This is a genomic window from Dickeya sp. MK7, assembly GCF_000406305.1.
GTDB classification, from domain to species: Bacteria; Pseudomonadota; Gammaproteobacteria; order Enterobacterales; family Enterobacteriaceae; genus Dickeya; species Dickeya fangzhongdai.
In genome coordinates this window covers 1,263,827-1,379,169 of sequence record NZ_CM001984.1, presented here as the reverse complement: position 1 = coordinate 1,379,169, position 115,343 = coordinate 1,263,827, and the positions used below count along the sequence as shown (strand labels likewise).

108 protein-coding genes, 6 tRNA genes and 1 riboswitch (1 of these 115 cut by a window edge) are annotated in these 115,343 nt (G+C 57.4%); of the genes, 68 read left to right on the top strand and 46 right to left on the bottom strand.

Annotated features, from left to right (window positions below; genetic code table 11):
* From ybgE to sdhC, 12 genes are all read right to left on the bottom strand, one after another.
* A protein-coding gene (ybgE, locus tag DXXMK7_RS06200; protein WP_038918324.1) for a cyd operon protein YbgE crosses the window boundary here: on the bottom strand, positions 1-41 show its beginning. 253 nt of this gene lie to the left of the window's left edge; the window shows 41 of its 294 coding nt (coding positions 1-41); it begins with the start codon at positions 39-41; its stop codon lies off the left edge, out of view.
* Positions 38-154 (bottom strand): cytochrome bd-I oxidase subunit CydX, encoded by a 117-nt coding sequence (gene cydX, locus DXXMK7_RS21695; protein ID WP_012770583.1) that lies wholly within the window; start codon positions 152-154, stop codon positions 38-40. Before cydX ends, ybgE begins: the two co-directional genes overlap by 4 nt.
* Positions 155-170: 16 nt before the next feature.
* Positions 171-1,310, bottom strand: a complete 1,140-nt coding sequence (cydB, locus tag DXXMK7_RS06195) for a cytochrome d ubiquinol oxidase subunit II (protein WP_038918323.1) — start codon at positions 1,308-1,310, stop codon at positions 171-173.
* Between the two features lie 12 nt (positions 1,311-1,322).
* Positions 1,323-2,888 (bottom strand): cytochrome ubiquinol oxidase subunit I, encoded by a 1,566-nt coding sequence (gene cydA / locus DXXMK7_RS06190; RefSeq protein WP_038660796.1) that lies wholly within the window; start codon positions 2,886-2,888, stop codon positions 1,323-1,325.
* 702 nt (positions 2,889-3,590) lie between these two features.
* Entirely contained in the window at positions 3,591-4,463 is an 873-nt protein-coding gene (gene sucD / locus DXXMK7_RS06185; protein ID WP_038918322.1) for a succinate--CoA ligase subunit alpha, read from the bottom strand.
* Positions 4,463-5,629, bottom strand: coding sequence for an ADP-forming succinate--CoA ligase subunit beta (gene sucC, locus DXXMK7_RS06180; RefSeq protein ID WP_038918321.1), 1,167 nt, complete (start codon positions 5,627-5,629; stop codon positions 4,463-4,465). Before sucC ends, sucD begins: the two co-directional genes overlap by 1 nt.
* Before the next feature lie 138 nt (positions 5,630-5,767).
* The gene (gene odhB, locus DXXMK7_RS06175; protein ID WP_038918320.1) at positions 5,768-6,994 is read right to left on the bottom strand and encodes a 2-oxoglutarate dehydrogenase complex dihydrolipoyllysine-residue succinyltransferase; all 1,227 of its coding nucleotides are present in this window, start codon (positions 6,992-6,994) and stop codon (positions 5,768-5,770) included.
* A 17-nt stretch (positions 6,995-7,011) separates the two neighbouring features.
* Positions 7,012-9,819 carry a 2-oxoglutarate dehydrogenase E1 component gene (sucA, locus tag DXXMK7_RS06170; RefSeq protein WP_038918318.1) on the bottom strand — a complete coding sequence of 936 codons (2,808 nt, stop codon included), beginning with the start codon at positions 9,817-9,819 and terminating at the stop codon, positions 7,012-7,014.
* A gap of 242 nt (positions 9,820-10,061) precedes the next feature.
* Complete coding sequence (locus tag DXXMK7_RS06165) at positions 10,062-10,778, bottom strand: succinate dehydrogenase iron-sulfur subunit (protein WP_038918317.1); 717 nt, start codon at positions 10,776-10,778, stop codon at positions 10,062-10,064.
* Positions 10,779-10,796: 18 nt separating this feature from the next.
* Positions 10,797-12,563, bottom strand: coding sequence for a succinate dehydrogenase flavoprotein subunit (gene sdhA, locus DXXMK7_RS06160; protein WP_038660815.1), 1,767 nt, complete (start codon positions 12,561-12,563; stop codon positions 10,797-10,799).
* Entirely contained in the window at positions 12,563-12,910 is a 348-nt protein-coding gene (gene sdhD, locus DXXMK7_RS06155; RefSeq protein ID WP_033570062.1) for a succinate dehydrogenase membrane anchor subunit, read from the bottom strand. The genes sdhA and sdhD overlap by 1 nt, the downstream gene beginning before the upstream one ends.
* Positions 12,904-13,293 carry a succinate dehydrogenase cytochrome b556 subunit gene (gene sdhC, locus DXXMK7_RS06150; RefSeq protein ID WP_038918316.1) on the bottom strand — a complete coding sequence of 130 codons (390 nt, stop codon included), beginning with the start codon at positions 13,291-13,293 and terminating at the stop codon, positions 12,904-12,906. Before sdhC ends, sdhD begins: the two co-directional genes overlap by 7 nt.
* Positions 13,294-13,939: 646 nt before the next feature.
* Between sdhC and DXXMK7_RS06145 the strand changes: the two genes are divergently transcribed.
* On the top strand, positions 13,940-15,226 hold the full coding sequence (locus DXXMK7_RS06145; RefSeq protein ID WP_038660825.1) for a citrate synthase: 1,287 nt from the start codon (positions 13,940-13,942) through the stop codon (positions 15,224-15,226).
* A 106-nt stretch (positions 15,227-15,332) separates the two neighbouring features.
* On the opposite strand, the gene nei is transcribed toward DXXMK7_RS06145, so the two are convergent.
* The 8 genes from nei to DXXMK7_RS06105 all read right to left on the bottom strand — a co-directional run bounded on the left by nei (position 15,333) and on the right by DXXMK7_RS06105 (position 22,178).
* Positions 15,333-16,121 carry an endonuclease VIII gene (gene nei, locus DXXMK7_RS06140; protein WP_038918315.1) on the bottom strand — a complete coding sequence of 263 codons (789 nt, stop codon included), beginning with the start codon at positions 16,119-16,121 and terminating at the stop codon, positions 15,333-15,335.
* Between the two features lie 11 nt (positions 16,122-16,132).
* On the bottom strand, positions 16,133-16,870 hold the full coding sequence (pxpA, locus tag DXXMK7_RS06135; RefSeq protein WP_038918314.1) for a 5-oxoprolinase subunit PxpA: 738 nt from the start codon (positions 16,868-16,870) through the stop codon (positions 16,133-16,135).
* On the bottom strand, positions 16,860-17,789 hold the full coding sequence (gene pxpC / locus DXXMK7_RS06130) for a 5-oxoprolinase subunit PxpC (protein ID WP_038660834.1): 930 nt from the start codon (positions 17,787-17,789) through the stop codon (positions 16,860-16,862). The genes pxpA and pxpC overlap by 11 nt, the downstream gene beginning before the upstream one ends.
* Positions 17,783-18,442 (bottom strand): 5-oxoprolinase subunit PxpB, encoded by a 660-nt coding sequence (gene pxpB / locus DXXMK7_RS06125; protein ID WP_038918313.1) that lies wholly within the window; start codon positions 18,440-18,442, stop codon positions 17,783-17,785. The genes pxpC and pxpB overlap by 7 nt, the downstream gene beginning before the upstream one ends.
* Positions 18,443-18,511: 69 nt before the next feature.
* Positions 18,512-19,255 (bottom strand): type 2 GTP cyclohydrolase I, encoded by a 744-nt coding sequence (locus DXXMK7_RS06120; protein WP_038918311.1) that lies wholly within the window; start codon positions 19,253-19,255, stop codon positions 18,512-18,514.
* A gap of 31 nt (positions 19,256-19,286) precedes the next feature.
* On the bottom strand, positions 19,287-20,717 hold the full coding sequence (gene phrB, locus DXXMK7_RS06115) for a deoxyribodipyrimidine photo-lyase (protein WP_038918310.1): 1,431 nt from the start codon (positions 20,715-20,717) through the stop codon (positions 19,287-19,289).
* Between the two features lie 28 nt (positions 20,718-20,745).
* Entirely contained in the window at positions 20,746-21,705 is a 960-nt protein-coding gene (locus tag DXXMK7_RS06110; RefSeq protein WP_038918309.1) for a 2-thiouracil desulfurase family protein, read from the bottom strand.
* A 266-nt stretch (positions 21,706-21,971) separates the two neighbouring features.
* The gene (locus tag DXXMK7_RS06105) at positions 21,972-22,178 is read right to left on the bottom strand and encodes a YbfA family protein (protein WP_038918308.1); all 207 of its coding nucleotides are present in this window, start codon (positions 22,176-22,178) and stop codon (positions 21,972-21,974) included.
* 437 nt (positions 22,179-22,615) lie between these two features.
* On the opposite strand from DXXMK7_RS06105, the gene kdpF reads away from it, so the two are divergent.
* The 7 genes from kdpF (at position 22,616) to DXXMK7_RS06070 (ending at position 31,005) form a co-directional block, all read left to right on the top strand.
* Complete coding sequence (kdpF, locus tag DXXMK7_RS06100; RefSeq protein WP_202428405.1) at positions 22,616-22,690, top strand: K(+)-transporting ATPase subunit F; 75 nt, start codon at positions 22,616-22,618, stop codon at positions 22,688-22,690.
* Positions 22,690-24,375, top strand: coding sequence for a potassium-transporting ATPase subunit KdpA (gene kdpA, locus DXXMK7_RS06095; RefSeq protein WP_038918307.1), 1,686 nt, complete (start codon positions 22,690-22,692; stop codon positions 24,373-24,375). Before kdpF ends, kdpA begins: the two co-directional genes overlap by 1 nt.
* Before the next feature lie 14 nt (positions 24,376-24,389).
* Positions 24,390-26,456, top strand: a complete 2,067-nt coding sequence (gene kdpB / locus DXXMK7_RS06090; protein ID WP_038918306.1) for a potassium-transporting ATPase subunit KdpB — start codon at positions 24,390-24,392, stop codon at positions 26,454-26,456.
* Positions 26,457-26,471: 15 nt separating this feature from the next.
* On the top strand, positions 26,472-27,047 hold the full coding sequence (gene kdpC / locus DXXMK7_RS06085; RefSeq protein WP_038918305.1) for a potassium-transporting ATPase subunit KdpC: 576 nt from the start codon (positions 26,472-26,474) through the stop codon (positions 27,045-27,047).
* Positions 27,048-27,075: 28 nt separating this feature from the next.
* Complete coding sequence (gene kdpD, locus DXXMK7_RS06080) at positions 27,076-29,805, top strand: two-component system sensor histidine kinase KdpD (RefSeq protein WP_038918303.1); 2,730 nt, start codon at positions 27,076-27,078, stop codon at positions 29,803-29,805.
* Entirely contained in the window at positions 29,802-30,491 is a 690-nt protein-coding gene (kdpE, locus tag DXXMK7_RS06075) for a two-component system response regulator KdpE (RefSeq protein WP_038918302.1), read from the top strand. The genes kdpD and kdpE overlap by 4 nt, the downstream gene beginning before the upstream one ends.
* 85 nt (positions 30,492-30,576) lie before the next feature.
* On the top strand, positions 30,577-31,005 hold the full coding sequence (locus DXXMK7_RS06070) for an EamA family transporter (RefSeq protein ID WP_038918300.1): 429 nt from the start codon (positions 30,577-30,579) through the stop codon (positions 31,003-31,005).
* Positions 31,006-31,073: 68 nt separating this feature from the next.
* On the opposite strand, the gene pgm is transcribed toward DXXMK7_RS06070, so the two are convergent.
* Positions 31,074-32,717 carry a phosphoglucomutase (alpha-D-glucose-1,6-bisphosphate-dependent) gene (gene pgm / locus DXXMK7_RS06065; protein ID WP_038918299.1) on the bottom strand — a complete coding sequence of 548 codons (1,644 nt, stop codon included), beginning with the start codon at positions 32,715-32,717 and terminating at the stop codon, positions 31,074-31,076.
* 25 nt (positions 32,718-32,742) lie between these two features.
* Entirely contained in the window at positions 32,743-33,279 is a 537-nt protein-coding gene (seqA, locus tag DXXMK7_RS06060; RefSeq protein WP_038918298.1) for a replication initiation negative regulator SeqA, read from the bottom strand.
* Between the two features lie 256 nt (positions 33,280-33,535).
* On the opposite strand from seqA, the gene ybfF reads away from it, so the two are divergent.
* Complete coding sequence (gene ybfF / locus DXXMK7_RS06055) at positions 33,536-34,306, top strand: esterase (RefSeq protein WP_038918297.1); 771 nt, start codon at positions 33,536-33,538, stop codon at positions 34,304-34,306.
* Between the two features lie 288 nt (positions 34,307-34,594).
* Positions 34,595-34,876: a LexA regulated protein gene (gene ybfE / locus DXXMK7_RS06050; RefSeq protein WP_033111703.1), complete on the top strand. Its 282-nt coding sequence runs from the start codon at positions 34,595-34,597 to the stop codon at positions 34,874-34,876.
* 61 nt (positions 34,877-34,937) lie between these two features.
* Here ybfE and DXXMK7_RS06045 read toward each other — a convergent pair whose 3' ends face one another.
* Positions 34,938-36,629 carry a methyl-accepting chemotaxis protein gene (locus tag DXXMK7_RS06045; RefSeq protein WP_038918296.1) on the bottom strand — a complete coding sequence of 564 codons (1,692 nt, stop codon included), beginning with the start codon at positions 36,627-36,629 and terminating at the stop codon, positions 34,938-34,940.
* Between the two features lie 418 nt (positions 36,630-37,047).
* Here DXXMK7_RS06045 and fldA point away from each other — a divergent pair, with 418 nt between their 5' ends.
* Both fldA and fur read left to right on the top strand, forming a co-directional pair.
* Positions 37,048-37,575, top strand: a complete 528-nt coding sequence (fldA, locus tag DXXMK7_RS06040) for a flavodoxin FldA (protein WP_038918295.1) — start codon at positions 37,048-37,050, stop codon at positions 37,573-37,575.
* A 343-nt stretch (positions 37,576-37,918) separates the two neighbouring features.
* Entirely contained in the window at positions 37,919-38,365 is a 447-nt protein-coding gene (gene fur / locus DXXMK7_RS06035) for a ferric iron uptake transcriptional regulator (RefSeq protein ID WP_013316991.1), read from the top strand.
* Positions 38,366-38,438: 73 nt separating this feature from the next.
* Here the strand turns inward: fur and glnS are convergent, their stop codons facing one another.
* Both glnS and nagE read right to left on the bottom strand, forming a co-directional pair.
* Positions 38,439-40,097 (bottom strand): glutamine--tRNA ligase, encoded by a 1,659-nt coding sequence (gene glnS, locus DXXMK7_RS06030; protein WP_038918294.1) that lies wholly within the window; start codon positions 40,095-40,097, stop codon positions 38,439-38,441.
* A 165-nt stretch (positions 40,098-40,262) separates the two neighbouring features.
* Positions 40,263-41,735 carry an N-acetylglucosamine-specific PTS transporter subunit IIBC gene (gene nagE, locus DXXMK7_RS06025; protein ID WP_038918292.1) on the bottom strand — a complete coding sequence of 491 codons (1,473 nt, stop codon included), beginning with the start codon at positions 41,733-41,735 and terminating at the stop codon, positions 40,263-40,265.
* A gap of 336 nt (positions 41,736-42,071) precedes the next feature.
* Between nagE and nagB the strand changes: the two genes are divergently transcribed.
* The 10 genes from nagB (at position 42,072) to DXXMK7_RS05975 (ending at position 48,095) form a co-directional block, all read left to right on the top strand.
* The gene (gene nagB, locus DXXMK7_RS06020) at positions 42,072-42,872 is read left to right on the top strand and encodes a glucosamine-6-phosphate deaminase (protein ID WP_038918291.1); all 801 of its coding nucleotides are present in this window, start codon (positions 42,072-42,074) and stop codon (positions 42,870-42,872) included.
* Between the two features lie 22 nt (positions 42,873-42,894).
* The gene (nagA, locus tag DXXMK7_RS06015; protein WP_038918289.1) at positions 42,895-44,046 is read left to right on the top strand and encodes an N-acetylglucosamine-6-phosphate deacetylase; all 1,152 of its coding nucleotides are present in this window, start codon (positions 42,895-42,897) and stop codon (positions 44,044-44,046) included.
* Positions 44,047-44,076: 30 nt separating this feature from the next.
* Positions 44,077-45,300, top strand: a complete 1,224-nt coding sequence (locus tag DXXMK7_RS06010; RefSeq protein ID WP_038918288.1) for an ROK family protein — start codon at positions 44,077-44,079, stop codon at positions 45,298-45,300.
* Positions 45,301-45,593: 293 nt separating this feature from the next.
* Complete coding sequence (gene asnB / locus DXXMK7_RS06005) at positions 45,594-47,258, top strand: asparagine synthase B (protein WP_038918287.1); 1,665 nt, start codon at positions 45,594-45,596, stop codon at positions 47,256-47,258.
* Positions 47,259-47,476: 218 nt separating this feature from the next.
* Positions 47,477-47,553, top strand: a tRNA-Met gene (locus DXXMK7_RS06000).
* A 9-nt stretch (positions 47,554-47,562) separates the two neighbouring features.
* Positions 47,563-47,647: transfer RNA gene (locus DXXMK7_RS05995), tRNA-Leu, on the top strand.
* 56 nt (positions 47,648-47,703) lie between these two features.
* Positions 47,704-47,778, top strand: a tRNA-Gln gene (locus DXXMK7_RS05990).
* Between the two features lie 38 nt (positions 47,779-47,816).
* Positions 47,817-47,891: transfer RNA gene (locus DXXMK7_RS05985), tRNA-Gln, on the top strand.
* A gap of 43 nt (positions 47,892-47,934) precedes the next feature.
* Positions 47,935-48,011: transfer RNA gene (locus tag DXXMK7_RS05980), tRNA-Met, on the top strand.
* 9 nt (positions 48,012-48,020) lie between these two features.
* A tRNA-Gln gene (locus tag DXXMK7_RS05975) sits at positions 48,021-48,095 on the top strand.
* A gap of 130 nt (positions 48,096-48,225) precedes the next feature.
* On the opposite strand, the gene DXXMK7_RS05970 is transcribed toward DXXMK7_RS05975, so the two are convergent.
* Both DXXMK7_RS05970 and ubiF read right to left on the bottom strand, forming a co-directional pair.
* On the bottom strand, positions 48,226-48,555 hold the full coding sequence (locus DXXMK7_RS05970; RefSeq protein WP_038668768.1) for a multidrug efflux SMR transporter: 330 nt from the start codon (positions 48,553-48,555) through the stop codon (positions 48,226-48,228).
* A gap of 162 nt (positions 48,556-48,717) precedes the next feature.
* Positions 48,718-49,884, bottom strand: coding sequence for a 3-demethoxyubiquinol 3-hydroxylase (gene ubiF / locus DXXMK7_RS05965; protein WP_038918286.1), 1,167 nt, complete (start codon positions 49,882-49,884; stop codon positions 48,718-48,720).
* 222 nt (positions 49,885-50,106) lie between these two features.
* Here ubiF and miaB point away from each other — a divergent pair, with 222 nt between their 5' ends.
* The 9 genes from miaB (at position 50,107) to DXXMK7_RS05920 (ending at position 59,384) form a co-directional block, all read left to right on the top strand.
* Entirely contained in the window at positions 50,107-51,531 is a 1,425-nt protein-coding gene (miaB, locus tag DXXMK7_RS05960; protein ID WP_038920849.1) for a tRNA (N6-isopentenyl adenosine(37)-C2)-methylthiotransferase MiaB, read from the top strand.
* Between the two features lie 229 nt (positions 51,532-51,760).
* A complete protein-coding gene (locus tag DXXMK7_RS05955; RefSeq protein ID WP_038918284.1) occupies positions 51,761-52,813 on the top strand; it encodes a PhoH family protein in 1,053 nt (350 codons plus the stop codon).
* The gene (gene ybeY / locus DXXMK7_RS05950; RefSeq protein ID WP_038918283.1) at positions 52,810-53,295 is read left to right on the top strand and encodes an rRNA maturation RNase YbeY; all 486 of its coding nucleotides are present in this window, start codon (positions 52,810-52,812) and stop codon (positions 53,293-53,295) included. Before DXXMK7_RS05955 ends, ybeY begins: the two co-directional genes overlap by 4 nt.
* Before the next feature lie 98 nt (positions 53,296-53,393).
* Positions 53,394-54,263: a CNNM family magnesium/cobalt transport protein CorC gene (corC, locus tag DXXMK7_RS05945; RefSeq protein ID WP_038918281.1), complete on the top strand. Its 870-nt coding sequence runs from the start codon at positions 53,394-53,396 to the stop codon at positions 54,261-54,263.
* 7 nt (positions 54,264-54,270) lie between these two features.
* A complete protein-coding gene (gene lnt, locus DXXMK7_RS05940; RefSeq protein WP_038918280.1) occupies positions 54,271-55,800 on the top strand; it encodes an apolipoprotein N-acyltransferase in 1,530 nt (509 codons plus the stop codon).
* A 356-nt stretch (positions 55,801-56,156) separates the two neighbouring features.
* Positions 56,157-57,080, top strand: coding sequence for a glutamate/aspartate ABC transporter substrate-binding protein (locus DXXMK7_RS05935; protein ID WP_038918278.1), 924 nt, complete (start codon positions 56,157-56,159; stop codon positions 57,078-57,080).
* Positions 57,081-57,243: 163 nt separating this feature from the next.
* Positions 57,244-57,984 carry an amino acid ABC transporter permease gene (locus DXXMK7_RS05930; RefSeq protein WP_038660924.1) on the top strand — a complete coding sequence of 247 codons (741 nt, stop codon included), beginning with the start codon at positions 57,244-57,246 and terminating at the stop codon, positions 57,982-57,984.
* Positions 57,985-58,659 carry a glutamate/aspartate ABC transporter permease GltK gene (gene gltK / locus DXXMK7_RS05925; protein ID WP_038918277.1) on the top strand — a complete coding sequence of 225 codons (675 nt, stop codon included), beginning with the start codon at positions 57,985-57,987 and terminating at the stop codon, positions 58,657-58,659.
* Positions 58,659-59,384 (top strand): amino acid ABC transporter ATP-binding protein, encoded by a 726-nt coding sequence (locus tag DXXMK7_RS05920; protein WP_038660930.1) that lies wholly within the window; start codon positions 58,659-58,661, stop codon positions 59,382-59,384. The genes gltK and DXXMK7_RS05920 overlap by 1 nt, the downstream gene beginning before the upstream one ends.
* A gap of 64 nt (positions 59,385-59,448) precedes the next feature.
* On the opposite strand, the gene DXXMK7_RS05915 is transcribed toward DXXMK7_RS05920, so the two are convergent.
* Entirely contained in the window at positions 59,449-59,931 is a 483-nt protein-coding gene (locus tag DXXMK7_RS05915) for a zinc ribbon-containing protein (RefSeq protein WP_013316973.1), read from the bottom strand.
* Positions 59,932-60,189: 258 nt separating this feature from the next.
* Here DXXMK7_RS05915 and leuS point away from each other — a divergent pair, with 258 nt between their 5' ends.
* The 13 genes from leuS to lipA all read left to right on the top strand — a co-directional run bounded on the left by leuS (position 60,190) and on the right by lipA (position 74,020).
* Positions 60,190-62,772, top strand: coding sequence for a leucine--tRNA ligase (gene leuS, locus DXXMK7_RS05910; protein WP_038918276.1), 2,583 nt, complete (start codon positions 60,190-60,192; stop codon positions 62,770-62,772).
* Between the two features lie 14 nt (positions 62,773-62,786).
* Entirely contained in the window at positions 62,787-63,341 is a 555-nt protein-coding gene (lptE, locus tag DXXMK7_RS05905; protein ID WP_038918275.1) for an LPS assembly lipoprotein LptE, read from the top strand.
* Positions 63,338-64,369, top strand: coding sequence for a DNA polymerase III subunit delta (holA, locus tag DXXMK7_RS05900; RefSeq protein WP_038918274.1), 1,032 nt, complete (start codon positions 63,338-63,340; stop codon positions 64,367-64,369). The genes lptE and holA overlap by 4 nt, the downstream gene beginning before the upstream one ends.
* The gene (gene nadD, locus DXXMK7_RS05895) at positions 64,359-65,033 is read left to right on the top strand and encodes a nicotinate-nucleotide adenylyltransferase (RefSeq protein ID WP_049842520.1); all 675 of its coding nucleotides are present in this window, start codon (positions 64,359-64,361) and stop codon (positions 65,031-65,033) included. Before holA ends, nadD begins: the two co-directional genes overlap by 11 nt.
* A gap of 157 nt (positions 65,034-65,190) precedes the next feature.
* Entirely contained in the window at positions 65,191-65,508 is a 318-nt protein-coding gene (rsfS, locus tag DXXMK7_RS05890; protein WP_013316968.1) for a ribosome silencing factor, read from the top strand.
* Between the two features lies 1 nt (position 65,509).
* The gene (gene rlmH / locus DXXMK7_RS05885) at positions 65,510-65,980 is read left to right on the top strand and encodes a 23S rRNA (pseudouridine(1915)-N(3))-methyltransferase RlmH (RefSeq protein ID WP_038918272.1); all 471 of its coding nucleotides are present in this window, start codon (positions 65,510-65,512) and stop codon (positions 65,978-65,980) included.
* A gap of 36 nt (positions 65,981-66,016) precedes the next feature.
* A complete protein-coding gene (gene mrdA, locus DXXMK7_RS05880) occupies positions 66,017-67,921 on the top strand; it encodes a peptidoglycan DD-transpeptidase MrdA (RefSeq protein ID WP_038918271.1) in 1,905 nt (634 codons plus the stop codon).
* A gap of 7 nt (positions 67,922-67,928) precedes the next feature.
* A complete protein-coding gene (gene mrdB, locus DXXMK7_RS05875; protein WP_038660958.1) occupies positions 67,929-69,041 on the top strand; it encodes a peptidoglycan glycosyltransferase MrdB in 1,113 nt (370 codons plus the stop codon).
* A 9-nt stretch (positions 69,042-69,050) separates the two neighbouring features.
* Complete coding sequence (rlpA, locus tag DXXMK7_RS05870) at positions 69,051-70,202, top strand: endolytic peptidoglycan transglycosylase RlpA (protein ID WP_038918270.1); 1,152 nt, start codon at positions 69,051-69,053, stop codon at positions 70,200-70,202.
* A gap of 179 nt (positions 70,203-70,381) precedes the next feature.
* Positions 70,382-71,593 (top strand): D-alanyl-D-alanine carboxypeptidase DacA, encoded by a 1,212-nt coding sequence (gene dacA, locus DXXMK7_RS05865; protein WP_038918269.1) that lies wholly within the window; start codon positions 70,382-70,384, stop codon positions 71,591-71,593.
* A 133-nt stretch (positions 71,594-71,726) separates the two neighbouring features.
* Entirely contained in the window at positions 71,727-71,990 is a 264-nt protein-coding gene (gene ybeD, locus DXXMK7_RS05860) for a DUF493 family protein YbeD (protein ID WP_013316963.1), read from the top strand.
* 191 nt (positions 71,991-72,181) lie between these two features.
* The gene (lipB, locus tag DXXMK7_RS05855) at positions 72,182-72,874 is read left to right on the top strand and encodes a lipoyl(octanoyl) transferase LipB (protein ID WP_038920848.1); all 693 of its coding nucleotides are present in this window, start codon (positions 72,182-72,184) and stop codon (positions 72,872-72,874) included.
* Positions 72,875-73,054: 180 nt separating this feature from the next.
* The gene (lipA, locus tag DXXMK7_RS05850; protein WP_038918268.1) at positions 73,055-74,020 is read left to right on the top strand and encodes a lipoyl synthase; all 966 of its coding nucleotides are present in this window, start codon (positions 73,055-73,057) and stop codon (positions 74,018-74,020) included.
* 105 nt (positions 74,021-74,125) lie between these two features.
* On the opposite strand, the gene tatA is transcribed toward lipA, so the two are convergent.
* Positions 74,126-74,341, bottom strand: a complete 216-nt coding sequence (tatA, locus tag DXXMK7_RS05845) for a Sec-independent protein translocase subunit TatA (RefSeq protein ID WP_038660971.1) — start codon at positions 74,339-74,341, stop codon at positions 74,126-74,128.
* A gap of 153 nt (positions 74,342-74,494) precedes the next feature.
* A complete protein-coding gene (locus DXXMK7_RS05840; protein ID WP_038918267.1) occupies positions 74,495-75,283 on the bottom strand; it encodes a deaminated glutathione amidase in 789 nt (262 codons plus the stop codon).
* Between the two features lie 88 nt (positions 75,284-75,371).
* Positions 75,372-75,433, top strand: a riboswitch (Fluoride riboswitch).
* 59 nt (positions 75,434-75,492) lie between these two features.
* Here DXXMK7_RS05840 and crcB point away from each other — a divergent pair.
* A complete protein-coding gene (crcB, locus tag DXXMK7_RS05835) occupies positions 75,493-75,876 on the top strand; it encodes a fluoride efflux transporter CrcB (protein WP_038918265.1) in 384 nt (127 codons plus the stop codon).
* 68 nt (positions 75,877-75,944) lie between these two features.
* On the opposite strand, the gene cspE is transcribed toward crcB, so the two are convergent.
* On the bottom strand, positions 75,945-76,154 hold the full coding sequence (cspE, locus tag DXXMK7_RS05830; RefSeq protein ID WP_009113827.1) for a transcription antiterminator/RNA stability regulator CspE: 210 nt from the start codon (positions 76,152-76,154) through the stop codon (positions 75,945-75,947).
* Between the two features lie 216 nt (positions 76,155-76,370).
* On the opposite strand from cspE, the gene DXXMK7_RS05825 reads away from it, so the two are divergent.
* Positions 76,371-77,069, top strand: a complete 699-nt coding sequence (locus DXXMK7_RS05825; RefSeq protein ID WP_038918264.1) for an aspartate/glutamate racemase family protein — start codon at positions 76,371-76,373, stop codon at positions 77,067-77,069.
* A 345-nt stretch (positions 77,070-77,414) separates the two neighbouring features.
* Here the strand turns inward: DXXMK7_RS05825 and ypfM are convergent, their stop codons facing one another.
* Positions 77,415-77,474 carry a protein YpfM gene (ypfM, locus tag DXXMK7_RS23255; RefSeq protein WP_139348332.1) on the bottom strand — a complete coding sequence of 20 codons (60 nt, stop codon included), beginning with the start codon at positions 77,472-77,474 and terminating at the stop codon, positions 77,415-77,417.
* 230 nt (positions 77,475-77,704) lie between these two features.
* Here ypfM and DXXMK7_RS05820 point away from each other — a divergent pair, with 230 nt between their 5' ends.
* Genes DXXMK7_RS05820 through DXXMK7_RS05805 form a run of 4 tightly spaced genes read left to right on the top strand, consistent with a single transcriptional unit; the run spans position 77,705 to position 80,094 of the window.
* On the top strand, positions 77,705-78,088 hold the full coding sequence (locus DXXMK7_RS05820; RefSeq protein ID WP_038918263.1) for an ArsC family reductase: 384 nt from the start codon (positions 77,705-77,707) through the stop codon (positions 78,086-78,088).
* A complete protein-coding gene (gene dapE / locus DXXMK7_RS05815) occupies positions 78,069-79,196 on the top strand; it encodes a succinyl-diaminopimelate desuccinylase (protein ID WP_038918262.1) in 1,128 nt (375 codons plus the stop codon). Before DXXMK7_RS05820 ends, dapE begins: the two co-directional genes overlap by 20 nt.
* A complete protein-coding gene (locus DXXMK7_RS05810; protein WP_038918261.1) occupies positions 79,193-79,867 on the top strand; it encodes a M15 family metallopeptidase in 675 nt (224 codons plus the stop codon). The genes dapE and DXXMK7_RS05810 overlap by 4 nt, the downstream gene beginning before the upstream one ends.
* Before the next feature lie 38 nt (positions 79,868-79,905).
* Positions 79,906-80,094: a YpfN family protein gene (locus DXXMK7_RS05805; RefSeq protein WP_022632647.1), complete on the top strand. Its 189-nt coding sequence runs from the start codon at positions 79,906-79,908 to the stop codon at positions 80,092-80,094.
* A 142-nt stretch (positions 80,095-80,236) separates the two neighbouring features.
* Here DXXMK7_RS05805 and ypfH read toward each other — a convergent pair whose 3' ends face one another.
* From ypfH to dapA, 6 genes are all read right to left on the bottom strand, one after another.
* Positions 80,237-80,923: an esterase gene (ypfH, locus tag DXXMK7_RS05800; RefSeq protein WP_038918260.1), complete on the bottom strand. Its 687-nt coding sequence runs from the start codon at positions 80,921-80,923 to the stop codon at positions 80,237-80,239.
* A gap of 324 nt (positions 80,924-81,247) precedes the next feature.
* Positions 81,248-83,266 carry a tRNA(Met) cytidine acetyltransferase TmcA gene (locus DXXMK7_RS05795; protein ID WP_038918259.1) on the bottom strand — a complete coding sequence of 673 codons (2,019 nt, stop codon included), beginning with the start codon at positions 83,264-83,266 and terminating at the stop codon, positions 81,248-81,250.
* Between the two features lie 19 nt (positions 83,267-83,285).
* Positions 83,286-83,738: a DUF441 domain-containing protein gene (locus DXXMK7_RS05790; protein ID WP_038918258.1), complete on the bottom strand. Its 453-nt coding sequence runs from the start codon at positions 83,736-83,738 to the stop codon at positions 83,286-83,288.
* A 204-nt stretch (positions 83,739-83,942) separates the two neighbouring features.
* Positions 83,943-84,656 (bottom strand): phosphoribosylaminoimidazolesuccinocarboxamide synthase, encoded by a 714-nt coding sequence (gene purC / locus DXXMK7_RS05785; RefSeq protein ID WP_038918257.1) that lies wholly within the window; start codon positions 84,654-84,656, stop codon positions 83,943-83,945.
* Between the two features lie 128 nt (positions 84,657-84,784).
* A complete protein-coding gene (gene bamC / locus DXXMK7_RS05780) occupies positions 84,785-85,825 on the bottom strand; it encodes an outer membrane protein assembly factor BamC (RefSeq protein ID WP_038918256.1) in 1,041 nt (346 codons plus the stop codon).
* Between the two features lie 16 nt (positions 85,826-85,841).
* Complete coding sequence (gene dapA, locus DXXMK7_RS05775; RefSeq protein ID WP_038661016.1) at positions 85,842-86,720, bottom strand: 4-hydroxy-tetrahydrodipicolinate synthase; 879 nt, start codon at positions 86,718-86,720, stop codon at positions 85,842-85,844.
* Positions 86,721-86,867: 147 nt separating this feature from the next.
* On the opposite strand from dapA, the gene DXXMK7_RS05770 reads away from it, so the two are divergent.
* The 4 genes from DXXMK7_RS05770 to arsC all read left to right on the top strand — a co-directional run bounded on the left by DXXMK7_RS05770 (position 86,868) and on the right by arsC (position 89,917).
* Complete coding sequence (locus DXXMK7_RS05770) at positions 86,868-87,437, top strand: glycine cleavage system transcriptional repressor (RefSeq protein WP_038918254.1); 570 nt, start codon at positions 86,868-86,870, stop codon at positions 87,435-87,437.
* A 2-nt stretch (positions 87,438-87,439) separates the two neighbouring features.
* Positions 87,440-87,907, top strand: a complete 468-nt coding sequence (bcp, locus tag DXXMK7_RS05765; RefSeq protein WP_038918253.1) for a thioredoxin-dependent thiol peroxidase — start codon at positions 87,440-87,442, stop codon at positions 87,905-87,907.
* Positions 87,908-88,082: 175 nt separating this feature from the next.
* The gene (locus DXXMK7_RS05760; protein ID WP_038918251.1) at positions 88,083-89,546 is read left to right on the top strand and encodes a M48 family metallopeptidase; all 1,464 of its coding nucleotides are present in this window, start codon (positions 88,083-88,085) and stop codon (positions 89,544-89,546) included.
* 14 nt (positions 89,547-89,560) lie between these two features.
* The gene (gene arsC, locus DXXMK7_RS05755) at positions 89,561-89,917 is read left to right on the top strand and encodes an arsenate reductase (glutaredoxin) (protein WP_038918250.1); all 357 of its coding nucleotides are present in this window, start codon (positions 89,561-89,563) and stop codon (positions 89,915-89,917) included.
* Between the two features lie 9 nt (positions 89,918-89,926).
* Here the strand turns inward: arsC and hda are convergent, their stop codons facing one another.
* From hda to upp, 3 genes are all read right to left on the bottom strand, one after another.
* Complete coding sequence (gene hda, locus DXXMK7_RS05750) at positions 89,927-90,634, bottom strand: DnaA inactivator Hda (protein WP_038918249.1); 708 nt, start codon at positions 90,632-90,634, stop codon at positions 89,927-89,929.
* Positions 90,635-90,749: 115 nt separating this feature from the next.
* On the bottom strand, positions 90,750-92,039 hold the full coding sequence (uraA, locus tag DXXMK7_RS05745) for a uracil permease (protein ID WP_038918248.1): 1,290 nt from the start codon (positions 92,037-92,039) through the stop codon (positions 90,750-90,752).
* 181 nt (positions 92,040-92,220) lie between these two features.
* Positions 92,221-92,847 carry a uracil phosphoribosyltransferase gene (upp, locus tag DXXMK7_RS05740; protein ID WP_013316936.1) on the bottom strand — a complete coding sequence of 209 codons (627 nt, stop codon included), beginning with the start codon at positions 92,845-92,847 and terminating at the stop codon, positions 92,221-92,223.
* A 272-nt stretch (positions 92,848-93,119) separates the two neighbouring features.
* On the opposite strand from upp, the gene purM reads away from it, so the two are divergent.
* The 11 genes from purM to speG all read left to right on the top strand — a co-directional run bounded on the left by purM (position 93,120) and on the right by speG (position 106,273).
* Complete coding sequence (gene purM, locus DXXMK7_RS05735) at positions 93,120-94,157, top strand: phosphoribosylformylglycinamidine cyclo-ligase (RefSeq protein WP_038918247.1); 1,038 nt, start codon at positions 93,120-93,122, stop codon at positions 94,155-94,157.
* Positions 94,157-94,795 carry a phosphoribosylglycinamide formyltransferase gene (gene purN / locus DXXMK7_RS05730; RefSeq protein ID WP_038918246.1) on the top strand — a complete coding sequence of 213 codons (639 nt, stop codon included), beginning with the start codon at positions 94,157-94,159 and terminating at the stop codon, positions 94,793-94,795. Before purM ends, purN begins: the two co-directional genes overlap by 1 nt.
* Positions 94,796-95,056: 261 nt before the next feature.
* Positions 95,057-96,055, top strand: coding sequence for an HTH-type transcriptional regulator GalS (galS, locus tag DXXMK7_RS05725; protein ID WP_038661043.1), 999 nt, complete (start codon positions 95,057-95,059; stop codon positions 96,053-96,055).
* 432 nt (positions 96,056-96,487) lie between these two features.
* Complete coding sequence (mglB, locus tag DXXMK7_RS05720; protein ID WP_038918244.1) at positions 96,488-97,483, top strand: galactose/glucose ABC transporter substrate-binding protein MglB; 996 nt, start codon at positions 96,488-96,490, stop codon at positions 97,481-97,483.
* A gap of 120 nt (positions 97,484-97,603) precedes the next feature.
* Entirely contained in the window at positions 97,604-99,124 is a 1,521-nt protein-coding gene (gene mglA / locus DXXMK7_RS05715) for a galactose/methyl galactoside ABC transporter ATP-binding protein MglA (protein ID WP_038661050.1), read from the top strand.
* Between the two features lie 19 nt (positions 99,125-99,143).
* A complete protein-coding gene (gene mglC / locus DXXMK7_RS05710; protein WP_038918243.1) occupies positions 99,144-100,154 on the top strand; it encodes a galactose/methyl galactoside ABC transporter permease MglC in 1,011 nt (336 codons plus the stop codon).
* 261 nt (positions 100,155-100,415) lie between these two features.
* A complete protein-coding gene (locus DXXMK7_RS05705) occupies positions 100,416-101,237 on the top strand; it encodes an ABC transporter substrate-binding protein (protein ID WP_038918242.1) in 822 nt (273 codons plus the stop codon).
* Positions 101,237-102,082, top strand: coding sequence for an amino acid ABC transporter permease (locus DXXMK7_RS05700; protein ID WP_080762631.1), 846 nt, complete (start codon positions 101,237-101,239; stop codon positions 102,080-102,082). The genes DXXMK7_RS05705 and DXXMK7_RS05700 overlap by 1 nt, the downstream gene beginning before the upstream one ends.
* A gap of 178 nt (positions 102,083-102,260) precedes the next feature.
* Entirely contained in the window at positions 102,261-103,370 is a 1,110-nt protein-coding gene (locus DXXMK7_RS05695) for an ABC transporter substrate-binding protein (RefSeq protein ID WP_038918240.1), read from the top strand.
* The gene (locus DXXMK7_RS05690; protein WP_038918239.1) at positions 103,363-105,516 is read left to right on the top strand and encodes a TonB-dependent siderophore receptor; all 2,154 of its coding nucleotides are present in this window, start codon (positions 103,363-103,365) and stop codon (positions 105,514-105,516) included. The genes DXXMK7_RS05695 and DXXMK7_RS05690 overlap by 8 nt, the downstream gene beginning before the upstream one ends.
* A 160-nt stretch (positions 105,517-105,676) precedes the next feature.
* Positions 105,677-106,273 carry a spermidine N1-acetyltransferase gene (gene speG, locus DXXMK7_RS05685; protein ID WP_049842519.1) on the top strand — a complete coding sequence of 199 codons (597 nt, stop codon included), beginning with the start codon at positions 105,677-105,679 and terminating at the stop codon, positions 106,271-106,273.
* Between the two features lie 49 nt (positions 106,274-106,322).
* Here speG and ybbP read toward each other — a convergent pair whose 3' ends face one another.
* Both ybbP and ybbA read right to left on the bottom strand, forming a co-directional pair.
* On the bottom strand, positions 106,323-108,755 hold the full coding sequence (gene ybbP, locus DXXMK7_RS05680; protein ID WP_038918238.1) for a putative ABC transporter permease subunit YbbP: 2,433 nt from the start codon (positions 108,753-108,755) through the stop codon (positions 106,323-106,325).
* The gene (gene ybbA / locus DXXMK7_RS05675; protein WP_033570141.1) at positions 108,752-109,438 is read right to left on the bottom strand and encodes a putative ABC transporter ATP-binding protein YbbA; all 687 of its coding nucleotides are present in this window, start codon (positions 109,436-109,438) and stop codon (positions 108,752-108,754) included. Before ybbA ends, ybbP begins: the two co-directional genes overlap by 4 nt.
* Between ybbA and tesA the strand changes: the two genes are divergently transcribed.
* The 3 genes from tesA (at position 109,406) to DXXMK7_RS05660 (ending at position 111,810) form a co-directional block, all read left to right on the top strand.
* The gene (gene tesA, locus DXXMK7_RS05670; protein WP_050570000.1) at positions 109,406-110,047 is read left to right on the top strand and encodes a multifunctional acyl-CoA thioesterase I/protease I/lysophospholipase L1; all 642 of its coding nucleotides are present in this window, start codon (positions 109,406-109,408) and stop codon (positions 110,045-110,047) included. The two genes, ybbA and tesA, sit on opposite strands and share 33 nt — an antisense overlap.
* A gap of 63 nt (positions 110,048-110,110) precedes the next feature.
* Entirely contained in the window at positions 110,111-110,887 is a 777-nt protein-coding gene (locus DXXMK7_RS05665; protein ID WP_038661068.1) for an SDR family oxidoreductase, read from the top strand.
* Between the two features lie 62 nt (positions 110,888-110,949).
* Positions 110,950-111,810: a co-chaperone YbbN gene (locus DXXMK7_RS05660; RefSeq protein WP_038918237.1), complete on the top strand. Its 861-nt coding sequence runs from the start codon at positions 110,950-110,952 to the stop codon at positions 111,808-111,810.
* Positions 111,811-111,868: 58 nt separating this feature from the next.
* Here the strand turns inward: DXXMK7_RS05660 and DXXMK7_RS05655 are convergent, their stop codons facing one another.
* The 3 genes from DXXMK7_RS05655 to menE form a co-directional block, all read right to left on the bottom strand.
* Positions 111,869-113,062, bottom strand: a complete 1,194-nt coding sequence (locus tag DXXMK7_RS05655) for a nicotinamide mononucleotide deamidase-related protein YfaY (RefSeq protein WP_038918236.1) — start codon at positions 113,060-113,062, stop codon at positions 111,869-111,871.
* A gap of 153 nt (positions 113,063-113,215) precedes the next feature.
* Complete coding sequence (locus DXXMK7_RS05650; RefSeq protein WP_038918235.1) at positions 113,216-113,761, bottom strand: YfaZ family outer membrane protein; 546 nt, start codon at positions 113,759-113,761, stop codon at positions 113,216-113,218.
* Positions 113,762-113,967: 206 nt separating this feature from the next.
* Positions 113,968-115,343 (bottom strand): o-succinylbenzoate--CoA ligase (menE, locus tag DXXMK7_RS05645; protein WP_071605177.1); only part of this gene is annotated, 1,376 nt, incomplete at its 5' end.

Here is a 115,343-nt window from a genome sequence, read left to right as displayed (position 1 = left end):
TTATCCATACAGCGGTACAGACGATCAATGAAAGCAATCATTGCGGTTTATCTTGATTCGTCTTGGTTGCTTCGCTCTGTTCCAGTGCCAGAGCGGTAATCACGCCTAGCGAACAAGCAAGAAGCGTTCCCAATATCCAGGCAAAATACCACATAAGTCAGGCTCCTTACTTAGTACAACGAATGAGAGTTCTGCTCAACATGCTCTTTGGTGATGCGTCCGAACATCTTGTAGTAACACCAGATGGTGTAGGACAGCACGATGGGAACGAAAATAATCGCTACCACGGTCATCACTCTGAGCGTAAGCAGGCTGGATGTGGCATCCCACATAGTCAGGCTGACATTCGGTACCGTCACCGACGGCATAATGAACGGGAACATGGCGATCCCGGCGGTCAAAATCACACAGGCGATACTGAGCGAAGAGAACAGGAACGCCATCGCGCCTTTCTCCGCACGGGCCATGACAGCAGTCATCAACGGCAGCGCTACGCCCAGCAGCGGGATAGCCCACAGGACCGGGTGCTGATTGAAGTTGACCAGCCAGGCGCCGGCCTGACGCGCTACTTCTTTATGCAGCGGGTTAGATTCACCAGCGGTATTGATGACCGAGGTCACCGCATAGCCATCGATGCCATAAACCACCCAGACCCCGGCCAGAGCAAAGGTTACTGTCAGCGCCAGCGAAGAAAACTGAGCAACCTTTTTAGCGCGGAAGTGCAGATCGCCAGAGGTACGCATCACCAGATAGGTAGCGCCCTGAGCCACGATCATGCTCAGGCTGACAACGCCCGCCAGCAACCCGAACGGATTGAGCAACTGGAAGAAATTGCCGGTGTAGTACAGGCGCAGATACTCATCCACATGGAACGGCACGCCCTGCAGCAGGTTGCCGAATGCCACCCCGATGACCACCGGCGGTACGAAACTACCGATGAAAATGCCCCAGTCCCACATGTTACGCCAACGCGGATCTTCGATTTTCGACCGGTAGTCAAAGCCGACCGGACGGAAATACAGAGACGCCAGCACCAGAATCATGGCGATGTAGAAACCGGAAAACGCGGCGGCGTAAACCATCGGCCAAGCAGCGAACAGTGCGCCGCCCGCCGTGATCAACCAAACCTGGTTACCGTCCCAGTGCGGCGCGATGCTGTTAATCATCACACGGCGCTCTACATCGTTGCGACCCATCAGGCGAACCAGAACACCTACGCCCATGTCGAAACCATCGGTGACCGCAAAACCGATCAGCAGCACACCAATCAGCAGCCACCAGACAAAACGCAATACTTCATAATCAAACATAGTGGACTCCTGTTACCGTGCTTCCTGAGCCGCGATCGGCTGTTCGAAGTGATAGGCCCCCGTTTTCAGGCTGCTTGGACCCAGACGTGCGTACTTGAACATCAGGTACATTTCAGCCACCAGGAACAGCGTGTAAAGACCACAAATCAGTCCCATGGAGAACAGGATGTCTCCCGCGGTGAGCGAGGAGTTGGCGACAGCTGTCGGCAACACTTCACCAATCGCCCACGGCTGACGGCCGTATTCAGCCACAAACCAGCCGGCTTCAACGGCAATCCACGGTAACGGGATGCCGTACAGCGCGATACGATGCAGCCAGCGTTTTTGACCAATCTTGTTGCGCAGCACCGTCCAGAAAGACAGACCGATGATCAACAACATCAGCACGCCACAGGCCACCATGATGCGGAAGGAGAAGTACAACGGCGCCACACGCGGGATAGAATCCTTGACCGCCTGTTTGATCTGCGCATCGCTGGCATCAGCCACATTGGTGGTATAGCGCTTGAGCAGCAGGCCATAACCGAGATCCTGCTTGTTCTTGACGAATTCATCACGAACCGCCGGATCGGTGTTGCCGGAACGCAGTTGCTGCAACAGGTGATAAGCTTTCATCCCGTTACGAACGCGCACTTCATGCTGTTCCATCAACTCTTTCAGGCCGGTAACGGTCTTGTCGGTAGAACGGGTGGCGATCAGGCCCAACATATAGGGAATCTGAATCGCGTACTTATTCTCCATCGTCTCCTGATTCGGAATACCGAACAGAGTGAACGCCGCCGGCGCTGGCTGGGTTTCCCATTCAGCTTCGATGGCCGCCAGCTTGGTTTTCTGCACGTCGCCCATTTCATAACCGGACTCATCGCCCAGCACGATAACAGACAGCACCGCCGCCATACCGAAACTGGCCGCGATCGCAAAGGAGCGTTTGGCGAAAGCGACATCGCGCCCTTTCAGCAGGTAGTAAGAGCTGATGCCCAGAATGAACATCGCGCCGGTACAGTAACCCGCGGCGACAGTGTGAACGAATTTCACCTGTGCAACCGGGTTCAGCACCAGATCGGCAAAGCTCACCATCTCCATGCGCATGGTTTCGAAGTTGAAATCCGACGCGACCGGGTTCTGCATCCAGCCGTTAGCCACCAGGATCCACAGCGCAGACAGGTTGGAACCCAATGCCACCAGCCAGGTTACCGCCATGTGCTGCACTTTGCCCAGGCGATCCCAGCCAAAGAAGAACAACCCGACGAAAGTGGATTCCAGGAAGAACGCCATCAATCCTTCGATTGCCAGAGGTGCACCGAAGATATCGCCGACATAGTGAGAGTAATATGACCAGTTAGTACCGAACTGGAATTCCATGGTCAGACCGGTGGAAACGCCGAGAGCAAAGTTGATTGCAAACAACTTGCCCCAGAACTTGGTCATATCTTTGTAGATTTGTTTGCCGGACAGGACATACACGGTTTCCATGATCGCCAGCAAAAACGCCATCCCCAGCGTTAAAGGCACGAACAGGAAATGATACATCGCAGTCAAGGCAAACTGTAAACGTGACAGTTCGACTACATCAAACATCTTAACTCCTTGCTCCTCGCAGGAGGGTCTTTAGCTCGCTGTACGGACAAGCCACTAAATACCCGGCAGTTAGTAACCTAAAGAACACAACAATTGCTTTAGCACAGGCCTCAATATGCGCTACCACGTCACCACGGCGCATTTGAAAAGTAAGCCAAAGAGAAATTACAGAATTACAAATAGCATACTCGGATAAGAGTATCGGTATATTACGCCTCTACAACCCTACAATAAATAGGTTTTTACGTGATGCGGATTGAGTTTTTTGATTCTACGCCAACCTCTGCACCGCATACCGCCAAAGACACAATTGACCTGACGCAATTTAATCTTATTTTCAAATGGATATCCAGCCTGGATTTTTGATCTAAAACAAATATCCACCCCAATGTTAATAAAATGCGTCTTTTATTTTACATTTCATCGAATGTTAATCCAATGTAATTGGGCGGTTTCCGATGCGTGTCGTTAATAATATATTTCTTATTTTAATTAGAAATAGCGCGAGTTGATCTCAAATATAGAATTTTTTAATTTATGCGCTTATTGTTACTTCATTGTTGCCAGATTGATTAAATATTTTTCTTTCAGGCTATATTTTTGCGACAAGCTTCAAATATAAAAAAGGCCACCCGAGGTGGCCAAACATGTCGAACTTTGAAAATATTACACACTACTTTTCCGGTATGCTGAGCCTGCGGCTTAACGCCCCAGCACGGCTTTTACCGCATCGCCGATATCAGCCAGGCTGCGTACGGTCTTGACGCCCGCCGCTTCCAGCGCAGCGAATTTGTCATCCGCCGTACCTTTGCCGCCCGCGATAATCGCGCCGGCATGGCCCATGCGCTTGCCTTTCGGCGCCGTAACCCCAGCGATGTAACCCACTACCGGTTTGGTAACGTGCTCTTTGATGTAAGCTGCCGCTTCTTCTTCCGCGGTGCCGCCGATTTCACCGATCATCACGATGGCTTCGGTTTGCGGATCCTGCTCGAACAACTTGAGAATATCGATAAAGTTGGAGCCCGGAATCGGGTCGCCGCCGATACCTACGCAGGTCGACTGACCCAGACCGGTATCAGTAGTCTGCTTCACCGCTTCATAGGTCAGCGTACCGGAACGGGACACGATGCCTACCTTGCCAGGCAGATGAATGTGGCCCGGCATGATGCCGATCTTGCAGGCGCCTGGCGTAATGACCCCCGGACAGTTCGGACCGATCATCCGAACGCCGCTCTGCTCCAGCTTCACTTTCACCGTCAGCATATCCAGCGTCGGGATACCTTCAGTGATACAGATGATCAACTGGATGCCGGCATCAATGGCTTCCAGAATGGAGTCCTTGCAGAACGGTGCCGGGACATAGATGACCGACGCTGTCGCGCCAGTGGCTTCTACCGCTTCGCGCACGGTATTAAATACCGGCAGACCCAGATGCTCGGTGCCGCCCTTGCCTGGCGTCACGCCCCCAACCATCTGCGTACCGTAAGCAATCGCCTGCTCTGAATGGAACGACCCCTGACTGCCGGTAAAACCCTGACAGATGACTTTGGTGTTTTTATCGATCAGAATGGACATTATTTACCCTCCACTGCAGCAACCACTTGCTGAGCCGCATCCGTCAGGCTGGTCGCAGCAATGATATTCAGACCACTATCCGCCAGTTTTTGCGCTCCCAGTTCGGCATTGTTGCCTTCCAGACGCACCACCACCGGAACGTTCACACCCACTTCGGCTACCGCGCCGATAATACCGTCGGCAATCAGGTCGCAACGCACGATACCGCCGAAAATATTCACCAGTACCGCTTTCACCTTGTCGTCGGACAGGATGATCTTGAAGGCTTCAGTAACACGCTCTTTGGTAGCGCCGCCGCCCACATCAAGGAAGTTGGCCGGTGAACCGCCGTGCAGTTTCACGATGTCCATGGTTCCCATAGCCAGACCGGCGCCGTTTACCATGCAGCCGATATTGCCATCCAGCGCCACATAGTTCAGTTCCCACTGAGCGGCATGCGCTTCACGCGCGTCTTCCTGAGAGTGGTCGCGCATTTCGCGCAGTTCCGGCTGACGGAACAAGGCATTGCCGTCGGCGCCCAGCTTGCCGTCCAGACAGATCAGATCGCCCTGTTTGGTGATCACCAGCGGGTTGATTTCCACCAGCGCCAAATCACGCTCCAGGAACAGGGTCGCCAGTCCCATGAAAATTTTGGTGAACTGCGCCACCTGCTTGCCGCTGAGGCCCAGCTTGAACGCCAGCTCGCGTCCCTGATACGGCTGCGGGCCGGTTAACGGATCCAGCGCGACTTTATGGATCAGGTGCGGCGTTTCTTCCGCAACTTTCTCAATCTCAACCCCACCCTCGGTGGATGCCATGAACACCACACGACGAGTGCCGCGGTCGACGACCGCACCCAGGTAAAGTTCTTTATCAATGTCCGTCGCGCCTTCCACCAGAATTTGGTGAACCGGCTGGCCGTTGGCGTCAGTCTGGTAGGTCACCAGACGCTTGCCCAACCAATTTTCGGCAAAGGCGCGAATCTCTTCTTTGCTGTTCACCAACTTCACGCCGCCGGCCTTGCCGCGACCGCCGGCATGTACCTGACACTTCACGACCCACGGACCTGCGCCAATCTTGGATGCCGCTTCTTCCGCTTCACGCGGTGTTGTGCAGGCGTAACCGGTAGGCGCCGGTAAACCATACCGCGCAAAGAGCTGTTTTGCCTGATACTCATGTAAATTCATGATGTTCTATCCATTTAAGTTTGAAGATAAGTCCAAAGACTCTCTGTCGTGGATAACGCCGCCGCGCGTTCGCAACGGCCTGCATAGCACATAATAAAGGCGGCAGGGCGCAGGCCGGCCGCCTTTCACTGCAACGCGTTAGACATCCAGCAGCAAGCGGGCCGGGTCTTCCAGCATCTCTTTAACGGTAACCAGGAAACCGACCGATTCACGGCCGTCGACCAGACGATGATCGTAGGACAATGCCAGGTACATCATCGGCAGAATCACCACCTGACCATCCACCGCCATCGGGCGATCCTTGATGGCGTGCATCCCCAGAATCGCGCTCTGCGGCGGGTTGATGATCGGGGTCGACATCAGGGAACCGAACACGCCGCCGTTGGTGATGGTGAAGTTACCGCCGGTCAGCTCTTCGACGGTCAGTTTGCCGTCACGGCCTTTCACCGCCAGTTCTTTGATTTTCTTCTCGATCTCGGCCATACCCAACAGATCGACATCTTTCAGCACCGGCGTCACCAGACCGCGCGGGGTCGACACCGCGATGCTGACGTCAAAGTAGTTGTGGTAAACCACATCTTCGCCATCAATGGACGCATTCACTTCCGGGAAACGCTTCAGGGCTTCCACAACGGCCTTGATATAGAAGGACATGAAGCCCAGGCGAATGCCGTGACGTTTCTCGAACGCCTCGCCATACTGCTTGCGCAGATCCATGATTGGCTTCATGTTGATTTCGTTGAACGTGGTCAGCATGGCGGTGCTGTTTTTGGCTTCCAGCAGACGCTCGGCCACACGCTTACGCAGACGGGTCATGGGAACGCGTTTCTCGCTACGGTTGCCCAGAGCCGGTGCAGATGAAACCGGCGCTGCGGCAGGCGCATCCGCCTTTTTGCCAGCCGGTTTCTGAGCAGCCAGGTGTTTTTCCACGTCTTCACGAGTGATACGGCCGCCGACACCGCTGCCCTTGATGGCAGCCGCGTCCAGATCGTGCTCGGCAATCAGACGACGGATAGCCGGACTCAGGGCATCGTTATTCTCATCTTCCAGCCCGGCTGTATGACGCTGTGCGGGCGTCGATTCTTTGCTCTGCGCTTTTTCGCTGGTTTCCTTGCCAGAGTTGTCGCCGGGACGCAAACGCCCCAGGACCTGACGGGACGTCACGGTGGCGCCTTCCGCTTCCAGCACCACTTCCAGCACGCCGGCTTCAATCGCAGGAACTTCCAGCACGACTTTATCGGTTTCAATTTCAACCAGCACTTCATCACGCTGGACGCTGTCGCCCGGTTTCTTGTGCCAGGTAGCCACAGTCGCATCGGCTACCGATTCAGGCAGGTCAGGGACAAGAATATCTACGCTACTCATTATCTATCCTTATTCATTTAATTAACGTTCAGCGCGTCATCAACCAGAGCTTGTTGTTGTTTCTGGTGTACGGACATATAGCCGACGGCGGGTGAAGCAGAGGCCGGACGACCGGCATACCGCAACGAGGCGCCAAAAGGAATCACCTCACGGAAGTGGTGCTGGCTGCAGTACCACGCGCCCTGGTTCAGCGGCTCTTCCTGGCACCAGACAAAATCATGTACGTGAGCGAACGGCTCCAGCGCGGCCTGCACGGCCTGATGCGGGAACGGGTACAGCTGTTCGATACGCACTATCGCCACATCTTTCTGTTCATTCTTGCGACGTTGTTCCAGTAAATCATAGTAGACCTTGCCGGAACACAGCACGACGCGCTTCACCGCTTTCGGATCAAGCTCGTCAATTTCCCCAATCGCCGGCTGGAACTGGCCGCTTGCCAGTTCATCCAGCGTGGAAGTAGCCAGCGGATGACGCAGCAGCGATTTCGGCGACATCACCACCAGCGGGCGACGCATGCCACGCAACGCCTGACGGCGCAACATGTGGTACACCTGCGCCGGCGTGGACGGAATGCACACCTGCATGTTCTGCTCGGCGCACAGTTGCAGATAACGCTCCAGACGCGCGGAGGAGTGCTCCGGTCCCTGACCTTCATAGCCGTGCGGCAGCAGCATCACCAGACCGCACATACGGCCCCACTTCTGCTCGCCGGAACTGATGAACTGGTCAATCACTACCTGCGCGCCGTTGGCGAAGTCGCCGAACTGGGCTTCCCAGATAGTCAGCGTGCGTGGTTCGGCGGTGGCATAACCGTATTCGAACGCCAGCACCGCCTCTTCAGACAGCACCGAATCCCAGACATTGAACACACCTTGCGCGTTATGCACATGCGCCAGCGGCGTGTAAGTGGAACCGCCTTTCTGGTTATGCACCACCGCATGACGATGGAAGAAGGTGCCGCGCCCGGCGTCTTCACCGGACAGACGTACCGGGATGCCCTCATCCACCAGCGTGGCGTAAGCCAGCGTTTCCGCTCCGCCCCAGTCGAACAGTTTTTCACCCGCCGCCATCTCGGCGCGGTCGTTATAAATCTTGGCGACGCGCGGCTGCATTTCTAGCGCTTCCGGCACTTCACTGATCCGGTGCGCCAGCTCCTGCAGGCGTTTGGTTTCAACCTTGTGCGGATAAGGCTCATCCCACTCATGGTTGAGATAAGACATCCAGGTGAAGGAGTGCATATCCATCGGGCGCCACTCGTCTACCACGCATTCGCCGGCATCCAGCGCGTCGCGGTAAAGATTGACCAGCTCGGTGGCGTCTTCCAGCGTCGCCATCTGCTGTTGCTCCAGACGGTCAGCGTAGATTTTACGCGGCGTCGGGTGTTTCTTGATCTTCTGGTACATCACCGGCTGGGTAGCACTCGGCTCATCGGCTTCGTTATGACCGTGACGGCGGTAGCACACCAGATCGATGAATACATCACGCTGGAAGGTGTTGCGGAAATCCAGCGCCAGACGGGTGACGAACGCCACCGCTTCCGGGTCGTCGGCGTTGACGTGGAAAATCGGCGCCTGCACCATCTTGCCGATGTCGGTACAGTATTCGGTGGAACGAGCATCACGCGGATTCGACGTGGTGAAACCGATCTGGTTGTTGATGACGATACGGATAGTACCGCCTACTTCGTAACCCCGAGCCTTAGACATGTTCAGGGTTTCCTGCACCACGCCCTGACCGGCAATCGCGGCGTCGCCGTGAATGGTGATCGGCAACACCAGAGAGCTGCTGGGGTTGTCCAGACGATCGATACGCGCGCGTACCGATCCAATCACCACCGGGCTGACAATTTCCAGATGCGACGGGTTGAACGCCAGCGCCAGATGCACTTTGCCGCCTTCGGTTTCCATATCAGACGAGAAACCCTGATGGTATTTCACGTCGCCGGTACCGAGGTGATCTTTGTGCTTGCCGGAGAACTCATCGAACAGATCCTGGGGTTTTTTACCCATCACGTTCACCAGCACGTTGAGACGCCCACGGTGGGCCATCCCCATCACCACTTCGCGCGTACCGTTTTTACCCGCGTGACGGATGATTTCCTTCAGCATCGGGATCAGCGCATCGCCCCCTTCGAGCGAGAAGCGCTTGGCACCTGGGAACTTGGCGCCCAGATAGCGCTCCAGCCCTTCGGCGGCGGTCAACTCTTTCAGAAAACGCTTTCTTTCTTCGACGGTAAAACTCGCCAGCCCCACTACCGACTCGATGCGCTGCTGAATCCAGCGTTTTTCTTCGGTATTGGTGATGTGCATGTATTCTGCGCCAATCGGGCCGCAGTAGGTCTGCTTGAGCGCCGCGTACAGCTCGCCAAGCTGCATGGTTTCCTTGCCGATGGCGAACGAGCCGACATTGAAGCTCTCTTTCAGGTCGTCGTCAGTCAGGTTGTGATAGGCAAGATCCAGATCCGGTACGTGTTCCTGTTTCCATAAACCCAGCGGATCAAGATTGGCATGCTGATGACCACGGAAACGAAAAGCGTTAATCAGCTGCAATACCTTAACCTGCTTGGCATCGTTGTCAGGATCGGTAATGGAAGAGGTATAACGCGAAGCGTCTTTCGCCAGGCGGCGGAAATAGTCGCGGGTTTTGGAGTGAAGTTGATCCGGTTTAACCCCAGTGGTGGGAAGTTGTTGAAAAATCGAACGCCAGCTGTGATCGATAGAATCCGGGTCAGTTAAAAAATCTTCATAGAGCTGCTCTATGTAGGACTGGTTCGCGCCCGCCAGATAGGAGGAATCCAGCCAGGCCTTCATTGCGCCGTTCTGCATTGTGATCCCTTAAGCTAATAAGCTTCAGTTTTCGCCGTGGTTAACATGTCTTATGTTGCCGTTATAAAACGGGTTGCCGTAAAAACGGTTCACTTGCTGTGCCTGGTTACACACGCTGCGGATATTCCTATCCTGAAGGAACCTTTAAAAAACGGTTCTGGCGCATAAGCCGGTTTTTAAAGGTTTCCTGTGACTCCCCCGCCTTACTGCGGGGGAACCGGTTTGTTACATGCGTCTGAAACTCAGGCGCTACGCTGCAACAGCATCGACTTGATATGGCCGATGGCGCGCGTTGGGTTCAATCCTTTCGGGCAAACGCTGACGCAATTCATGATGCTGTGACAGCGGAATACGCTGAAAGCGTCATTCAGGTCGTCCAGACGCGCTTTGGTTTCCGTATCGCGGCTATCGATCAGGAAACGATACGCGGCCAGCAGACCGGCAGGCCCGATAAACTTATCCGGGTTCCACCAGAACGACGGGCAGGACGTGGAGCAGCAAGCGCACATGATGCACTCGTACAGTCCATCCAGTTTTTCCCGCTGTTCCGGCGATTGCAAATGCTCGCGCGCCGGCGGATTTTTCCCATTATTCAACAGGTAAGGTTTGATTTTCTCATATTGGGCATAGAACTGTCCCATGTCCACCACCAAATCACGCACAACCGGCAACCCCGGCAGGGGGCGGATCACAATTTTGCTATTGCCGTTACGCAGGGTGGACACCGGGGTAATGCACGCCAGCCCATTCTTGCCATTCATGTTCAGACCGTCAGAACCACACACCCCCTCACGACAGGAGCGGCGAAACGCCAACGTCGGATCCTGTTCTTTCAGGAGGATCAACGCATCCAGCAGCATCATGTCGCGGCCTTCTTCCGCTTCCAGCGTATAGTCCTGCATGCGCGGCGCACTATCGACATCCGGGTTGTAACGATAAACGGAAAATTCAACTTTCATCGCTTTCTCTCCGCACAATTAATAAGTACGCACTTTCGGCGGGAACGCCGGGCGCAGTTTAGGCTGCATGTTCACCTCACGGCGCGTCATGCTTTCGGTTTGCGGTTGATACAGCGAATGACACAACCAATTCTCGTCATCACGATCAGGATAGTCGAAGCGGCTGTGAGCACCACGGCTTTCAGTGCGGAAGTTTGCCGACACCGCGGTGGCGTAAGCGGTTTCCATCAGGTTGTCCAGCTCCAGGCATTCGATGCGCTGGGTGTTGAACTCGCTGGAAGTATCGTCCAGACGGGCATTGTTGAGACGCTCGCGGATCACTTTCAGCTCTTCCAGCCCTTTCGCCATCGCGTCGCCTTCGCGGAATACCGAGAAGTTATTCTGCATGCAGGCTTGCAGCGCCTTGCGGATCTCCACCGGGTCCTCACCAGAACGGGTATTGTTCCACCGGTTGAGACGTTCCAGCGAGGCGTCGACATCGGAATCGCTGGCGTCGCGGGTATCGCCCTGTTCGGCCAGAGATTCCTGCAGGTGCATACCGGCGGAACGACCGAACACCACCAGGTCAAGCAGCGAGTTGCCGCCCAGACGGTTGGCGCCGTGTACGGAAACGCAGGCGATTTCGCCCACGGCGAACAGACCCGGAATCACCACGTCTTCGCCCTTCTCGTTCACGGTCAGCGCCTGGCCGGTTACCTTGGTCGGGATACCGCCCATCATGTAGTGGCAGGTCGGGATAACCGGAATCGGCTCTTTCACCGGGTCTACGTGCGCAAAGGTACGGGACAGTTCCAGAATGCCCGGCAGACGGGATTCAAGAACGTCCTTGCCCAGATGGTCCAGCTTCAGTTTGGCGTGCGGCCCCCACGGGCCATCACAGCCCCGGCCTTCGCGGATTTCGATCATAATGGAACGCGCTACTACGTCGCGCCCCGCCAGATCTTTGGCGTTCGGCGCATAGCGCTCCATGAAACGCTCGCCGTGCTTGTTCAGCAGGTAACCGCCTTCACCGCGGCACCCTTCGGTCACCAGCACGCCGGCGCCGGCGATCCCCGTCGGGTGGAACTGCCACATTTCCATGTCCTGCACCGGCACGCCGGCGCGCAACGCCATGCCGACGCCGTCACCGGTATTGATGTGGGCGTTGGTGGTGGACTGATAGATACGGCCTGCGCCGCCGGTCGCCAGTACGGTGGCACGGGCTTTGAAATAAACGACTTCGCCGGTTTCGATGCAGATGGCGGTACATCCCACCACCGCGCCATCCTGGTTTTTCACCAGATCCAGCGCATACCATTCGGAAAAGATCGTGGTATGGTTTTTCAGGTTCTGCTGATACAGCGTGTGCAGCAACGCATGACCGGTACGGTCCGCCGCCGCCGCGGTGCGGGCAGCCTGCTCGCCGCCGAAATTCTTGGACTGACCGCCGAACGGGCGCTGATAAATGCGGCCGTCATCCAGACGGGAGAACGGCAGCCCCATGTGCTCCAGTTCCAGAATCGCCTCCGGACCGGTTTTGCACATATATTCAATCGCGTCCTGGTCACCGATATAGTCGGAACCTTTCACGGTGTCATACATGTGCCATTCCCAGTTATCCTCGTGGGTGTTACCCAGCGCCACGGTAATTCCGCCCTGAGCGGACACGGTATGGGAACGAGTCGGGAACACTTTTGATAACAGGGCGCAGGACAGGCCCATCTGGGAAATCTGCAGCGCGGCGCGCATACCGGCACCACCCGCGCCGACGACAACGGCATCAAACTCTCTGACTGGCAAATTCATTACGCACCCCACACCACAACAGTTCCATAAATGACGTACACCAATAACGCGACCACGATAGCCAGCTGCAAAGTCAGCCGGACGGCCAGCGGTTTGATGTAATCAGTCAGCACCTGCCACATCCCGATCCAGGCATGGACCAGAATGGCGAACAACGTCAGCAGGGTGAATACCTTGGTGAGGTGCATGGCGAAGAAACCACGCCAGATTTCATACGTGATGTTACCGGCGCTGGCCACAAAGCCAACGATATACAGGACATACAGCACGATGACGATGGCAGAAGCGCGAAGTAATAACCAATCGTGTACGCCATTACGCCCCAATGCGGAGGCATTGCTTACCATACGAGGACTCCAGCCAAAAATGAAAGCACGACAGTAATAATGAAAGAGGTTTTTGCAGAACGTGATCCCGCCGCGAAATTTTCTTCGATGTAGCCGAAATCCATCAGCAGATGGCGCAGACCACCTACAATATGATAGGCCAGCGCGGTCAGAATGCCCCAGACAATGAATTTCACGATGAAGCTGTCCATGATGGCCGCCGCCTGGACAAACCCTTCCTGCGAAGAGAGGGAGAGACCGAGCAGCCACAACAGAATACCCACAGCAACAAACGTAATAACGCCGGAGACACGGTGAAGAATAGATGCTATCGCGGTAACGGGGAACCGGATCGTCTGCAGATCCAGATTGACAGGTCTTTGTTTTTTCACGGGTTTGCCCACACAGCTTTTATTATTTTCTTCCTCCGGACCTGTTGTGGGGTCAGACAGTGTGGACGGTGAGATGATGTTTGTCTCTGTCAATGCGCGCCTGAATCATGATCCTTTTCTTCAGTCGCACAAACCGATCACACTGGGTGCTCCTACTGCAGGGTATTCCGGAGACCTGGCGGCAGTATAGGCACTTCACATTCTTATTACAATTACCCTACAAACTGTTTGGGCACATTTGCCCTGAACAGTGAGTAAGATCACGAATTTCACAATTTATATAAAATTAATTATCTGATTTGACAAATCTTAAACATTTAAATTACAACTAGGACCCAAGAAACCTTTTGCCCTGTTAAAGCTCATCGGTAGCTCTTTCCCATTCACCAAAGTTATGTAACAGTGGGAAACAAAGTCCCCGGAAAAGTGATAAGTACTAGCTACAATTAGAGCAGGACAGGGTTAATACCCAGGCTGGGAGAGCACGTGTTCACCCTGACTGTGGCCGCCTGACATATGGTCAACTCTGTACCCCGGTCTTCTTGCAGACCGCAGAGTGACGTCTGGTCTGTTTACTTTGTCCAGTGTGCGGGCATGACGGTATTTCTGCAGTGACGAATTTTTAAAATTAAAGATTAAAGCGCTAAGGAGACTGTAAATGGCTGATAAAAAAGCAACGCTTACCATAGACGGTAAAGAGTCTATTGAGCTGAATGTCCTGTCTGGTACGCTTGGCAACGACGAAATTGATATTCGTAGCCTCGGTTCTAAAGGTTATTTCACATTTGACCCCGGTTTTACCTCTACCGCGTCCTGTGAATCCAAAATCACTTATATTGACGGCGATGTGGGCGTACTGCTGCACCGCGGCTATCCCATCGCGCAACTGGCGGAAAAATCCAACTACCTGGAAGTCTGCTACATCCTGCTGTTTGGCGAAGCGCCGACGCAGGAACAGTACGACACATTCAAGACCACCGTTACCCGCCATACCATGATTCACGAGCAGATCACCCGCCTGTTCCACGGCTTTCGCCGTGACTCCCACCCGATGGCGGTGCTGTGCGGCGTGACGGGCGCACTGGCGGCGTTCTACCATGACTCGCTGGACATCGGCAACGAACGTCACCGCGAAATCGCCGCCTATCGCCTGCTGTCGAAAATGCCGACCGTGGCGGCCATGTGCTACAAGTACTCCATCGGCCAGCCGTTCGTGTATCCGCGTAATGACCTGTCCTACGCCGGCAACTTCCTGCACATGATGTTTGCTACGCCGTGCGAAGAATACGTAGTGAATCCGGTGCTGGAACGCGCTATGGACCGCATCCTGATTCTGCATGCCGATCATGAACAGAACGCGTCCACGTCCACCGTGCGTACCGCCGGTTCTTCCGGCGCCAACCCGTTCGCGTGTATCGCCGCGGGCATCGCTTCGCTATGGGGGCCGGCACACGGCGGCGCCAACGAAGCCTGTCTGCGTATGCTGGAAGAAATCAGTTCCGTCGAGCACATTCCAGCCTTCATCAAACGCGCCAAGGACAAGAACGACTCGTTCCGCCTGATGGGCTTCGGCCACCGCGTGTATAAGAACTACGACCCGCGCGCCACCGTGATGCGCCAGACTTGTCATGAAGTGCTGAAAGAACTGGGCACCAAGGATGACCTGCTGGAAGTGGCGATGGAGCTGGAAAATATCGCACTGAACGACCCGTACTTCATCGAGCGCAAGCTCTACCCCAACGTGGACTTCTACTCCGGCATCATCCTGAAAGCCATGGGCATTCCGTCTACCATGTTCACGGTGATTTTCGCGATGGCGCGTACCGTCGGCTGGATCGCTCACTGGAGCGAAATGCACGGCGAAGGGCTGAAAATCGCCCGTCCGCGCCAGCTGTACACCGGCCACAGCGAACGCGATTTCGAGCCATCAGTTACCAAGCGTTAAACGCAGCCGCCCTATCTGGTGGTTAGCAGTGAAAAGGTCGGGCTCAACCCGACCTTTTTTATTTGCATTTCATACCGTTCGCCGCACCGGTCCCCTCACCCGCGTATCATTGCTGGCAGTGCGGGCAGGCATAAAACGGTCGTGACGCCACCAGGCTTTTCACAATAGGGTGACCACAGCGCTCGCAGGGTTTCCCATCCAGATGAAACACGTGAAAACGGAATAACGCGCCATGATGACGATTCTCATCGTCTTCCGAACCGCGAGTCTGGTACGACAATCTGGGAATCTCCAGCAGCATGCGGCTTAACATCGCCAGTTCAGTCTCGCTGAGATCCGCCGCCCGCCGCGTTGGCGCCAGCGCTGACGCCCACAAAATTTCCACCCGCAGATAATTGCCAAGCCCGGCCAAAAATCCCTGATCCAGCAACAGGGTACCGAGTTGCCTGCGGCAAAAGCGCGCCGACAGCAGCCGTTCCCGCACCTCGTCGACCGTTAATGACTCATCCAGCACGTCCGGCCCAATCCGCTGTAAAAAAGGGTGAGTCGCCAGCTGTTCGGGCGTCAGCATAGCGATATCAGAGGCGCTGTAGAGCGAAACGGCATTATCGGCGGTATCCAACCTGACTCGCAGCTCCCGGCGGGTATCGGGCGGCTGTTTTCCCACACGCCAGACCCCGTACAGCTGATTATGGCTGTACATGACCACGTCATTGGAGAACCAGGTCAACAGCGCCTTGCCACGGGTGACGATACGTTCAACCTTTTCCCCCATCAGCGTTGCTTCGTAGGGTTTGAGTTCAGGAAAAGCAAACCACACGCCAGTCAGCGTTTTTCCCACCACTGCGGCAACCAGCCGATCGGCGGCACGTCGAATTTCGGGGCCTTCGGGCATCCTCTCCTCCGTTATCGGGCCGTAACCTGTATGCCATACTGGGTGAAGCTTTCTCGTAACCGGCGGGCGAAGATCAGCGCGTGAGCGTTATCGCCGTGCAGACAGACCGTTTCCGCCTGTACCGCGACCCAACTGCCGTTGCTGGCGCGAACCCGCTGACGCTGCACCATTTCCAGCGTCTGAGCCAGCGCCAGTTCATCGCTGCTGATCACGGCGGAGGGCTGATCGCGCGGCACCAGCGAGCCATCAGCCTGATAGCTGCGGTCGGCAAACACTTCCTGACGAGTCTTCAGCCCGGCTCGTTTGCCGGCACGAATCAGCTCGCTACCCGCCAGACCCACCAGACACAGCGACGAATCCACCGCCGCCACCGCGCGGGCAATGGCATCCGCCAGCGCCGGCTCGCGCGCCGCCTGATTGTAGAGCATGCCGTGGGGTTTAACGTGAAACAGGCGTGCGCCTTCCGCCTTAACGATCGCCGCCAGCGCGCCAATCTGGTACACCACCTGCGCGTAAACCGTTTCCGGCGGCAGGTTCATGGCCGAACGGCCGAAGTTTTCGCGATCGGGAAAGCTCGGATGCGCGCCAATCGCCACGCCATACTGGATGGCCCAGCGTACCGACTGGCGCATCAGGTCGGCGTCGCCGGCATGAAAACCGCAGGCGATATTGGCGGAACTGACCAATTGTAACAGTGCCTCATCGTGCTGGCCGCCTTCTCCCAGGTCGGCGTTCAAATCAATTACCATGCAGCCTCCAGGCCAGTTGTTCCAGATAGCGATGTTGCTCCTGCAATGCCCGTAGCGCGTCATCCGGCGAGCAGCGAATAAAATGCACCGGTTCGCCCAGGCGCAACTGCGCCATGTTGTACAGGTCAGCTTCAATCACGCAACCGATGCGCGGATAGCCGCCGGTCGTCTGGGCATCGGCCATCAGCACAATCGGCTTGCCGTTATGGGGCACCTGAATCACCCCCGGCAGCAGACCGTGGGACAGCATTTCCCGGTGATTTTCACGCATCAGCTCCGGCCCCAGCAGGCGATAGCCCATACGGTTGCTCTGTGGGCTGAGATGCCAGCCGGTGCGCCAGAAATTGTCGCGCGCCTCTTCGCTGAACTCCTGATACTCCGGTCCCGGCAACACCCGCACCCGATTGCTGAACAGCAGTTGCTTAACCCCGACGGAACGGCCGGGTAAACGCCGCGGTTTTCCCAGCGGCAACGTATCGCCGTCCGCCAGCGGGCGTCCTTCCAGCCCGCCAATTCCCGCCTTCAGGTCGGTGCTGCGGGATCCCAGCACCTCCGGTACCGCGATTCCGCCGGATAGCGCCAGATAACTGCGCATGCCGTTACGTGGCGAACGCAGGCGCAACGTCTGCCCCGCTTTCGCCGCAAAACACCAGCCGGTCCATAGCGTTTTGCCGTCTAATGTGGCGTGACAGTCGGCCCCGGTCAGCGCAATCCAGCACGGTGTGGTGAAGGTGGCAACCAGTTGCCCCAGCGTAATTTCCAGCGCCGCCGTGTCCGTGTCGTTCCCCACCAGCAGATTGGCGAGCTTCAGCGCCGGGCTATCCAGCGCGCCGCACTGGCTGATGCCCAGTTGCCGCCACCCCGGGCGCCCGAGATCCTGCACCGTGGTCTGCAATCCTGCCCGGATAATCTTCAGCATATTCCCTCCCGCTGCGGAACAAAGCGTACCCGATCGCCCGGCCTCAACAACGTCGGCGGCGTCTGCGTCGGCTGGAACAGGGCCAGCGAGGTACGGCCAATCAGTTGCCAACCACCCGGCGTACTGAGCGGATAAACGCCGGTCTGACTGCCGCCGATCCCTACCGAACCGGCGGGCACCAGCACCCGAGGTTCGGCGCGTCGCGGCGTGGACAGCGCCTCATCCAACCCGCCGAGATACGGGAAACCGGGTTGGAAACCGAGGAAGTAGACCACATAGCGCCCGGCGGCATGACGTTCCACCACCTGTTGCGCGGTCATGCCGCAATGCTCCGCCACCACGTTCAGATCCGGCCCTTGTTCGCCGCCGTAGATCACCGGAATCGCCACGTCGCGCTGTGGCACGTCGGTAAGCGATTCGCTCTCTTCCCACCAGCGCTGTAGCCGTTCGATAGCATCCAGCGCCTGCCGACGCGGATGCCGGAGCACCACCGTCAGGTTATTCATACCGGGGATGACTTCACTGACGTCGTCGTGCCCGGACAGACGCTCCGCCAGCCCCCAGATTCGTTGCTGGCTTTCCAGTCGCAGCGGCGGCTCCAGTTCCAGCACCACCGCTTTCTCACCCAACAGATAACAGCGTGCGCGTTGCATCCTTCCTCCAGCCTGATGTTGTCTGTCTTATCCCGCCGCCGTCATGGTGTACGGCGTCCGACTGCTCAATTACGCCGGGTTAGGGATATCAATGAATGTCACGTCAAAACCATGTTGCGACGCCAGCCATTCGCCCAGCGCGCGGATCCCGGCCCGCTCGGTGGCGTGATGGCCGGCGGCATAGAAATGCAGCCCCATTTCACGGGCGGTGTGGATGGTTTTCTCCGATACCTCGCCGGTGATGAAGGCATCAACGCCGAAGTCAGCCGCCTGATCGATAAAACTCTGCCCGCCGCCGGTACACCAGGCGATACGCCGGATCTGCGCAGGCGCATTGTCGCCGCTATGCAACACCGGCCGCTCCAGCGCCGTTTCCAGCCTCTGACGCAAGTCGTCGCCGCTGAAAGGCTGGGGCAGTTCGCCGTATGGCAACAGCGATTCAATCTCGCCCAGCACCCGGATCCCCAGCATCGCCGCCAGCCGGGCGTTGTTGCCGACTTCCGGATGGGCGTCCAGCGGCAGGTGGTAGCCGTACAGGTTGAGGTCATTAGCCAACAGGGTCTTCAGGCGCTGACGTTTCATGCCGCGCACCACCGCCGGCTCGTTGCGCCAGAAATAGCCGTGATGCACCAGCACCGCGTCGGCCTGCTGCGCCACGGCGGCATCCAGCAACGCCTGACAGGCGGTGACGCCGGTGACGATGCGCCGCACCTCGCTGCGCCCTTCCACCTGTAGCCCGTTGGGCCCGTAGTCCTGAAACGCCGCCACATTGAGAAAACCGTTGATCAGGCTTTCCAGTTCGGTATTACGCATAGCTTGTGCTCCTTTCTGTCTTCAGTGGCGATCATGCCGTTTCGCCGCTTTTCGCGGCTTCAAATGCCGCCAGCGTGCGCGTGCGCGCCTGTTTGTGATCGACAATCGGCAAGGGATAGTCGATGCGCCGCTGCTGGCGCACGGCCCAGTCGTGAGGCTGATGAACGGCCTTGCCCGGAACCTGCGCCAGCTCCGGTACCCAGCGCCGAATAAACACGCCTTCCGGGTCGAAGCGCTCGCCCTGCGTCGTCGGGTTGAAAATACGAAAATAAGGCGCGGCGTCGGTGCCGGTGGATGCCGCCCACTGCCAGCCGCCGTTATTGGCGGCCAAATCGCCGTCCAGCAGTTGGCTCATGAAGTAACGTTCGCCTTCACGCCAGTCGATCAGCAGGTCTTTCACCAAAAAACTGGCGCAAATCATCCGTAACCGGTTGTGCATCCAGCCGGTCTGGTTCAACTGACGCATCGCCGCATCAACGATGGGATAGCCAGTCTCTCCCCGTTGCCACGCCGCCAGTTCGTCCGGCGCGTTGCGCCATGCCACACGCCGCGTCCAGCCGATAAACGGCTGGTGCTTGCACAACGCCGGGCTGAACACCAGCAGGTGGCGGTAAAACTCGCGCCATACCAGCTCATTGAACCAGGTAAACGCGCCGCTTTCCGACCGGACCAGCCAGTCCGGGTGTTCCATCGTTAAGCGATTGAAACACTGACGCGGCGACAATACCCCCAGCGCCAGATACGGCGACAGCTTGCTGGTGACAGCCAGCGCGGGCAGGTCGCGCTGTTCATGGTAGAACATCACCTGCTCACGGCAGAACTGGCGCAGGCGCTGCAAGGCCGCCGGCTCGCCGGCCGGAAAATCGGCATCAACGTCGGTTTGGGGATAGTCGAACGGCGCCAGCGACGCCAGCGTGATGTCGCCCTGTCGGCGAGCAGCCGGTGCGGGCACCGAACCGACATCGCTTTGTTGCAATCGTTTGAGAAAGGCGGCGCGAAATGGCGTAAATACCTTGTACATGTCGCCGGAGCCGGTGACCACGCTGCCGGGCGGCAACAGCAGGCTGTCGTCAAATCCCCGGCATTCGGTCACGCCGGTCAACGCTTGTTCCAGTTGTTGGTCGCGCTGGCGTTCATTCCATTCATACTGACGGTTGTAAAACAGACGCGTCACCTGACGCTCGCGGCAGAAATCGGCCAGCCAGCGCACACTGGCGGCGAAATCATCGCACTGATGGTAGTGCAGCGGGATGCCTTTCTCCCGCAGCGCCTGTTGCACACCACGCAAATTGTCCAGCAGAAACGCCGCCTGACACGGCGCCATGACATGGCTGGCCCACTGTTGCGGCGTGGTGATAAACACCGCCTCAATCCGTGCGTCGGGATCCTGGCAGGCAGCGTGCAGCGCCAGATTATCGGTAAGGCGTAAATCGTGACGAAACCAGACCAGATGTGTGGTCATGAACCATCCTTAACGTACTGCTGAAAAATTAATGCCCATAACGTAACCGCAGCGCCTCCGGGTAAGGATCAAAATAGCGCTGCTGCGCCAGCCAGGCATCCGGGTACTCCGCCATGTAATGGCGCAGCAGGGTGAGCGGTGCCAGCAACGGCTGCATGCCCTGACGATAGCGATCGATCAACTGGGTCAGTTCCTGCCGCTGCCCGGCGGTCAACTGACGGCGAAAATACCCCTGCACATGCATCAGCACATTGGTGTGATTGCGCCGGGAAGCCGGGCGCGACAGCAGCGTCATAAATCGCAGCCGGTACTGCGCCGCAAACGCCTCCAGCGAATCCCACTGGTCCATCGCGGCGACGAACGGCCCCAGTTCGCGGTACTCCGGCTGCGAATGCGCCAGCAACAGCAGCTTGTAGCGGCTGTGGAAGCTCATCAGCGCGCCGCGGCTCAACCCTTTTTTCCATAGCTGGTTGAATTCATGCAACGCATAGACCCGGGCAATGAAGTTCTCACGCAGCGCCGGATCATGCAGGCGACCGTCTTCTTCCACCGGCAGCCACGGCAACGTTTCCCTTACTTGCTGGGTAAACAGCCCCACCCCGCTTTTACGCGCGTTGTTCTGAGCGGCATCATAAATTTTAACCCGCTCCATACCGCAGCTCGGCGATTTGGCGCAGACGATATAACCGCACAGGTGCGCCAGTTCCGCCGCTTTTTCAGCGGAGAACGCGGCCATGTTGTCCGTCACATCCAGCCCGGAACCATTGCTGGCCAGCAGGCGCAGGCGCCCTTCATCCGACTTAACCAGCCGCAATGCCGGACGCGGCACCGGCAAGCCGATCGCCATCTCCGGGCATACCGGTTCAAAATGAAAATAGGGAGCAAGCTGCTCAACGGCAAAGGCCAGTCGTTTATGCCCGCCATCAAAACGCACCGGATTGCCAAGCAGGCAGGCGCTGATGCCAACGGGAATCAGATCGGCTGTCATGGTGTCCCCTGTATTAAAAGAGAGTGCTATCTCAATAGCATAGCGGAATTATCCCGCTTTCCCCGGAAGATAAACGTTACAGTCAGCGCATCCGCGCCGCGACTAACTGGCAAAATCATAACAGAGCGCGCCACGGCTACGCAGAGGGAAGCGGTCAGATATTCAGCAAAAGAAACAAGAAAAAGGGTACCAGCGGTAATAACAGCGCAAACAGCACAGAAAGGAAGAACAGCCGCCAAGCGGCTTTCCTGAACGAGCGGGGTCAATCAGTAAAAATAGCCGGCGGCATGCTCCGACTGTTCCAGCCACACCGGCTTATCGCTGGTCTTTAGCCAAACGCGATGCAGGTAGCTGTAAAAACGGGAACGGCCACGCCAGCACAGCATCACCGGCAGCGCCAGAATCCCCACCAACACCACGCCGATGCGGCGCAAGGCGACCCGGTACCAGGGATAAACAACGTAGGACATCATTAACGCCTCCTGATTAAACGGTTTACTTTTGATTAAATTTTACACTCATCGGACCAGATAGCAACACGAGAATTAACTATTTTTCCATCAACATCAATAAGTTAAATTATGGTTAATTTTTGATTCTCAATGGTTACACATCACTAACCCACGCTAAAAAATCTGCCAGCCAGAATGCACCGACGCCTGCGCTCTTCTCTGGCATATCAGCAGCCTAACTGACGTATCTTTCACCATTTTTATACTTTTTTTACGCCTGCCTCGTGGAAATTTGCACCTTCTTTTTTCCGCTCTGCGTAGCCTGAACGCCGTAGGAAGAATCCCATTTCTCAGGCGCGCCCGACCAGTTAATGCCGTTGCACGGTGCGCCAGATAAGGGAAACGACCGGATGATAGCGAGTCAACACCGTTGGAGGTGACCTGTGAATATTGGCCTGATGGCAGGCGGTATGCTGGTGGTACTACTGCTGGTTTATCTTTTTTATGCATTGCTCAACGCGGAGGAATTCTGATGCCCAGCGATGCTTTTTTATTGATCGTCAGCCTGTTTGCGATCCTGCTGGTGCTGGCACAGCCGCTCGGCCAGTTTATGGCGCGGCTGGTGGAAGGCGAAACCGGCCGCATGCGCCGTTACGAGCTGGGCGCGGCCCGGCTGTGTGGCTTTTCAACCCGTGAAATGGGATGGCAACACTACACCGGCGCGATTCTGGTGTTCAACCTGTTGGGTATCGTGCTGCTGTTCCTGATGCTGGCGTATCAGGATCATCTGCCGCTGAACCCACAGCAGATGCCGGGCCTGTCCTGGCATCTGGCGCTCAACACCGCGATAAGTTTTGTGACCAATACCAACTGGCAGGCTTACAGCGGGGAAAATACCCTGAGCTATTTCAGCCAGATGGTGGGGCTGACGGTACAGAATTTCCTGTCTGCCGCCACCGGCATCGCCGTGGCTTTCGTGCTGATGCGCGCCTTCGCACGCCGCACTACCCACGAACTGGGCAACGCCTGGCTGGATCTGCTGCGCATCAATCTGTATCTGCTGCTGCCGATTTCACTGCTGCTCAGCCTGTTCTTCATTAGTCAGGGCAGTATTCAGAACTTCCTGCCCTACCAGCATATCACCACGTTGGAAGGCGCATCGCAGGTGCTGCCGATGGGGCCGCTGGCCTCGCAGGAAGCCATTAAAATGCTGGGCACCAACGGCGGCGGTTTTTTAGGCGCCAACTCGGCTCATCCGTTCGAAAACCCGAATGCGCTGACTAACTTCGTACAGTTGCTGTCCATCCTGCTGATTCCGGCGGCGCTGTGCTTTACCTTCGGCCGGGTGGTGAATGACCGTCATCAGGGCCATACCCTGCTGTGGGCGATGTCGCTGATGCTGATCGCCGCCACCGCGGTAGTGATGTACGCCGAAGTGAGCGGCAATCCGCATCTGTTGTCGCTGGGCGCGGACAGCGCGCAAAACATGGAAGGCAAGGAATCCCGTTTCGGCATTCTGACGTCAGCCTTTTTCGCCGCCATCACCACCGCCACCTCCTGCGGCGCGGTCAACGCCATGCATGACTCGTTTACCGCGCTGGGCGGCCTGATCCCAATGTGGCTGATGCAGATTGGCGAAGTGATCTTCGGCGGCGTAGGTTCCGGCTTCTACGGCATGCTGGTGTTCGTGATGCTGACCGTGTTTATTGCCGGGCTGATGATCGGCCGAACCCCGGAATACCTCGGTAAGAAAATCGAGGCCTGGGAAATGAAGATGGCGGCGCTGGCGATTCTGATCACCCCGGCGCTGGTATTGCTGGGCACCGCGCTGGCGCTCGGCACCGAAGCCGGCCGCGCCGGCATCCTGAACCCCGGCGCACATGGCTTTAGCGAGGTGCTGTACGCCTACTCCTCGGCCGCCAACAACAACGGCAGCGCCTTTGCCGGCCTTAGCGTCAACACCCCATTCTATAACCTGACGCTGGGTATCGCGATGCTGCTGGGCCGCTTCTCGTCGCTGATTCCGGTGCTGGCGATCGCCGGTTCGCTGGTGGCGAAAAAACGCCAGCCGGAAACCAAGGGATCGTTGTCCACCCGTGGCCCGCTGTTCATCGGTCTGCTGATCGCCATCATTTTGCTGATTAGCGCGCTGAACTTTATTCCTGCCCTGGCACTCGGTCCAGTTGCCGAGCATTTACAGTCAAGTCTGGTTCACTGAGCCGGAGAAAGAAGATGATTCGTAAACAGCAAACGCTTTTTGATTCCGCTCTGTTGCGTAACGCGCTGGTGGATTCGGTAAAAAAACTCGATCCGCGCGTCCAGTGGCGCAATCCGGTGATGTTCGTGGTGTATATCGGCAGCCTGCTGACCGCCGGTATCTGGCTGGCGATAGTCAGCGGACAAACCGCCGGCAGCGCCGGGTTCACCGGCGCGGTTTCACTGTGGCTGTGGGTGACGGTACTGTTCGCCAACTTCGCCGAAGCGCTGGCGGAAGGTCGCAGCAAGGCGCAGGCGGAAACCCTCAAAGGCGTGAAAAAAACCAGTTGGGCCAACAAGCTGGCCGCGCCGCACCATGACGCCGCCACCCAGAAAGTGCCGGCCGACAGCCTGCGCAAAGGCGACGTGGTGCTGGTGTCCGCAGGCGAGATGATCCCCTGCGACGGCGAGGTGCTGGAAGGCGGCGCCTCGGTGGATGAAAGCGCCATCACCGGCGAATCCGCGCCGGTGATCCGTGAATCCGGCGGCGATTTCGCCTCGGTGACCGGCGGCACCCGCGTGCTGTCCGACTGGCTGGTAATCCAGTGCACCGTCAACCCTGGCGAAACCTTTATCGACCGGATGATCGCCATGGTGGAGAGCGCCAAACGCCGCAAAACCCCGAACGAGGTGGCGCTCACCATCCTGCTGGTGGAACTGACCATCATTTTCCTGCTGGTGGTCGCCACGCTGTCGCCGTTCTCCTGGTTCAGCGTCACCGCCAACAACAGCGGCTCGGTGATTAGCATCACCGTGCTGGTAGCGCTGCTGGTGTGCCTGATCCCCACCACCATCGGCGGCTTGCTGTCGGCCATCGGCATCGCCGGCATGAGCCGCATGCTGGGCGCCAACGTCATCGCCACCAGCGGCCGTGCGGTAGAAGCCGCCGGCGACATCGACGTGCTGCTGCTGGACAAGACCGGCACCATCACGCTGGGCAACCGTCAGGCTTCCGCGTTTCTGCCGGCGCCGGGCGTGAGCGAGCAGGCGCTGGCCGACGCAGCGCAGCTGGCCTCGCTGGCTGACGAAACCCCGGAAGGCCGCAGCATCGTGGTGCTGGCCAAACAGCGTTTCGGTCTGCGCGAACGGGCGCTGCGGGACCTGGACGCCACCTTCGTGCCCTTCTCGGCGCAGACCCGCATGAGCGGCGTCAATATTCAGGGGCGCACCATCCGCAAAGGCGCGGTGGACGCGCTGCGACGTTACATTGAAGCCAATCAGGGCCAGTTCCCGGCGGAAGTGGAAGACGCCGTCGCCGGCGTGGCGCGTCAGGGCGGCACCCCGCTGGTGGTCGCCGAAGGCAAGCGCGTACTGGGCGTGGTGGCGCTGAAAGATATCGTCAAAGGCGGTATCAAGGAGCGTTTCGCCGAACTGCGCAGCATGGGCATCAAGACCGTTATGATCACCGGCGATAACCCGCTGACCGCCGCCGCCATTGCCGCCGAAGCGGGCGTGGACGATTTTCTGTCGGAAGCCACGCCGGAAGCCAAACTGGCGCTGATTCGCCAGTATCAGGCGGAAGGCCGCATGGTGGCGATGACCGGCGACGGCACCAACGACGCCCCGGCGCTGGCGCAGGCCGACGTGGCGGTGGCGATGAACTCCGGCACTCAGGCGGCCAAAGAGGCCGGCAACATGGTGGATCTGGATTCCAACCCCACCAAGCTTATCGAGGTGGTGCATATCGGCAAGCAGATGCTGATGACCCGTGGTTCGCTGACCACGTTCAGCATCGCCAACGACGTAGCCAAATATTTCGCCATCATTCCGGCCGCGTTTGCCGCCACCTATCCGCAGTTGAACGCGCTAAACGTGATGCAACTGCACTCCCCTGCCTCGGCGATGCTGTCGGCGGTGATCTTCAACGCGTTGATTATCGTGTTTCTGATCCCGCTGGCGCTAAAAGGGATCAGTTATAAACCCATGAGCGCCGCGGCGCTGCTGAGCCGCAACCTGTGGATTTACGGGCTGGGCGGTCTGCTGGTGCCGTTCGTCGGCATCAAACTAATCGACGTGCTCCTGACTGTCACCGGGCTGGCGTAACTGAAGGTAATTATCATGAATTATGTCCGTTCTTCACTGGTTTTATTACTGCTGATGACCCTGATCACCGGCGTCGGCTACCCGTTGCTGGTCACCGCGCTGGGGCAATGGCTGTTCCCGGTGCAGGCCAACGGTTCCCTGCTGTACCGGCAGGACGAAGCGGTCGGTTCGTCGCTGATTGGGCAAGCGTTCAGCCGTGACGGGTACTTCCAGAGCCGCCCGTCCGCCACGTCGGACAGCGCCTACAACGCGATGGCGTCCGGCGGCAGCAACCTCGCCGTCAGCAACCCGGCGCTGGACAAAGCTGTCAGTCAGAACGTCGCGGCCTGGCACCAGCGCCGCGGCGACAACGCGCCGGTACCGGTGGAGCTGGTCACCGCTTCGGCCAGCGGCCTGGACCCGCACATTTCAGTGTCGGCCGCCGACTATCAGGCCGGACTGGTCGCCAAAGCGCGCGGTCTGACGCAGGATCAGGTAGAACAGTTGATCAATCGCTATACGCGCACGCCGTGGCCCGCATTTATCGGAACGCCGGTGGTGAATGTCGTAGAATTGAATATGGCGTTAGACCAGCTTAAACCGCTTCCCTGATTAAGGGCCCACCCTACGAGGAACAGAAATGACCGACGAGGAACAGCGTCGACCCGACCCGGACAGCCTGCTGAGCCAGATTGAAGAACAGCCGCGCGGCAAACTGAAAATCTTCTTCGGCGCCTGCGCCGGGGTCGGGAAAACCTACGCCATGTTGCAGGAAGCGCAGCGCCTGAAGGCCCAGGGGCTGGATGTGCTGGTCGGGGTGGTGGAAACCCACGGGCGCAGCGAAACCGCTGCGCTGGTGGAGGGGCTGCCGCATTTGCCGATGAAGAAAATCAGCCATTACGGCCGTCATCACCATGAATTCGATCTGGACGCGGCGCTGGCGCGCTGCCCGGCGCTGATCCTGATCGATGAACTGGCGCACAGCAACATCCGTGGTTCCCGTCATCCCAAACGCTGGCAGGACGTGCAGGAACTGCTGGACGCCGGTATCGACGTGTTCACCACCGTCAACGTGCAGCACCTGGAAAGCCTGAACGATATCGTCGGCGGCGTGACCGGCATCCGGGTGCGGGAAACCGTCCCGGACCCGATTTTTGACGACGCCAATGAAGTGGTGCTGGTGGACCTGCCGCCTGACGACCTGCGCCAGCGCCTCAATGAAGGCAAAGTTTACCTGCCGATGCAGGCGGAACGCGCCATCGAAAACTTCTTTCGCAAAGGCAACCTGCTTGCTCTGCGCGAACTGGCGCTGCGGCGTATGGCCGACCGGGTGGACGACCAGATGCGGGCGATGCGCGCCAGTCAGGGACGCGAACGAGTCTGGCATACCCGCGACGCTATCCTGCTGTGCATCGGCCGCGGCGCGGGCAACGAAAAGCTGGTGCGCACCGCCGCCCGTCTGGCCGCCCGTCTGGGCAGCATCTGGCACGCGGTTTACGTCGAAACGCCGCGCCTGCACCGTCTGCCGGAAGGCGAACGACGGGCGATCCTGCGCGCGCTGAAACTGGCGCAGGATCTGGGGGCGGAGACCGCCACCCTTTCCGACCCGTCGGTGGAGCGCGCGGTACTGCGCTATGCCCGCGAGCACAATCTGGGCAAGATCGTGATTGGCCGTCACCCCGAACAGAAACTCGGCTGGTGGCGCCGCACCCGCTTCGCCGAGAAACTCGGCAAGTTAGGGCCTGACCTCGATTTGGTCGTGGTATCGGTGCAAGACGACGCCGCGCCGCCTCCGCCCAAGACCCCGGATATCCGGGGAATCACCGACAAATGGCGGTTGCAGCTGTACGGCTGCGGCGTCGCCGCCCTGCTCTGCACATTGATTACGCTGCTGGCGCTGTGGTCGCCGTTCTCCATGCTGGAGCCGGTCAATCTGGTCATGCTCTACCTGCTGGCGGTGGTGATCATCGCGCTGTTTTATGGCCGCTGGCCGTCGGTGTTCGCCGCGGTCATCAACGTCGCCAGTTTCGATCTATTTTTTGTGGTGCCCAAAGGGACATTCGCGGTAGCGGACGTTCAGTATCTGGTCACGTTTGCGGTGATGCTGACCATCGGTATTCTGGTGGGGAATCTAACCGCCGGCGTGCGTTATCAGGCCCGCGTCGCCCGCTACCGTGAGCAACGGGTGCGGCATCTGTACGAAATGTCCAAGGCGCTCAACCGCAGCCTGTCGGTGCAGGATATCGCCAAAGCCAGTCACCATTTCCTGCGTTCCACCTTTCAGGCCAAGATCGCCATTCTGCTGGCCGAGCCGGTATCCTCCCCGACGGCAGAGCTGCAACAGGCCGCGCTCGACGAACCCGATCAACTGATCGTCGATCAGGCCATCGCCCGCTGGAGCTACGATCACGCCGCCCCCGCCGGAGCCGGCACCACGACCCTGCCGGGCGTGCCGTATCAGCTGCTGCCGCTGGCGACGCCGCAACTGACCTTCGGCGTCATCGCCATCGAGCCGAATAATGTTCGCCAGCTGATGATTCCGGAACAACAACGCATGCTGGAAACCTTCACGGTATTGATCGCCAACGCGCTGGAGCGTTTGCATCTGGTCAAAAGCACCGAAAACGCGCGGCTGGACGCCGAACGCGAGCAGCTACGTAATTCGCTGCTGGCCGCCCTGTCCCATGATTTGCGTACCCCATTGACGGTGCTGTTTGGTCAGGCGGAAATCCTGACGCTTAACCTGGCGTCCGAAGGCTCGCCCTATGCGCCGCAGGCCAGCCAGATCCGCCAGCACATCCTCAGTACCACCCGGCTGGTCAACAACCTGCTGGATATGGCGCGCATCCAGTCCGACGGCTTCAATTTGCGCAAAGAGTGGCAAACGCTGGAAGAACTCGCCGGAAGCGCGTTGCGGCAGTTGGAAAATTCGCTGGCAAACAATACTATTCATTTACGGCTGCCGCAGGACATGACCCTGGTGTACTGCGACGCCAGCCTGATCGAACGGGTGTTGATCAACCTGCTGGAAAACGCCATCAAATACGCAGGCGAGCAGGCGACGATCACCGTTTCAGCCGGCCAGGTTTCCTCCCCGACCTCCGGCGATATGCTGGAAGTGCAGGTGCGGGATAACGGCCCCGGCATCCCCGAAGGTCAGGAAAGAATGATTTTTGACAAGTTCGCCCGCGGGCACAAAGAATCTTCCATTCCCGGCGTCGGTCTGGGGCTGGCAATCTGCCGGGCCATTGTGGAAATTCACGGCGGACGAATCTGGGCCACCAACGCGGATGACGGCGGTGCGGTGTTCCACTTTACTTTGCCGCTGGCGCCGCCGCCGGCGCTCGAACCTGAAGAGATGGAGTCCTGACCCTGTTACAGACCAACATCCTGATCGTAGAAGATGAGAAAGAGATCCGGCGTTTTGTCCGCAACGCGCTGGAGAACGAAGGCTGTCGCGTATTCGACGCTGAAACGCTGCAACGGGGACTGATCGAAGCCGCGACCCGTAAACCGGATCTGATTATTCTCGATCTGGGTCTGCCCGACGGCGACGGTATTGATTACATCCGGGATCTGCGCCAGTGGAGCGCGATTCCGGTTATCGTGCTGTCCGCCCGTACCGACGAGCAGGACAAGATAGACGCGCTGGACGCCGGCGCCGATGATTACCTCACCAAACCGTTCGGCATCGGCGAGTTGCTGGCACGGGTTCGGGTGGCGCTGCGCCGTTTCAGCGCCTCCCAGCAGGAAACCCCGCTCATTAGCTTTTCGAACGTCACGGTGGATTTGGTCAATCGTCAGGTCATGCGCGACCAGCAGGAACTGCACCTGACGCCGATTGAATTCCGGCTGCTGACCACCCTGCTCGCCAGCCCCGGCAAGGTGCTGACGCAGCGCCAACTGCTCAATCAGGTCTGGGGTCCTAACGCGGTGGAGCACAGCCATTATCTGCGTATCTACATGGGTCATTTGCGTCAAAAACTGGAACACGACCCGGCCCGCCCGCGTCACTTTCTGACCGAGACCGCCATCGGCTACCGGTTTATGCCCTAGTTTGCGTCCTTTACTGATTTATGCCGCTGGCGCCCCGCCCGCGTCAGGCGTAGCATCCTGATTTTTATCCGCGAGAAAAATATCAATGAGTAGCTGGTTACTTTACGCCTTGCTGTCGGCGTTGTGCGCCGCGCTAGTGGCGCTGTTTGGCAAAATCGGCCTGCAACAGCTGGACGCCAATACCGCCACCGCCATTCGTGCGGTGATCATGGCGCTGTTTCTGGTCGGCGTAGTGGTAGCACAGGGCAAAACATCGTTGTTCGGCACCGTACTTGCCAACCACAAGGCGATGGTGTTCATCGTGCTGAGCGGCGTGGCGGGCGCGCTGTCCTGGCTGTTTTATTTTATGGCGCTAAAAAGCGGCACCGTCGCGCAGGTGGCGCCCATCGACAAACTGAGCGTGGTGTTCGCGGTGATTCTGGCGGCGCTGCTGCTGGGAGAAAAAGTGTCGCTGTTGGCCGGGGTTGGCGTCGCGCTGATTTCCGCCGGCGCGCTGTTGGTGGCGTTGGGATAAACGACTGGCCGCAGGCATAAAAAAGGCGCTGTTGACACAGCGCCCTGCTTTTCAACCGGGTTGACCCGTTACTTCGCGCTGCTCAACACCGCGCTGACAATCTCAACCGCTTCTTTCTCGATTTTCTCGCGGTGCTCCGCGCCGAGGAAACTTTCGCAGTAAATCTTGTAAGCCTCTTCCGTGCCGGACGGGCGCGCGGCAAACCAGCCGTTGTCGGTCATCACCTTCAGGCCGCCAATCGACGCGCCATTGCCGGGCGCAGCGGTCAGACGAGCGGTGATCGGGTCGCCTGCCAGCGTGCTGGCGGACACCATTTCCGGCGACAGTTTAGACAACGCCGCTTTCTGCGCGTGCGTCGCCGGCGCCTGCAAACGGTTGTAGCTCGGCGCGCCAAAACGCTCGGCCAGCGCATCATAGTGCTGCTGCGGGTTTTTGCCGGTCACCGCGGTGATTTCCGCCGCCAGCAGACACAGGATGATGCCGTCTTTGTCAGTCGACCACGGTTTGCCGTCAAACCGCAGGAACGACGCGCCGGCGCTCTCTTCGCCGCCGAAGCCCAATGTCCCGTCGAACAGGCCGTCTACAAACCATTTGAAACCAACCGGCACTTCCACCAGTTTACGGCCGAGATCCGCTACCACCCGGTCGATCATGGCGCTGGACACCAGCGTTTTGCCGACCGCCACCGACTCGCTCCACTGCGGGCGATGACGGAACAGGTAGTTGATAGCCACCGCCAGATAGTGGTTCGGGTTCATCAACCCGGCCGGGGTGACGATACCGTGACGGTCATAATCCGGATCGTTGGCGAAAGCCAGATCAAACTTGTCGCGCAGCGCCAGCAGACCAGACATCGCCGACACGGACGAGCAGTCCATGCGGATCACGCCATCGTGATCCAGCGTCATGAAACGGAAGGTCTGATCGACGGCGTCGTTAACCAGCGTCAGGTCCAGCTGGTAGCGCTCGGCGATGCGCTGCCAGTAGGCAATGCCGGAGCCGCCGAGCGGATCGACGCCGAGTTTCAGGCCGGCGCGCTGAATCGCCGCCATGTCCACTACCTCGCCCAGCGCCTCGACATACGGTTCAACCAAATCGCGCTCGTGCAGATGACCGCTCAGGCGCGCCTTATCCAGCGACTGACGTTTCACGTCGCGCAGATTGTCCGCCAGCAGCGCGTTGGCGCGTTTCTCAATCACGCTGGTGAGGTTGGTGTCCGCCGGGCCGCCGTTAGGCGGGTTATATTTGATGCCGCCGTCTTCCGGTGGGTTATGGGAAGGGGTAATCACGATGCCGTCCGCCAGCGCGCCGCCCTGACGATTGTGCACCAGAATCGCGTTCGACACCGCCGGCGTCGGGGTAAAACCGTTATCCTGCTGAACAATGACGTCAACGCCGTTGGCCGTCAGCACTTCCAGCACCGAGATAAACGCCGGCTCGGACAACGCATGGGTATCTTTCCCCACGTAGCACGGCCCCGTGATGCCCTGACGGCTACGCTCTTCGGCAATCGCCTGAGCAATCGCCAGAATATGGGCTTCATTGAAGCTGTGGCGGGCGGCGCAACCGCGATGCCCGGAGGTGCCGAATTTAACCGACTGAGCCGGATTGGTGACATCCGGGCGCAACACATAATACTGGGACGTCAACTGTGCGACATTAATCAGGTCGCTTTGCCGGGTAGGTTGTCCGGCTCTCGGGTGATTAGCCATTGGCGTTTCTTCCTGACGCAGTGATTTAAATAGTGCCGCAAACTTTCTCAGTCAGTTCCGGCGGGAACTGCATCGCCAGCATGATGTACTCGATCATGCTGCGTTTGCGACCGGTATTGGTGTTGGTGATAACCCAGTAAGGCGTGTCGTCGATGTGCCGGGGTTTGGTCTGAGCGCCGTGCAGCAACAAGGTCTGCTCGTCGGCGGCAAAATAGACGCGGGTGCGGCCATGCAGCGATTCGGTAGCAGCCGCAAACGCTTCCGGCGACAGGCGATGCAGGGTGGACAGTACCAGCAGAAAACGATTGACCGCCTTGTTCTGCTCGGCATATTCGTCCGACAGCAGCAACTCGCGCACGGTTCTTACCCGGTCACGAGACGGCTGTGCGGCCGCAGGCTGGGCGATTGTCGACGCCGCTGGCGACGGAGTTGCCGCGGCGGCTGGCTGCGCGCCGCTGAATTTCAGCATGCGCCGTAAAATATCCGATGCACTCTCGCCGATATGCTGAGTGTGGCTGGCGATATAACGGTAAAGCTCGTCGTCGACCTCAATAGTTTTCATTTTTATCCAGTACTGTTTTATGTCTTTAATCAATCATCAGGAATTATACAGGCTATGTGCAACCCGCGAACAGCGTCAGACGCCGGTGACGCCAAATTCAGGATTATCCTGAATTTGCGCACGCATCCCTGTTCCATGAATGCGGCTTTCTATCCCCTGCCCCGACGAGCGCTGCCCGACAGAGTTTACCCTGCGGCGAAGCGTCATGGTAAAGTCATGATACCCTAAGCCACTGTCTCTCTGAATGAACTTCACCATGAAATTGAATTATCGCTGGCAAAACGCGCAACACCCGCAGAACCGGTTACCGGTTATTCTCATTCACGGCTTGTTTGGCAATCTGGACAATCTTGGCGTTCTGGCCCGCGACCTGCAAAAACACCACGATACGTTGCAGATTGATCTGCGCAACCACGGGCTGTCGCCCCGCTCTCCGGAGATGAACTACCCGGCGATGGCGCAGGATGTGCGTGAACTGATCGACGAACTGGGGCTGGAGCGTGTGATTCTGGTCGGTCACTCGATGGGGGGAAAGGTATCGATGGCGCTGACCGAAATGCTTGCCGGGCGTATCGAGCGCATTGTGGCGATTGATATCGCGCCGGTGGACTATCAGGTGCGTCGTCACGACAACGTTTTCGCCGCCATTCGCGCCGTTAGCGATGCTGGCGTGGAGCAGCGCGCCAAAGCCGCGGAAATCATGCGTGATTACCTGCCGGGAGAAGAAGGCGTCGTCCAGTTTTTGCTGAAGTCTTTCCAGCAGGGAGAATGGCGCTTTAACGTGCCGGTATTGTGGGATCAGTACGAACACATCGTTGGCTGGCAAGAGGTGCCCGCCTGGCCCGGCCCGATCCTGTTTATCCGCGGCAGCGAGTCGCCTTACCTGGACGATCGCTATCGCGATGCGCTGCTGCGCCAGTTCCCTGCCGCCAAAGCGCACGTGGTGAGCGGCGCCAGCCACTGGGTTCATGCGGAAAAACCGGAAGCGGTGCTGCGCGCCATCCACCGTTTCCTGGCCGCCGACTGATAACGCAGCAGGCAACGTCGGAATCTCGGCTGCCGGACATCGGCGCCAACCGGAGTCAATCTACGGTTTAATTGCGCGCCGCCCTCCAGTAAACCGTTGTCGCCACCGCAACGGCTGGGGTATCATGGCGCGCGCAGTATTGAGGGACGGCTGTCTGGCCACTTGCATCGTTAACCACATTTCATCAAAACGCGGCCTGAGTTGCCGAAAGCGACGGATTACCCCGGTGTTCGAATCCCGGTGATCAAAAGCGGCGTTTTGGCCGAATTTCTTGCAGTACCATTATCTATGGCAAAAGAACAAACGGATCGCACCACGCTGGATCTGTTCGCGAACGAGCGTCGTCCGGGGCGGCCCAAAACCAACCCGCTCTCCCGCGACGAGCAGTTACGGATCAATAAACGCAATCAGTTACGGCGTGACCGGGTGCGAGGTCTGCGTCGCGTTGAGCTGAAAATCAATAGTGAAGCGGTAGACATTTTGAATGCGTTGGCTGAGCAAAAAAACATCAGCCGCAGTGAACTGATCGAACAAATACTGCTGGCGCAGCTGGCGGAACAAGAAAACTAAACCTCGCTGGCGTCGTCCATGACGCCGGTCGTCCTATTACATCAGAACGTTTCCACGACTATCAGAACGTTTCCCAGTTATCGCTGCTCTTTTTACTGCTGCTCGTCGTAGCGGCCGGCAGGGCTTTGGCGGGAGCCGCCGCCGCTTTGGACGGCGCCTGACGATCGCGTCTCGGCGGCAGACCGGCCGACTGTTCTTCCGACAGACGGAATACCGATACCGCTTCGGTCAGCACCATCGCCTGCTCTTCCAGCGAACGGGTTGCCGCCGAGGCTTCCTGTACCAGCGCGGCGTTCTGCTGAGTCACGCTATCCATTTCTGTGATTGCCTGACCGGCCTGTGCGATACCTTTACTCTGCTCATCCGACGCCGTGGCGATTTCCGCCATAATGTCGGTGACGTTGGTTACCGCGGTCACGATCTCGCTCATGGTGCTGCCCGCATCGGCTACCAGCGTCGACCCGTTATCCACACAACGCACCGACTCGGCAATCAGGTGTTCGATCTCTTTGGCTGCCTGCGCACTGCGCTGCGCCAGACTTCTCACCTCGCCGGCCACCACGGCAAAGCCCCGTCCTTGTTCACCGGCGCGGGCCGCTTCCACCGCCGCATTCAACGCCAGAATGTTGGTCTGGAAGGCAATACCGTTGATAACGCTGGTGATCTCGGCGATTTTCTTCGAGCTGCCGGAGATTTCCGCCATGGTTTTCACTACATTATCAACCAAATCCCCGCCCTTACTGGCGGTGGTGGAAGCCTGACGGGCCAGTTGACTGGCGTGGCTGGCGTTTTCAGCGTTCTGTTTTACCGTTGATGTCAGCTGTTCCATGCTGGCGGCGCTTTCTTCCAGCGCTGCCGCCTGTGACTCGGTGCGAGCCGCCAGATCGTTGTTACCGGAAGCGATTTCCGATACGCCCTGATAAATAGAGTCAGCACTGGTACGAATGGTGCTGACGGTATTGGCCAGACTGCCCTGCATATCGCGCAACAGCGGGAACAGCCGGCCCACGCAGTTGTTGCCGAAATCCAGAATCGGTTTCCCCAGACGGCCGTTGGCAATCACCTGGAAATGATCGCGCAGATCGTTAAGCGGGCGCACCAGACAAGCCACCAGATAGCGGTCGGTCAGGAATAACATCACCAGACCGGCGATCAGCCCCGCCAGCAAAATGTTCTGGCCGACGCCAGTGATAGTCTCCAGTCGGTTGCCGGCATCGACGAACATCGTCGAACCCGCTTTATTAAAGTTGGTGAAAGAGACGTTGAACTGGCGGCTGAAGGCCGGCACGACATCTTTGGCGAATTTGTCATAGTCATCGAACTTTTTGTCCGCCGCACGCTGGAACATGGGCTCGACGCCCTGAGTAATCAGATTGCCCCAGTCGCGGATTACCGCGTCAACCAACTCCGGCGACATGCCGGCATGATCAATCTTCTTGAATGCTTCCAGGTTGGATTTCAGTAAATCCAGCGCGGCCTGTGATGATTTTTGCTGTTCGTCCGCTTTCTGGTTATCGCCGCTCTGACGATAGTCAATCGCACGCGCCAGTCGGGTCACCATGCGGAAATACTGGTCGTTGCCGGTGTTAACCAAATTCATATTGTTGACCAGCAACGCACTGGTTTTGGAGGTTTCGTTCATGGTCCGGAACGAATACATGGTGTAGACCGAAACAGCAATCCATAACACACAGAAGATGCCAAGCACCCACAGCATGGCTGTGCGAATGGCAATATTTTTTAGGAATTGCATAGTTGACTCCATAAATGGGCTATTGGTCGAGGAGGTAAGTCTTGTTTTGATTTATGCGATGAGAAAGTCTCTCGCTTTGTAAGAAATATTGCTGCACATTTACATTCAATAAAAGCACCATGCTCTGTCATCGTCAAAACTATAGGAATGTTTAGTGTTTTATGTCGTTTAAAAGCTAATAAAAATTAGATATTTAACCAATTATCCATATTTTCAGTCATCTGTACGAATATCGTATTTTAAAAAAATTAAAAAAACATTAAGGGAGTGATGCAAAAACAATCAATTAATCGCTTCCGCGCCATTTCACGATATGGCAACAGATACACGTTTATCCGTCAGACAGTGTCTGCTATTATTAGCGGATCGTGGGTGACGCAAGCACCATACCCTTAAGAATCAAGAGGTTATTTTATCTATGGCTCTCATAGGCATTTTTTTTGGCAGTGACACGGGCAATACCGAAAACATCGCCAAGACGATCCAGCAACAACTGGGCAGCGACGTCGCCGAACTGCACGACATTGCCAAAAGCAGCAAAGAAGATCTTGAGCGTTTCGACATCCTGCTGCTGGGTATTCCAACCTGGTATTACGGCGAAGCGCAGTGTGACTGGGATGACTTCTTCCCTACGCTGGAAGAGATTGATTTTGCCGGTAAGCTGGTCGCCATCTTCGGTTGCGGCGATCAGGAAGACTATGCGGAGTACTTCTGTGACGCCATGGGCACCATTCGCGATATTATCGAGCCGCGTGGCGCCAATATCGTCGGTCACTGGCCGACCGAAGGCTATTACTTCGAAGCCTCAAAAGGTCTGTCGGATGACACCCACTTTATCGGTCTGGCCATCGATGAAGATCGTCAGCCGGAGCTGACCAGCGAACGCGTCTCCAACTGGGTCAAGCAAATCAGCGAAGAGCTGAACCTGAAAGCACTGCAGGCCTGATTCATCTATGGCTCTGATACCGATGTATTCAGAGCCATATCTATATAGATAGACAAAACCTATCACAATCAGTGATACATTTTTTTAACTTTTCATTCCGACAGGGTACAATACCCATTCGGTCAGCCGGTTGCGTTTAATGACCTGTCTTGGCGTACAATATGTCTCTCGCAGGGAACAACTCTGAATACAGAGAGTTAGCAAGAATCATATTGTAAAAGTTCCGTGGTTTTCATTTCGACGGCGCGGTTCTATAATTGAGACACAGTGACCTTTTTTAAGCCGACCGATGATACTAGGCTAATAGCCTCCCAGATAAAGCAAGTAACAGGACTAAATCCGCATGACTGACAACAATACCGCATTAAAGAAGGCTGGCCTGAAAGTCACACTTCCACGACTGAAAATTCTGGAAGTGCTTCAGGATCCTCAATGCCACCACGTCAGCGCGGAAGACTTATACAAAAAGCTGATTGATATGGGGGAAGAGATTGGTCTGGCTACCGTTTACCGCGTGCTTAACCAGTTTGACGACGCCGGCATCGTTACCCGTCATAACTTCGAAGGCGGCAAGTCGGTTTTCGAACTCACGCAGCAGCACCATCATGATCATCTGATCTGTCTGGATTGCGGCCGGGTGATTGAATTCAGCGACGAGTCTATCGAAGCGCGCCAGCGTGAGATCTCCGAGAAACACGGCATCAAACTGACCAACCACAGCCTGTATTTGTACGGCCATTGCAGTAGCGGCGATTGCCGTGAAGACGACAATGCGCACAACGAACGCTAATCACTCGATGCAGAGAAAAATAAACCGCCGCGGCGGTTTTATTTTTGTCTTTTTCCCGGTAGCCGGGCGGCTGTTACCCCGCCCAACTGTCCCGCAGACCGACCGTGCGGTTAAACACCAGATTATCCGCGCTGGAATAAACGCGATCGGCGCAGAAATACCCTTCACGCTCAAACTGATAGGCTTTTTCAACTTCAGCCTGACCCAGACTGGCTTCCACAAAGCCCTGGGCGACAGTCAGCGAATCCGGGTTGATGGTGGAGAGAAAATCCTCCGCCGCGCCGGGGTTAGCCACGCTGAACAGACGGTCATACAGACGGAACTGCGCCGGCAGTGCATGAGCCGCCGATACCCAGTGGATCACGCCTTTCACTTTACGGCCGTCAGCCGGATCTTTGCTCAGGGTTTCCGTATCGCAGCTGCAGTAAATCGTGGTGATCACGCCCTGCTCGTCTTTATCAATGTGCTCGGCCTTAATGACATAGGCGTTACGCAGGCGCACTTCTTTGCCCAGCACCAAACGTTTGTACTGCTTGTTGGCTTCTTCGCGGAAATCAGCGCGATCGATATACACCTCGCGGCTGAACGCCACCTGGCGCGATCCCATTTCCGGTTTATTGGGATGATTGGGCATAGTAAGCCACTCTTCATGCCCTGCCGGCAGGTTCTCAATCACTACCTTCACCGGATCCAGCACCGCCATCGCCCGTGGCGCGTTCTCGTTCAGATCGTCGCGAATGCAGGATTCCAGCGCCGCCATCTCCACGGTGTTGTCCTGCTTGGTGACGCCGATACGACGACAGAACTCACGAATGGACGCCGCAGTGTATCCGCGACGACGCAAGCCGGAGATAGTCGGCATACGCGGATCGTTCCAGCCTTCCACCACTTTCTCGTTCACCAGCTGGTTCAGTTTACGCTTGGACATCACCGCGTATTCCAGATTCAGGCGGGAAAACTCATACTGCCGCGGGTGGGCAGGAATGGAGATATTATCCAGCACCCAGTCATACAGGCGGCGGTTGTCCTGAAATTCCAGCGTACACAGCGAATGGGTGATACCTTCCAGCGCATCGGAAATGCAGTGGGTGAAATCGTACATCGGGTAAATGCACCATTTGTTGCCGGTCTGATGGTGCTCGGCAAATTTGATGCGGTACAGCACCGGATCGCGCATAACGATGAACGGCGAGGCCATATCGATTTTGGCGCGCAGGCACGCCGTGCCTTCAGCGAAACCGCCGCTGCGCATTTTCTCGAACAGCGTCAGGTTTTCTTCGACGCTACGGTCGCGGTACGGGCTGTTTTTACCCGGCGAGGTCAGGGTGCCGCGGTATTCGCGGATCTGCTCCGGCGTCAACTCATCGACATACGCCAACCCTTTATTAATCAGTTCAATCGCGTAAAAGTGCAGCTGATCAAAATAATCAGACGAGTAGCGAACGTTGCCGCTCCAGGAAAAACCCAGCCACTGAACGTCATGCTTGATGGACTCAACGTACTCGATATCTTCTTTTACCGGGTTGGTATCATCAAAGCGCAGGTTGCACTTGCCGTTGTAATCTTCGGCAATGCCAAAGTTCAGGCAGATGGACTTGGCGTGACCGATGTGCAGGTAGCCGTTCGGCTCCGGCGGAAAACGCGTCTGAATATGGTCGTGTTTGCCGGTAGCCAGATCTTCATCAATGATCTGGCGAATAAAGTTGGTTGGGCGGGCTTCAGCCTCACTCATGCTTGGTTCCTCAAATGCGAAAAAACAACCCATAACCACTAATGATCCAACAAGCCACGCCGGGAAACAACCGTTTGTTTCACGAAAGTTTAAGATAAAAAAACGGAGCGTACGTCTCCGTATGCTCCGTTTCCCAACATCTGACAACCATGGGGCGTCGCCGAATTATTCCTGCGACACCTCGCGTAACGCCGCCGCAATGTTTTCCGCCTGAGTGCCAACCACAATCTGCACGCTTTGCTTGTTGAGACGGATGACCCCGGCCGCCCCCAGCTTGCGTGCAGCGGGTTCATCCACCAGGCCGGAATCCTTCACGCTCAGGCGCAAGCGGGTAATACAGGCATCAATTCCGGTCAGATTATCCTTGCCGCCGATAGCCTGCAGGTAACCTCTCGCCACCGACTGGCTGTTGCCGGCAGGAGCGGCGGTTCCCTCGGATGAGGACTGCGCCGCGGCGGCTTCACGCCCCGGCGTCATCAGGTTAAAACGGGTGATGGTGAAGCGGAACACCACATAATAGATGACAAAGAACGCGGCGCCTTGCAGCAGCAGCATGTACCAGTTCGTCGCCAGCGGGTTGCGCGAAGACAACACCATATCCACCAGACCGGCGCTGAAACCAAAACCGGCAATCCAGTGCATGCTGGCCGCGATGAATACCGAAATCCCGGTCAGTACGGCGTGCAGCACATACAGCACTGGCGCCACAAACATGAAGGAGAACTCCAGCGGTTCGGTAATGCCGGTGAAGAAGGCTGCAAACGCCGCCGCCACCATAATCCCCGCCACCCGACTGCGGTTTTCCGGACGAGCGCAGTGATAAATCGCCAGCGCCGCCCCCGGCAGGCCAAACATCATGATCGGGAAGAAACCGGCCTGGTAGCGCCCGGTAATACCGGGAACGGCTTTGCCGGCGTCAATCGCCTGCTGCCCGCTGAGGAAGTTAGGAATATCGTTGATGCCGGCCACATCAAACCAGAACACCGAGTTCAGCGCATGGTGCAGCCCCACCGGAATCAGCAGACGGTTAAAGAAGGCATAGATACCGGCGCCGACCGATCCCAGTTGCTGAATATGCTCGCCAAAGGAAACCAGCGCGTTGTAGATCACCGGCCAGACGTACATCAGCACGAACGCCACCACGATCATCAGCATCGAAACCAGAATCGGCACCAGGCGGCGACCGCTGAAAAAAGAGAGCGCCTTGGGCAATTCGACCTGGCTGTAACGGTTGTATAGTTCGGCGGAAATGATCCCGACCAGAATACCGATGAACTGGTTTTCAATCTTACCGAACGCTTTTGGCACCTCCGCCAGTGGGATGTGCTGAATCATCGACACCGCCGCAGGCGAACACAATGTCGTCAGCACCAGATAGCCGACAAACCCGGACAACGCCGCGGCGCCGTCTTTATCTTTCGACATACCGTAGGCGACGCCGACCGCAAACAGCACCGCCATATGCTCGATAATGGCGGCGCCGGACTTGATCAACAGCGCGGCCAGCGCGCTTTCACTGCCCCAGCCGACCGGATCAATCCAGTAACCCACCCCCATCAGGATGGCGGCTGCGGGCAACGTGGCGACCGGCACCATCAGGGCGCGGCCTACTTTTTGTAAATAACCGAGTGTACTCACCTTCCCCTCTCTTTCCCTTACGGGCAAAAATTGTCTGTCAGCCTTGTTATAGAATCACCCGCCAGCGATGTGGGCCTGGCAAGAGTGCCAAAAAAAATAATTCGTTACGCAAATTAATAACGGTGATTATGTGATAATTATCACCACAAAAGCACATACAAAATGTTTATGGCGCGGCATTAACACAACTTATTTTAAGACTAAAAAAAACGCGCTACACTAGCCCCAGATAAATTCCGAAACGTGGTGCGGCATATTACCTGACGGCCATGCTATCCGACTGCGTTTACCCGATGAATAATTGCCTTCGCTAACCGATTGCCTGAGGAGAGCCCCATGAGACTGATTCCGCTAACGACCCCCGCCGAGGTTGGCAAATGGGCCGCCCGCTATATCGCCGAGCGCATCAACGCCTTCAACCCGACGGCGGAGCGCCCATTCGTGCTCGGCCTGCCGACCGGCAGTTCGCCGCTGGAAGCTTACAAATCCCTGATTGCGCTGTACGATGCCGGTCAGGTCAGCTTCAAACATGTCGTCACCTTCAATATGGATGAATACGTCGGGTTGCCGGCGAACCATCCGGAAAGCTACCGCACCTTCATGTACCAGAATTTTTTCAATCACGTTGATATTCCGGAAGGAAACATTAACCTGTTGAACGGCAACGCGGAAGATATCGCCGCCGAGTGTCAGCGTTATGAAGAAAAAATCAAGTCTTACGGCAAGATTCATCTGTTCATGGGCGGCGTCGGCAACGATGGCCACATCGCTTTCAACGAACCGGGTTCTTCTCTGGTGTCCCGCACACGTATCAAGACCCTGACGGAAGAGACCCGTATCGCCAATTCCCGTTTCTTTGGCGGCGACGTCAATCAGGTGCCCAAATATGCCCTGACGGTGGGTGTCGGTACGTTGCTGGATGCGGAAGAAGTGATGATTCTGGTCAGCGGCCGCCATAAGGCGCAGGCGCTTCAGGCCGCGGTGGAAGGCAACGTTAACCACATGTGGACCATCAGCTGTCTGCAGTTGCACGCCAAAGCGCTGATGGTGTGTGACGAACCGTCCACAATGGAGCTGAAAGTGAAAACCGTGAAATATTTCCGCGAGCTGGAAGCTGAAAATCTCAAAAATCTGTAATCGGTGAGCCAGGAGCTTATAGATGTACGCTTTAACCAACGGCCGTATTTTTACCGGCCATCAGATCCTTGACGGCCATGCGGTCGTCGTCGCCGACGGTTTGATCGAGGCAGTCTGCCCGACACGCGAACTGCCCGATAACCTGCCCCGACGCGATCTCGCCGGCGCATTACTGGCCCCTGGCTTTATCGACCTGCAATTGAACGGCTGCGGCGGCGTCCAGTTCAACGACGCGCTGAACAATCTTTCCGTCAAAACGCTGGAAACCATGCAGCGGGCCAACGAAAAATCCGGCTGCACCAGCTTTTTGCCGACGTTGATCACCTCTTCCGACGAGTTCATGCGCCACAGCATCGGCGTGATGCGCGCCTGGCTCGCCCAGCATCGCCATCAGGCGCTTGGGCTGCATCTGGAAGGTCCCTGGCTCAACCCGGTGAAGAAAGGCACCCATGACGCCGCCTTTATCCGCCAGCCGGACGAGTCATTACTCAATTATCTGTGCGATAACGCCGATGTGATAGGCAAAATCACGCTGGCCCCGGAAATGGTATCGACGACGGTTATCCGGCAGCTGACCGCCGCAGGTATCGTGGTGTCCGCCGGTCACTCCAACGCCACCTGGGAACAAGCCAAACAAGGCTTTGCCGCCGGTATTCGCTTTGCCACTCACCTGTTCAACGCCATGCCGGCCCTTGCCGGGCGCGAACCCGGTCTGGTCGGCGCCGTCTATGACGCGCCGGAAGTCTACTGCGGCATCATCGCCGACGGCCGCCATGTCAGTTGGGCCAACATCCGCAACAGCAAACGCATCAAGGGCGACAAACTGGTGCTGGTCACCGACGCCACCGCGCCGGCCGGTTCCGACATCGACCGGTTCACATTTGCCGGTAAAACCATATACTACCGCGACGGCATTTGCGTGGATGAGCACGGCACCCTGAGCGGTTCGGCGCTCACCATGATCGATGCCGTGCGCAATTGCGTAGAACACGCGGGTATCGCTCTGGACGAGGCGCTAAGAATGGCGACGCTCTACCCGGCGAGAGCCATCGGAGAAGACCACCGACTGGGAAGCATTGAGACGGGCCACGTGGCTAACCTGACGGTATTGACCCGCGATTTTGACATCCTCAATACGTTTGTTAATGGTGAAGAAGTCTTTCATAAACAGTAAAACGTATTGCATCGACACGAGTAATGCGTCATGACCACAGGCGGACAAACCCAGATAGGGAACATTGATCTGGTCAAACAACTCAACAGTGCGGTCGTGTACCGCTTGATCGATCAGCAGGGCCCTATTTCCCGGATTCAGATTTCAGAGCAGAGCCAGCTTGCTCCCGCCAGTGTCACCAAAATTACCCGCCAGTTGCTGGAGCGCGGTCTGATCAAAGAAGTGGATCAGCAAGCGTCAACCGGCGGGCGCCGCGCCATTTCCATCATTTCCGAAACGCGGCCGTTTCATACCGTCGCGGTGCGGCTTGGCCGCCACGACGCCACCCTCGCCTTATACGACCTGCAGGGCAAACGGCTGGAAGAAGAGCACTGCAACCTGCCGGAAAACACCCAGGATACGCTGGAAAGCGCGCTGTTCACGGTTATCGATCAGTTCATTGCCCGTCACCAACGTCGTATCCGCGAGCTGATCGCCATTTCGGTGGTGCTGCCGGGATTGGTCGACCCCATCGCCGGCGTGGTCCGTTATATGCCGCACATCAGCGTGGACAACTGGCCGTTGGTGGATAATCTCGAACAGCATTTCAACGTGCACAGCTTTGTCGGCCACGATATTCGCAGCCTGGCGCTGGCCGAGCATTACTTCGGCGCAACCCGTGACTGTCAGGACTCGTTGCTGGTGCGGGTTCACCGCGGCGTGGGTGCCGGCATTCTGGTCAACGGCAAAATCTTTCTCGGCAGCAACAGCAATGTCGGGGAAATCGGCCATATCCAGATCGACCCGTTGGGCGACCGCTGCCACTGCGGCAACTTCGGTTGTCTGGAAACGGTAGTGTCGAACGGCGCGCTGGAGCAACGGGCGCGTGATTTATTGCAGCAGGGATTTCCCAGCAAGCTGACGCTGGATAACTGCCAGATCGCCGCTATCTGCAAAGCCGCCAACCGGGGTGACCTTCTGGCCCGTGAACTGATCGAGGCCGCCGGGCAACATCTGGGCAAAGCCATTTCGATTGCCGTCAACCTGTTCAATCCGCAGCGGGTGGTCATCGCCGGTGAAATTACCGGCGCGGACAAAATTCTGCTGCCCGCCATTCAACGCTGTATCAACGCACAGGTGCTGAAAGACTTTCGGCAAAACCTGCCGGTAGTCGTCTCCGAATTGCAGCACTTATCCGCCATCGGCGCCTTTGCGCTAGTGAAACGCGCGATGCTGAATGGCGTATTACTGCAACGTCTGCTTGAAAATCAGTAGGTTTAGTTTTCTGCTATAAGGCCGGATTATGAGATCGCTAAAAATCCGGCGCCTTCTCTCTGCCGTTTTGAATAAAACCCAATAAATCACACCAAAAATTACACATTCACCAGCACAATGGCTTTTTTCATTAAATGATATTGAACTGCCATCCCCTTTTGATGCTAAATCAGTGTTACCGATACGGCGGCGAGTCACCCTCTGAGGTGAGATACGGCAAGGAAAAGCGCTGATTACCGCCATACACTTTGACTGTTTCACGTTGTGATGCGTGGATAAAGGGAGCCTCTTGTATGTGTTCTATTTTTGGTGTGCTTGATCTGAAAACCGATCCGGTTGAATTGCGCAAAAAAGCGCTGGAATTGTCCCGTCTGATGCGTCACCGCGGCCCGGACTGGTCTGGTGTTTACGCCAGCGACAAAGCCATTCTGGCGCATGAGCGTCTGTCCATCGTCGACGTCAACACCGGCGCTCAACCGCTCTACAACCAGGCGCACACCCACGTTCTGGCCGTGAACGGCGAAATTTACAACCATCAGGCTCTGCGTCAGCAATACGGCGACCGCTATCAGTTCCAGACCGGTTCCGATTGCGAAGTGATTCTGGCGCTGTATCAGGAAAAAGGTCCGGAATTTCTGGACGAATTGCGCGGTATGTTCGCCTTCGCCCTGTATGACAGCGAAAAAGACGCCTATCTGATCGGCCGCGATCACCTGGGCATCATCCCGCTTTATATGGGCTATGACGAACACGGCAACTTCTACGTGGCGTCTGAGATGAAAGCGCTGGTGCCGGTGTGCCGCACCATCAAAGAATTCCCGGCCGGCAGCTACCTGTGGAGCCAGGACGGCGAGATTCGCGAATACTATCGTCGCGACTGGTTCGATTTCGACAACGTTAAAGACAACGTGACCGACGCCAACGAACTGCGCGAAGCGCTGGAAGAATCGGTGAAAAGCCACCTGATGTCCGACGTTCCTTACGGCGTGCTGCTGTCCGGCGGGCTGGACTCTTCCATCATTTCCGCCGTCACCAAAAAGTTCGCCGCCCGTCGCGTGGAAGACGACGAGCGCAGCGAAGCCTGGTGGCCGCAGTTGCACTCGTTCGCGGTCGGCCTGGAAGGCGCGCCTGACCTGAAAGCCGCGCGCGATGTCGCAGAACATCTGGGCACCGTGCACCACGAAATCCATTTCACGGTACAGGAAGGTCTGGACGCCATCCGCGACGTGATTTACCACATCGAAACCTATGACGTCACCACCATCCGCGCCTCAACGCCGATGTACCTGATGTCCCGTAAAATCAAGGCGATGGGTATCAAGATGGTGCTGTCCGGCGAAGGTTCGGACGAAGTATTCGGCGGCTATCTCTACTTCCACAAAGCGCCGAACGCGAAAGAATTTCATGAAGAAACCGTGCGTAAACTGCTGGCGCTGCACCAGTATGACTGCGCCCGCGCCAACAAAGCGATGTCCGCCTGGGGCGTCGAAGCCCGCGTGCCGTTCCTGGACAAGAAATTCCTGGACGTAGCGATGCGCATCAACCCGAAAGACAAAATGTGCGGCAACGGCAAGATGGAAAAACACATCCTGCGCGAGTGCTTCGAATCCTATCTGCCGCACAGCGTGGCCTGGCGCCAGAAAGAGCAGTTCTCTGACGGCGTGGGCTACAGTTGGATCGACTCTCTGAAAGAGGTCGCGGCCAAACAGATTTCCGACCAGCAACTGGAAACCGCGCACTTCCGTTTCCCGTACAACACGCCGACCACCAAGGAAGGCTACCTGTACCGCGAAATTTTTGAAGAACTGTTCCCGGTCCCAAGTGCGGCTGAATGCGTCCCCGGCGGTCCTTCTGTGGCCTGTTCGTCCGCCAAGGCGATTGAGTGGGATGAATCTTTCAAAAAGATGGATGATCCGTCGGGTCGCGCCGTCGGCGTGCACCAGTCCGCCTACCAATAATCGGTTTCATTTTACTGTTTTAAACGGGCCCTTAGCGGCCCGTTTTTCTTATGGAATACAGCCAAAAGCCTGCTTTCTGACGCTTTTCTCACCATACTGTTCATAACCCAAACAAACAGCGCGAATACGCCGTTTTTAGGGAAAAAATGTGTTGACGCCAAAAGACCAACTCCGCATAATGCGCCCCGCAACGCCGATGAAGGTGACGCGGAAAAGATGGCTACGTAGCTCAGCTGGTTAGAGCACAGCACTCATAATGCTGGGGTCACAGGTTCGATTCCCGTCGTAGCCACCATTTTTTCCTGCGGGAGTGGCGAAATTGGTAGACGCACCAGATTTAGGTTCTGGCGCCGCAAGGTGTGCGAGTTCAAGTCTCGCCTCCCGCACCATTACCTTTGTCGGTGTAGAAAACCAAAGCGTCAGCCTAGGTATGCAATAGTTTTATTGGGGTATCGCCAAGCGGTAAGGCAGCGGGTTTTGATCCCGCCACTCCCAGGTTCGAATCCTGGTACCCCAGCCATGAATCAAGTGAGACACGTCATACGATGTGCGCCCTGTTGGGGTATCGCCAAGCGGTAAGGCAGCGGATTCTGATTCCGCCATCCCGAGGTTCGAATCCTCGTACCCCAGCCATATTCAGTCATGAAGCCAACGGCTTCTGACCGTGCAGTAATTTGGCTACGTAGCTCAGCTGGTTAGAGCACAGCACTCATAATGCTGGGGTCACAGGTTCGATTCCCGTCGTAGCCACCACCTTAAAATTGGGGTATCGCCAAGCGGTAAGGCAGCGGATTCTGATTCCGCCATCCCGAGGTTCGAATCCTCGTACCCCAGCCATACAGAAAAGCCCGTGCAAACGGGCTTTTTCTTTTTTTATGCTTTTATCGTTTATTGGTTACCGCTCATCAGCTCTATTCCATCTGCATCAATAACCGGCGCCGGCTTAACGCCAGTACCGGCTCGTTCATCAATGCGCCACCGAATTGGAAAACAGGTTAATCACCGCCACGCCGGCAATGATTAGCGCCATTCCCAATACCGCCGGCCAGTCCAACCGCTGATCGTAAAAAATCCAGCTTATCGCCGCGATCAACACAATCCCTACGCCCGACCAGATGGCGTAAATCACGCCGGTCGGCAACACCCGCATGGAAACGGTCAGACAGTAAAACGCGATGGCGTAGAACACCACCGTCACCACACTCGGCACCAGCCGGGTAAAGCTCTCCGACAATTTCAGCGCCGTTGTCGCCACCACTTCCGACACAATCGCCAGACAAAGAAATAAATAGGTCATCAGTTTCACTACTCAGAAATAAGGAATTCGCCGCAAGCCGTTAGGATAACGCGTTATAGTGGTCGCCTCTTGGCAGATATAGCGGTATCAATGTAATCACACTGCATGAAAGCGGCATGACGGCGAACAGATCATGAAAAAACAGCGTAGCGGCTACGCTGTTTACAACCCCAACGCGTAACGCAACGCCTGCTGTTTCAGTTTTCCGGCGCGCTGCGCCGCCATCAACGCCAGGTTGCGGGCAAATTCAAGCGGCGGCAGCCGGTTACTGAACGCGCCGTAAAACAGATCCATGCCGCTTTGCATCAGCAGATTGTCAGGCTTGCGCTGCCGCTGATAACGTCGCAATACCGGCTCGCCGTACCAGACTGCGCCTTCATCACGCGCCCGAATCACCACATCGAGCAGCGTGGAAACGTCCCGATATCCCAGGTTCACGCCCTGCCCCGCCAGCGGGTTAATGGTATGCGCAGCATCGCCAATCAGGGCCAGCCCCGGCAATACATACTGCTGCGCATGACGACGCACCAGCGGAAACGCGCCGGCCGCGACCGCATTGACCTCACCCAGCCGCGCAGGAAACGTCTCGGCGATAACCTTATTCAGTTGAGGAAGCGACATCGCCTGCAACTGGCGGATACGCTGCGGGCTGTCGTACCACACCAGCGAGCACCAGCCGTCAAACAGCGGCAGAAACGCGCGCGGCCCGGACGGCGTGAAGCGCTGCCAGGTCGCCTCCTGCTGCGGGCCGGCCATTTCGGCGCTGATCAGCATGCAGGACTGGCGATATTGCCAGCCGGTGATACCAATGCCCGCCCACTGGCGAATTTTCGAATTGGCGCCATCAGCGCCAATCACCAGCGACGCAGACAGGCTATCGCCCTGCTCGCCAGTCAGCACCCATTGCTCGCCTTCACGATGCATGCGCTGCAATTGCCACGGACACAATAGCGTCACGCCGGGCGTCTTCTCCAGCACCTGCCACAACGCCAGTTGCAGAATACGGTTCTCTACCATGAACCCCAGCTCAGGTAACCCGAGGTCGGCCGCATCGAACACAACATGCGCATTGTCCCATTCCCAGGTTTCGAGCCGCCGGTAAGGCGCGCTGCGCATCAGCCCGACGCCCTGCCAGGCTCCCAGCCGCTCCAGCAGCCTGACCGACGCCTGACCAATCGCCGATACCCGCACGTCCGGCGCGCTGCCTGCGACAAACGGCGGCGGCGTTTCCTGCTCCAGCACCGCCACCTGAAAACCGTTCTGCGCCAGTCCCAACGCGGCGGCGGCACCAACCATGCCTCCGCCTACAATCACCGCATCATAGTGCATACCTGCCCCACTGTTTCTATTGCGCCGATAAAGAAGACTCAGGCGCCAGAAAGACAAAAGATGGCGATAGTTTACTGGATTTCGGCAACGTTTTTCAGAAAAGCGACGTGCCGCTCGCTCTGGTCACAACGACGGCAAAAGATTACAATACGCGCCCGCATGTACGCGCCCCGTTGAAGGTAAGCGTGTTTACCCGCACTGAGTAATGGCTAGTCGATGACGATGACAAAGAAACTGCATATCAAAACCTGGGGCTGTCAGATGAATGAATACGATTCATCGAAGATAGCCGATCTCCTGGAAAGTACGCACGGTTACCAGCTGACCGAAGTCGCGGAAGAAGCCGACATTCTGCTGCTGAATACCTGTTCGATCCGTGAAAAGGCGCAGGAAAAAGTGTTTCATCAGCTCGGCCGCTGGAAAACGCTCAAAGACGTCAACCCGAATCTGATTATCGGCGTGGGCGGCTGCGTAGCTTCGCAGGAAGGTGAACACATTCGCGACCGTGCGCATTACGTAGACGTGATTTTCGGGCCGCAGACCCTGCATCGTCTGCCGGAAATGATTAACCATGTGCAGGGCACCCGCAGCCCAATCGTGGATATCAGTTTCCCGGAAGTGGAAAAATTCGATCGGCTGCCGGAACCGCGCGCCGAAGGGCCGACCGCATTCGTCTCCATCATGGAAGGCTGTAACAAATACTGTACCTTCTGCGTGGTGCCTTATACCCGCGGCGAAGAAGTCAGCCGCCCGGTTGACGACGTCCTGTTTGAAATCGCCCAACTGGCGGCTCAGGGCGTACGTGAAGTCAACCTGCTGGGCCAGAACGTGAACGCTTACCGCGGCGCGACGCACGATGACGACATCTGCAGTTTTGCCGAACTGCTGCGTCTGGTGGCGACGATTGACGGTATCGACCGCATCCGCTTCATCACCAGCCACCCCATCGAATTCACCGACGATATCATCAGCGTGTACGAAGATACGCCGGAGCTGGTGAGTTTCCTGCACCTGCCGGTTCAGAGCGGCTCCGACCGCGTACTGACCATGATGAAGCGCCGTCACACCGCGCTGGAATACAAGGCCATCATCCGCAAACTGCGCAAAGCCCGCCCGGCGATCCAGATCAGTTCCGACTTTATCGTCGGCTTCCCGGGCGAAACGCAGGAAGATTTCGAGCAGACCATGAAACTGATCGCCGATGTCGATTTCGACATGAGCTTCAGCTTTATCTACTCGCCTCGCCCCGGCACCCCGGCCGCCGACATGGTGGATGACGTGACCGAAGAAGAGAAAAAACAGCGGCTGTACATTCTGCAGGAACGCATCAACCAGCAGGCCATGCAGTACAGCCGCCGGATGATGGGCACAGTACAACGCATTCTGGTCGAAGGCACCTCGCGCAAGAGCGTGATGGAACTGTCCGGCCGTACTGAAAACAACCGCGTAGTGAACTTTGAAGGAACGCCCGACATGATCGGCAAATTCGTCGACGTGGAAATTGTCGACGTTTACCCGAACTCGCTGCGTGGCGTGGTAATCCGTACCGAAGATCAAATGGATCTGCGCGTTAGCGAGTCGCCGACGTCGGTTATCGCTCGTACCCGTAAAGAGAACGAGCTCGGCGTTGGCATCTATCAGCCGTAATACGCTGATGATCGTTCTCAGGCGGGCCGTCAAACGGCCCGCTTTTTCTTTGCTGCGACATCCGGAGTAGATTCATCCCATCCCCCCGCCGCCTTTATGCCGAATGTGACTTGCGCCCTGCGGGGTTCACGATAAATAATCAGGGTAATCTCTGCGCCACATCCGGGCAGATATCACTGCCTGTGGCACAGCGTCATTGCTCATTCTGCTTAAACCCAAGAGGAATAGTTTGAACGTAACGATAAAAGAAATTGCCCTCGAACCCGCGGACAACAAACGCCTGCTCAGTCTGTGCGGCCCGTTTGACGACAACATCAAACAGCTGGAACGCCGCCTCGGCATAGAGATCAATCATCGCGACAACAACTTCAAGCTGGTGGGGAAAGACCTCTGCATCGACGCCGCTGCCGACATCCTGCGTCATCTTTATGTGGATACCGCGCCGGTACGCGGCGTGATTCCGGATATCGAGCCGGAACAAATTCATCTGGCCATCAAGGAATCCCGGGTACTGGAACAGACCGCCGACAGCGTGCCGGAATACGGCAAGGCGGTGAATATCCGCACCAAACGCGGCGTGATCAAACCGCGTACCCCCAATCAGGCGCAGTACATCGCCCATATCCTCGATCACGACATCACCTTCGGTATCGGCCCGGCCGGCACCGGGAAAACCTATCTGGCGGTAGCCGCCGCGGTGGATGCGCTGGAACGTCAGGATATTCGCCGTATTTTGCTGACTCGTCCGGCGGTGGAAGCCGGTGAAAAACTGGGCTTCCTGCCGGGCGACCTGAGCCAGAAGGTAGACCCGTACCTGCGCCCGCTGTATGACGCGCTGTTTGAAATGCTGGGTTTCGAGCGGGTGGAAAAGCTTATCGAGCGTAACGTGATTGAAGTCGCGCCGCTGGCCTACATGCGCGGCCGCACGCTGAACGACGCCTTCATCATTCTGGATGAAAGCCAGAACACCACCATCGAGCAGATGAAGATGTTCCTGACTCGTATCGGGTTTAACTCGAAGGCGGTCATCACCGGCGACGTCACCCAGATCGACCTGCCGCGCAATCAAAAATCCGGTTTGCGTCATGCCATCGAGGTGCTGTCGGAAGTCGAGGAAATCAGTTTCAACTTCTTCCACAGCGAAGACGTGGTACGTCACCCGGTGGTCGCCCGCATCGTCAACGCTTATGAGGCATGGGAAACCGCCGATCAGAAACGCCGGGACGAACTGGCGGAGCAACGCAAACGCGAAGCGCAGGCCGCCGCGCAGGAGCAGAAATGAGTCAGGTTATTCTCGATTTGCAAATCGCCAGCGAAAATATCAACGGGCTGCCGTCGGAAGCCGACTTTCAGCGCTGGCTGGAAGCGGTGTTGCCGCAATTTCAGGAGGTGGCGGAAGTCACCATCCGGGTGGTGGACGAAGAGGAAAGCCATCACCTGAACCTGACTTATCGCGGCAAAGACAAACCGACCAACGTGCTGTCGTTCCCGTTCGAAGCGCCGCCGGAAGTGGAGCTGCCGCTGCTGGGCGACCTCATCATCTGCCGGCAGGTGGTCGAGCAGGAGGCGGTCGAACAGGGGAAAAGCGCGGATGAACATTGGGCGCACATGGTTGTCCATGGCAGCCTGCATCTGTTAGGTTATGATCATATCGAAGACAGTGAAGCCGAAGAAATGGAAGCACTGGAAACGGAAATCATGCAAAGTATGGGTTATGCCGACCCGTATCTGGCAGAAAAAGAAGATTTTACTGACAAGCCTTAAATCCGATATTTTAAGGATCAGACGCCAGCGGCGATACGCCACCGACGACATTCACCGCTGGTCATCATTTCTTAACAAGAGTGATATTAACTGACGCCATGAGCGACGACCATTCTCCCAATAGCGATACCCCCAGTCCCAAAAAGGGATTTTTCTCTCTTTTTCTCAATCAGATTTTCCACGGCGAATCCAAAGATCACGATGATCTGTTGGCATTAATCCGTGATTCGGAACAAATTGATCCGGAAATCCGCGACATGCTGGAAGGGGTGATGGATATCGCCGAACAGCGGGTGCGCGACATCATGATCCCGCGTTCGCAGATGATTACCCTCAAGCATAACCAGACGCTGGAAGAGTGCCTGGACGTGATCATCGAATCGGCCCACTCCCGCTTCCCGGTCATCAGCGAAGACAAGGACCATATCGAAGGCATCCTGATGGCCAAGGACCTGCTGCCGTTTATGCGCAGCAACTCCGAACCGTTCAGCATGGATAAAGTGCTGCGGCCTGCCGTCGTGGTGCCGGAAAGCAAGCGGGTGGACCGCATGCTCAACGAATTCCGTTCCCTGCGCTACCACATGGCGATCGTCATCGATGAATTTGGCGGCGTCTCCGGGCTGGTGACGATTGAAGACATTCTGGAACTGATCGTCGGCGAAATCGAAGACGAATACGATGACGAAGAAGACCGCGACATCCGCCAACTGAATCGCCAGACTTACACCGTGCGCGCGCTTACGCCGATCGAAGACTTCAACGAGACATTCTCCACCCGATTCAGCGACGAGGAAGTGGATACCATCGGCGGTCTGGTGATGCAATCGTTCGGTCACCTGCCGGCACGCGGGGAAACCATCGACATCGACGGTTACCTGTTCAAAGTTGCCATGGCCGACAGCCGCCGTATTATTCAGGTTCATGTCAGAATTCCTGACGACGTTCCGCAACCGCAACTGGAAGATTAATTCATTCATGGCAGTCGCTTCATTATTGCAACGCCAGCAGGTTCGCCTCCTGCTGGCGCTTTTATTCGGTGCCTGCGGCACACTGGCATTCTCTCCTTATGATTTCTGGCCAGCCGCCATTATTTCGTTGATGGGGCTACAGGGTCTGACGCTGAACCGTCGGGCTCGTCAGGCGGCGGCGATCGGTTTCAGTTGGGGATTCGGTCTGTTCGGCACCGGCATCCATTGGGTCTACTACAGCATCGCCGATTTTGGCGGCATGCCCGGTCCGGTGAATGTCGGTCTGGTGGTGCTGCTGGCGCTCTATCTGTCGCTCTATCCGATGCTGTTCGCCGGGCTGCTTGCACGCCTGTGGCCGCAGACGAGCGTATGGCGCGTAGCACTGGCGGCGCCGGCGCTGTGGCAGGTCACCGAACTGCTGCGCGGTTGGGTGCTGACCGGCTTTCCCTGGCTGCAGTTCGGCTACAGCCAGCTTGATGGCCCGTTGAAAGGTATTGCGCCGATCGCAGGGGTCGATACCCTCACCTTCCTGTTGATGATTATCAGCGGGCTGCTGGTACTGGGGCTGACGCTGCGACGCTGGCAGCCAGCGCTGGTTGCCGCTGCGCTGTTGGTGTTGCCGTGGCCGTTGCGCTCGCTTGAGTGGTACAAACTGCAGCCGGAGCGCGCGGTCAACGTGGCGATGGTACAAGGCAACATTCCTCAGGCCTTGAAGTGGGACCCGAACGAACTGCTCAACACGCTGAGAGTCTATTTCGATAACACGTTGCCGGCGATGGACAAGGCGCCACTGGTGATTTGGCCGGAATCCGCCATTCCGGATGTCGAAATCCGCCAGCAGGACTACCTGACGCAACTGGACGCCATCCTGCGCGAGCATCACAGCAGCCTGATCACCGGCATTGTCGATGCGCGCCGGGAAAACAATCGTACCGATTTCTACAACAGCATCATCGTGCTGGGCGATCAGCAGCCCTATCGTTACCCGACCACCAACCGCTACAACAAACATCATCTGGTGCCGTTTGGCGAGTTCGTGCCGCTGGAAACTCTGCTGCGCCCGCTGGCGCCGTTCTTCGATCTGCCGATGTCCGCGTTCAGCCGCGGCGGCTACCTGCAGCCGCAGTTGGTCGTTAACGGCTACCGCCTCACCGCCACCATCTGTTATGAGGTCATTCTGGGGCAACAAGTGCGCGACAATTTCCGCGCCGACACCGATATGCTGCTGACCATTTCCAACGATGCCTGGTTCGGCAACTCCATTGGTCCCTGGCAGCATTTCCAGATGGCCCGAATGCGGGCGCTGGAACTGGGCCGCCCGCTGCTGCGTTCCACCAACAACGGCGTAACGGCCGTCATCGCGCCCGACGGCAGCGCCAGCGCCAGTCTTCCGCAGTTCACCCGCGACGTACTGGAAACCCGCGTAACGCCGGCAACCGGCATCACGCCTTACGCCCGCTTCGGCTCCTGGCCGTTGTGGCTGCTGGAAGCCTTGCTGGGTCTTGCCGCGCTGGTTTATCGCTTCCGTTCCCGCTGATTTCCCTATTCGCCTTCTCACAACAAGACATGTCCGGACATGTCTTGTTTCATTTCTGGCACACAACTTGCTACTCATTGATATGAAACGTCTGACGTTGCACATTTGCGGGCCATCCTGCTCTGCGATAGCACAATACCAGGGCACGACCTGCACCAAATTAGTGCCATAAGTTTTTTATTGCAGCACTTTGGTGCGGAGCGCCTCGCAAAAAGCAAACATTCTCGTTTCATTATGTTTACAATCCGCTATTTTTAAACATGACAGCGTTTTATTCGCTCTTTAGCGGTGCACAACATGTGGCCGGTAATAGCCCAGCAGAATTTGCACCACCACAACAGCAAAGGAGTTAGAGCATGCAATTGCGTAAACTGGCACTGTCGTTAATGCTGATCAGTACAACAGCAACTATGGCTTATGCAGAAGAACAGCCGGCTTCGGCCCAAAAAGAAAACGCACCAATCCCCACGCTGAAAAAAGTCAAAGACAGTGGTGTTATCGTTATTGGTCACCGCGAATCTTCCGTGCCGTTTTCCTACTACGACAACCAGCAAAAAGTCGTAGGCTATTCACAGGCTTACTCCGACAAGATTGTTGAAGCCGTCAAAAAGGCGATCGATGCGCCCAATCTGCAGGTGAAGCTGCTACCCATCACCTCCCAGAACCGTATTCCGCTGCTGCAGAACGGTACTTTCGACCTGGAATGCGGCTCCACCACCAACAACCTGGAACGCCAGCAACAGGCTGCCTTCTCCAATACCATTTTCGTGATCGGTACGCGTCTGCTGACCAAAAAAGACTCCGGCATCAAGGATTTCACCGATCTGAGCGGTAAAGCGGTGGTCGTTACTTCCGGCACCACATCTGAAGTGCTGCTGAACAAAATGAATGAAGAGAAGAAACTGAACCTGCGCATCATCAGCGCCAAGGATCACGGTGACTCCTTCCGCACACTGGAGAGCGGCCGCGCGGTGGCCTTCATGATGGACGACGCGCTGCTGGCAGGCGAACGCGCCAAAGCCAAAAATCCGGACGAATGGGTCATTGTCGGTACGCCGCAGTCTCACGAAGCCTACGGTTGCATGCTGCGTAAGAACGACCCTGAATTCAAAAAACTGGTGGACGCCACCATTGCTCAGGTACAAACCTCCGGCGAAGCCGCCAAATGGTACGAGCACTGGTTCACCCAACCGATCCCGCCGAAAAATCTTAACCTGAACTATGTCCTGTCCGACGACATGAAGGCACTGTTTAAGGCACCGAACGATAAGGCGTTGTAACCGTATTAATAATGACAATAAAGGGCAGTAATTCTGCCTTTCGATTGCTGATTCGTGGCAAGACAGACAGGCGCAGGGTGGTCGTTCCCCACCCTGCGAATCCACAAGCCACTCATCAATCTTCGGGGTAGCGAACGCTACCCTTTTTTTACCGGAGTTTGTTATGTCAATAGATTGGAACTGGGGCATTTTCCTGCAATCCGCTCCGTTCGGAAATACGACCTATTTGGGGTGGATTATTTCCGGCCTGCAGGTCACCGTATCGCTTTCTTTGTGCGCCTGGGTCATCGCCTTCCTGCTGGGCTCACTACTGGGTATTCTGCGTACCGTTCCCAACCGTCTGCTGGCCGGTATCGGCACCTGCTATGTGGAGCTGTTTCGCAACGTGCCGCTGATTGTCCAGTTCTTCAGTTGGTATCTGGTTGTGCCGGAGTTACTGCCAGCCAAAATCGGCATGTGGTTTAAGGCCGAACTGGACCCCAATATCCAGTTCTTCCTGTCCTCCATGTTTTGTCTGGGCATGTTCACCGCCGCCCGCGTGTGCGAACAGGTGCGGGCAGGCATTCAGTCGCTGCCGCGAGGCCAGAAGGCCGCCGGTCTGGCGATCGGCCTGACGCTCCCCCAGACCTACCGTTATGTCTTGCTGCCCAACGCCTACCGGGTGGTAGTGCCGCCGCTGACCTCGGAAATGCTCAATCTGGTGAAAAACTCCGCCATCGCCTCCACCATCGGTCTGGTGGACATGGCGGCGCAGGCCGGCAAGCTGCTGGATTACTCCGCTCACGCCTATGAGTCCTTCAGCGCGATCACGCTGGCCTATATCGGCATCAATGCCATCATCATGCTGATCATGCAGATTGTGGAGCGCAAAACCCGTCTGCCGGGCAATCTGGGGAGCAAATAAATGTACAACTTTGACTGGAGTTCGATTCCGCCCAGCCTGCCTTATCTGATCAAGGGGATGGGCGTCACGCTGGAAATCACCCTGACCGCGGTCGTGGTGGGGATTGTCTGGGGTACCGTGCTGGCGGTGATGCGCCTGTCGCCCATCAAGCCCATCAGCTGGTTTGCGAAACTGTACGTCAACCTGTTCCGCTCGGTACCGCTGGTGATGGTGCTGCTGTGGTTCTACCTGATCGTGCCGAGCTTATTACAAAATGTGCTTGGCCTTTCTCCGAAAACCGATATTCGGCTGGTATCAGCTATGGTAGCCTTCTCGCTGTTTGAGGCGGCCTATTATTCCGAGATTATCCGCGCCGGCATCCAGAGTATTTCCCGCGGGCAGGCCTCCGCCGCGCTGGCGCTGGGGATGACCCACTGGCAATCCATGCGGCTGGTGATTCTACCTCAGGCGTTCCGGGCCATGATTCCCTTGCTGCTGACTCAAGGTATCGTGCTGTTTCAGGATACCTCGCTGGTGTATGTGCTCAGTCTGGCGGACTTCTTCCGTACCGCATCCACCATCGGCGAACGTGACGGTACTCAGGTGGAAATGATCCTGTTCGCCGGGTTTGTGTACTTTGTTATCAGCCTCTCGGCGTCGATACTGGTCAATTATTTGAAGAGAAGGACGGTTTGATGATTTTCCTGAAAAATGTTTCTAAATGGTATGGTCAATTTCAGGTGCTGACCGACTGCTCCACCGAAGTGAAAAAAGGTGAAGTAGTGGTGGTTTGCGGACCTTCCGGCTCCGGGAAATCGACCTTAATCAAAACCGTTAACGGCCTGGAGCCGATCCAGCAAGGTCAGATCGAAGTTAACGGCACCACTGTCAATGACAAACGCACCAATCTGGCGCAATTGCGCTCCAAAGTCGGCATGGTGTTCCAGCATTTTGAGCTGTTCCCCCATTTGTCCATCGTCGACAACCTGACGCTGGCGCAGGTCAAGGTACTCAAGCGCGACAAAGAAGCCGCCCGCGAGAAAGGACTGAAGCTGCTGGCGCGCGTCGGCCTGTCGGCGCATGCCAACAAGTTCCCCGGGCAGTTATCCGGTGGTCAGCAACAGCGTGTGGCTATCGCCCGCGCCCTGTGTATGGACCCGGTGGCGATGCTGTTCGACGAACCGACCTCGGCGCTCGACCCGGAAATGATCAATGAAGTGCTGGACGTAATGGTAGAGCTGGCGCAAGAAGGCATGACCATGATGGTGGTGACCCACGAGATGGGGTTCGCCCGCAAGGTGGCGCACCGCGTCATCTTCATGGATGAAGGCAAGATCATTGAAGATACCCGCAAAGAGGACTTCTTCAGTAATCCGCAGTCTGACCGCGCTAAAGACTTTCTGGCGAAAATCCTGCATTAATCCGCAGCCTGTCGCCATATCGCAAGGGTGCTTCGGCACCCTTGTTTTTTCCACACGCTCCCGGTCAGGGCGAAAACGGCTGGCGATGGAACTGGTCATGCCCGCATTTCGGGCACAGCGGCAAGACTTCTGGGGTATAAAAAGCAATGTGGTGATGGCACTGTTCGCACACCAGATTGCCCAGCCCTACCACCTCGCCGCTATGATATACGCCGTGGTGGCTGACATCCTTGAACACTTCGCGCCATTCCAGTTGCGTCTTGTCGGTGATATCCGCCAGGTTCTGCCACAGGCTTTCACGAATCACGCGCACGAATACACTGTCGGCAAAGGCATTCTGGCTCTCCTCGTAACTGAGGGAGAAGGCTTCCAGATCACGCTGGAGCGCCAGTATTACCTGTTCAATCTCCTTTTGCGTCAGTTCATTGGTTTCCTGTAACTGGCGCCGGGCATCCGACATCAGCTTATCCATGTCCCGCTCGCCGCGGCTTAACCACTCGGTAACGGCGGACATCAACTCCCGGTAATACTGAACCACTTTGCTCATCGTGACTCCTTAGCGTGAAAGCGCTTATCGACGGGCCTGCACAGCCTAGTGTAGATGATTTTTCCGACACTACCGGGAGCCGCTTCCCAATCCGCGGGTTTAACCTCCGTCTTCGCTACCGGCGCCGCATAAATCAGCCCCGGACCGCCTCAAGCGGTTGTTGAGCCAGTCGCTTATCAGCTATGCTATGCGGATCTTTTGAAATGAAACAGAACATGCTACCGAGGTAGCGATTTTCACTAAGGACCACTGGCAGCCATGCAAGAGCAATACCGCCCAGAAGATATCGAAGCGCACGTCCAGCTTCACTGGCAAGAGAAACAGACTTTCAAAGTGACCGAAGAACCCGGCAAGGAAAAATACTATTGCCTTTCCATGCTGCCTTATCCTTCTGGCCGTCTACACATGGGTCATGTCCGCAACTACACCATCGGCGACGTGATCTCCCGCTATCAGCGTATGCTGGGCAAAAACGTTCTACAGCCGATCGGCTGGGACGCCTTTGGCCTGCCGGCGGAAGGCGCGGCGGTGAAAAACAATACCGCGCCGGCGCCCTGGACCTACGCCAATATCGAATACATGAAAAACCAGCTGAAATTGCTGGGCTTCGGTTACGACTGGGATCGCGAAGTGGCGACCTGCAAACCGGATTACTACCGCTGGGAACAGTGGTTCTTCACCAAACTGTATGAGAAAGGCCTGGTTTACAAAAAAACCTCAGCGGTGAACTGGTGCCCGAACGACCTGACCGTGCTGGCCAACGAGCAGGTGATCGACGGATGCTGCTGGCGTTGCGACACCAAGGTGGAACGCAAGGAAATCCCGCAGTGGTTCATCAAAATCACCGCTTACGCCGACGAACTGCTCAACGATCTGGATACGCTGGAAAGCTGGCCTGAGCAGGTCAAAACCATGCAGCGCAACTGGATCGGCCGTTCCGAAGGGGTAGAAATCACCTTCCGGATCGCTGACGGCGACGACACCCTGACCGTTTACACTACCCGCCCGGACACCTTCATGGGCGTGACCTATGTCGCCGTGGCGGCTGGTCACCCGCTGGCGCTGAAAGCGGCGGAAAACAACCCGGCGCTGCAGGACTTTATCGCCGAATGCCGCAACACCAAAGTGGCGGAAGCCGACATGGCGACCATGGAGAAAAAAGGCGTCGCTACCGGTCTGTTCGCCATTCACCCGCTGACCGGCGAAAACGTGCCGGTATGGGCCGCCAACTTCGTGCTGATGGAATACGGCACCGGCGCCGTCATGGCGGTACCGGGCCACGACCAGCGCGACTGGGAATTCGCCCACAAATATAGCCTGCCGGTGAAACCGGTTATTCTGATGGCAGACGGCAGCGAGCCGGATCTGTCCACTCAGGCGCAAACTGAAAAAGGCCGCCTGTTCAACTCCGGCGAATTCGACGGACTGGACTTTGACGCCGCCTTTAACGCCATTGCCGACAAACTGGTGTCGCAGGGCGTCGGTCAGCGTAAAGTCAATTACCGTCTGCGCGACTGGGGTGTGTCCCGTCAGCGCTACTGGGGCGCGCCGATCCCGATGGTGACGCTGGAAGACGGCACCGTAATCCCGACGCCGGAAGACCAACTGCCGGTAGTGCTGCCGGAAGACGTGGTAATGGACGGCATCACCAGCCCGATCAAGGCCGATCCCGAGTGGGCCAAAACTACGGTCAACGGCCAGCCGGCGCTGCGTGAAACCGATACCTTCGATACCTTCATGGAGTCGTCCTGGTATTACGCGCGTTACACCTGCCCGCAGTACGATCAGGGCATGCTGGATCCGGCTGCCGCCAACTACTGGCTGCCGGTAGACCAGTATGTCGGCGGTATCGAACACGCCATCATGCACCTGATGTACTTCCGTTTCTTCCACAAACTGATGCGCGACGCCGGTCTGGTGAATTCCAACGAACCGGCTAAACGTCTGCTGTGTCAGGGTATGGTTCTGGCCGACGCCTTCTACTATGTCGGCAACAACGGCGAGCGTATCTGGGTATCGCCGAGCGACGCGACGCTGGAGCGCGACGACAAAGGGCGCATCACCAAAGCGTTCGATAAAGAAGGCCGCGAGCTGGTTTACGCCGGCATGAGCAAAATGTCGAAATCGAAAAACAACGGTATCGACCCGCAGGTCATGGTGGAACGCTACGGCGCCGACACCGTACGTCTGTTCATGATGTTCGCCTCCCCGGCGGAAATGACGCTGGAGTGGCAGGAATCCGGCGTGGAAGGGGCTAACCGCTTCCTGAAACGCGTGTGGAAACAGGTTTACGACCACACCGGGAAAGGCGCCACCCAACAGTTGGATGTGGCTGCGCTGACGGAAGACCAAAAAGCGCTGCGCCGCGACCTGCACAAAACCATCGCCAAAGTGACGGATGATATCGGCCGTCGTCAGACCTTCAACACCGCCATCGCGGCGATCATGGAGCTGATGAACAAGCTGGCCAAAGCGCCGCAGGAGTCGGAACAGGACCGCGCGCTGACGCAGGAAACGCTGCTGGCGGTAGTGCGGATGCTCTACCCGTTCACTCCGCACGCCTGCTTCGTACTGTGGCGCGAGCTGAAAGGCGAAGGCGACATCGATCAGGCGCCGTGGCCGGTAGCTGACGAACAGGCGATGGTGGAAGACTCTCGTCTGGTCGTGGTACAGGTCAACGGTAAAGTTCGCGGCAAAATCACCGTAGCGGCCGATGCCACCGAGCAACAGGTTCGCGATCGGGCGGCACAGGAGCCGCTGGTAGCCAAATATCTGGATGGCGTGACCGTTCGCAAGGTGATTTTCGTTCCAGGCAAACTGCTTAACCTGGTTGTGGGTTAAGGCAAGGAGGTACTGTGCGACACCCGTTTTTAACGCTGGTGCTGGGGCTGGTGGTCTTGATGACCGCCGGCTGCGGCTTTCATCTGCGCGGCACCACTCAGATGCCGGAGCAGTTGCATAATCTGATTCTGGACAGTGGCGACCCCTACGGCCCGATGACGCGGGCCATCCGTGAACAGTTGCGTCTCAACAACGTCAACATCATGGAAAATACCGAACGTAAGGATCTGCCGTCCTTCCGTTTTATGGGAGACCATCTGACCCGCAACACCGTATCTATTTTCCAGGATGGGAAAACAGCAGAGTACCAGCTGGTTCTGGAAGTAAAAACACAGGTGCTGATCCCGGGTGATGACATCTATCCGCTCAACGTGACGATTTTCCGCTCCTTCTTCGATAACCCGCTTGCTGCGCTGGCCAAAGACGCAGAGCAGGATATCGTACTGCGTGAAATGCGTGAGCAGGCGGCCCAACAGTTGGTACGAAAACTACTGACGATCAAAGGAAGCCAGAACGCGAAAATCAATCAGAAGGCGCAGGCCGCTACATCCGCACCGGCGCACCCATGATTCGGATCTATCCCGAACAACTGACCGCGCAGCTCCATGAGGGGCTGCGCGGCTGTTATCTGCTGTTCGGCAACGAACCCCTATTGCTGCAGGAGAGTCAGGATCAGATCCGGACCATCGCCCGTCAGCAAGATTTTCTGGAACACTTCAGTTTCACGCTGGATAACAACACCGACTGGGACGCTATTTTTTCCACCTGTCAGGCGCTCAGCCTGTTTGCATCCCGCCAGACCCTGCTACTGATTTTGCCCGACGCCGGTCCCGGCGCCCCCATCAGCGAGCAACTGGTCAAGCTTTCCACCCTGTTGCATCCCGACATTCTGTTGATGGTACGGGGCAGCAAGCTCACCAAAGCGCAGGAAAACAGCGCCTGGTTCAAAGCGTTGTCGCAACAGGGCGTGTATGTCCCCTGCATGACGCCTGAACAGGAACAACTCCCCCGCTGGGTGGCGCATCGCGCTAAAAACATGAAGCTGGAACTGGATGACGCCGCCAGCCAGTTGATTTGCTATTGCTATGAAGGAAATCTGCTGGCGCTGGTGCAAGCGCTGGAGCGACTGTCGCTGCTGTATCCGGACGGCAAGCTGACGCTGCCGCGGGTCGAACAGGCGGTCAACGATGCCGCGCATTTCACGCCGTTCCACTGGCTGGATGCGCTGCTGGGCGGCAAAAGCAAACGCGCGTGGCACATTTTGCAGCAGTTACGGCTGGAAGAGTGTGAGCCGGTTATCCTGCTACGCACCGTGCAGCGGGAATTGCTGTTGCTGCTACAGTTAAAACGACGCATGGCGACCACGCTGCTGCGCACGCTGCTTGATCAGCACAAGGTGTGGCAAAACCGACGTCCGCTGTTGACGCAGGCATTGCAACGTCTGTCGCTGACGCAATTACAGCAGGCGATCACCCTGCTGAGCCGGCTGGAGATCACCCTGAAACAGAATTACGGGCAACCGGTCTGGGCGGAACTGGAAACGCTGTCGATGATTCTGTGCGGTAAAGCGCTGCCCGACGGCCTGCTTGAGGTATAGCAATTTGTCGACATTCCCGGTCACCCAGCCCCTGACCGCCTACTTTGGCGGTACGTTTGACCCGATTCACTATGGGCATCTGCGCCCGGTCGCCGCGCTGGCGCAGGAAATTGGTCTGCAACGCGTTATTCTGTTGCCCAACAACGTCCCGCCGCACCGCGAGCAGCCGGAAGCCAACGCCGGCCAGCGCAAGACCATGATTGAGCTAGCGGTACGCGATAACCCGCTGTTTCAGATCGACGATCGTGAACTGCAGCGCGCCACGCCGTCCTATACCATTGAGACGCTGGAAGCATTACGCGCCGAGAAAGGCGCCGGCGCGCCGCTGGCGTTCATTATCGGGCAAGACTCGCTGTTGACGCTGCATCGCTGGCATCGCTGGCAGGAAATTCTGGATTATTGTCATCTGCTGGTCTGCGCCCGCCCCGGTTACCGCCAGCAGTTGGATACCACCGAGCTGGAAGCCTGGTTGGCCGCGCACCAGACTTACGATGTCGACCAGTTGCACTGCCGCTGTCACGGGCTGATTTACCTCGCCCATACCCCGCTTCTGCCGATTTCCGCCACCGACATCCGTCATCGCCGACAACAAGGCCTCGACTGCCATGATCTGCTGCCCGAAAGTGTGCTGAAGTATATTGACACACACGGACTCTATCGATAGTCATGCGTTGATACCACTCATTATAAGGCCGTGATATACTCCGCCGCTGGTTTCGGCTACAGGAAAACCACCTGCCGTCGCGGTGAAACGGCTATTTCACTGACGCCAGGCCAGCCCGCATAACCGGCAGATTAACCACTCATTAAAGGGGGAACCTTTGCAAGGCCAAGCACTCCAAGATTTCGTTATTGATAAACTTGACGATTTGAAAGGTCAGGATATTGTTGCCCTCAATGTAAAAGGGAAATCCAGTATCACTGACTGCATGATTATTTGTACCGGCACCTCCAGCCGTCATGTCACCTCCATCGCCGATCACGTTGTGCAGGAATCCCGCGCCGCCGGGCTGATGCCGCTAGGCGTTGAAGGGGAAAACGACGCCGACTGGGTCGTGGTCGATCTCGGCGACGTGATCGTCCATGTGATGCAGGAAGAGAGCCGCCACCTGTACGAACTGGAAAAACTCTGGGGCTGATATGAAGCTGCAACTGGTCGCCGTTGGCACCAAAATGCCCGACTGGGTGCAGACCGGCTTTACCGATTACCTCCGCCGTTTTCCCAAAGACATGCCGTTTGAACTGGTGGAGATTCCGGCGGGTAAGCGCGGCAAGAACGCCGATATCAAACGGATTCTGGAACGGGAAGGCGAACTGATGCTGGGCGCCGTAGGCAAAGGCAACCGCATCGTAACGCTGGATATTCCCGGTTCGCGTTGGGAAACGCCGCAGCTGGCGCAGCAACTGGAGCGCTGGAAACAGGACGGTCGCGATATCAGCCTGCTGATTGGCGGCCCTGAAGGGCTGGCGCCGCAGTGCAAAGCCGCGGCGGAGCAAAGCTGGTCGCTGTCGCCGCTGACGCTGCCGCATCCGCTGGTGCGCGTGCTGGTGGCGGAGAGTCTGTACCGGGCCTGGAGTATTACCACCAATCATCCTTACCATCGGGAGTAAGGCGAACGATGAACCCTGTGAAGTAGCAATCGCTGGATGAATATAGAACGTAAACCCTTTCGTGACTATACGGCTGAGGCAGCCCTGTTCGTACGCCGGGCGCTGGTCGCGTTCCTGGGCATTTTGCTGCTGAGCGGTATTCTGGTCGCCAATCTATACCACCTGCAGGTTTTACGTTTTGACGATTATCGTACCCGTTCGAATGAAAACCGCATCAAGCTGGTGCCGATTGCCCCGAGCCGCGGCATCATCTATGACCGCAACGGCACCCCGCTGGCGCTCAACCGCACGATTTACCAGTTGGAGCTGATTCCCGAAAAGGTCAACAATCTGGAAGAGACGCTGCAGGCGCTCAAATCGATCATTGACCTGACCGATGAAGACATCGATAACTTCAGAAAAGAGCGTAAACGTTCGCGTCGCTTCACGTCCATCCCGGTCAAAACCGGATTGAATGAAGTGCAGGTAGCGAGCTTCGCCGTCAATCAGTACCGTTTTCCCGGCGTGGAAGTCAAAGGCTACCAGCGCCGCTACTACCCGTACGGTGCCGCGCTGACCCACGTCATTGGCTACGTCTCTAAAATCAACGATAAAGATCTGGAAAGACTGGACCAGGAAGGCAAGCTGGCGGACTACGCGGCGACCCATGATATCGGCAAGCTCGGTATTGAACGCTATTACGAAGATGTGCTGCACGGCAAACCGGGCTACGAGGAAGTGGAAGTCAATAACCGCGGCCGCGTGATTCGCCAGTTGCACGAACAACCGCCGCAAGCCGGCAAAGATATCTACCTGACGCTGGACCTTAATCTCCAGCTCTATATCGAGAAACTGCTGACCGGCAGCCGCGCCGCCGTGGTAGTCACCGACCCACGGGACGCGGGTATTCTGGCCATGGTATCCAATCCCAGTTACGACCCGAACCCGTTCGTCGACGGCATTTCAGGCAAAGCCTATCGGGAACTACTCAACGATCAGAATCGGCCGCTGATTAACCGCGCGACACAAGGCGTGTACCCACCCGCCTCTACTGTCAAACCCTACATCGCGGTATCCGCGCTGAGTGCTGGAGTTATCACTCCTTATACCTCGCTGTTTGACCCCGGCTGGTGGCAGTTGCCCGGCTCGGAAAAACGCTTCCGCGATTGGAAAAAATGGGGACACGGCCGCCTGAATCTCACCAAATCGCTGGAAGAATCCGCCGATACCTTCTTCTATCAGGTCGCCTATGACATGGGTATCGACCGCCTGTCTGAGTGGATGGGCAAATTCGGTTACGGTCATCTCACCGGTGTCGATCTGTCTGAAGAACGGGCCGGGATCATGCCGACCCGAGACTGGAAGATGAAACGCTACAAGAAACCCTGGTATCAGGGGGATACTATCCCGGTCGGCATCGGCCAGGGCTACTGGACCGCCACGCCGATCCAGATGATCAAAGCGCTGACCACGTTGATTAACGACGGCCAGGTCAAAACGCCACATCTGCTTAGCAGTACGCAGGAAAACAATACTCAGGTGCCTTACCGCCAGCCGGAGCACCAGCAGATCGGCGATATCCGCTCCGGTTACTGGGAAATAGCCAAAGACGGCATGTACGGCGTCGCCAACCGCCAGAACGGCACCGCCCACAAATTCTTTGCCGACGCGCCGTATAAGATTGCGGCCAAGTCAGGGACGGCACAGGTATTCGGCCTGAAGGAAAACGAAACCTATAACGCCAACCGGATTGCCGAACGGCTGCGCGACCACAAACTGATGGTTGCTTTCGCCCCTTACAGCAACCCGAAAGTCGCCATGTCCATCATTCTGGAAAACGGCGGCGCCGGGCCAGCCGTCGGGACTATCGTGCGTCAAATCCTCGACCATATTATGTTGGGCGACAACAATACCAACCTGCCGGACGCGCCGCCGTCGCCGCCGGGCAGTGAAACCGAGTAGAGGCACCATGACAGACAGTCAACAAAAAGGCTCAATCTGGACCAAAATGCACATTGATCTGCCTTTCCTTCTGTGTGTAATGGCGTTACTGGGCTATAGCATGTTCGTCATGTGGAGCGCCAGCGGGCAGGACACGGGCATGATGGAGCGCAAAATTGCCCAATGCGTGCTGGGGTTAGTCGTCATGATCGGCATGGCGCAAATCCCGCCGCGGGTCTATGAGGGTTGGGCCCCGTATCTGTACATTTTCTGTTTTATCCTGCTGGTCATGGTGGATGTATTCGGCCAGATCAGTAAAGGCGCGCAACGCTGGCTCGATTTAGGCGTGGTGCGCTTCCAGCCGTCGGAAATCGCCAAAATCGCGGTGCCGCTGATGGTGGCCCGCTATATCAACCGCGATATGTGCCCGCCGTCGTTGAAAAATACCGCCATCGCGCTGGCGCTGACGTTCGCCCCCACCCTGCTGGTGGCCGCCCAGCCGGACCTTGGCACCGCCATCCTGATTTGCGCTTCCGGCCTGTTCGTGCTGTTCCTCGCCGGCATGAGCTGGCGGCTGATCGCTATTGCCGCCATTTTGCTGGCGGCGTTCATTCCCGTACTGTGGTTTTTCCTGATGCATGATTACCAGCGCGACAGGGTAATGATGCTGCTGGACCCGGAAACCGATCCGCTCGGCGCCGGTTATCATATTATCCAGTCGAAAATCGCCATCGGTTCCGGCGGCCTGGCCGGCAAAGGCTGGCTGCAGGGCACCCAGTCTCAGTTGGAGTTCCTGCCGGAACGCCATACCGACTTCATCTTCGCGGTGCTGGCCGAAGAGCTGGGACTGATCGGCGTGCTGATCCTGCTGGGGTTGTACCTGTTCCTGATCATGCGCGGCCTGGTGATCGCCGCCAATGCGCAAACCTCGTTCGGCCGGGTGATGGTCGGTGGCTTGATGCTAATCTTTTTCGTGTATGTGTTTGTTAACATCGGCATGGTGAGTGGTATCCTGCCGGTGGTCGGGGTGCCGCTGCCGTTGGTCAGCTATGGCGGCTCGGCTCTGGTCGTCTTGATGGCGGGATTCGGTATCGTCATGTCGATACACACTCACCGCAAAATGTTATCCAAGAATTTATAGGGGTGAGCAATGCGTAAGGATTGGGTTTGGATTGGCGCGATCAGCCTGGCTCTGGCAGGCTGCGCGGTGACGGAACAGCCTCAGTCTCCCTCACCGCAGGCCACGGCGTACAATGGCCCGGTGGAAGAAATCGGCGGCGCGGAGCCGCGCTACGAACCGTACAAACCCGCCAACATGCAGGATTACAGCATGAACGGCAAAACCTACCGTATTGTCAAAAATCCGGAGAATTTCAGTGAAAGCGGGTTTGCCGCCTGGCACGATCGGGAATCGGTCGGTAACCGCACGGCGACCGGCGAAGAATTCGACGTCAACGCCATGGCCGCCGCTCATCCCACGCTGCCGATTCCGAGCTATGTGCGCGTCACCAACCTCAGCAACGGCCGTCGTCTGGTGGTGCGCGTCAACGATCGCGGGCCTTATACGCCGGGCAGAATCATCGATCTGACCAAAAGCGCGGCCGACCGCCTTAATCTGTCCAACAATACCAAGGTGAAGGTGGACTTCATCAGCGTGGCGCCGGACGGCTCGCTCTCCGGCCCCGGCACCATCGGCACCCGTGTCGCCAAACAGAGTTTTGCCCTGCCGTCACGCCCGACGCTGGGCTCCAGCGGTCTGGGAACGCCGGTCATGGAAAGCGCGCCGGCGACTGCCGCTGCGGTGCGGCCGATCAGCAACGCCACCTTGACGCCGACAACAGGTAATAGCGGCAGCAATATCGTTAGCGGCAGCCCGACTATCAACAATACCGGCGCCTCAAGCGGAGGCAGTTTCCTCGGCGCACCCAAACCGCTACCCAGCGGGGTGCTGGAAAGCCCGGAGCCAACGCCTGCCGCTACCCCAGTCAGAGCAACGGCGGTCGCGACAGCGCCGGTCGCCGTTCAGCCGTCACGCACGCTGTCGCAACCGGCTGTGCCTGCCGGTTCCGGCAACATCGTGGTGCAGGTCGGCGCACTGAGCGATCAGCAGCGGGCGCAAACCTGGCTGAAAAGCCTGAACGAGCGCTTCCGCGTGCCTGGCAAAGTCACCCTGAATAACGGTTTATACCGCATCCAGTTGGGGCCGTTCCAGAGCCGTCAGCAAGCTGCCGACCTGCAACAGCGCTTGTCCAGCGAAGCGCAACAGCCGTCATTTATCACCACCGTGTCTGGCGCGCAGTAACCTATTTCCGGTCGAAAGAGGGATAAATTCCCTCTTTCTTTATCTGTACGAGCGATAACGATATCGCCCCCGGCGATCGGCAAAATCGCGTAACGTATTGTCTGGTGCCGCCCCGATTTTCATCTGTTATAGTGTGGCTCGTTTTTTAACTTATACCCACGGATGTTGTTGTTCCAATCATGAAAACAGTAATCACGTCTTGTTTTACCAAACGTATTGCGCTCGGCACGTTGCTCGCCATCGGTGCATCCACTTTCGCCTACGCAGACGACATTAATCTGAAAACCATGATTCCTGCCGTCCCGGACATTGATGCCGAAGCGTACATCCTGATTGATTACAACTCGGGTAAAGTGCTGGCGGAAAAGAACGCCGACACCCGTCGCAACCCCGCCAGCCTGACCAAAATGATGACCAGCTACGTCATCGGCCAGGCGATTAAGGCCGGGAAGATCAGCCCGAACGATGTCGTGACTATTGGCAAAGACGCCTGGGCTACCGGCAACTCCGAGTTTCAGGGGTCGTCGCTGATGTTCCTCAAACCGGGCGATCGCGTGCCGGTTTATTTGCTGAACAAAGGGATTATCCTGCAGTCCGGCAACGATGCCTGCGTAGCAATGGCTGACTACGTGGCGGGCAGCCAGGATTCGTTCGTCAACCTGATGAACGGTTACGTCAAGGCGCTGGGGTTGCAGAACACCAACTTCAAAACGGTTCACGGTCTGGACGCTGAAGGCCAGTACAGCTCAGCCCGCGATATGGCGCTGATTGGTCAGGCGTTGATCCGCGACGTACCGGATGAGTACGCGACCTATAAAGAGAAAGAATTTACCTTCAACAATATCCGCCAGACGAACCGCAACGGCCTGTTGTGGGACAGCAGCCTGGCCGTTGACGGCATCAAAACCGGCCATACCTCCTCCGCCGGCTACAATCTGGTGGCCTCTGCGACCGAAGGTCAGATGCGCCTGATCTCCGCCGTACTGGGTGGACGGACCTTCAAGGGCCGTGAAACAGAAAGCAAGAAACTGCTGACCTGGGGCTTCCGCTTCTTTGAAACGGTGGCGCCGCTGAAAACCGGCAAAGAATTCGCCTCCGAACCGGTGTGGTTCGGCGACAACGACCGGGTATCGCTGGGCGTGGATAAAGATGCCTACATCACCATTCCGCGTGGCCGCATGAAAGATTTGAAAGCCAGCTATGTGTTGACCAATACGGAACTGCACGCGCCGCTGGCCAAAAACCAGGTGGTGGGTACCATCAACTTCCAGTTGGACGGCAAAGTGATCGAACAGCGCCCGCTGGTAGTGATGAACGAAGTCAAAGAAGGCGGTATTTTCGGACGTCTGTTCGACTACATCAAACTGATGTTCCACCGCTGGTTCAGTTGATCCCCCTTGAATCCTGAGCAACCGCCCTCATGTTGCTCACTTAAGGATCGAACAACAGGATTTCGGTCATACTTAACACTCCCGCTTCGGCGGGAGTGATAATTTTGTACTAATGAATGACTCTGGAGTCGCCATGAAAACCAAACTCAACGAATTGCTTGAATTTCCATGCTCATTTACCTACAAGGTCATGGGGCTGGCAAAACCGGAGCTGGTGGATCGGGTTGTGGAAGTGGTTCAGCGCCATGCTCCTGGCGACTATAACCCGCAAATCAAGCCCAGCACCAAAGGCAACTACCATTCGGTGTCGATTACTATCATCGCCACCCATATCGAGCAGGTAGAAACGCTGTACGAAGAACTGGGTAACATCGATATTGTACGTGTGGTGCTGTAACGCCCGCCGCTCTCTGACCTTGTCTCCTTAATACGGAGACAAGCGAGGAAACCGCTATTCGCTGTAGCATCACCCCGCTATAATTGCGCTCATTCTTTCTTCACCCGACGATGACACTCTTGCAACAGGATACGATCACAGTACGTGACACGATGATAGTACGTGATGCGATGATAGTACGTGACGCGATCATGGTCAGTGACACGATCATAGTGCGCCAGTTGGGCGTACAGCCTTACGAGCCGGTATCACAGGCCATGCATACCTTTACCGAACAACGGGACAGCCACAGTTTTGACGAATTGTGGCTAGTGCAGCATCCGCCGGTCTTTACCCAGGGACAGGCGGGCAAAGCCGAACATGTTCTGATGCCCGGCGACATCCCGGTGATTCAAAGCGATCGCGGCGGTCAGGTGACCTACCACGGCCCCGGTCAGCAGGTGATGTATGTGCTGATCGATATCAAACGTCGCAAAGTTGGCGTACGTCAGCTGGTAACCGCTATCGAAAATACCGTCGTCAATACGCTGGCGCATTACGCCGTTGACGCGCACGCCCGCCCCGACGCCCCCGGCGTCTACGTCGGCGAACGGAAAATCTGCTCACTGGGCCTGCGCATCCGTCACGGCTGCTCGTTTCACGGGCTGGCGCTGAACATTGCGATGGATCTGTCCCCTTTCCTGCGCATCAACCCTTGCGGCTATGCCGGTATGGCGATGACTCAACTTAGCGAACAGGTTCCCGGCGCAACGGTAGCCGAAACCGCGCCAGTAATGGTGAACGCGTTTATGGAACTGCTGGATTACCGGCAGCAGGAATGGCTGGAGTGGAACTGGTCGCAGCAAGGGGCCCCACATCCGCTGAGCGCGCCAGACGCATCCTGACGCCGTTAAATTACATTTTATTTACATAATTTCTGTATTTTGTCCCTCAATGGCTGCTCGTCGGCGGACAAAGATGATATAATTTTGTGAGCTTTTTAAAAAAAAGTTTAACAACTCACGTAATCCAATGAATTTTATATAAATTCATAACAGCGATTCAGAACTGGAAATTACGCAAACATGAGTAAACCGATTCAGATCGAACGTGGCGTCAAATACCGCGATGCAGACAAAATGGCCCTGATCCCGGTACGTACCGTCGTCACCGAGCGTCAGGAGATGCTCCGCAAGCCGGAATGGATGAAAATCAAATTACCTGCGGACTCCAGCCGAATTCAGGGCATCAAGGACGCCATGCGCCGTAATGGTCTGCACTCGGTTTGCGAAGAGGCATCCTGCCCTAACCTGGCGGAGTGCTTCAATCACGGCACCGCCACGTTCATGATCCTCGGCGCCATCTGTACCCGCCGTTGCCCGTTCTGCGATGTCGCCCACGGCCGCCCGCTGACCCCGGATGCCAACGAGCCGGAAAAACTGGCTCAGACCATTCACGATATGGGGCTGCGTTATGTGGTGATCACCTCGGTTGACCGCGATGACCTGCGTGACGGCGGCGCCCAGCATTTTGCCGACTGCATCAGCGCCATTCGTCGTAAAAACCCGAGCATCAGAATCGAAACGCTGGTGCCGGATTTCCGTGGCCGTATGGATCGGGCGCTGGATATTCTGACCGTCACGCCGCCGGACGTATTTAACCACAACCTGGAAAACGTGCCGCGTCTCTACCGCCAGGTACGTCCGGGCGCCAACTATGAATGGTCGTTGCAGCTGCTGGAAAAATTCAAAGCCGCGCATCCCAATATTCCGACCAAGTCCGGTCTGATGGTTGGTCTGGGCGAGACCAATGATGAAATTCTGGATGTAATGCGCGATCTGCGTCGCCACGGCGTGACCATGCTGACGCTGGGCCAGTACCTGCAGCCGAGCCGCCACCACCTACCGGTACAACGTTATGTGCCGCCGGAAGAGTTTGAGGAAATGAAGGCGGAAGCGCTGGCGATGGGCTTTACCCACGCCGCCTGCGGTCCGTTCGTTCGTTCGTCCTACCACGCCGACTTGCAGGCCAAAGGGATTGAGGTGAAATAACGGGCTACAGCCTGCAATATCCCCTTACAAAATGACACAAGCAACACAAAAAGCGGATGGCAAAGCCCTCCGCTTTTTTATTTTGATGCCTGTCAGCGCTGATAATTATTCTTTAGGACGATTTTCGCTGATAGCGGCTGGATGTTCATCCTGAGCGGAAGATTTTGCCGCCGGCGCCGGCTGCTCATCACTCATGGATTTCTTGAAGCCTTTGATAGCGGCACCCAGATCGCTGCCCAGACTGCGCAGTTTATTGGTGCCGAACAGCAGAACAATCAAGGCGCCAATCACTAAGAGCTTGGCAATACTGATACCTTCCATACATACCTACCTGATGATGTGAGCTGGAAAAGCCAGCGCGCTTTACATCGCTCTTTTTTAAATCGATACACCGAATAAGGCAATGGTCATCTGTAACAAAGTAAGACGTCCATCGCCAGTCGCTGTTTTTATCCGGCATGTGATGCCTTGCTGTTATCGTAGTACAGGCGGCTTAAAACGGTTGTGATGCAGCACAGGTAACTGGCGACGAACAGCTTGAATACGCTCCAGCTTCAGTTCCGCCAGCAGCAATTCAGGCTGTTCGGCAGCCTGGGCGATAACCACGCCCATCGGGTCCACCACCATGCTATTGCCGATATTCCTGTCGCTACACTCCCCTGTCGCCACCAGATAACAGGTGTTCTCCAGCGCCCGGGTCCGTGCCAGCAATTCCCAGTGCGCTTCCTTCTGCGGGCCTTTCACCCAGGCCGCCGGCACTACCAGCACATCGGCGCCGTTGACCGCCAGTTGGCGCGCCATCTCGGCGAAACGGATGTCGTAGCACACCATCAGCCCGACACGCATTCCCGCCACCTCCACCACCGGCGGCAGAGCCGTACCCGGCGTCACCCGTCGAGACTCCTGCACCGTAAAAGCGTCATACAAGTGCAGCTTGTGGTAATGAACCAACACTTCGCCTCGCCGGATAACCAACAGCGTATTGTGCACACGCCCATCCGCCGCCGGAGTATGCAGGGTAAACACCACGCTGATATCCAGCGACTGGCTGGCGGTCAGCAACTGGCTGACAAACGGGCCGGTGATCGGCTGGGCGCAACCGACGCCCCATTCCGGGTCCGTGTTGTCTCGCGCCAGCACCGCCTCCGGCAACACCAGCAGATCAGCCCCGGCGGATGCCGCCTGGGCCATTAATGTTATGCAAGTCTGGGCGTTGTCCTGCCATAGACGTTGCACGGCAAACTGGCCGAGCGCCACTCTCATATCTGGCTCCTTCATACATAACAGGCGGATACATTTGGTAAAACTACCACGGCTATAAAAAACATCGGCATGCGGGTAAACTTTATTAGCCAGTAACGGAGATGACATTCCTCCATAACCGCCCTTCCGGCTGATGATGTCTGCGAGTCCCTCAATCGGGCGTGCCCTTTCGAGATTAGCCCAACTTACCCTTGAATGAAAAGGTGACTATGTATAGTACGTTACTTGCTGTTTTTATTGGCGGCGGGATTGGCAGCGTCGCGCGCTGGCAACTCAGCGTGCGCTTTAATAACCTGTTTCCCCAGATTCCCGCCGGCACACTGCTGGCCAACCTGATCGGCGCCTTCATTATCGGCGCGGCCATGAGCTATTTCATGCGCCAGCCCGACCTTCCGCCACACTGGAAACTGTTGCTCACAACCGGTTTTTGCGGCGGGCTGACAACATTCTCGACTTTTTCCTACGAAATGATTGCCCTGCTGCAGAGCGGCGAATGGGCCGCAGCGCTGTTCAATTTGCTGCTCAATCTGCTCGGTTCACTGATCATGACGGCGCTGGCGTTTGCGCTGGTAGGCTGGCTGAGCGCCCACTGAGAGATGGGATAAAGAAGATACAAAATAAAAACCCGCCATCAGGCGGGTTTTTCAGGAAATCGGTATAATTAAATAGCGATAACGTTAGCAGCAGAAGGTCCTTTAGCGCCGCTGGTGATTTCAAACTCTACGCGCTGACCTTCAGCCAGGGTTTTGAAACCGTTGCTCTGGATAGCAGAGAAGTGAACGAATACGTCCTTGCTGCCATCTTCCGGAGTAATGAAACCGAATCCTTTGGACTCATTAAACCACTTAACGCTACCTTTAATCTTAGACATCAAACTTACCTTTACATGAATGAACGACACAAAATCTGTGTCAAATACAGTACAGCAAGTAGCGGCGCATTTGTCCAGCCGAACATCACCAAAAAGTGATAAAACATGATAAAAAAGCGAACTGACTCCATTCACTCCGCATATTTATAAGCCACAACCGCATTATTTGGTATCTTACACGCAGTTAGCCACTTTTTTTGGTCATCCCAAACAACTATGCAGAAAATGCTGGGGTTACTTGGCGGTATGAGCTGGGAGTCGACCCTGCCTTATTACCGTATCATCAATCAATATGTGAAAGAGACATTAGGTGGGCTGCATTCCGCCCGGTTGCTGCTGCATAGCGTTGATTTTTATGATATCGAAAAAATGCAGTCTTCCGGCGACTGGGAGGCCGCGGCCGATTACTTGTCACAGGCCGCCATCGGGCTGAAGCAGGCTGGCGCAGATGCCATTGTCATCTGTACCAACACCATGCATAAAGTCGCCGACCAGGTCGAACAGCGTTGTCAGTTGCCAATAATCCATATCGCTGACGCCGCCGCGGCCGAAATACAGCGGCAACAACTCGCCACCGTCGCGCTGCTGGGCACCCGCTATACCATGGAACAGAGCTTCTATCGCGGCCGCCTGACTGAGCGTTTCGGTATCCGGGTGCTGATACCCGACCCGCTACAACGTGATGAAATCAATCGCATCATTTTCGATGAACTCTGCCTTGGGCAGATTCGCGATGAATCTCGTCAGGTTCTCTGCCGCATCATTGCCGATCTGCAGCAAAACGGCGCGCAGGGCGTGATATTAGGGTGTACCGAATTACCGCTATTGATCCGCCCGGATGATGTGATGATTCCGCAGTTGGATACCACGCAACTGCACGCGCTGGCAGCGGCACGCTTTGCTTTGGGTCAATGAGTCACGTTCGCACAGACAGGCAAAGGCAAATAATAGCCTCTTTTATTTACTCAGGCTTCCTCATTTAGCCAGCGTCATCCCCGGCAGCAGATCGAAAAACATGAGCGAAAAATTGAGAGATTCGTCACAAAAATGAGAAGAAAAAAACGGGGTAAAACGCGGGAGTTTATGAATAACACACTCACCTTAAGCGAAAATTAATTTTTAAAAATCAGCCTATTAAAACCAGTTTTTATCACATAAAAAAAGCAGCAACCCGTGGATTGCTGCTTTGGTGATACTCAATTAGGGACCTGGTGACTAATGACAGTAAATGAAATTGTACTAGTCTAAATACATCAGCAATTACTTACGCAGCATTGCGTCGATGAAGCTTTTCCAGTTGTTGAGTTCGACTTCGATCATGATGGTAGCTCCTTAGAGATTTGTTGTCTTACGGGGTTATTATACGCTTCTTTTTTGACCAAGATAAAGACTTTGGGGCGCAAAAATGTGCTCTCTTTCGCATTTCCGCAACATAGCCAACCAACTCAACCCCATGATTTCTTAAGATAATTTTAATACTCTGCCGTATCCGGCGTTTATGTTGTATGCTTTTTTCCCTTATGACATGAAAAATAACGGATTTTAAACATATGGCCATCATCCTGTACGGCATTAAGAATTGCGACACCATAAAAAAGGCCCGTCGCTGGCTAGAAGACCATCAGATTGACTACCGTTTTCATGACTATCGGGTCGACGGGCTGGAAGAGGAACGCCTGCAATCCTTTATCGATCGCACAGGCTGGCAACCGCTGCTGAATACCCGGGGCACCACCTGGCGTAAACTGGAAGAAGCGTACCGTAACACCATCGACAATGAAGCGGCGGCAAAAGCTGTTATGCTGGAGCAACCTGCGTTGATCAAACGCCCGCTGCTGGAGACTGATGACGGAAAAACCCTGCTTGGTTTCAGCGACGACAGCTATCAGCACTTTTTTACGGAGAACAGCTCACATGTCTTGCCCGGTAATTGAACTGGCCCAGCAGCTCATCAAACGCCCGTCTCTCAGTCCGGATGACGCCGGCTGCCAGGCGCTCATGATTGAACGCCTGCAGGCCATCGGCTTCATCGTCGAAAAGCTGGATTTCGGCGATACCCAAAATTTCTGGGCCTGGCGCGGTCAGGGAAAAACGCTGGCGTTCGCCGGTCATACCGACGTAGTGCCTGTCGGTGATAACAACCAGTGGCAGACGCCGCCGTTTGAACCCGCTATTCGTGACGGCATGTTGTACGGTCGCGGCGCGGCGGACATGAAAGGCTCGCTGGCGGCAATGGTAGTGGCGGCGGAGCGTTTTGTCGCTGCGCACCCCAATCATCAGGGTCGACTGGCGTTTCTTATTACTTCCGACGAGGAAGCCAGCGCCGTCAACGGCACCGTCAAGGTCGTGGAAACGCTGATGGCGCGTCAGGAGCGGCTGGACTACTGCCTGGTCGGCGAACCGTCCAGTACCGATCGGGTCGGCGATGTGGTGAAAAACGGCCGGCGCGGCTCTATCACCGCCAATCTGCGGATTCACGGCGTTCAGGGTCATGTCGCTTATCCGCATCTGGCGGACAACCCGGTGCATCGGGCCATGCCGGCGCTGAATGAACTGGTGGCGACCGTCTGGGACCAGGGCAACGAATTCTTCCCGCCTACCAGCATGCAGATAGCCAACATTAACGCCGGCACCGGCAGCAATAACGTCATTCCCGGCGAGCTATACGTGCAATTCAATTTCCGCTTTAGCACTGAGCTTACCGATGAGCTAATTAAACAGCAGGTCAAAGCTCTGCTTGATCGTCACCAGCTTAACTACACGCTGGAATGGCAACTGTCGGGTCATCCGTTCCTGACCGGCCGCGGCGAACTGGTGGATGCGGTGGTCAACGCCGTTGAACATTACAGTGAAATCACCCCACAGCTCCTGACTACCGGCGGCACCTCGGATGGTCGCTTTATTGCCCGCATGGGCGCACAGGTGGTGGAGCTGGGGCCGGTCAACGCCACGATTCATAAAGTGAACGAGTGCGTCAGCGCCGCCGACCTGCAACTGCTGAGCCGCATGTATCAACGCGTTATGGAGCAATTGATCGCATGATGTCTTCCGCCTGTCTGACCGGCAAAAGCGCCCATCATCTGGTGACGTTAAGCGGGTCGCATCGCCTGCAACCTGAAGCGGTCGCGGCGTTTACGGCCATGCAGCAGGCGGCGCGGCAAGATGGATTCAACCTGCAACCCGCCAGTACGTTTCGGGATTTCGAGCGTCAGCGGCAAATCTGGAACGGCAAGTTTACCGGTCAGCGCCCGTTGCTGGATCAACACAGCCAGCCGCTAGACGCCCTCGCGCTGGACGAAGGCGCGCGTTGCGAGGCGATCCTGCGCTGGTCGGCGCTGCCGGGCGGCAGCCGTCACCACTGGGGCAGCGACCTGGATATTTATGACCCCGACCGCTTGCCCGCTGGCCAAAAACTGCAGCTGGAACCATGGGAATATCAGCCGGGCGGTTATTTTGCCGAACTCAGCGACTGGCTGACGCAACACATGGCCGCATTCGGCTTTTACCGGCCGTTCGCGCAGGACAGCGGCGGCATCGCCATTGAGCCCTGGCATCTCAGCTATGCGCCGCTGGCCCGCCTCGCCATGGCTCAGTTAACGCCAGAACACATTCTGCAAGCCTGGCAAGGCGAAGACATTGCCGGCCGGAGCTGGCTGGAGCCGAATCTGCCGATGTTGTTCCAGCGCTTTATACTGTCTGTTGAGGCACAATAACCCCGTTAACACGGGATATCTGTATATGAGGAACAACCATGGGATGGCTGGCTGATTACTGGTGGGTAATACTGCTGGTGTTGCTGGGAATGCTGGTCAACGGCATCAAGGAGCTGAGCCGCCTTGATCATAAACGTTTTCTACATGATAAACCGCCGTTGCCGCCGCACCGCGACAATAATGCGCAGTGGGACGACGAAGACGACTGGCCGCAGAAAAAGCCCTGACCCTGCACGCTGAAAACCACAAGGCCGGGCCACCCGATGGCGACCCGGCCTTCTTATTTTATAGCGACCTTCTGACTTATTACGATAAGCGCACTGTCAGTTGGTTAACAAAATATCCGTCGGTTAACGACATGCCCGCCGGTTAGCGAAATGCCACCAGTTCGCCGCGCGCGCCCATCACCGCCTCATCCCAGAAGCGTTTCGGGATGTAATGGTGCAGCCGGTCCAGCGCGTTATCCATCATGCGGCCGTCAATGGCATGCCCCAGCTGCGGCACCAGATCCAACGTGAAATCCGCCCCCTGGGCACGCAGACTCTGTGCGGCCTGGCGAGCGTGATCCGCCGTAATCACCGGGTCTTCCTCGCCATGAATCAGGTGAACCACGACATCATACAGCGGCTGCTCCGGCAACGCGGCAAAGCGGCCGCTAAACGCCACAGCCCGCCCGGCCAGATTTTTCTCCGCTTTCAATGCCTCAAGGATCATGATTGACCCTTGAGAAAAACCGATCAACGCAGTGTGGGAATAATCGATTCCCGTAGTTTCCTGCCAGTAGCGAACGGTTTCGATAAACCGCGGCATGATGGCGTTGACGCGACGAGCGCGATTATCCTCGGTAACGCCCTGTACCGAAAACCACTGACGCCCTTCGCCCAGACCAATCGCTTCCGGACCGCCAACGCTGATAACCTGCGCCATAGGGAACGCCTCGGCAAAATAACGGCCGATCTGACCCATGGAAACCGGATTGTCGCCCACGCCATGAAATAGCAAAAACAACTGCTTAGGTGAAGGTGGATTTTGCACTACAAAATAGTCATGCTTCATATCGCCTCTCCTGCGGTTACCTTCAGGGGAAACCGTCTGTTCAAAAAATTTCAGTTGTCACTATACGCCCCTCGATAGCGGGTCAATATTGAGGTTTATTGAACAAGTCATTCCATTATCCTGTATCAGGATCAGTGTATATGAACGCAGGAAACCGGCAGGCCGAATCACAGTTCAAGTTACAAAATTGTGATCGCTACCACTTGAAATGAATTTGGAAAAGGAAACCACTTCTTTCGCTATGACACCATTCTCGTTATAAAGCTATTCTCTCTATAAAACCATTCTCGCCACAAAACAGTTGTCGCGATAAAACAGTTTTCTTTATAAAACAATATTATGCCAACGTTGCCACTCAGCTTCGTCCAGTTGGCGCAGCGCCTGAGTCGCCTCCGCCCGCCAGCGCTGAACCAGCGCCTTTCTCCCCGCCAGTTGAAGCAGATGAACGCACTCCGCCACGCTTCGCCCTTGCTCAAGCCATAGCCTCAAGGCGATTAATGCCATCGGCGATCGCATCATCAGGCGTGACAGCGCCCCCTGACAGGCCTCTGGCGGACGGTGGGCCATAGTAAATCCCACCAGATTGCGCCAGTCATCCGCCGTGATCGTCTGATCCTCCACCAGCGGCAAATTCAGCGCCAATGGGATATCACGCCGCAGCCAGAACCAGTCCCGGATCAGTTCACGGTATGCTGACGCCGCCAACGCGCTGCCCGCTTCGCTGAGCGGAAGCAACGCCATTGCGCTGTAACACCCGCTGCTGGCGTCAATATGGCTGCCGATACGCGCCAGTTGAAACCCGCAACGCTGCCAGAACCGCCACAATGCCGGCTGAAAACCGAAGCTGACCGACAGAAAATCCAGCTGTTCCTGCTGCGCCCGTTGCTGCTGCTCCCGGACCAGCGCCTGCCCGATCCCTTGACCACGCTGCGCCGCCAGCACCGCAATCCGGCTGATGCGGCGTGACCGTAATACCGGCGCCCACCACTGATTGCCGTGCGCCGCCAGCGACTGCGCCACCAGATTTCCTCTCGGCCGACGTCGCCCGGCCCAGACGTCCTGCGCCAGCGCCTCCGGCAACCCGCCCTCATCCACCAGCCAGATAACGCCGCCAACCTGCTCGTCGACACAGGCGCTGGCGATATGCATGTCGGGTGCATCCAGCAGGCGGCGTAAATCCAGCGGCGAAGTACGGTAGTGGGCGCTGCAGAGCAATCCATAGCACCCGGCAAGGCGTTCAGGTCGACTCAGCCAGTCGTCGCGCCGCTCCAGCCGAATCGCCGGTGCCCCCGACAACCGTTCCGGCACCTGTTTTTCGGCGTCAAACAGCATCACCCGATCGACGATATTCTCCAGCGGATCCTGCTCTGCCCAGCGTAGCGGCGCCGTCAGTTCAATCGCCTGCCAGTCCGGCAGTGACGCGCAGAATTTCAGCAGAAAACCGCGCCCCGTCCCTTCATACCCTTGTACCGTGGTCGTCATCACCACCCGACGGAAAAACGGCAACAACGCCTGCAATAACGGGGCAGGAATCGCCGCCGCCTCATCGATCAACAACCACTCCACCGGCGGTGCGCCATGTTGCTGACAGAACGCCAATAGCGCATCCGGCGCCCAGAACGTTGCCGCATCGCCAGCCTGACGCAGCAGGATTTCGCCGGCGGCGCGCGACGGCGCGCTCACCCAGCAGGCGCCCTGACACTGACGCGCCAGCATGCCGGCCAACGTCGACTTGCCACGTCCGCGCGGCGCGGTGATCACGGACACCGAGCAAGAGGTGCGCAGCAATTGCTGCAATACAGCCTGCTGACAGGAGGTCGCTTCGCCGGTGGCCGGCTGCCAGTCTGAACGGCGATGGGGAAGCGCTATCACCGGCTCGGCGTCCTGCTGGCGCCACAGCACAACCTCGTCATCGCGCAACAGCTGGTGCTGCGCATGTCGGATAAATCGGGGGGTGGCTATCGGCTCCGGTTGCTCGCTCCAGCGCAGGCTGTCCGCATCCGGGCAATCGGGCCAGCGCTCCCACTCCGGAACCAGCAGGAGCAGCCAGCTGCCGGCCCGGAGCGCGCCGGCCAGCATCGCCAGCGCTTCCGCATCCAGACCGTCGCGGGCATCGAACACCGCATGCAGAAACTCCCGGCCCAGTACGCCACGCACGTTCCGCGGCGCTATCGCCGTCGTCCCCTCCGGCGCCGACGCGCTGACCCACAGCCAGTCGCCGGGCAACAAGGCGCTCAGGCGCTGTGCCTGAGCGCAGCACCAGTCGGACCGGCCGCTCAGTACCAACAGACGGCGAATGCCGTAACGCTGCTGATATTGCTGGCTGACAACAAAAGACTCCACGACACGCCCCGAAGAAAACTTAGCCTTTGCCGATCAGCAACGACAGCAACCCTGCCGCAATCAGCGGCCCCACCGGCACGCCGCGGAACAACGCCACGCCCATCACGGTACCGACCAGCAGGCCGGCCACCACCGACGGCTGATTGCTCATCAGCGTCACCCCGCGCCCGCCCAGCCAGGATACGGCTACGCCGATCGCCACGGCCAGCAGCGATTTCCAGTGCAAAAAAGAGTAGAACACATCGCCAGCAGAAATCTTGCCGCTGGCAATCGGCGCCATCACCCCGATGGTCAGCACCAGCACCCCAAACGACAGACCATATTTTTCCACCCACGGAAAATAGTGATTCAGCGGCGTAATACGCACCACCACCAAAAACAGAATAGCCAGCGTAACGGTCATGTTCTGGCTGATAATGCCGAGAGCGGCCAGCGCCAGTAAAATAAGCAGAGTCGGGTCAAAAAAGGCCATGAAACATCCTTGCCGGAATCAGTCAATGCGTAGGCGGGAGATAATAACACTCATTGGACAGGGACAGCATAGCGACTGCAACGCTGCCAGGGATAAACCGGCGGCGGATTCGGGGGAAATGTATAGTCTGCCATCATCAGACGACAGACTCGTTCTGGCAGCCGGAAACGAAGGCCGCCTGCCAGAACGTAAACGATTGCGCTGTTAGTCTAATTTAACGCCCAGACGGTGTGCGACTTCCTCGTAGGCTTCAATCAGGCCGCCCAGGCTCTGACGAAAACGGTCTTTATCCATCTTGTTCAGGGTTTCTTTGTCCCACAGACGGCTGCCATCCGGCGAGAACTCATCACCCAGCACCACTTCGCCCTTGAACAGACCGAACTCCAGCTTGAAGTCCACCAGAATCAGACCAGCGTCGCCAAACATCTTGCTCAGTACCTCGTTGGCTTTGTAGCTGAGTTCTTTCATCCGCGCCAGATTCTCTTCGCTTACCCAGCCGAAGGTCTTGCAGTAGGACTCATTCACCATCGGGTCGTGCATGGCGTCGTTTTTCAGGAATAAATCGAACAACGGCGGATTGAGGATTTCACCTTCCGTGATGCCCAGACGTTTCACCAGCGAACCTGCCGCACGGTTACGCACCACGCACTCGACCGGCACCATCTCCAGCTTCTTCACCAGTACTTCGGTGTCAGACAGCAGGCTCACCATCTGGGTCGGGATCCCGGCCTCTTCCAGCTTGGTCATGATGAAGTGGTTGAACTTGTTGTTCACCATCCCTTTACGATCAAACTGCTCAATGCGAGCGCCATCCCCTGCTGACGTATCATTGCGGAACTCCAGCACCAGCAGATCCGGATCTTCCGTGGTGTAGACCGTTTTCGCTTTTCCGCGATACAACTCAGCTAGCTTTTGCATCTTTCATTACTCCACACAAGTAAGGGCCACCCGCACCGGGCCCGTTAATTGAACGTGTTGATAAATCCATCACGTTGATGACAAATGAAGAAGGGCCGGAGAACCCGACCCTTATACGTTATTGCGTTTTACGACTTGCTGAACGCGGCCTGGAACACGGCGACCAGCGCATCATTTTGCGACTGGCTTAGCGTATGCCCTTTCGAATCGATGAATTGCAGCGTGCTGCGGTTACCCAAATCGCCGACCTGCAGTTTGTAATCTCCGTTCGGCAATTCCGGGTCGTGCGCGCCCAGTTCATTCCAGGTGCCGCTGCCCGGCGCCTTATAGCTGACAGACACCGAACCTTGCGGACGGCTGCGATCGTTGACGGTCATACCGACCTTCTCCAGCGCCTTCGGCAGACGGTCCCATACCTGATTGTAGGAACCGCGCACCACCAGCAACGGCAGGCCGGAATCATCGGCGCCGCTCTGGACATTCAACTGCTGGCTGTTACGACTGGCCTGCGCGCTGTCGTTATCGTTCAGACGTTTGTCCAGTTCGTCGGACAGCGTATTGAGCATCAGCGCGGTATAACGCTGAATTTCGCTGCGATCCGTCACCGGGCTGGTATTCTGCTGCAGATCCAGCAGTTTCACGGTCAGCGCCAGCTGATACCCCTGCGTCTGCAGGCTTATCTGATAACGCGCCTGATGCGCTACATCCTCGTCTTCACGCTTCCAGTTGACCCAATCGGTCGTCAGCGTCCGGCTGGCGTCCTGACGGCTGGCGATCGTATAGCCTTTTGACTGGAGAACCTGCGTCAGCACCGTCCACAGGCTGCTGTTGCGCGCATTGTTTTCCAGCAATAACGTGGCGCTATTGCCGGAAACCTGACCGCGGGAACCATTCAACAAAGCCAATGGCTGCATCGGCGGACGAATATCCAGCGCCTTGCCTACCAGCCCATTCTGGTTGACCGGAGGAACCTCGTAATCCCCATTCTGCACCGGCAGAATCAGACCGGACGGCACATTCAGCGCCCGGTGCTCGGGGGTTTTCAGATAGGATTCATCGCCGTTGACCTGACGCTTGTAGCGTTGATCGCTGGTACAGGCGGCCAGCAACATGATCAGCGAAACACCGACAACTTTTGCCACCATCGACTTTTGCAATGAAGAACTCATCAAATCTCCCTAACGGTTACAGCAGACCCGCCTGCTTCATGGCCTGCTCCATCACGTCGCGACCGGCATCGGTCAGCGGCGTCATCGGCAGACGAAGCGTGTCGGTCGCCATCAATCCCAATGCCTTACAGGCCCATTTCACCGGAATCGGATTGGGTTCAACAAACAGTTTCTGATGCAGCGGCATCAGACGCTGATTCAGACGGCGGGCTTCAACGAAATTCCCTTGCGCCGCCAGCTCGCACAACGCCGCCATTTCGCGGGCTGCGATGTTGGCTGTCACGGAAATCACACCGTCGCCACCCAGTTGCATGAAGTCCAGCGAGCTGGCGTCATCGCCGCTCAGCAGAATGAAATCTTCATGAACCAGCTCTTGGATCTGACTGACCCGGCTTAAGTTCCCGGTCGCTTCCTTGATCGCGACAATATTTTTGACTTCCGACAGACGGGCGACGGTTTCCGGCAACATGTCACAACCGGTACGGGACGGCACGTTGTAGAGGATCTGCGGCAGGTCGGTGTGCTCGGCAATCGCCTTAAAGTGCAGGAACAAGCCGTTCTGAGTCGGCTTGTTGTAATACGGCGTCACGGTCAGGCACCCGGCCACGCCCGTGTCGTTGAAACGCTGGGTGAGGGAAATCGCCTCAGCGGTCGAATTGGCGCCGGTGCCGGCAATAACCGGGATACGGCCATCGCTCAGTTCCAGCGTCAGCATCACCACGTCGCCATGCTCATCGTGACTCAAGGTGGCGGACTCGCCGGTGGTTCCCACCGACACAATCGCGGAAGTTCCGCTAGCGACATGATAATCAATCAGTTTTTTCAGGCTTGCACGATCAACGGCACCTTTGTCGTCCATCGGCGTAACCAGAGCAACAATACTACCCGTAAACATTGGCCATCCCCTCCACAAACAAGTGCTTCATGGTACTTTTGACTTCTATGCAAAAGCAAGCTTGCAACCGCGGTTGTCAGCGCTTGGCAGGTGGTTTTTTTTATGTTTACCATGTTACTCCCAACATTTTGTACAGGAAGCACTATTTTGCCGCGCCCACAAGAACACTATCTGGTCATTACCGCGTTGGGGACCGACCGTCCCGGTATCGTCAATACGATTACCCGCCACGTCAGCAGTTGTGGCTGCAACATCGAAGATAGCCGACTTGCGATGCTGGGCACGGAGTTCACCTTTATCATGCTGCTGTCCGGCAGTTGGAACGCGATTACGCTTATCGAATCCACCCTGCCGCTCAAGGGCGCCGAGCTGGATTTGCTGATCGTGATGAAACGCACCGAATCGCAGTCCCGCCCGCCGATGCCGGCCACCGTGTGGGTCAAGGTGGATGTCGCTGACTCACCACACATCATTGAACGCTTTACCGATCTGTTCGATTCCCATCAAATGAACATTGCCGAGCTGGTGTCCAAAACCCGCCCCGCCGACGGCGATACGCCGCCGCAACTGTACATCCAGATTACGGCGCACAGCCCGGCCATGCAGGCAGGTTCAATTATTGAGCCGGCCTTTCATCAGCTATGTACAGAACTGCACGCGCAAGGCAGTATTAGCGTTGTGAACTATCCACAGCACGAAGAGAAAGATGGAGAGTAGTGATGACCACACTGAAAGCCGGTGATATCGCACCGAAATTTAGCTTGCCCGACCAGGATGGCGAACAAGTTAATTTGGCCGACTTCCAGGGACAGCGGGTGTTGGTGTATTTCTATCCCAAGGCCATGACACCAGGTTGCACCGTGCAAGCCTGTGGGCTTCGCGATAACATGGACGAACTGAAAACGCTCGGCGTTGAGGTTCTTGGCATCAGCACCGATAAACCGGAAAAATTGTCCCGCTTTACTGAAAAAGAGCTGCTGAATTTTACCCTGCTGGCCGATGAGGATCACCAGGTGGCGGCACAGTTCGGCGTCTGGGGTGAAAAAACCTTCATGGGGAAAACCTACGACGGTATTCACCGGGTCAGTTTCCTGATCAACGCCGAAGGCAACATCGAAAAAGTGTTCGATGATTTCAAAACCAGTAACCACCACGACATCGTGCTGAATTACCTGAAAGGCGCCTGAGTCCTTTCCTTCCCGATTATTGCCGGCGCAGCGTCTGATGCGCCGGCAAACTGGTTTTCGCGCCGCATTTTCCGTTTTTTACGTCGTCTTTTTCCCCCACCCGTGTTTCATTGTGTGCCGCCGCTGGCTAAGATGATGGCAATTCTTTCAGGCTGTTCAGAAGGTTGTATCCGTTATGTCCTATCGGCTCAAACAGACGGTCATCGCCATGCTGGCAGGTGTGTTGCTGAGCGCAAGCCCGCAGGGTTTCCCGGCCGGCACACAGGAAAATCTGCCGGATATCGGCACCACCGCCGGCGGAACGCTCAGCATCAATCAGGAACTGGTGATGGGGGATTTCTATCTGCGCCAGTTGCGTGCCGGCGCGCCGCTGATTAACGACCCACTGCTGCTGCAGTACATCAACCAACTGGGCGGGCGACTGGTCAAGTCGGCCGATTCCGTGCGTACTCCGTTCCATTTCTTTTTGGTCAATAACGACGAAATCAACGCCTTTGCCTTTTTTGGCGGCAATGTGGTGCTGCACTCCGGGCTGTTCCGCTACGTAGAGAATGAAAGCGAGTTGGCCTCGGTGCTGGCGCACGAAATCTCCCACGTGACCCAGCGCCATCTGGCGCGCGCTATGGAAGCCCAGAAAGCCAACGCGCCGCTGGCCTGGGCCGGCGCTTTCGGCTCGCTGTTGCTGGCGATGGCGAATCCGCAGGCCGGATTCGCCGCGCTGAGCGGCACGCTGGCCGGCGCGCAGCAAAGCGTCATCAGCTTTACCCAGTCCAACGAACAGGAAGCGGACCGCATCGGGATTCAGGTGCTGCAACGCGCCGGATTCGACCCGCAGGCGATGCCCAATTTCCTGCAACGGCTGGCGGAGAGCTCCCGCTACGCCACCAAGCCGCCGGAAATGCTGCTGACGCACCCGCTGCCGGAAAGCCGGCTGTCGGACGCCCGTAACCGCGCCAACCAGATGAAATCAATCCCGGTGCATTCCTCGCAGGATTTTCTGTTCGCCAAGGCTCGCGTGCTGGGCATGTACGGCTCGCAGGACAACCCGTATGGCGCCGCGTTGCTGGACAACTGGGCCAAAGGCAACGCGCGCGAGCAACAGGCCGCCCAATATGGCCGCGCGATCCGCGCCTATCAGGCCAAGAAATACGATGACGCGCGCGCCACGCTGCAACCGCTGCTGGACAAGTCGCCGTCAAACCCCTGGTTTCTTGATCTGATGACCGATATTGATATCGGCCAACAGCGTGCCGATCAGGCGGTCGCCCGCCTGCAGAAAGTGCCGGACGCGCAAGACAACCCGGTGCTGCAGCTCAACCTGGCCAACGCGATGGTGGAAAGCCGCAAATCTGCCGACGCCATCCGCATTCTGCGCAAATACACATACGCCCACCCGGACGATCCGAACGGCTGGGACTTACTGGCGCAGGCTTCCGCCGCGCAAAACATGCGCAGCGAAGAACTGGCGTCCCGGGCGGAGAGTCTGTCGCTAAACGGCAAGCTGGATCAGGCTATCCGCCTGTTAAGCAACGCCAGCTCACAAAGCAAACTCGGCAGCATGGATCAGGCGCGTTACGACGCCCGCATCGATCAACTGCGGGCGTTGCAGCAACGTTTCCGCCCTTATGAGAAATCCTGAAAAAGGTGAGTTGAATGACTAAACCGGTGACCATTTATCATAATCCCCGCTGCTCCAAGAGCCGCGAAACCCTGGCGTTGCTGCAGCAACAAGGCATCGAACCGGAAGTGGTGCTGTATCTGGACACGCCGCCGGATGCCGCCGCACTCGGTAAGCTGCTCAAACAACTGGGATTCGCCAGCGCACGCGCACTGATGCGCCGTAAAGAAGATCTGTACCGTGAGTTAAATCTGGCCGACGACAGCCTGACGGAAGCGCAACTGATTCAGGCGCTGGCGGACCACCCCAAACTGATTGAACGTCCAATCGTGGTCGCCAACGGCAAGGCTAAGCTCGGCCGACCGCCGGAGCAGGTGCTGGATATTCTGTGACGGAAAGCGTCACAGTCCGAGAATCTCTTTGACGAAAGGAATCGTCAGCTTACGCTGGGCGGTAATGGAAGCATGATCCAGCTGATCCAGCGTCATGAACAGCGTGCGCATCTCCCGATCCAGTCGTTTAAGCAGAAAACGGCTGACGTCTTCCGGCAGTTCAAAACCGCGCAGCCGGGCGCGCAACTGCAGCGCCTCGCCCTTCTCTTCATCCGACAGCGGCTGCAAGCGGTAGATCTGCCCCCAGTCGAGACGGGACGCCAGATCCGCCAGTTGCAGATTGATCTGGCGCGGCGGACGATCGCCGGTAATCAACAGCCGGGTGCGCCCGCCTTCCTGAATGCGGTTATACAGATTGAACATCGCCATTTCCCACGCCTCGTCGCCGGCAATCGACTCGATATTGTCGATGCAGACCAGCGCCAGTTGCTCCATTCCTTCCAGCACGTCCGGAACAAAATAGGCGCGTTTATCCAGCGGCACATAGCCGACCGCACGACCGAGACGGGATAACTCCGCGCAGGCGGCATGCAACAGGTGGCTACGCCCGCCGCCTTCGCGCGACCAGAAATAGATATAGCTGCCATGTTCCTGATCCAGCGTCGTGTGGATAGCGGCCAGCAGAGACGTGTTTTCTCCCGGATAGAAACTGGCAAAAGTTTCGTCATCGGGTAAATAGAGTGGCAATGATAACTGTGCCGGAGTGTTCAGAAGCACCTCAAACCAAACAGGCAGGAAAACGGGTCAAGTTTAGCATAGAAACCTTTTGCGATTGAACCGTCAACCGGCCGCTTCGCCGCATAGCCCGCCAGCGCACCGGCGGGCCACGAGATTACTGTGCGGAAGCCTTGTCGTCCGTCTCGTCAATCACCTCTTCTTCCTTACGGAACACGCTGATGACGCGAAACAACAGGCTCAGGAACACGCCCACCACGGTTGCCAGCGCCATGCCTTTCAGCTCTACGGCGCCCAGATGGATTTTCGCGCCGCTGACGCCGATGATCAGGATCACCGAGGTCAGAATCAGATTCTGCGCCTTGTTGTAATCCACCTTGGATTCGATCAGCACCCGGATACCGGACGCGCCGATAACGCCGTACAGCAGCAGCGACACGCCGCCCATCACCGGCACCGGCACCGCCTGAATCGCGGCGGCCAGTTTACCCACGCAGGAAAGCAGAATCGCGAGCACCGCCGCACCGCCAATGACCCAGGTGCTGTAAACCTTGGTGATCGCCAGCACGCCGATGTTCTCGCCATAGGTGGTATTCGGTGTGGAGCCAAAGAAACCGGACAGTATGGTGGACACGCCGTTGGCAAACAGAGAGCGGTGCAGACCCGGGTCGCGCACCAGATCTTTTTTCACGATATTGGCGGTCACCACCAGATGACCAATGTGCTCGGCAATCACCACCAGCGCGGCAGGCAGCACCGTCAGCATCGCCACCCACTCAAAACGCGGCGTGTAGAATGTCGGCAGCGCGAACCAGTGAGCCTGGGCGATCGGCGTCAGATCCACCACCCCCATGACGAAGGAGAGCGCATACCCCACCAATACGCCGATCAGGATCGGGATGATGGCCAGAAAACCGCGAAACAGCACGGATCCCAGTATGGTTACTCCCAGCGTCACCAGCGAAATGGTGACGGTTTTACTGTCCACGTCCGTGCCGGCGGCCGGCGACAACCCAGCCATGTTCGCCGCCACGCCCGCCAGCTCCAGACCGATCACCGCAACAATCGCGCCCATCGCCGCCGGCGGGAAAATCACATTCAGCCAGCCGGTCCCGGCTTTTTTCACCAGCAACGCCACCAGACAAAACAGCACGCCGCACAGAATAAAGCCGCCCAGCGCCACTTCATAGCCCAGCGGCAACAACAGCAATACCGGAGAAATAAAGGCAAAGCTGGAACCGAGATAGGCCGGAATCTTGCCTCTACAGATAAACAGATAAAGCAGCGTGCCGATGCCGTTGAACAACAACACGGTCGCCGGGTTGACCTTGAACAGAATCGGCACCAGCACGGTGGCGCCAAACATGGCGAACAGATGCTGGAAACTCAACGGTATGGTTTGCAACAGCGGGGGGCGTTCACTGACGCCGATGGCGCGACGAGTCATCTTGTTTTCCTCTGTGTCTCAGACTGAAAAATACCGGGGGACCCGGCAGAAAGTTCAGCGCCGGCACACACCGGCGCAGAAAAAATGTCGCCATCCGTGGTATGCGCAAGAACACCCCGTCACGTCAGGAGCGGGCCGTAGCGTACGCAAAAAAAAAGCCGACTCTGCAGTCGGCTGAATATCATTTGGTACCAAACAGTTTGTCGCCCGCATCGCCCAGGCCCGGCATGATGTAGCCGTGTTCGTTGAGGCCCTTGTCAATCGAGGCGGTGTACAGCTCCACATCCGGGTGCGCTTTCTCCAGCGCGGCGATCCCTTCCGGCGCCGCTACCAGCACCAGCACCTTGATGCTGCGGCAGCCGGCTTTTTTCAGCAGATCGATAGTGGCGATCATCGAGCCGCCGGTCGCCAGCATCGGGTCCACTACCAGCGCCATGCGCTCATCGATATTGGAAGCCAGTTTCTGAAAATAAGGCACCGGTTCCAGCGTCTGTTCGTCGCGGTACATCCCCACCACGCTGATGCGCGCGCTGGGCACGTTTTCCAGCACCCCTTCCATCATGCCGAGACCGGCGCGCAGAATGGGCACTACGGTAATTTTCTTACCTTTAATTTGGTCGACTTCGACCGGGCCGCACCAGCCTTCGATGGTCACCTTTTCCGTCGCCAGATCGGCGGTGGCTTCGTAGGTCAGCAAACTGCCGACTTCAGACGCCAGTTCACGGAAACGCTTGGTACTGACATCGTGCTCGCGCATCAGACCCAGTTTATGTTTGACGAGCGGGTGTTTCACCTCGACGATTTTCATTACTCTTTCTCCCCATCGGCAGTGGACGGCCAAAAAAATCGCGGGATTATACCGCTTTTTCGAATGTACGCCATAGATTCAAGTCTGATCCAAATCAAGCCGAAACGGAAATTACCGCCAGCCGATCCGCACACCCGCCGACGGTAGTCTTCATACCGGCCTGCCGAAACCGTCACGCCGCAAAGACACTGCTCGCAAACGTTTGCTTACGCTGTTAGAATTAGCGCGCTCCATTTTTTAAACCAATCGTAACCTCCGTGGGGACTTCCGCAGTGACCGATAAAACCTCTCTCAGCTATAAAGACGCAGGCGTGGATATTGATGCTGGCAATGCATTGGTAGACCGTATCAAAGGTGTAGTGAAACAGACCCGTCGCCCGGAAGTCATGGGTGGATTGGGCGGTTTCGGTGCCCTGTGCGCCTTACCGCAAAAATACCGCGAACCGGTGCTGGTTTCCGGTACGGACGGTGTCGGCACCAAGCTGCGTCTGGCGATGGACCTGCAGCGTCACGATACGATTGGTATCGACCTGGTGGCGATGTGCGTCAACGATCTGGTGGTACAGGGCGCCGAGCCGCTGTTCTTCCTTGACTATTACGCCACCGGCAAGCTGGACGTGGACACCGCGGCCCGTGTTATCACCGGTATCGCCGAAGGCTGCAAACAGTCTGGTTGCGCGCTGGTTGGCGGTGAAACCGCCGAAATGCCCGGCATGTACCACGGCGACGACTATGATGTGGCCGGCTTCTGCGTCGGCGTAGTGGAAAAAGCCGATATCATCGACGGCAGCAAAGTACGTGAAGGCGACGCGCTGATCGCACTGGCGTCCAGCGGCCCGCACTCCAACGGCTACTCGCTGATCCGCAAGATCCTCGAAGTGAGCGGCGCCAACCCGGAACAGGTTCAGTTGGACGGCAAACCGCTGGCCGACCATCTGCTGGCCCCGACCAAAATCTACGTCAAATCGGTGCTGTCGTTGATCGAAAACGTAGACGTACACGCCATCTCCCACCTGACCGGCGGCGGCTTCTGGGAAAACATTCCGCGCGTGCTGCCGGAAGGCATGCAGGCGACCATCGACGAATCCAGCTGGCAGTGGCCGGCAGTATTCGAATGGCTGCAGCAGAGCGGCAACGTCAGCCGTCATGAAATGTACCGCACCTTTAACTGCGGCGTCGGCATGATTATCGCCCTGCCGGCGGATCAGGCGGAGCAGGCCATCGCTCACCTCAACGCCAACGGCGAAACCGCCTGGAGCATCGGCGTGATTACCCGTACCAATGGCGGAGAAACAGTGGTTATTCAGTGATGAAAAACATCGTTGTCCTGATTTCAGGTCAGGGAAGCAATCTGCAGGCGTTGATCGACGCCTGTCAGAGCGGCCGCATCACAGGGCGAATCACCGCAGTATTCAGTAACAATCCAGAGGCTTTCGGCCTGGAACGAGCGCGTGACGCCGGCATCGCCGCCCACGCGCTGTTGCCGGGCGATTACGCCAGCCGCGCCGATTTCGATGACGCGCTGGCAGCCGAAATCGAGAAATATCAGCCGGACGTAGTGGTGCTGGCCGGATACATGCGTATCCTCAGCGCCGGATTCGTGGCGCGTTTCCTCGGCAAAATGCTGAATATCCATCCGTCGCTGCTGCCGAAATACCCCGGTCTGCACACCCATCGTAAAGCGCTGGAAAACGGCGACGGCGAGCACGGCACCTCGGTGCATTTCGTGACCGAAGAGCTGGACGGCGGCCCGGTGATCCTGCAGGCCAGAGTACCGGTTTTCCCCGGCGATACCGAGCAGGACGTGCAGGAACGGGTACAAACGCAGGAACACAGCATCTACCCGTTGGTGGTGGGCTGGTTTCTGGCCGGACGGCTGGCGTTGCGCGACAATCAGGCCTGGCTGGACGGCGACGTGATTCCGGCCAGCGGTTACGCCGCCGAGTAAGCCGACGCCTTCCTTACTCGCCCTGGCGCTTTGCCGGGGCGTTTTTCTAAGTGATACTCTCCGGCGAGCGTCGCCACGCCCGGCCGCCGTCTTTCCTCCCGGATAATGACCTTCGTCACAAAGGTTACAGAATTGTATGTAACCGCTTTCATCACTGTGACCTGACTCACGCAGTCTCTCCATAACGCCTGACAGAATATGCCCGGACAGCTTGAGTGTCGGGGTCGCCCTCATGAACTTTTTCCTCTGTGGTGAGTATTGATGATTACCATCCGTGATGTCGCGCGCCAGGCGGGCGTTTCCATCGCCACCGTTTCCCGCGTGCTCAATAACAGCAGCGCGGTCACCCAACAGACGCGCGATCTGGTCCTGCAGACGGTCGAGCAGTTGGGCTACCGCCCCAACGCCAATGCGCAGGCGTTGGCTTCACAGGTCAGCGACACCATCGGCGTGGTGGTGATGGACGTGTCGGACCCGTTCTTCGGCGCTATGGTCAAGGCGGTGGACACCGTGGCGCAGCGCCTGCAAAAACATGTACTGATTAACAACTCCTATCATCAGGAAGAAAAGGAACGGCACGCCATCGAAGTGCTAATCCGTCAGCGCTGCAACGCGCTGATCGTGCATGCCAAAGCTTTATCCGACGAGGAACTGGCGGAATTCATGGAGCAGGTGCCCGGTATGGTGCTGATCAACCGGCTGCTGCCGGACTACCCGCACCGCTGCGTCTGTCTCGACAACGTCAGCGGCGCGATGATGGCGACCCGCATGTTGTTGCAGCAGGGGCATCAGCGCATCGGTTATCTTCGCTCCAGCCACCCGATAGAGGACGTGACGGAACGCCTTACCGGCTGGCGACAGGCGTTGCAGGAACAGGGTATCGAGCCGCCCGATGAGTGGATCGCCAGCGGCGAGCCGGACCTGCAGGGCGGCGAAGCGGCCATGGTGGAACTGCTGGGACGCAACCAGCAACTGACGGCGGTGTTCGCCTACAACGACGGCATGGCGGCCGGCGCGCTGATGGCGCTGAAAGATAACGGCATCCCGGTGCCGGAGCGGTTTTCGGTGGTCGGTTTCGATGATATCCCGATTTCCCGCTATACCGACCCGCGCCTGACGACCATCCGCTACCCTATTGTTTCTATGGCGAAAATCGCCACAGAACTGGCGCTAAAAGGCGCGGCCGGGCTGCTGGACCCCACCGCCCGGCACTGTTTCATGCCGACGCTGGTACGGCGGCATTCGGTGGCTCCCCGGTAAAATGTGGAGACGGTCACTAATTCATTCAAATCATCCATGTAACCGCTTTCAATCTGTGAGTAAATTCACAGTTAATTAACATTACGCTCTCTATGATGAGGGCGTACTGCGGAGAACAGGCGCCTTGTAACACGGCCATCCTGTCTGTTGAACCGTTAACCGCCACAACGGCGGAAACGTTCACACTGTTGTTTAAGAATACATCGGTTTCAGGACGCATCGGTTTCAGGACGCATTGCCAGACGGTCGCCAGCCAACAGAGTCGGTACCATCTGAAAACAGGGAAGTCAGGCTTTAAGCGGGCCATGCCCGCAAAACCGTCAGCCCGGCATGACCATGCTACGCCGACGCTTACTAACTGACAGCCGCGCTACGTCTACCCCGAGTCGTGCGGCCGGACTGAGAACTACCCTGCATAAACCCGGAGATATCATGAATAAGAAGGTTTTCACTCTCACCGCCCTGGTTGCCAGCATGATGTTCGGAGCCTCCGCCCACGCCGCGGATACCCGTATCGGCGTCACCATCTACAAATACGATGACAACTTCATGTCGATGGTGCGCAAGGACATTGAAAAAGAAGCCAAAGCCATCGGCGGCGTCGACCTGCTGATGAACGACTCGCAGAACGACCAGTCCAAACAGAACGATCAGGTGGACGTGCTGCTGGCCAAAGGCGTCAAAGCGCTGGCTATCAACCTGGTAGACCCGGCCGCTGCTGCGATTGTGGTGCAGAAAGCGAAGGCCGCCGACGTGCCGGTAGTGTTCTTTAACAAAGAACCGAACGCCAAAGTACTGGCCAGCTATGACAAAGCCTACTACGTCGGCACCGACTCCAAAGAGTCCGGTATCATTCAGGGTCAGTTGATCGCCAAACACTGGAAAGCCAACCCGTCATGGGATCTAAACAAAGACGGCACTATCCAGTACGCCCTGTTGAAAGGCGAACCGGGCCACCCGGATGCGGAAGCCCGCACCAAATATGTGGTAGACACCCTGACCAAAGAAGGGCTGAAAGTCCAGCAGTTGCAGATGGATACCGCAATGTGGGATACCGCGATGGCCAAAGACAAGGTTGACGCCTGGATGTCTGGTCCCAACGCCAACAAAATTGAAGTACTCATCGCTAACAATGACGCCATGGCGATGGGCGCGGTAGAAGCGCTGAAAGCCCATAACAAGAGCAGCATTCCGGTATTCGGCGTTGACGCCCTGCCGGAAGCCCTGTCGCTGATCAAATCCGGCGCACTGGCCGGCACCGTGCTGAATGATGCGGAAAACCAGGCTAAAGCCACGCTGGATCTGGCGAAAAACCTGGCGCTGGGTAAACCGGCTGGCGAAGGCACTAACTTCAAGATTGAAAACAAAGTGGTACGCGTACCGTACGTGCCGGTTGATAAAGACAACCTGGCGCAGTTCATGAAGTAATCTCGTCGGGGCGCAGCAACCGTTGCGCCCCTACTGTTTGGACGAATGATTTTCTCAGCCAGGCAGCCATGTTCAGCCCGGCAACGTTTCAGCCAGGTAATTATTTCGACCAGGTAAAATATGACCAGTGACACTCTAACCACTCAGCGCGAATTCCTGCTGGAGATGACCAATATCAGTAAGTCGTTTCCCGGTGTAAAGGCATTGGATAATGTCAACCTGAAGGTGCGCCCCCACTCCATCCACGCCCTGATGGGCGAAAACGGCGCAGGGAAATCGACTCTACTGAAATGTCTGTTCGGCATTTATCAGAAAGATTCAGGCAGCATTCAATTCCAGGGACAGGAAGTCGATTTCAAAAGCGCCAAAGAAGCGCTGGAGAATGGTGTATCCATGGTGCACCAGGAATTGAACCTGGTTTTACAACGTTCGGTCATGGACAACATGTGGCTTGGCCGCTATCCGAAAAAAGGGTTGTTCGTCGATCAGGAAAAAATGTATCGCGATACCAAAGCGATTTTCGATGAACTGGATATCGATATCGATCCGCGCGACAAAGTGGCCTCGCTGTCGGTCTCGCAAATGCAGATGATCGAAATCGCCAAGGCCTTCTCCTATAACGCTAAAATCGTCATCATGGACGAACCCACCTCGTCGCTGACGGAAAAAGAGGTGAACCACCTGTTCACCATCATCCGCAAGCTGAAAGACCGGGGCTGCGGCATCGTCTATATCTCCCACAAAATGGAAGAGATCTTCCAGCTGTGCGATGAAATCACCATACTGCGCGACGGTCAGTGGGTCGCCACTCAGCCGCTGGACGGCCTGAACATGGACCAGATCATCGCCATGATGGTCGGCCGCTCCCTCAATCAGCGGTTTCCGGACAAAACCAACACCCCTGGCGACGTCATGCTGGAAGTACGCGGCCTGACCTCCATGCGCCAGCCGTCGATCCGCGATGTGTCGTTCGATCTGCGTCAGGGCGAAATTTTAGGGATTGCCGGTCTGGTCGGCGCCAAACGTACCGACATCGTCGAAACGCTGTTCGGTATCCGCGAAAAACTCAGCGGTACCATCAAACTGCACGGCAAAGACATTAACAACCATACCGCTAACGAGGCCATCAACAACGGTTTCGCACTAGTCACCGAAGAACGCCGCTCTACCGGTATCTACGCCTATCTGGATGTCGGTTTTAACTCGCTGATCTCTAACATCCACAAATACAAAAACAGCCTCGGCCTGCTGGACAACAAGCGCATGAAAAGCGATGTGCAGTGGGTAATTGATTCGATGCGGGTAAAAACCCCCGGCCACCATACCGCCATCGGCTCGCTGTCCGGCGGTAACCAGCAAAAGGTGATCATTGGCCGCTGGCTGCTGACTCAACCGGAAATCCTGATGCTGGACGAACCGACCCGCGGCATTGACGTGGGCGCCAAATTCGAGATTTATCAGCTTATTTCCGAGCTGGCGAAAAAGGGCAAGGGAATCATCATCATTTCATCAGAAATGCCGGAATTGTTGGGCGTCACCGACCGCATTCTGGTGATGAGTAATGGCCTCGTCGCAGGCATTGTCGAAACCAAGAACACCACGCAGAACGAAATCCTCCGTTTAGCGTCGTTACACCTTTAATGATGCAAGGGCTGTTACCATGAAAGCTACTACTAAAAAAAGTGCGCTCACCTGGCTGAAAGACAGCGGCATTTATGCCGTGCTGCTGGTATTGCTGGTGATTATTATTATCCAGGACCCCACCTTCCTCAGTCTCACCAACCTGAGTAACATTCTTACCCAGTCTTCGGTGCGCGTGATCATCGCGCTCGGCGTGGCCGGGCTTATCGTTACCCAGGGCACCGACCTGTCGGCCGGTCGTCAGGTCGGCCTTGCTGCCGTCGTTGCGGCCACGCTGTTACAGGCGATGGATAACAGCAACAAGGTATTCCCAAATCTGGAAACCATGCCGATCCCGCTGGTTATCCTGATCGTTTGCGCGATTGGCGCGGTAATCGGTCTGGTCAACGGTATTATCATCGCCTACCTGAAAGTGACGCCGTTCATCACGACATTGGGCACGATGATCATCGTCTACGGTATCAACTCGCTGTACTACGACATCGTCGGCGCGTCCCCCATCGCCGGCTTTGACGACCGCTTCTCTACTTTTGCACAGGGATTTATCCGCTTCGGCGACTTCAAGCTGTCCTATATCACCTTCTATGCGGTGATTGCGGCGGTGTTCGTGTGGATCCTGTGGAACAAGACCCGCTTCGGCAAAAATATCTTCGCCATCGGCGGCAACCCGGAAGCGGCTAAAGTCTCCGGCGTGAACGTCTCGTTGAACCTGATTCTGGTGTACATGCTGTCCGGCATCTTCTACGCCTTCGGCGGTATGCTGGAAGCCGGCCGTATCGGCAGCGCCACCAACAACTTAGGTTTCATGTACGAGCTCGACGCCATCGCGGCGTGCGTGGTCGGCGGCGTGTCCTTTGCCGGTGGCGTGGGTACGGTCGCCGGCGTGGTGACCGGGGTTATCATCTTCACCCTCATCAACTACGGCCTGACCTACATCGGCGTCAGCCCTTACTGGCAGTACATCATCAAAGGCGGCATCATCATCTTCGCCGTGGCGTTGGACTCCCTGAAATACGCCCGTAAAAAATAACGCGCGTGCCGGACATCACACCGTCAAACCTGCCACCCCGGTGGCAGGTTTCTTTTTTTTATATGGTGCCTTTTATGTGGTGCCTTTTATGTAACGCCGCCGTCATCGATGCTTATTCCCCGCCCCTCGACCGCCTGACGAAGACCTTATTTTGCACACGCCCGCGGCTGCTATAAGATAGGGCCTTTGTGATTTCCACCGACGGGACGCGGCAAGCAGCCCCGCGTTGCCCGTTGTGACGCTAGTTTGTAGGGAAAATGGATGAAAAAACTTCTCGCACTGATGGCGCTCGGTCTGAGCGCCTGCTTCATGCTCAGCGCCGCACAGGCCGGCAGCACGCTGGATCGGGTGAAACAGACCGGCGTAGTCCGCAACGTGCTGTTCAACGACTATCCGCCATTTAGCTATCTCGACGATAAGAATCAACTGGTTGGCTTCGATGTGGACGTCGCCAACGCAGTGGCGCAGAAACTGGGCGCCAAACTGGAACTGGCGACGCCGGGCTGGGAAACCATCGTCGGCGGCAAGTGGCAAGGCCGTTGGGATATGTGCATCTGCTCCATGACCCCGAATGCCGAGCGCGCCAAAATGCTAGACTTCGCCACCCCTTACTACAGTACCTTCGCCGTACTGATCGTCCATAAGGATGAGAAAAACATCCAATCCGCCGCCGATCTGAGCAACAAGAAAGTCGGACTGGGACTGGGCTCCAGCTACGAGAACTACCTGAACAAAAGTCTGGTGATCCCAGGCGGCAAACCGATCGCCTTCCCGTTCGGCCATGTGCAGGCGGTACCCACCGATGAAGAAATGGCGTTCCGCAATCTGGCGCTGGGCCCGGGTAAACGGCTGGACGCGGTGATTTCCGATCGCATCACCGCCAAACCGCGCATCGAGAAACTGCCGCAACTGCGTATCCTGCAGCAACTGTATGCCGAGCCAAACTGGATTGCCGTCGACAAAGGCGACCCGGAATGGAGTAAAACGCTGGCCGATGCCATCGCCGCGCTGCGCGCCGACGGCACGCTGAAAGCCATCTCCATGAAGTGGTTTGGTGAAGACATCACCGGGGTCAACCCGTAATGTCGCGTTCGTCCGCTGAAACCCCGTCTCACATGCCGCCGGCGCCTGAACGCGCCGGATTTGGTTTTCGTCTGCGCGCCGGCCTGACCTGGCTGGTGCTGCTCAGCCTGCTGCTGTGGCTGTTTTCGTTTATGGATCTGGACACCGGCCTGATCAAGCAGAAACTGCCCTCCATGCTGGGGATGCATCTGTCGCCGGACGGTTTCATCCAGGGGGCGGTGCTGAGCGTCGTCATAACCATCATTTCAATGCTGTTCTGTATCCTGCTGGCGGTGATCACCGCCGCTGGCCGGCTCTCTTCCAGCGCGATCGCTTTCGGCTGCGCCACGTTTTACGTCTCGCTGTTTCGCGGCACGCCGCTGCTGGTGCAGGTGCTGATCATCTACCTCGCGCTGCCGCAGGTCGGCATCGTAATGAGCGCCTTTACCTCCGGCATCATCGCGCTGTCGCTAAACTATGGCGCCTATCTGGCGGAAACCATCCGCAGCGGCGTACTCGCGGTTCCTCGCGGTCAGAAGGAAGCCGCCATGGCGCTGGGGCTGTCGCGCTGGGTGATCACCACCCACGTAGTGGCGCCGCAGGCGCTGCGCATCATCATTCCGCCCGCCGGTTCTCAGTTCATTTCGATGATCAAAGACTCCTCGCTGGTGTCGCTGATGGGCCTGTGGGAGCTGAACTTTCTGGCGCAGTCTTACGGCCGCAGCACCTACCACTACATGGAGATGCTCACTACCGCCGCCGTCATTTACTGGCTGCTGTCCATCGGGCTGGAATTGCTGCAAGGCCGGCTGGAACGTCACTTTGGCCGCGGCTACGAACACCACGACGGTAAAAAGCCGTCCTGATACCCGCCGCTCCCCACTCGCCGCCCTGTCGCGGCGACTTTAATTATTTACATAACCTCTGCCAGCCCTGTGAAATATCAGGGCTTTTTCTTTTTTAACCCTGTTTCCGTTTTGTTTCCATTGCAAATAAAAATAATTATTATTATTTTTTTCTGCCTCATTTTTACGAGAAAAGAACATGCGCATCGTTTTTCTCTTCCTCACCGTACTCTGGTTCAGCCCGCTGACGCAGGCCAAAACCGTCACCGACATTACCGGTCGTCAGGTGGTGGTGCCGGATAACCCGCAACGCATTGTGCTGGGCGAAAGTCGCATGCTTTATACGCTGGCCTTGCTGGAACCGGGTAACCCGGCGCAGCGCGTGGTGGGCTGGCCGGGCGACATGGCGCGTTATGACGCTCAAAGCTGGGGCCGCTATACCGCGAAATTTCCCGACATAGCCCGCATCCCGCAGTTGGGTAACGGCAATCTCAACAGCGTCAACGCGGAAGCCCTGCTGCCGCTGAAACCGGATCTGGTGATCCTGCCGCGGCTGGCTAAAGGCGCCGACAACGAGCAGAGCATCCAGCAGGCGCTGGCTCAGGCGGGTATCCCGTATATCTACGTCGACCTGCGCATCGATCTGCTGAAAAACACCGTGCCCAGCCTGCGCCTGCTCGGCGACGTGCTCAACCAGTCGTCGCGCGCCGACGCGTTTATTGCTTTCTACCAGCAGCACATGGACACCGTGAAAGCGCGACTGGCGCAGTATCAGGGTCGCAAAACCACGGTGATGCTGCATCTGCATCTTGGACGCCGCGACACCTGCTGCACCACGGCGGTTAACGGCAATCTCGGCGAACTGCTGGCCTTCGCCGGCGGCGACAACATCGCCGCCGGCAAAGTAAAAGGCGTATACGGCGAACTCAGCCCGGAGCAGGCGCTGGCCGCCAGACCGGATGTCTACATCGCCACCGGCATGGCCGGACCGGACGGCAAACGCCTTTCCGACCTGATGCTCGGCCCGGACGTTGCGCCCCGGCAGGCCGCCGACAGTTTCCGCACCCTGCTGATGCAGGAACCGCTGCTTTCACACCTGAGCGCCGTCGGCGCCGGCCGCGCCTGGAGCATGTGGCACAATTTTTATCTCAGCCCGTATCACGTGGTGATGGTGGAAATGTTCGCCAAAGCCCTCTATCCGACGCTGTTTGGCGATATCGACCCGCAGCGCACCTTACAACAACTCTATCAGCAGTTTTTACCGATTGATTTTTCAGGGACCTATTGGAGTCAGTTAACACATGAATAACCTTCACTGGCAAAAAGGCTGGCCGTTGCTGGCCCTGTTGCCCTTCAGTCTTCAGGCCGCCACTACACAGGTCGATAGCGACACCGCCGCAAAAAACACGAAAAAGCAGGAAGACACGATGGTGGTGACCGCCAGTACGCCTGCAAGCGGCGCACGGGAAACCGGCTACCAGCCGCACAACGCCGTCACCGGCACCCGTACCGAGAGCCGCCTGCTGGACATACCGCAAGCCGTCAATGTGGTGCCGCAGCAGGTACTGGAGGATCAGGCGGTCAGAAGTCTTGATGAAGCGTTATACAACGTCAGCGGCATCACCCAGGCCAACACCCTCGGCGGGACGCAGGACGCGGTGATGAAGCGCGGTTTCGGCGATAACCGCGATGGTTCCATCCTGCGCGACGGCATGCGTTCAATTCAGGCGCGCAACGTCACCCCGACCACCGAGCGGGTGGAAGTGCTGAAAGGACCGGCATCCATGCTGTACGGCTGGGGCGAGCCCGGCGGCATGATCAACATCATCAGTAAAAAACCGGAGTTGGTGCAGAAAACCCATATCGAAGGCTGGAACAGCAGTTTCAACGGCGGCGGCGGTCAGTTGGATGTCACCGGCCCGCTCGGCACCTCCGGTCTGGCTTATCGCATGATTGTCGATCACGATGAAACCGACTACTGGCGCAACTTCGGCCGCAACCGCCAGACCACCATTGCGCCGTCGCTGATGTGGTACGGCGAAAACACCACCGTGCGGGTGTCCTACGAGCACATGGAATACCTGACGCCGTTCGATCGCGGCACCGTGATCGACAGCCGTACCGGCAAACCGGTCAATACCCCGCGCGAACGCCGGTTTGACGAAACCTACAACGCCACCCGCGGCGATCAGGACACGCTGACCTTCCAGATGGAAAGCGCCATTAGCGATCGCTGGAAAACCAAGCTGAATTACGCCTACAGCCGTAATACCTACAACGATAATCAGGCGCGCGCCACCAGCTATAACGCCACTACCGGTATCCTGACTCGTCAGGCTGATGCCACCGCCGACGCCCGTAGCCAGTCGCAGAATGTGCAGTTGACGCTGAATGGCGATATCGACTGGGGCAGCATCAACCACCAGTTGCTGTTTGGCGTGGACCACGAAGCCGACCGCACTTATCGTGGCGATATGCTGCGCAGCACCAGACGCTATAGTTTCAACGTCTATAACCCGGTCTACGGTTTGCAGCCGGCCTCCACCACCGTCAGCGCGGCGGACAGCGACCAGCGCGAAAACGTCGACAGTACCGGCGTCTTCATGCAGGATGCCATTCGTTTCAACGAACACTGGATGCTGCTGGGCGGCGTGCGTTACGACCATTTTGATGTGATGTCTGGCAAAGGACGTCCGTTCTCTACCAATACCGACGGTTCCGACAGTCGACTGGTCCCCCGCGCCGGCGTGGTCTACAACCTGAACGCCTGGTCATCGCTGTACGCCAGTTACAGTGAATCGTTCAAACCCAATACCTCGATCGCCACCCAGATTGGCTCAATGGCGCCGGAAACCGGCAAGTCTTATGAGGTGGGCGCCAAGCTGGATCTGCCCAACCGCGTTACCGCCAATCTGGCGCTGTTTGATATCCAGAAGCGTAACGTAATGGTGAGTGAGTTGGTGAACGGAGAAACCGTCACCCGCACCGCCGGCAAGGTCCGTTCGCAAGGGGTGGAAATGGATGTGGCCGGCAAACTGACCGACAGCCTGAGTCTGATTGGTTCCTACGCCTTTACCGATGCCCGCGTTACCTCTGACCCGGACAATCAGGGCAACGAAATGACCAACGTGGCGCGCCACACCGCCTCGCTGTTCCTGACCAACGACTTCGGCAATCTGGGCCTGCACGCCGGCGACGATCTGCGCGCCGGCATCGGCGCCCGCTACGTCGGCCGTCGCCCCGGCGACGCCGCCAACAGCTTCTTCCTTGACGACTACACCGTGGCTGACGCCTTTGTGACTTACAGCGTGCCGATCAACGGTTACAAGGTGAAGTGGCAGCTCAACGTCAAGAACCTGTTCGACAAAACCTACTACCCGTCGAGCGGCAACAACCTGCGCGTGGCGATTGGCGACCCGCGTGAAGTGGTGTTGCGCGCCAGCGTCGACTTCTAATCATCGGAACCACTCATCCGAACCGCGCAGCCTGCATCAGGGCTGCGCATCTTTCCGCTCTTTTCTTCCGCTCTTTCCTTCCGCACTTTCGCCGCCAACCGATTGACCCGTTCCGGCAAGCTGGTTAACGTCACGCCATAGCCCACAATCCGGATACCTTATGCCAGACATCCATGAGCCCAACATCCATGAACCAAACATCGATGAAGTCGTGCGCCTGCGGCCGCTGGAGCGCGACGATCTCAGCTTCGTCCATCAGTTGGACAACAATGCCAGCGTCATGCGCTACTGGTTCGAAGAGCCTTACGAAGCGTTTGTCGAACTGAGCGACCTGTACGACAAGCACATTCACGACCAGAGCGAACGCCGCTTTATCATTGAGCACGACGCCATCAAGGTCGGGCTGGTGGAACTGGTGGACATCAACCATATCCACCGCCGGGCTGAATTTCAGATCATCATCGACCCGGCGCATCAGGGGCGAGGCTATGCCAGCGCCGCCGCCCGGCTGGCGATGGACTACGGCTTTTCGATTCTGAATCTCTACAAGCTCTACCTGATTGTGGACAAAGAGAACCAGAAGGCGATCCACATCTACACCAAGCTTGGGTTTGAGGTGGAAGGCGAGTTGATCCACGAATTCTTCATCAACGGCGAATACCGCAACACTATCCGTATGTGTATTTTCCAGCATCAGTATCTGGCGAAATACAAAAACCCCGGCGGCAAAAACGGTGAAGGCACCATACCTCGTTAACCGCGACCCCGCTTGGCCGCGCGGCGGTAAAAAACGCCCGAGGTTAACCTCAGGCGTGATAACGCCTAAACAACGCATTGCCGCGCAGCAACCGCAGCCCCAGCCAGCCGCCGTACAGCGACAGCAACAGCGCCGCCAATACCGGCAATCCGCCCCACAGCCACATATTCGGCTGCCACGGAAAATCGAACACTTTGCGCTGCAACAGCCATAACGCCGCTTCCGCACCCAGCGCCGCCGCCATGCCGGCGGACAGTCCCAATACCGCAAACTCCCACCACAGCGTGGCGCGCAACAAACGCCGGCCGGCACCTAGCGTGCGATACACGATCAGTTCCTGACGCCGCTGACGCATGCCGACCTGAATCTGCGCCAGCAACAACAGCGCGCCGCAGAACAGCACCAGCACCACCATCACCTCCAGCGCCAGACCGACCTGCTGCAACACGGTGCCGATCTGCTTCAGAATGGCGCCGACATCCAGCACCGTCAGCGTCGGGAACTGACGGTTCAGTTGGGTGATCAGCGTATCGCCGCCTTCATAGCGGAAACTGGTCAGCCACGACTGCGGCTGGCTATCCAGCGAGCCGGGCGGAAAAATGAAGAAGAAGTTCGGCCGCAGACTTTCCCAGTCCACCTGCCTCAGGCTGCTGATCGTGGCCTGAAACGGCTGGGTATCGCCGGTGAAGGTCAGCGTATCGCCTATCTTCACCCCAAGACGTTGCGCTACCCCTTGCTCGATCGACACCTCGCCCGCTTTCGGCGGCCACTGCCCCGCCACCAGCGGATTACGGTCCGGCAATTGGCTCAGCCAGGTCAGGTTCAGTTCCCGGTTGACGGTTTCCCCGCCGGGATCATCCTCATGCACCAGATCGGTGGCCCGCAGCCCTTTGATTTCCGTCAGACGGGCGCGAATGATCGGGTAGAACGTTTCCGGTTTCACCTGGTGTTGCGCCAGAAAATCCGTTACCGGCGACACCTGATCGGCGCTGATATTCAGCACGAAGTAATTGGGGCTGCCGGGCGGCAACTGCTGCTGCCAGCGGTCCAGCAAATCGCCGCGCAACAGCAACAACAGCGCCAGCAGCATGAAAGACAGCGAAAACGCCGCCAACTGGCCCAGCGTCACCCACGGCTGACGCAGCAGGCGATTAATGGCGAGACGCAGCGACAGCGTTTTCAACGTCAGCCGGCGAAGCAGCAACAGGCTGCCCCAGCCAATGCCGCCCAGCAGCAGCGACAGCGCCAGCATACCGCCCAGCAACGACCACAACAGCGCGCCGCCGCCGGACAGCACCACCAGCAAGCCGATCACCACCGCCAACACCACCGGCAGGTAATAGCGCAGCGGCCAGACGTTCGCCACCACATCCTGACGCAAAACCCGCAGCGGTTGGGTCGCCAACAGTTGCCGGTAAGGACGAATCCCCACCAACAGCGAAATCAACACCAGCGTACCCAGCGCCCAGCCCCACGGCCACAGCCCGGCGGCCGGTAATTCGCCGGGCAACACCGGTGAAAGCGCGCGTATCAGCAGCGCCTCAAACCCTATTCCCAGCAGGCTGCCGCACAATGCCGACAACGCCAGCACCGATACCCACTGCCCGACGATCAACCGGCGCAGCGCCTGCCGCCCGGCACCCAGCGTTTTAAGCACCGCCACCAGATCGTAACGGCTACGGCAGTAATGCCCCATCGACACCGCCACCGCCGCCACCGACAGCAGCAGGGTCAACAACGCCGACAACAACAGGAACTGCTGGGAGCGTTGCAGGGATTTGCCCAGCGCGCTCTGCGAATCTTCCATGCCGTACCAGCGCTGATCCGGCTTCAGCTGCGGTTTGATAACGTCGCTGAAACGGGCGATTTGCGACGGCGTGCCGGCAAACATGTAGCGCCAGGTAATGCGCCCGCCCGGCTGAATAGCGCCGGTTTTTTCCACGTCCGCCAGATTCATCAGCACCCGCGGCGCCGTCTCGAACGGGTTAAAGCCGGCATCCGGTTCCTGCACCAGTTCCCCGGCGATGGTCAATGTGGTATCCCCGACATCCAGCCGGTCGCCCACCTTCAACCCCAGCAAGGCCAGCAGACGCGGCGCGGCCAGCACCATACCCGGCGTCACCCGTAGCCCGGCCGGCTGGGTTTTCAGCTCGCCATACAGCGGATAACGCTCGTCAGTGGCTTTAACCTGCGCCAGTTGCGCATTGTCGCCCGCGTAGGTCATGGTCATGAACGACACCTGCCGGCTCTGCGTCAGCCCCTGCTGCTGCGCCTGTTGCAGCCAGCTTTCATCCACCGGTCGGGACGCCCGCAGCACCCGGTCGCCGGCCAGGAAATCACGGCTCTGCTGGCTCAGCCCTTTCTCCATGCGATCGCTGATGGAACCGAGCGCCAGCACGCAGGCCACCGACAGCGTCAACGCCAGCCATACAATCAGTAACGACGGCGAGCGCCACTCCCGCCAAAACCAACGCCAGATCATGCATCCTCCCACAGTTTGCCGTCGCGCAGCCGCAGGCAACGTTCGCAGCGCGCCGCCAGTTGTTCGTCATGCGTCACCAGAATCAGGGTGGTGGCAAAGTCACGGTTGAGGGAAAACAGCAGGTTGGCGATACGCTCGCCGGTCTGGCGGTCCAGATTGCCGGTCGGTTCATCGGCGAACAGTACCCGCGGCCTGCCGCTAAATGCGCGCGCCAGCGCCACACGCTGCTGCTCGCCGCCGGAAAGCTGCGCGGGCAGATGCTGCAATCGCGCGCCCAGACCGAGCTGCTGCAACAGTTGCTCCGCCTGCTGGCGGCTGTGGCGATCGCTTTCCCCCCGCAGCAACGCCGGTAACTGCACGTTCTCCAGCGCGGTCAACGTCGGCACCAACATGAAAGACTGGAACACGAATCCCACGTCCTGCGCCCGCAACGCCGCCCGCCCTTCCTCATCCAGCCGATCCAGTCGCTGCCCAAGCAGCGATACCTGTCCGCTGCTGCCGTCATCCAGCCCGGCCAGAATTCCCAGCAAGGTGGATTTTCCCGAACCGGATTCGCCCACCAGCGCAATGGTCTGAGCAGGTTTGACAACCAGCTCAACTCCGGTGAGGATGGAGAGCTGGTGTTCCCCCTGACCAACGTGCTTACTAAGATGATGAACTTCAAGAATGTTTTCCGCTGGCATATCGTTGTCCTTCTATTCTGGGGCCTGTTCAGTCTACGCGCCTTCGCGGCGGATACGTTGCTGGTACTGGGCGACAGCCTGAGCGCCGGCTATCGTATGGCGGCGAATCAGGCCTGGCCCACGCTGCTGGACGCGACCTGGCAGTCTCGTTCCCCCGCGCCCAAGGTCCGGGTGGTGAACGCCAGTATCAGCGGCGACACGGCAACGCAGGGGCTGGCGCGACTGTCCACATTGCTGCAACAGCACCAGCCGCGCTGGGTGTTGATCGAGCTGGGCGGCAATGACGGCCTGCGTGGTTTTCCCCCGCAGAACGTAGAGCGGGATCTCGCCGGCATCATTACCCAGGTCAAGACGGCCAACGCCCAACCGTTGCTGATGCAAATCCGCTTGCCAGCCAACTACGGGCGGCGCTATACCGAATCGTTCAGCGCCGTTTATCCACGCCTCGCCAAAACGTTTGATATTCCGCTACTGCCGTTTTTCATGGAGCAGGTTTATCTCAAACCGGAATGGATGCAGGATGATGGCATCCATCCCAACCGCGATGCCCAGCCGTTTATCGCCGGATGGATGGCAAAACAGCTCGACCCCGTTATTAATCAGCACTGAGTCGATAAAGACTAACAGTTAACCACGACTCTTGATATTTAAGCGTTTTCGTTAGGTAAAGTTATGCAAAAAGCGGTTTTGATTACTGGTTGCTCCAGCGGTATTGGCCTGATTGCCGCTCAATGTTTGCAACAACGCGGCTATCGCGTACTGGCGGCCTGCCGCCGTCATCAGGATGTGGCGCGCATGAACTCGCTGGGCTTTGAAGGGATCGATCTGGATCTCGACAGCAGCGCCAGCGTCAGGCAGGCCGCCGACGTAGTCATTACCCTGACCGGCAACCGGCTCTACGGCCTGTTCAACAACGCCGGTTACGGGCTGTACGGGCCGCTTAACACCATTTCCCGTCAGCAACTGGAACAACAGTTTTCCAGCAACCTGTTCGGCACGCATCAGTTGACCCAGCTGTTGCTGCCCGCCATGTTGCCTCACGGCGAAGGGCGAATTATTCAGACCAGTTCGGTGATGGGGTTGATTTCCACTCCGGGGCGCGGCGCTTACGCCGCCAGCAAGTACGCGCTGGAAGCCTGGTCTGACGCGTTGCGTATGGAACTGCACGGCAGCGGTTTGTGCGTATCGCTGATCGAGCCCGGCCCGATCAGCACCAATTTCACCCACAACGTGGATCAGGCGCAGCAGGATCGACCGGTCACCAATCCCGGCATTGCCAGCCGCTTTACCCTGCCGCCGGAAGCGGTGCTGCCCAAACTGATTCACGCGCTGGAAAGCCCGCGCCCGAAACTGCGCTACCCGGTGACGCTGCTCGCCCACGGCATTACCGTACTGCGCCGCCTGTTGCCGGGCCGCGCGCTTGATCACCTGTTGCGGACAAAATCCTGATTCGGGGTTGAAGTGGCGGACATCGCCCCCATTAATGGCTGAAACGGCTAAGAGAGAATGACATGTTAGAACAACACGCCAACGTGATTGATATCAACGAGACCAACCTGCATCAGGTGCTGGAACAGTCCATGAACGCCCCGGTGCTGTTCTATTTCTGGTCCGAACGCAGCACCCATTGCCAGCAACTGGAGCCGGTGCTGGACAAACTGGCGGCGGAATACGCCGGTCAGTTTATTCTGGCCAAAGTGGATTGCGACGCCGAGCAGCGCGTGGCGGCCCAGTTCGGCCTGCGCGCCATCCCGACGGTCTATTTGTTCAAGGACGGTCAGCCGGTGGACGGTTTTCAGGGGCCGCAGCCGGAAGAGGTGATCCGCGACCTGCTGCAGCGAGTGCTGCCGAAAGCCGAAGACCTGAAACTGGCGCAGGCTCAGCAACTGATTCAGGAAAACCAGTTAAAAGAAGCCGCCGTGCTGCTGAAAGACGCCTGGCAACTGGACGCCAAACGCAGCGATATCGCGCTGTTACTGGCGGAAGTGCAGATCCAGCTCAACCGCACCGATGACGCGCAAGCGGTGCTGGACACCATTCCGTTGCAGGATCAGGACACCCGTTACCACGGGCTGGTAGCGCAAATCGAACTGATGAAACAGGCGGCGGATACGCCGGAAATTCAGCAATTGCAGCAGCAACTGGCGGCCTCGCCGGATAATCAGGAGCTGGCGGTGCAGCTCAGCCTGCAACTGCATCAGGTCGGGCGCAACGAAGAAGCGCTGGAACTGTTGATGGGAATGCTGAAGAAAGATCTGACCGCCGCCGGCGGCAACGCCCGTAAAACGCTGATGGATATCATGGCCGCGCTCGGCACCGGCGATGCGCTGGCTGCCCGCTATCGCCGCCAGTTGTATTCGCTGCTGTACTGAGCCCGACCATAACGACGGGGGCCGTTGCCCCCGCGTTCTTCGCCTCACCGATTGCGGCTTACAACGTCTCCAGCACGCTGATCCAGCCATGACCGCCATACACCGGCCAGCCATTGAGCCAGCGGCGCAGCATGTTCATCGCCAGCATCGCCACCACATCCTGATGGGTTTTACGGCTGTAGCGTCGCACATTCACCTGAATCGTCTGGGCGAATGTCCCTACGGGGGTGTGCAACGCCAGCATCAGCACACCGTCATCAGAACGGCCGACGTACAGCGCCAGTTCCGTTTGCTGACGCTGCGCCAGCGTTCGGGTCGCCTCGGCGACGGCCGCCAGCGTCAACGCCTCGCTTTCCACCCGCAAGTCGCCGCCGGATAGCGGTACATCCGCCTCACGCAGTTGCCAATTGAGCAGACCGGCGGTGAAGTCCTCACCCACCGTCAGGCGCAGCCCGCGTTCGGCCAGACGGCGCGCCAGTTGCGCCGGCAGCCCGTCAGTGCCTTCAAAAATCGCATTTTCGCCGGCAACGTCGCGCACCGTTTCCCACACGGCTTCCATCTCCGCACGCCGTGTGGCCGGGCCGGTCAGCTTCAGTTCGATAATCGGCATGGAGGAGCGATACCCCAGCACCACGTCCGGCGGCAGCGGCAGGCTGTCGAGCTGGCTGGCAAGATCGCTTTCAGAGCGGCCGAACGTGGTCAACCGCAGGCACAGCGGCGGTTCGCCGACGGCAAAACGCTGACGCAGGCGCGGCAGAATCTGCTGCTCCACCATCACTTTGAATTCGGAGGGCACACCGGGGGTGAAAAACATCAGGCACTTGTTCAACTGCATCGCAAAACCACAGGCGGTGCCGACCGGGTTATCCACCAATTCAGCGCTGGCGGGCAATTGCGCCTGTTTGCGGTTGCTGTCGGCCATGACCCGGCCACGTTCGACGAAGAAGGCTTCCATGCGGGCGATCCATTCGGCATGCTCGACCAGCGTTTCTCCGGCGGCCGTGGCCGCCGCCAGCGAGCTGAGATCATCGCTGGTCGGCCCCAACCCGCCATTGACGATCAGCACATCGGCGATCTGACTGCGCTCGGTCAACGCGGCCACCAGCTCTTCCAGCTTATCGCCCACCGTCATGCGGCTGGTCATCGGCACGCCCTGTGAAAACAAGTAATCCGCCAGCCAGGCGGCATTGGTATCCACAATTTGGCCGTGCAGCACTTCATCGCCGGTACATAACATCTCAACCCTAAGCATCCGCGTTACTCCTTATGATGGTTTCACACCACTTTAGAAATTCGACGCCATAAACACAATGACGCTCTCCGTCCGCTAAAAAAACGATCTGTAAAAAAACAAAGGCGTGATAAACACGCCTTTTGTTTTTGTCTGCCAGCCGATGTCGGGGAATCAGAAATTCAGTCCCACGCCAACGTAAGCGGTATCCGCTACGCGGTTGTCGTTGCCGTCTTCGCCGGACGCCATGTTGATGTAGCGATAGCCAACATCCAGCGACAGTGGGCGGAACGGCTGCCAGCGCACGCCGCCGCGGGCTTCCACATAGTGGTCCACATGGCTGGAGAACGCGTCCGGCGAGTAATAACCTTCACCGTACAGGGAAACGGAGCTGGTCACCGGCACCTGCAACCCGCCGCCCAGCGCGACGCCATAGCCATCTTTAAAACGGTTCTGGTTCAGGTAAAGCCCTTTGGCTCCCACTTTAAGCGACGCGTTGCTCAGCGCGAAGGTATAATCCAGACCGGCGCTGTAGACGTCATTGCTGTGTTTGTCATCATGGCTCCAGCCGGCATTGCCGGACAGGCCGGGCACACCCAGACCGAAACCGGCGCTGGCGCCCGTATAGTCACGACCCGCTTCCCCGGAAATACTGATGGCATGAGCGGAAACAGTCGCCAGCAGCAAACTTCCCGCACAAGCAATAACCCACTTTTTCATTTCTATAATCCTTAAAGACAAATAAGTTAAACGCGCACAACACCGTGATGTTAACACGCATTTTACCTAAATCTTCAGCAGCCAAAAGCATAAATAACCGACGAATGATGCTGTCGCGACAAAAAACAGGGCATTTTGCTCTTCCCGACCGAACGCGTCGATGACCGTTCGCTCCGCCATGCTCGCGCAGTTCCCCGTCACGCCAATCAGCGCGGCTGCTGCTCCACCCAGGTTTTCACCTGCTGTCGGGATACCTTGATCCCGCCGTTTTTCAATGCAGCCGGCAGCAGGTAACACGCCACCGGACGCTGAAATCCCGCCAGCCGGGACTGCCACCATGCGACCAACCGGGACAGCGGCAAGGCGTTTTCCACTTCGACGACCGCCACCGGGCGCTGGCCGAACTCCGGATCATCCACCGGCACCACGCAGGCATAGGTCACATCCGGATGCTGTAGCAGAACCGCTTCCACATCTTCCGGCTGAATCCCCTCGCCACCGCTGAAGAACTGGTTATCCAGCCGCCCCAGAATTCGCCATTCATGTCCATTCCACTGGCCGCGATCGCGGGTATGAAACCAGCCTTGCTCATCAGTGAGCGGGCTAAGTCCGCCTTCGCGCCAGTATCCCGCCGCCAGACAGCGGCCGCGCAGCAGAATTTCTTCGCCCTCCAGCCGTATCTCGCGTCCCGCCAGCGGCAACCCAACGCCGCCGCCGGCATCCGCGCGCTTGGCGCATACCGTGGACGCCAGCTCCGTCAGGCCGTAACCGCACCAGCAACGGATGCCCCGCGCCTCCGCCTGTTGAGTCAGTTCCGCCGGGATCATCGCGCCGCCCAACAACACCGCCCGCAGGCTGATCGGAGAACGGTTCTGCGACAGAAGACGCCAGAGCTGGGTAGGAACCAGCGAGGCGTGAGTACACACTCGCAAGGCAACATCCAACGGCTGGTCCGGCCTGACCACCAGCGATGCCCCGGCGGCCAGCCAGCGCCAGACAATCCCTTGTCCGGATACATGAAACAGCGGTAGCGACAGCAACCAGCGATCGCCCGCGCTGAACGCCATCAGCGCCAGTACGCCTTCGGCGCTCACCAGATGGGCTTCACAGGTGTGCACCGCCGCTTTCGGCATGCCGCTGGAACCGGACGTCAGCGTCATGGTCGCCAGCCGTTGCGCTTCCCACGGCAGCGCCGGCAGCACGTCATCCGACGACGACGCCGACAGGCTCAGAGGAATGATGCTTTGCGGCCACGCATACCCATCTACGCTCAGCCCATACTCAATATTCAGCGCGGGCAACAACGCATCCAGCAGCGTATCGGGCAGTTGCGGATTCAATGGCAACAGACGCGCCCCGCACTGCAACAGCGCCAGATAACAGAACAACATATCGGTACTGTTTTTGCCGCGTAGCGCCACCCCCATGCCTGGCCGCACCCCCTGACGAACGAAACCGGTCGCCAGTTGATTCAGATGACTCGCCAGTTGCTGCCAGCTCCAGATCCCGTCGTCGTCCATCAGCGCCGGCGCCATCGGCTGGGACGCAGCCCAGCTTCGCCAGGGCCAGTCGGTCAGGCTTG

What these genes read in the sequence shown, in the direction of transcription:
- cydX (WP_012770583.1), bottom strand. Translation starts at nt 154, where the DNA reads ATGTGGTATTTTGCCTGGATATTGGGAACGCTTCTTGCTTGTTCGCTA.
- cydB (WP_038918323.1), bottom strand. Translation starts at nt 1,310, where the DNA reads ATGTTTGATTATGAAGTATTGCGTTTTGTCTGGTGGCTGCTGATTGGT.
- cydA (WP_038660796.1), bottom strand. Translation starts at nt 2,888, where the DNA reads ATGTTTGATGTAGTCGAACTGTCACGTTTACAGTTTGCCTTGACTGCG.
- sucD (WP_038918322.1), bottom strand. Translation starts at nt 4,463, where the DNA reads ATGTCCATTCTGATCGATAAAAACACCAAAGTCATCTGTCAGGGTTTT.
- sucC (WP_038918321.1), bottom strand. Translation starts at nt 5,629, where the DNA reads ATGAATTTACATGAGTATCAGGCAAAACAGCTCTTTGCGCGGTATGGT.
- odhB (WP_038918320.1), bottom strand. Translation starts at nt 6,994, where the DNA reads ATGAGTAGCGTAGATATTCTTGTCCCTGACCTGCCTGAATCGGTAGCC.
- sucA (WP_038918318.1), bottom strand. Translation starts at nt 9,819, where the DNA reads ATGCAGAACGGCGCAATGAAGGCCTGGCTGGATTCCTCCTATCTGGCG.
- DXXMK7_RS06165 (WP_038918317.1), bottom strand. Translation starts at nt 10,778, where the DNA reads ATGAAAGTTGAATTTTCCGTTTATCGTTACAACCCGGATGTCGATAGT.
- sdhA (WP_038660815.1), bottom strand. Translation starts at nt 12,563, where the DNA reads ATGAATTTGCCAGTCAGAGAGTTTGATGCCGTTGTCGTCGGCGCGGGT.
- sdhD (WP_033570062.1), bottom strand. Translation starts at nt 12,910, where the DNA reads ATGGTAAGCAATGCCTCCGCATTGGGGCGTAATGGCGTACACGATTGG.
- DXXMK7_RS06145 (WP_038660825.1), top strand. Translation starts at nt 13,940, where the DNA reads ATGGCTGATAAAAAAGCAACGCTTACCATAGACGGTAAAGAGTCTATT.
- nei (WP_038918315.1), bottom strand. Translation starts at nt 16,121, where the DNA reads ATGCCCGAAGGCCCCGAAATTCGACGTGCCGCCGATCGGCTGGTTGCC.
- pxpA (WP_038918314.1), bottom strand. Translation starts at nt 16,870, where the DNA reads ATGGTAATTGATTTGAACGCCGACCTGGGAGAAGGCGGCCAGCACGAT.
- pxpC (WP_038660834.1), bottom strand. Translation starts at nt 17,789, where the DNA reads ATGCTGAAGATTATCCGGGCAGGATTGCAGACCACGGTGCAGGATCTC.
- pxpB (WP_038918313.1), bottom strand. Translation starts at nt 18,442, where the DNA reads ATGCAACGCGCACGCTGTTATCTGTTGGGTGAGAAAGCGGTGGTGCTG.
- DXXMK7_RS06120 (WP_038918311.1), bottom strand. Translation starts at nt 19,255, where the DNA reads ATGCGTAATACCGAACTGGAAAGCCTGATCAACGGTTTTCTCAATGTG.
- phrB (WP_038918310.1), bottom strand. Translation starts at nt 20,717, where the DNA reads ATGACCACACATCTGGTCTGGTTTCGTCACGATTTACGCCTTACCGAT.
- DXXMK7_RS06110 (WP_038918309.1), bottom strand. Translation starts at nt 21,705, where the DNA reads ATGACAGCCGATCTGATTCCCGTTGGCATCAGCGCCTGCCTGCTTGGC.
- DXXMK7_RS06105 (WP_038918308.1), bottom strand. Translation starts at nt 22,178, where the DNA reads ATGATGTCCTACGTTGTTTATCCCTGGTACCGGGTCGCCTTGCGCCGC.
- kdpA (WP_038918307.1), top strand. Translation starts at nt 22,690, where the DNA reads ATGCCCAGCGATGCTTTTTTATTGATCGTCAGCCTGTTTGCGATCCTG.
- kdpB (WP_038918306.1), top strand. Translation starts at nt 24,390, where the DNA reads ATGATTCGTAAACAGCAAACGCTTTTTGATTCCGCTCTGTTGCGTAAC.
- kdpC (WP_038918305.1), top strand. Translation starts at nt 26,472, where the DNA reads ATGAATTATGTCCGTTCTTCACTGGTTTTATTACTGCTGATGACCCTG.
- kdpD (WP_038918303.1), top strand. Translation starts at nt 27,076, where the DNA reads ATGACCGACGAGGAACAGCGTCGACCCGACCCGGACAGCCTGCTGAGC.
- DXXMK7_RS06070 (WP_038918300.1), top strand. Translation starts at nt 30,577, where the DNA reads ATGAGTAGCTGGTTACTTTACGCCTTGCTGTCGGCGTTGTGCGCCGCG.
- pgm (WP_038918299.1), bottom strand. Translation starts at nt 32,717, where the DNA reads ATGGCTAATCACCCGAGAGCCGGACAACCTACCCGGCAAAGCGACCTG.
- seqA (WP_038918298.1), bottom strand. Translation starts at nt 33,279, where the DNA reads ATGAAAACTATTGAGGTCGACGACGAGCTTTACCGTTATATCGCCAGC.
- ybfF (WP_038918297.1), top strand. Translation starts at nt 33,536, where the DNA reads ATGAAATTGAATTATCGCTGGCAAAACGCGCAACACCCGCAGAACCGG.
- ybfE (WP_033111703.1), top strand. Translation starts at nt 34,595, where the DNA reads ATGGCAAAAGAACAAACGGATCGCACCACGCTGGATCTGTTCGCGAAC.
- DXXMK7_RS06045 (WP_038918296.1), bottom strand. Translation starts at nt 36,629, where the DNA reads ATGCAATTCCTAAAAAATATTGCCATTCGCACAGCCATGCTGTGGGTG.
- fldA (WP_038918295.1), top strand. Translation starts at nt 37,048, where the DNA reads ATGGCTCTCATAGGCATTTTTTTTGGCAGTGACACGGGCAATACCGAA.
- fur (WP_013316991.1), top strand. Translation starts at nt 37,919, where the DNA reads ATGACTGACAACAATACCGCATTAAAGAAGGCTGGCCTGAAAGTCACA.
- glnS (WP_038918294.1), bottom strand. Translation starts at nt 40,097, where the DNA reads ATGAGTGAGGCTGAAGCCCGCCCAACCAACTTTATTCGCCAGATCATT.
- nagB (WP_038918291.1), top strand. Translation starts at nt 42,072, where the DNA reads ATGAGACTGATTCCGCTAACGACCCCCGCCGAGGTTGGCAAATGGGCC.
- nagA (WP_038918289.1), top strand. Translation starts at nt 42,895, where the DNA reads ATGTACGCTTTAACCAACGGCCGTATTTTTACCGGCCATCAGATCCTT.
- DXXMK7_RS06010 (WP_038918288.1), top strand. Translation starts at nt 44,077, where the DNA reads ATGACCACAGGCGGACAAACCCAGATAGGGAACATTGATCTGGTCAAA.
- asnB (WP_038918287.1), top strand. Translation starts at nt 45,594, where the DNA reads ATGTGTTCTATTTTTGGTGTGCTTGATCTGAAAACCGATCCGGTTGAA.
- DXXMK7_RS05970 (WP_038668768.1), bottom strand. Translation starts at nt 48,555, where the DNA reads ATGACCTATTTATTTCTTTGTCTGGCGATTGTGTCGGAAGTGGTGGCG.
- ubiF (WP_038918286.1), bottom strand. Translation starts at nt 49,884, where the DNA reads ATGCACTATGATGCGGTGATTGTAGGCGGAGGCATGGTTGGTGCCGCC.
- miaB (WP_038920849.1), top strand. Translation starts at nt 50,107, where the DNA reads ATGACAAAGAAACTGCATATCAAAACCTGGGGCTGTCAGATGAATGAA.
- ybeY (WP_038918283.1), top strand. Translation starts at nt 52,810, where the DNA reads ATGAGTCAGGTTATTCTCGATTTGCAAATCGCCAGCGAAAATATCAAC.
- corC (WP_038918281.1), top strand. Translation starts at nt 53,394, where the DNA reads ATGAGCGACGACCATTCTCCCAATAGCGATACCCCCAGTCCCAAAAAG.
- lnt (WP_038918280.1), top strand. Translation starts at nt 54,271, where the DNA reads ATGGCAGTCGCTTCATTATTGCAACGCCAGCAGGTTCGCCTCCTGCTG.
- DXXMK7_RS05935 (WP_038918278.1), top strand. Translation starts at nt 56,157, where the DNA reads ATGCAATTGCGTAAACTGGCACTGTCGTTAATGCTGATCAGTACAACA.
- DXXMK7_RS05930 (WP_038660924.1), top strand. Translation starts at nt 57,244, where the DNA reads ATGTCAATAGATTGGAACTGGGGCATTTTCCTGCAATCCGCTCCGTTC.
- gltK (WP_038918277.1), top strand. Translation starts at nt 57,985, where the DNA reads ATGTACAACTTTGACTGGAGTTCGATTCCGCCCAGCCTGCCTTATCTG.
- DXXMK7_RS05920 (WP_038660930.1), top strand. Translation starts at nt 58,659, where the DNA reads ATGATTTTCCTGAAAAATGTTTCTAAATGGTATGGTCAATTTCAGGTG.
- DXXMK7_RS05915 (WP_013316973.1), bottom strand. Translation starts at nt 59,931, where the DNA reads ATGAGCAAAGTGGTTCAGTATTACCGGGAGTTGATGTCCGCCGTTACC.
- leuS (WP_038918276.1), top strand. Translation starts at nt 60,190, where the DNA reads ATGCAAGAGCAATACCGCCCAGAAGATATCGAAGCGCACGTCCAGCTT.
- holA (WP_038918274.1), top strand. Translation starts at nt 63,338, where the DNA reads ATGATTCGGATCTATCCCGAACAACTGACCGCGCAGCTCCATGAGGGG.
- rlmH (WP_038918272.1), top strand. Translation starts at nt 65,510, where the DNA reads ATGAAGCTGCAACTGGTCGCCGTTGGCACCAAAATGCCCGACTGGGTG.
- mrdA (WP_038918271.1), top strand. Translation starts at nt 66,017, where the DNA reads ATGAATATAGAACGTAAACCCTTTCGTGACTATACGGCTGAGGCAGCC.
- mrdB (WP_038660958.1), top strand. Translation starts at nt 67,929, where the DNA reads ATGACAGACAGTCAACAAAAAGGCTCAATCTGGACCAAAATGCACATT.
- rlpA (WP_038918270.1), top strand. Translation starts at nt 69,051, where the DNA reads ATGCGTAAGGATTGGGTTTGGATTGGCGCGATCAGCCTGGCTCTGGCA.
- dacA (WP_038918269.1), top strand. Translation starts at nt 70,382, where the DNA reads ATGAAAACAGTAATCACGTCTTGTTTTACCAAACGTATTGCGCTCGGC.
- ybeD (WP_013316963.1), top strand. Translation starts at nt 71,727, where the DNA reads ATGAAAACCAAACTCAACGAATTGCTTGAATTTCCATGCTCATTTACC.
- lipB (WP_038920848.1), top strand. Translation starts at nt 72,182, where the DNA reads ATGGTCAGTGACACGATCATAGTGCGCCAGTTGGGCGTACAGCCTTAC.
- lipA (WP_038918268.1), top strand. Translation starts at nt 73,055, where the DNA reads ATGAGTAAACCGATTCAGATCGAACGTGGCGTCAAATACCGCGATGCA.
- tatA (WP_038660971.1), bottom strand. Translation starts at nt 74,341, where the DNA reads ATGGAAGGTATCAGTATTGCCAAGCTCTTAGTGATTGGCGCCTTGATT.
- DXXMK7_RS05840 (WP_038918267.1), bottom strand. Translation starts at nt 75,283, where the DNA reads ATGAGAGTGGCGCTCGGCCAGTTTGCCGTGCAACGTCTATGGCAGGAC.
- crcB (WP_038918265.1), top strand. Translation starts at nt 75,493, where the DNA reads ATGTATAGTACGTTACTTGCTGTTTTTATTGGCGGCGGGATTGGCAGC.
- cspE (WP_009113827.1), bottom strand. Translation starts at nt 76,154, where the DNA reads ATGTCTAAGATTAAAGGTAGCGTTAAGTGGTTTAATGAGTCCAAAGGA.
- DXXMK7_RS05825 (WP_038918264.1), top strand. Translation starts at nt 76,371, where the DNA reads ATGCAGAAAATGCTGGGGTTACTTGGCGGTATGAGCTGGGAGTCGACC.
- DXXMK7_RS05820 (WP_038918263.1), top strand. Translation starts at nt 77,705, where the DNA reads ATGGCCATCATCCTGTACGGCATTAAGAATTGCGACACCATAAAAAAG.
- dapE (WP_038918262.1), top strand. Translation starts at nt 78,069, where the DNA reads ATGTCTTGCCCGGTAATTGAACTGGCCCAGCAGCTCATCAAACGCCCG.
- DXXMK7_RS05810 (WP_038918261.1), top strand. Translation starts at nt 79,193, where the DNA reads ATGATGTCTTCCGCCTGTCTGACCGGCAAAAGCGCCCATCATCTGGTG.
- DXXMK7_RS05805 (WP_022632647.1), top strand. Translation starts at nt 79,906, where the DNA reads ATGGGATGGCTGGCTGATTACTGGTGGGTAATACTGCTGGTGTTGCTG.
- ypfH (WP_038918260.1), bottom strand. Translation starts at nt 80,923, where the DNA reads ATGAAGCATGACTATTTTGTAGTGCAAAATCCACCTTCACCTAAGCAG.
- DXXMK7_RS05790 (WP_038918258.1), bottom strand. Translation starts at nt 83,738, where the DNA reads ATGGCCTTTTTTGACCCGACTCTGCTTATTTTACTGGCGCTGGCCGCT.
- purC (WP_038918257.1), bottom strand. Translation starts at nt 84,656, where the DNA reads ATGCAAAAGCTAGCTGAGTTGTATCGCGGAAAAGCGAAAACGGTCTAC.
- bamC (WP_038918256.1), bottom strand. Translation starts at nt 85,825, where the DNA reads ATGAGTTCTTCATTGCAAAAGTCGATGGTGGCAAAAGTTGTCGGTGTT.
- dapA (WP_038661016.1), bottom strand. Translation starts at nt 86,720, where the DNA reads ATGTTTACGGGTAGTATTGTTGCTCTGGTTACGCCGATGGACGACAAA.
- bcp (WP_038918253.1), top strand. Translation starts at nt 87,440, where the DNA reads ATGACCACACTGAAAGCCGGTGATATCGCACCGAAATTTAGCTTGCCC.
- DXXMK7_RS05760 (WP_038918251.1), top strand. Translation starts at nt 88,083, where the DNA reads ATGTCCTATCGGCTCAAACAGACGGTCATCGCCATGCTGGCAGGTGTG.
- arsC (WP_038918250.1), top strand. Translation starts at nt 89,561, where the DNA reads ATGACTAAACCGGTGACCATTTATCATAATCCCCGCTGCTCCAAGAGC.
- uraA (WP_038918248.1), bottom strand. Translation starts at nt 92,039, where the DNA reads ATGACTCGTCGCGCCATCGGCGTCAGTGAACGCCCCCCGCTGTTGCAA.
- upp (WP_013316936.1), bottom strand. Translation starts at nt 92,847, where the DNA reads ATGAAAATCGTCGAGGTGAAACACCCGCTCGTCAAACATAAACTGGGT.
- purN (WP_038918246.1), top strand. Translation starts at nt 94,157, where the DNA reads ATGAAAAACATCGTTGTCCTGATTTCAGGTCAGGGAAGCAATCTGCAG.
- galS (WP_038661043.1), top strand. Translation starts at nt 95,057, where the DNA reads ATGATTACCATCCGTGATGTCGCGCGCCAGGCGGGCGTTTCCATCGCC.
- mglB (WP_038918244.1), top strand. Translation starts at nt 96,488, where the DNA reads ATGAATAAGAAGGTTTTCACTCTCACCGCCCTGGTTGCCAGCATGATG.
- mglA (WP_038661050.1), top strand. Translation starts at nt 97,604, where the DNA reads ATGACCAGTGACACTCTAACCACTCAGCGCGAATTCCTGCTGGAGATG.
- mglC (WP_038918243.1), top strand. Translation starts at nt 99,144, where the DNA reads ATGAAAGCTACTACTAAAAAAAGTGCGCTCACCTGGCTGAAAGACAGC.
- DXXMK7_RS05705 (WP_038918242.1), top strand. Translation starts at nt 100,416, where the DNA reads ATGAAAAAACTTCTCGCACTGATGGCGCTCGGTCTGAGCGCCTGCTTC.
- DXXMK7_RS05700 (WP_080762631.1), top strand. Translation starts at nt 101,237, where the DNA reads ATGTCGCGTTCGTCCGCTGAAACCCCGTCTCACATGCCGCCGGCGCCT.
- DXXMK7_RS05695 (WP_038918240.1), top strand. Translation starts at nt 102,261, where the DNA reads ATGCGCATCGTTTTTCTCTTCCTCACCGTACTCTGGTTCAGCCCGCTG.
- DXXMK7_RS05690 (WP_038918239.1), top strand. Translation starts at nt 103,363, where the DNA reads ATGAATAACCTTCACTGGCAAAAAGGCTGGCCGTTGCTGGCCCTGTTG.
- speG (WP_049842519.1), top strand. Translation starts at nt 105,677, where the DNA reads ATGCCAGACATCCATGAGCCCAACATCCATGAACCAAACATCGATGAA.
- ybbP (WP_038918238.1), bottom strand. Translation starts at nt 108,755, where the DNA reads ATGATCTGGCGTTGGTTTTGGCGGGAGTGGCGCTCGCCGTCGTTACTG.
- tesA (WP_050570000.1), top strand. Translation starts at nt 109,406, where the DNA reads ATGATGAACTTCAAGAATGTTTTCCGCTGGCATATCGTTGTCCTTCTA.
- ybbA (WP_033570141.1), bottom strand. Translation starts at nt 109,438, where the DNA reads ATGCCAGCGGAAAACATTCTTGAAGTTCATCATCTTAGTAAGCACGTT.
- DXXMK7_RS05665 (WP_038661068.1), top strand. Translation starts at nt 110,111, where the DNA reads ATGCAAAAAGCGGTTTTGATTACTGGTTGCTCCAGCGGTATTGGCCTG.
- DXXMK7_RS05660 (WP_038918237.1), top strand. Translation starts at nt 110,950, where the DNA reads ATGTTAGAACAACACGCCAACGTGATTGATATCAACGAGACCAACCTG.
- DXXMK7_RS05655 (WP_038918236.1), bottom strand. Translation starts at nt 113,062, where the DNA reads ATGCTTAGGGTTGAGATGTTATGTACCGGCGATGAAGTGCTGCACGGC.
- DXXMK7_RS05650 (WP_038918235.1), bottom strand. Translation starts at nt 113,761, where the DNA reads ATGAAAAAGTGGGTTATTGCTTGTGCGGGAAGTTTGCTGCTGGCGACT.